The following is a 111176-nucleotide window of genomic DNA, read 5'->3' on the forward strand; positions in this document are numbered from 1 at the left end:
GCGGAGGCCTATACGGTGTCGGCCGGCGGCGAGCTCACGCGCTTCTGGCAGTCGCCGACCTCGCAGCAGTGGTTCGATGAACATGTCACGCTCTTTCGCGGCGACAACGAGATGGTGCCGGTGGAGACCCACGCGCTGGAACTCGTCGTGCTCGACAATGAGGGCATGCCGATGCCCTTCGCCAAGGTGTCGATCCAGGCGAGTTTCCTGGTGACGCTCTTCGTCGACGGGCGCTCCTACCGGTGCAGCCAGCTCAACAGGGTGGGGGTCGAGACAGGCCCGAACGGCAAGGTGGTGATCTATCAACGCGCCAATGCGCTCGCCGCAGCCACCCTCTACATCGAAACGCCGTCAACGCTTGCCGGGTCGCCGCTTGCGGTCGAGCCGAACCTGCAATTGCAGGAGAAGCTGGAAACGCTGTCGGTCGACGACATCAAGAACGCCAAGGACGCCTCGGGCGCCTATCTGCTGCCGGCCAAGTACCGCAGCAGCGACGAATATGCCCAAAGCCTGCAACAGATCACCCAGTCCTCGATGCAGATCGCCGGGCAGCAGGAGGTCAAGGCGAAGAAGGTCGCCTATCACGCGGTCCGGCGCGGGCGCACGGCGCGCACCTTCAGTCCGAAGCTCGACCTTGCCGCGATGAACGGCACCACCTGGGCGATCGATTTCTCCTCCGGTTTTCCGCAGTATCAGGCGATGACGCTCGATGAGGTCGCCGACTGGAAGGTGTCGAAGCTTGAGACCATGCGCGCCGCCAGCGCCGACGGCGCGGAGGTCGCCGGCTTTCTCGGCATCGACTGGGGCGACGTTTGGAATGGCATCAAGAATGCGGCCAAATCCGTCGTCGACGGCCTGGTCAAGATCGTGGTGGAGATCGTCGACGGCATTGGGCGGGTGCTGTTCGAGATCGCCGGCAAGGTGTTCGAGGCGATCATAGAGTTCGCGCAGCAGGCCTTCGATTTCGTGCAAGGCGTGTGGAACTGGCTGAAGGTGAAGCTGAAGCAGCTGTTCGAATGGCTGGCGTTCCTGTTCAACATCGGCGATTTCGTGCGCACGGCGGAGGCGGTCGAGCACAACACCCGCGTGATGCTCGACTTTACCGTCGAGGGCGTCGAGCACGTCAAGCAGATGATCCTCGGCGGCATCGACACGATGAAGGACAGCCTCAAGGCAACGGTCGACAGTTTCGTCCAGGAACTCAACAAGGCGGACAACCCGACCTACGACCAGTTCTCCAAGCAGGAGGAGATGACCGACGACCAGGCCTATCAGCTTGAGCACAACCTGTTTTCCAACGCCTATGAGGAAAATGGCGGCAACGCGAGCGAGAAGGGGGAAACCTCCGTCTCGCTGATGACCCAGACCGCGCTCTCCAGCCCGCTGGAGGGCCTGGTGACGATGCTGGAGGATCTGGCCGACAACTTCCAGTTCGGCGACGGCAAGGAGGCCTTCAACGAGGCGATCGAATATTTCACCGCCATCGGCGACAATCCGAACGAAGTGCTCAACCTCTTGATGAGCGGCATCGTCAAGGTGATGGAGAGTGTCGCGCTCTTCGCGCTTGATGCGGCGAAGGGCGTCATCGCGGTGCTGATGGACCTGATCAAAGACGTGGTGGAGGCGTTCCGCGACGTGCTGTTCGCGGAGTGGGAGATCCCGATCGTCTCCCAGCTCTACAAGTTCTTCACCGGCAAGACGCTGTCCATCCGCGTCAGCCAGATCGCCTCCTATCTGATCGCCATTCCCACGACGCTGATCTACAAGCTGGCGACCAACAAGGCGCCCTTTCCCGATCAGGCAGCACTTGACGCCTACAAGAACTACATCACCGTCGACTGGCTGAAATCGAAGTTCGGCATCCAGACGCAGAAAGCGGTTGCCTTCGATGCCAGTCAGGAAAAGGTCGTCGCCCAGATCGCGCTCGGCGTCTATGCCGGTGCCATGGGCGTGCGGATCTTCACCGACAATCTGACGGGATTCTTGAGTGCCACAGCCGCCGTGAGCGGCGACAAACCCTCCAAACTGCCGACGAACATCAAGGATTACGTCGGAACCTGGAAGCCGAAGGGCAAGTCGCTCGCCGGCCTTGCCGCCGTGCTGCTGCGCTACACCACCACTTTCGCCACCATGCCCTGGCTGATCCGGCCCGGATCGCCCGGACCGAGCTGTCCGGCGGGAGATCCCGGCTTCGGCGGCACCATCTGGATCACCCAGCTCATCTGCGGTCCGACGCGCGGGCTGTTCGTGCTGGCGCTCGTTCCGGGCGGTCGACCGCGCGTCTATACGGGCGAGATCACCATCTGTCTGTGGGGCGTCGCCAACATGATCATGGTGGCGTGGAACTACAACGACACGAAGAACAAGGACACGCTCGCCAAGCTCGGCCTGTCCCGGGCCCTGACCAACATCATTCCCGGCCAGATCGGGCGGATCCTGTTCATCCCGGACGTGCAGGACAAGACCTATTTCATTCCCGCGCTCATTGGCGGGGTGCTGCAGGTCGTCGGCTATCTGGGATCGGCCGGGGTGGCCATCGCCGAACTGGTCGAGGTCGGCCAGATGGACGAAAGCCAATTCGTCGAATGCTGATGGACAGCGCGGCCGGACGGATGTCGCCCGGCCGCCTGCTTCCGGTCAGCCGAGGTGTTCCTTGAAGAAGGCGATGGTGCGCTCTTCGGCAAGCTTGGCCGCTTCCGCGTCGTAGCGCGGCGTCGTGTCGTTGTGGAAGCCGTGGTTCACATCCGGATAGATGTGGGCCGTGTAGGTCTTGCCGGCGGCTTTCAGCGCGGCCTCATAGTCGGGCCATCCCGCGTTGATGCGCTCGTCGAGCCCGGCGTAATGCAGCAAGAGCGGCGTCTCGATGGCGGCCACATCTTCTGAGGCCGGCTGGCGGCCGTAGAAAGGCGCGCCGGCGGCCAGTTCCGGATAGGCGACCGCGATCGCATTGACCACGCCGCCGCCATAGCAGAAGCCGACGGCGCCGACCTTGCCGGTGCCGTCCTCGCGCGCCAGCAGATATTCAAAGCCCGCGAAGAAGTCGTTCATCAGCTTGGTGCCGTCGACGGTGCGCTGGAGTTCGCGGCCCTTGTCGTCGGAGCCGGGATAGCCGCCGACCGAGGTCAGTCCGTCGGGGGCCAGCGCCATGAAGCCGGCCTTGGCCATGCGCCGCGCGACGTCTTCGATATAGGGGTTGAGGCCGCGGTTTTCGTGGATCACGAGCACCGCCGGCAGCTTGTCCGTCACGCCGGCGGGGCGCACCAGATAGCCGTTCACCTCGCCATGGCCGTTCGGCGAGGGATAGGTGATGCGGCTCGCCTCGATGGAGCTGTCGTCGGGCGCGACCTGCTGGGCCAGCGCGTAGTTCGGCGACAACTGGCTGAGCAGCGCCGTCGCGGTCAGGCCGCCGACCGCGAATTTCGCGACGCGGTCGAGAAACGTGCGCCGGTCGATAATGCCATGGGCATAGAAGTCGTAGAGTTCGAGCAACTCCTGGGGAAAGTCCCGGGCGGTCTTGCGCTGTTGCGTGCCGCCGGAAAGCGTGCCGAGATCGTCCATTGTGTTCCTGCCTTCGTTGAAAGGTCCCTGTCAGGTGGCCGGGTTCTGCGCCCGGCCGACCTGTCAGAAGGAACATGGGATGGCGGATCGAATAGGCCAGATCTCTTGCGGTTTTGCACAGGCTGTTGCGTCGCGCGATCCGGTGTCCGTCTTGTAGGACCCGCGTTACGAAGTGCGGCTTGCCTTTTTCGTCCTGCTGGCCCCGGTGTTTCGCTTGCCCCCGGAGAGCGGCGCATCGGCGGGGATGGACAGGATCTCGTGCATGCGCGCAACCAGCTGGCGCGTGCGCGGCTCCATCTCCTCCGGCGCGCCGACGATATATTCCACCGTTTCCAGCGCCCTTGCGCGCTCCTGCGGCGTCTTCAGCAGGTCGGGCAGGGCGAGCAAGCCGCGCTCCGGTTCGAAGTGGGCGATCAGCGTCTGTTCGTGGATCAGCCGGGCGCGTGCGGTCGGGTCGATGGCCTCGAAGGGCGCGTGTGTCGACAGCACCTCGGTGGAGCGCTGCAGGCGGTCGTTGCGCACGGTGCCGCGGCTGTCGGCCATCAGCACCAGCATGCGCACCACCGCCTCGGCGTAGCCGCCGGTCTCCGTGTGGTCGAGTGCCGCCAGCACCTCGCGCAGGTTGCGCAGTTCCGTTTGCGGCTTGTGCGCGCGCTTCCTGGCGTGGTCGGCGCCGAACCAGGCCGCGATCGGGCTGGCATAAAGCGACAGGAAGGTCATTTCGGTCGCCATCGCGCGCAAGTCGCGCACCAGGTTCCAGCCTTCTTCCACCGTGTCCGCCCAAAGCCGCTCCAGCGTCAGGAAGGGATTGTGCGGATCGGCGGGACGGCGGCTGGCGCGTGTCTGGTCGGCCATGGAACGCGATCCCGCCATCAGCGGATTGGCGGAGGCGAGCAGGCGTCGCTGCAGGCGCAAGGGGTGCAGGGCGCGCGTGACCTCGGCCGATTGCGCGCTCACGCCTGCCTGGACGAGCGGCCGCAGCGTCGTGTCATACGCTTCGGCGATATTCTCCGACAGCCGCGCCACGGCGGCGAAGGCAAACTCCTCGTCGCGGTCGTCGTTGCCGACCGCCTCGATGTCGGAAAACCGGCGCTTGTGGAAGGAGACGGTGAAGCGCTTCTCATGCCCCTTGCCGACGATATCCTCGATGGTCATTTCGTAGAGACCGGGAGGAAGCGCCTCGATGGTCTTCAGCGTCGAGGCCATCTGCGTGTGTTCGCGCCGGGCGACCGAGGAGGACACGAAGATGCCCAGATGCCCGACCTGCTCGTGCACCATGTAGACGATGCGCTGGCCGCAGATCTCGATCTCGCGCTCGTCGGAATAGGTGTCGACGATCCAGTTCAGCGCCTGTTGCGGCGGCGTGATGTTGTCGCCGTGGGAGGCGAAGACGATGACCGGCGCGCGGATCGCCTTGGGGTCGATCGGACGTCCGGTTTCCAGCCGTGCCTCGTTGCGCGACAACTTATTGCCGACGAAGAGGTTTTCCACGATCCAGCGGATTTCGGCTTCGTTCATCAGGTAGAAACCGCCCCACCACTTCTCGAACTCCAGGAAGCGGGTGTCGCCGTCGTCGATGGTGGCGAAGAGGTCGTAATACTTGCGGAACCAGGTGCGCCCGGGATTGAGCGTCTCGAAGTTCATCACCAGATCCGCGCCGTCGAAGACGCCGTTGCCGAGATCGGAGGAGACGAGCGCGGGCAGGACGCCGCCCAGAATGCCGCCGCTGTAGCGCATCGGGTCCTGGCCGAGCCGGCCCGACCAATAGGCCATCGGGGCGCCGTTCAGCACGATCGGGCCGGTCAGATCCGGGTTGGTGGCGGCGAGAATGGCGGTGGCCCAGCCGCCCTGGCAGTTGCCGACGACGACCGGACGGGGCGCCTCGGCATGGCGGCGATGCACCTCGCGCAGGAACTCCGCTTCCGCGTCGGTGACATCGGCGAGCGTTTGCCCGGGTTCGGGCATCGGACGGAAGGCGACGAAATAGACCGGGTGACCGTCCTTGAGCGCGACGCCCACCTGGCTGTCCGGCTTGAAGCCGCCGATCCCCGGTCCGTGGCCGGCGCGCGGGTCGATGATCACATAGGGGCGCTTCCAGTCGAACACCTCGACGCCGGCCGGAGGCGTGATCTGCAAGAGCATGTAGTTGCAGGGGCGGGGAAGGTCGGCCCCGTCGACAACCGTCTCATAGTCATAAATGAGAACCGGCGGCGCGCCGGCGGCCTCATGGGAGATGAAGATGTCGCCCCGCTTGCGCAAGGTGTCGAGGGTGAGGAGCGCCCGTTGGCCGGCGTCTGTCGCATAATCCGCGCCCGCCTGCAGCAGGGCGTCGGGCGTTGCGAGCTGCGCCAGGCTGGCAAAGAGACCCTTCCAGGCGGCCTCGGCCGCCGCGCCGCTTTGCTCGGAGGTCTGCTGCAGGCGGCGCGCATGGCGCTTGAAGGCGGTCTGGCACAGCCGGTGCTGGCGCGCGGCCGCCTCGTTCCACTGCTCGGCATCCTGCAGGCGTTGCTCGAAAAGGCGGTCTTGCATGTCGAAACCTCGATGCGTCAGCCGACGATGTGATAACCGCCGTCGATGGGGTGGATGCCGCCGGTGACATTGGTCGCCTCGTTGGAGGCGAGGAACGCGGCATAGGCGCCGATGTCCTCGATGCTGGCCAGATGCCGGCTCGGGGTGCGGGCCGCATTGGCCGCCATCAGCGCGTCGAAATGATCGATCCCGCTGGCTGCGCGGGTGGCGAGCGGTCCGGGCGACAGCGCGTGAACGGAGATGCGCTTGGGACCGAGTTCGGCGGCGGCGTAGCGGGTCACCGATTCCAGCGCCGCCTTGACCGGGCCCATTATGTTGTAATGGTCGACGACCTTTTCAGACCCGTAGAAGGACACCGTCATGCAGGTCCCGCCATGCGGCATCAGCGGCTCGGCCCGGCGGATCATGCGCAGATACGAATGCACCGAGATGTCCATCGCCGTGGCGAAGCCGTCGCGCGAACAGTCGATCACCCGGCCGTGCAGGTCGTCCTTCGGGCAATAGGCGATGGAGTGAAGCAGGATGTCGAGCTTGCCCCAGCGGGTCTCGATGGCCTCGAACACCGCATCCATCTCGTTGTCTTCGGTGACGTCGAGCGGGGCGACGATCTCCGCGCCGAGCTTTTCGGCCAGCGGCCGCACATGCGGCTCCGCCTTGGCATTCAGATAGGTGACGGCCAGATCGGCGCCCTGGCGGCGAAACGCCTGCGCGCAGCCCCAGGCGATGGACTGGTCGTTGGCGATGCCGACCACAAGCGCGCGCTTGCCTTTGAGGGAGAACATGGAGTGGCCCAGGGTTTGTTTTCGGTCGTGGTGCAGCGCAGCATGACCGAAAAACATGTCGCAATCGTGAAGAGAACCGCTCGTGTTCCCGAAGGGAACGCGTGAAGGCGTGTCTGTTGTCCGCCATGGCGTGACAACGGCGGATCGCAGGGTCGGACAGCCTGGATCCCGACTGTTTACGAACACTTCAAGTTATATGCCGATATTGGAGGAAGTGACCGCAACCCGCCGTTGATTTCCGGGGGGCGACAATCGAGCGGTTTTGTCAGCGGGTGAAGATTTGAGCGAACGTGAGAGCCAATATGCGCTCCTTCTTGGCAACTATCGCCCGACGATGGTGATTGCCCGCGAACTCAGGGCGCGCGGTTACCGCGTGGCAACGGGGCTCGACGGCTTCGAACGCGGGGCGGCGCTGTCGCGTCATGTGGATCGCCTCTGGACCCATCCGAAGCTCGAAGAGGATGAGGCCGCCTTCGCTCACGCGCTGTCAAAGGTGCTGGCGCGGCGCGACGACATTCGCCTGGTGGTGCCGGTCTCGGAGCCCTATGTGCGCTTCTTCGCCCGCGGGGAGGTCGTCCTGCCGAGCGGGGTCACGGCGATGATGGTGGCGCCGCAACTGGTAGAGGCCTGCCTCGACAAACGGCGGATGATGGCCATCGCCGAGGCCACCGGCGTGCCGGTCGCACCTTTCGCGGAAGTCTGCGACTATGCGGAGCTGATCGGCGAAACGGAACGCATTGGGTTTCCGGTCGTCATTCGCTCGCTCTCCTCGTCTCACCGCCTGCTCGGCGAGAAGGCGGTGACGGTGGAGGACCGCGCCGCGCTGGAGCTGCTCTTGCCGGACTGGCCGGAGGGGCACCCTGCGCTGCTGGTGCAACGCCGGGCCTCGGGGCCGCGACAGAACCTTTATTTCTCGGCACGCGACGGACGGATCGACAGCCTGTTGCATGTGGAAATCAGCCGCACCGACCGGCTCGACGGAGCCGGGCTGGCGGTCGAAGGGGTGGCCGGGGCGACCGACCCGGACCTTGGCAGATACACCGCGGCGATGATCGAGGCGCTTGACTATTCCGGGATCGGCTGCGCGCAATTCTTGGTGGATCCGGAAACGGGTGCGACCTGTTTTCTGGAGATCAATCCCCGCTTTGCGGGCAATCACGCGATCCCCGCGGCCTGCGGACTGGAGCTGACCGACCGGCTGCTGGATGTGTGTCTTTCGCTCGATCGGCGACACGAGCCGGCGCCGCGGCCGCCACGCACGCCGCTCCGCTATTGCTGGCTCGCGGGCGACCTGCTTGGCGCCAAGGTCGCCTGGCGGCAAGGTCAGGTTTCGAACGGGGAAGCCTGCCGCTGGCTCGGGCGGGCCATTCGCGCCCGTTGGCGGGCGCAACTCGATGTCGGTTTCGACTGGCGCGATCCGCTGCCCGGTCTTCTTGCGATCCTCGATGTTCTTCCCGGCATCGGCAAACTCGTCCGGATGTGGAAAATACACCCGGGCCGTTTTGCCAAAGACAGTCTCTAGCGAGGTTTGACATGCATCGAGCGACAGACCGGTCGTTGGCGACGGCGAAACAGGTCATGTTCCATCGCGATTTGGCGTCGGAGGCGGAAAGCCCTGTGCCCTCGATGGCAGACGGTGGCGTGTCCGCCGCAAGGGGAGCCGATGTGCGGGTGGAAGACGTTGCCGCCGAGGACTGGGACCGCCTGGTGCTCGGGTTCGACGACGCGGTTCAGGAGCAGCTCCAGAGCTTCAACGAAGTGCGCCGGGCGCCGGAGCAATTGCGCCGGCTTGCCGTCTACGCAAACGGCGAACTGACCGGCGGCGTGCTGCTGCGTCTGGTGAAGGTGCCGGTGTTTGGCTTGACGATCAACTCCGCGCGCTGGGGCCCCGTATGGCGGCGAGGCGGCAAAGCCGTGACCCCGGAAACGCTCGAGCTGGTCTTGCGAGCGGTGACAGACGAGGTGTGCCGGCGCAAAAAGGGGTATTTGATGATCATGCCCCGGCCCGAGCCGGATCTTCAGGACGCGCCGGTCGCGGCCCTGGAGCGGATCGGCTTTCAGAGCATGGCCCCGTTCGCCAATCCCCTGCGATATTTCGCAAGGGTTGATCTGGATCCGGACGCGATGCGGGCGAATTTTTCCCAGAAATGGCGATACAACCTCAAAAAGGCGGAAGCGGCCGGGTTGCAAACCGAACTGGTAGAGGGCGAGGCGGGACTGAACGAGGTTCTCAGCCTCTATCGCGAGATGCTGGCACGCAAGAAGTTCGTCGATTATTCGCCGATCGACACCCTGGCGCACAGACTGGCCAATCCGCTGACGCGCTTGCGCCCGCGCATGTTCGTCACCCGCAAGGACGGCGTTCCCCTTGCCATGGCGGTGGTCGACTGTTGCGGCGACACGGCGGCATTCCTCTACGGCGCGACGGCGGACGACGCATTGCCGACGCGGGCAGGGTATGCGCTGCAATGGGCGGTGCTTTGCCATCTGTCTCGCGACCCGGCGATGCGCTGGTATGCGCTTGGCGGTGCCGGTTCGGCGACCTGTCCCCTGCATCAGTTCAAGCGCGGGCTGGTCGGAAAGGCCGGGGTGATCCTCCACGAACGCCCCGCGCATGTCATCGCCAGCGGCAAATACGAGGCGGTGATCGGGCGACTGGCTATGGCGGTTCGGGATGCGCGTGATCGGCTGCGCGAGCCGCTTGCCCAACTGCTTCCCGTTCGACTTGGCCGCTAGGGTGCGGTCCCGCCGAATGAGGTTGCCGGGGAAGAGGGCTCTCCCGTGACAGCGGGCGTGCAAAGCCGGCCGGGTGCCCGGCCGGGCGCGTCGTGCGCGCAAGGGGGCGTCATGTCTTTTGCATCCGGCCGGACCTTTCGCATCTTGCCGTGCGGCATTGGGGCCGAACATTGGGAGCGTTTGGCGTCATGCTGGCGATCCTGACAAGGCTTTCGGTGCTGACGCTCGCCCGGCTCTTCGGCGCGGGCGCCGTGTTGCTGGCGACGCTGGTGATCGCGCGCGCCTTTGGCGCCGACGCAACGGCGGCCTATGCGCTGGCGGTGTCCGCCTCCGGGGTGCTCGCGGTCCTGATGCTCGTCGGCTTTCAGGCCTTCGCCCAGATCCTCACGGCGGAATACGCCGCGCGGGGTCAGGACGACCGCCTGCACGGACTGGTGCGGGCGGGCCTGCGCAACGTGCTGGTCGCCTGCGTCCCCGTCGCGGGGGTCGCCTTGCTGGTGCTGCTCGCGCCGGGCGCGGGGCCGGGTCTCGCCGAGGGGGGCTTGCGGTCGCAGGTGATCGTTGCCGTGTGCCTGACCGCGCCCGGCGTGGCGCTCACCCTGTTCAACGGCGCGGTCCTGACCGGCCTGCAGCGGCCCGGCGAAGCGCAGATCGCCGACAGTCTCGGCCGGCCCGTGCTGATCCTCGTGTTCGTTTCAGGCCTTGCCTTCATCATGCCGGGCGTGTCCGCCGGCTGGATCCTCGCGGGTCTGACGATCGCCGTCTGGAGTGCGGCAGCGGTGCAGGGCTGCTTCCTGTATCGCGCGCTGCGCAAGCGGCCGGCGCCGGTTGCACGCGAAACCCGGCGCTGGTGGTCGATGGCCCCGCCCTGGCTGACCATATCCCTGATCTGGGAATATGTGATCGAACTGCATTTGCTGCTGGCATCCCTGGTGGCTGCCCCGGTCGAGATCGCCCTTTTGCATGTCTGCTTCCGCTTTCGCGTGCTGGCCGGGTTCGGGGTTCGCTCGATCTATTCGGTGTTTCAGCCGAAGATCCTTGCCGCGCAGGCCCTGGACGACCGGGCGGCGGCGAGCCGGCTGATCGCGCTCACCAACGGATTGTCGGTCGGCTATGCGCTCGCCGCCTTTGCCGGCCTGTGGCTGGTCGGCCCGTTCTTCCTGTCGTTGTTCGGGCCGGAGTTCGCCGACGGCCTTCCGTTGCTGTTGGTATTGTGCGGGACTTTCGTCCTTCGGGCCGTGTTCGGGCCGGCCCTTTCGGTTCTGAGCGGGGCAGGGCGGCAGCGTGAGATCGTCGCAATCCTGATCCTGTCGCTGCCGCTGTCCGCCGGTTTGATGTTCGCGCTCTATCCGTTGCTCGGCATTGTCGCCGCCGGCATCGCCTACACTGCGTCGACGGGCTTCGCCGCCGGCGCGATGTGGTGGATGGCGCGCCGGCGTCTTGGTATCGACTGCGCCGTGTGGGGTGGCCGGGCGGGCTGACCGTGCGGCGGCAAGGGCGAGCCTGCGGCGTACCGCCCGGGCGCGCCGGTCGGAAAGGGCGCGCGCAACGCTCCTCCGGTTCTCACGCCTTGAAGGCGTCGGCCCATTGCCGGGGGCTGCAAGCTCTGGTCTGATGCAATCCTTGGTAAAATCTTGTTTGGATTGCGCATTGATGTCCGAAAACACGCCGCCGCGCGAGCGCCTCTCTTCCTGTCCGCCTGAAACCTCCGGCTTCAGGACGCCGGAGGCGCTGGTCTGGGGCGTGTTCCTGGGGGCGGCCGGTGTCGCGCTCGCAGCCCTTGTGCTTTCCGGCGCGGAGATCTGGACGCTGGACTATTGGGGAAGCGAGGACCGCTCCGCTGTCCTGCGCAATTTGGGGCTTTTGGTGATTGCCGCTCCGGCGCTCTATTTGGCCTGGAAACGCACCACCACGGCCTCCCGGCAGGCCGATATCGCCAACGAGAACAAGGAAATCTCCAACAGGCAACAGCGTGTCGCGGAACGCGGCCTCAACATCGACCGCTACCAGAAGGGCGCGCAAATGCTTGAGAGCCAGGAACTGTCAGTGCGCATCGCCGGCATTTATGGCTTGCGCGAACTGGCAATGAGCGATCCGGAGGAGAGCTATATTCTGGTGCAGTCGCTGCTGTTTGCCTTCATCCGGGAGAAATCGAAGGAGCGGAAACTGGTTTCGCCCGAGGCTGACGCGAACAAGAAGGATACCAAGAGCCTGACTTATGAGGACCTCGGTCCGGATATCTGTGAAGCATTGACCGCTACGATTGAGTTGCGTTTTTCCATCTCGACCGCAACGGACTTGGAAGAGGCAGCGGCTTGGTGCCCTAATCTTGCGGACGCCAATCTGTCAGGCGCAAATATCTTATGCGCGAATCTGTTCGGCGCGGGCCTTGTTGGCGCTAACCTATCTGGCGCGGAGCTATGGCATGCCAATCTGTCCGACGCGTGTCTTGATCACGCCGACCTGACCGGTACGGAGTTGGTATTCGCGAACCTGCGTGGCGCGAACCTAAGAGAGGCCAAACTGTCCGATACGATTCTTACGCATGCTAATCTTGCTGATACGATCATTGATGACGCTGATCTGTCCGGCGCGCGCTTCTTGGGCTCCAAGTTAGCCGATGCGGATCTTTCAGGGTGTGATCTTTCTGGCGCGATTCTTTGGAGTGCCAATCTGTCAAATGCGGACCTTGCGGATATCGCGCTCGATGAAGATACCGACCTCACCGGTATCTGGGCCTGGGCTGATCGCCCGCCCCAAAACATGCCGCCTGAGATCGAGGCCGCCATCGAGCTGCGCGATCCGGCCGGGTGCGAAGAAGGCGACTGATCCACTTCCGTGAGCCCAACCCTCCGCCGTCACCCAGGCTCCCGAGCCGGGGTCCAATCCACGTTTCCGTGCGCTCCGAGGTATCGGGAGGCGGGGCGCTGCGAACCGCGTTGCGACCCACACCTGCCGAGGGCGCCAATGGACCCCGGATCTCCGCTTGCGCGGCGTCCGGGGTGACGGGCGGTGATGGGAGCGAGGTGCCGCGACCCGTCAGGAAAATGCCAGGTCCAACGGGACACCGGGACGAGCGATCCTCTGCAAATGGATCGTGCAGATGCGCCGTCGAGGATCGCCGACCGATGCTCACGCCTTGAAGGCGTCGGCCCATTCGGGGTGCTTGCGGCGCTGGGCGTTGACGAAGGGGCAGAGCGGCAGGATCAGAAATCCGCCGGCGCGGGCGTCCTCGACCAGCCGCGCCACCAGCGCATGGCCGACGCCGGTGCCGCGTAGGCTGTCGGGCACGCCGGTGTGATCGGCGATCACCAGCGTGTCGCTGGCGACCGAAAAGGTCAATTCCGCCGGCTCCTTGTGGTTCGCCACCGTGGCGAGATAGCGTCCCTTGGCGCCGCTGCTCTCCAGTTCGATGGTGATGGCTGTGTCCGTCATGTCCGCATGTCCCTCTCAAGATGCGGCGCGTGGCGCGCGCCCTTTTTCACAAGCGAAGCCGGACCGGAGCCTGCAGGCAAGCCCCGATCCGCAAGCCGTGTCACTGCGCGGCGAGGTCGAAGAGCAGGAGTTCCGCGTCTTCCTGCGCGGTGATGCTCAGCGCGCCGGGCGTGTCGAGGCCCAGTCCGTCACCGGCCTTGAGCGTCCGACCGTTGACGGAAACCGTCCCGCGCACGAGCTGGATCCAGGCCTTGCGGCCCTCGGCGAGAGCGTGGGAGACGCCCGCCTGCGGTTTCAGCAGCGTGCCATAGAGCGCCACATCCTGATGGATGGTGACGGAGCCGTCGCGGCCATCGCGGGATCCGAGCAGCACGAGCCGTCCGTTGCGGTCTTCGGGCGGGAACGTCTTTTGCTCGTATCCCGGCTCCAGTCCGCCACGCTCCGGCAGGATCCAGATCTGCAGGAAGTGGACGGGCGCATCCTTTGAGTGATTGTATTCGCTGTGCCGGATGCCGGTGCCGGCGCTCATGCGCTGGAGATCGCCGGGCCGGATCACGGAGCCGGTGCCGATGGAATCCTTGTGCTCCAGCGCGCCCTCCACGACATAGGACAGGATTTCCATGTCCCTGTGCGGATGGGTGCCGAAGCCGGCGCCGGGCGCCACGCGGTCCTCGTTGATCACGCGCAGCGCACCGAAGCCCATGTGGTCTTCATCGTAATACTGGCCGAAGGAGAAGCTGTGGCGGCTGTCCAGCCAGCCGAAATCGGCCCGGCCCCGCGCATCGGATGGGCGATGGATCTGCATCCCGTTGGTCCTTTTCGTCAGGGCGCCCGGCCGTGTGCCGGTCCGCCGGTTTCAACGATCTGATCCCAAGGTGGGTCTTGCGGGGCGTCCCGGCAATCGGCGCAATGGTGGGCGCACTGTTCACGTTTTGCGAACAAGGCGATGTCTCGGCGGGCGATTGGCCGCACCGTCTATGTCGCCTGTCCCGTCTGCGCCGCGCACAGGTCGGCGGCCGTGGCGAGATCGGCATCCCGGCGGGTCGCGAGCGTTGTTGCAAAGGCGTCGGCCAGCGGCGCCTTGCCGGTCTGGGCCGGCCGCACCAGCGTGGTGATGAAGGGCAGCGTGTGCGTCAGGCGGCGCAGCACCAGGCCCGCCGGGACGAAATCGAGCGCCGTCAGCGGGTTGATCACGGCGATGCCGACGCCTTCCGCGGCGAGCGCGCAGGCGGCGGCGCTGGTCTCGACCTCGATCACGGGGCCGTCGAGGGCCTGCGTTTGCCCGGCACATCCGGACAGCAGCGTGTCGAGCCGCGTGCGATAGGGATCGCCGCCCGCGAGACGCACGATCCTTTGCGTCGCGAGATCGTTTGGGGTCAGGTCCTGCCGTTCCGCCAGGGGGTGCGCCTGCGGCAGGACGGCGACCTCCGCGCATTCGGTGAAGCGGGTGCTGCGGACGCCGGGAGCCTCGACCTCATAGGCCGCGATGCCGATGTCGATCAGCCCCTTGGACACGGCGTTGCGGATGTCGGTGGAGGCAAGCGGGCGGATGAAGACGCTGACATGCGGATGCCCGGGGAGGAAGTCGGTGAGCGCGCGGGCGATGAACCCTTGCGCGAACGCCGGCAGGCAGGCGATGCGCAGGTGGCCGATCCGGCGTCGGCGAATGCCCTTCGCGGCTTCCTGGATCCGCAGCATCCCCTGATGGTTGTCCGCCACCACCCGCGCCAGATCGCGCGCGTCGGCGGTCGGCACGAGCCGCCCCTTGGTGCGGTTGAACAGCACCAGCCCGGTCGCGTCCTCCAGCTGTTTGATCGCGCGGGTGATCGACGGCTGGGAGGTGTTGAGCACGCTCGCGGCCGCCGTCGCCGTCCCGAGGTCGAGCACGGCGGAAAAGGCGTCGAGCTGTGCGGTCGTGATTTTCATACACCTATATCCAACATGTATCGATGGCTGGTCAAACTCTATTGGATTTGCATGATCTGTTGAGGGATATTCGGAGATAGTCACGCCAACGAAGGAAGAAAATGCAAACCGCAATCGAATATTGCATTCGCGTTTCAACCCTATCTCGGGAAGGCGTGTTCAAGTTCGTTCTTGGGCCAGGATGCAACTGGCCGGACCTCATTGGAGCGTGATTGATCGTCCGGAGGAACGGCTATGACGCTTGCGGTGGAAGCCGCCGGATACGATCAGCTAGCGGCATTGCGCGATCTGTTCGCTCGACACCGCGGAGCGGAAATCGTTTGGACTGCGATGGTTCTGCGTCAGTGGGTGCACAACTCATTACTGATCCGCAACTACGATCCGCAAAACGGCGCTGATTGGCTGTTTGTGCGACTACAAGAAAATGCCGAAAGGCACAAATAAATTTGAAAGATATATTTTTGAAAACGTAGTTCCTGCCAAGGGAGACAGAAATGTCGATTGAGAATCGCCAATTCATCAAATTCGCGACCGACGTCAATCGTCGTATCTTTGAAAGAAATATGAATGGTGCTTTGCGATTGATTGGCGAGTACATGCGCAAGAATGACCTCAAGGCAACACTAGAGACGATGTCCGCTATCCCTGTGAATGACCCAGAACTCTCCCGCGACAGCACTGTAAAGTGAGCTCTCCCGCTGGATATTCCGCAAGAATGCAGGAAGCGATTTCTATTGTGATGAAATTTTTTTCGATAGCTGGATCTGGCACGGCACCGGACATTGCTGCGGTCATTTTGGTGAGTTGATGCAGGGAACAATCACCGAGGCCGATGGGTCCCACGTGCGGGGGCTTGTTACGCTTCCGTGCCGCAGCATCGGATCCGTCGCCCATGCCAGGGTCAGTCCCGGGACCGGAGACATCCGGATGCCTCCCGGCAAGAGCAAGGTTCGCAAGGCGGTCGAGGCCTACCGGGCGTATCATCAGGTCGAGCCGCAGCTCGACGTCGATATCGCCATCGACACCACCATTCCCATGGGAGTCGGCATGGGGTCTTCGACCGCTGACATCACGGCGACCCTTCGCTCTCTCGATCAGGCTTTCGGCAATGCGCCCGAGAGTCAAACGCACGCGCATCTGTCCCTGAAGGCGGAGGCCGCATCCGACAGCACGATGTTTTCAAACACCGTCAAGTTGTTCGCGCAACGCGTCGGCAGGGTAATCGAGGACTACGCTCTCACCTACATGCCGCTCGCCATCGTCGGCTTCAACGTCGTACCGGGGACGTGTTTCAACACGGACGAGACACCTGCCGCGAAATACGACACGGACGAGGTGCGCGAATTCGACGCGCTGCGCGCAACGCTGCGCAATGCGCTCGATTGGGGCAACTCCCGTTGCCTTGGAGAGATTGCTACCCGCAGCGCTCTGATAAACCAGAGAAAGTTCCCGAAGCCCGGTTTCGAAAACCTGTTGCGGATGAAGCGGGATTCCGGCGCTGCCGGTATATGCGTCTCCCATTCCGGCACCGTTGCGGGATTGCTCTTCGGCGCGAGGTCCGCACCGACAGCGGGTCAGCTCTCCCGATTGCTTTCGGACGGTGCCGACAGCGGTTTCGAACCGCTCGGCCTGTTCCGTATCCGATGAAAGGTCCGATGCCATGACAGTTCGCCTGCAAAGCGCCGATGCCAGCGTGATCGCGCCCTACGCCGTGCCCGCCTTTCTCCGTCTGGAGCGGAACCTGACGGCTGCAAAATTCGAACTGATGAAGTTCACGCCGGCCAAACGCATTCTCGACGATGCCCTGGCAAGCGGACGCTTGCCGCCGGGAGGACAGGTGATCGAAAGCAGTTCGGGAACCTTTGCCCTGGCCTTGTCGATCCTTTGTTCCCTCTATGGGCTCAAGTTGACGCTGGTTACCGGACCCGTTTCGGAGATCGTGCGGTGGCGACTGGAAAACCTCGGCGCAACGCTGCATATCGTCGAAGCCAGCCGGAATTGCGAAGGCGGCATCCAGCAGGCGCGGCTGGAGGTGCTGCATCGGTTGCTTGCAGACAATCCGACGGCTTTCTGGCCGCAGCAATACACGAACCCGCTCAACGCCGCGTCCTACCGCGAAATCGCTCAAGACTATCTCGACCGCGGACGGCGGGTGGATACGATCGTCGGAACGGTGGGCAGCGGGGGCTCGCTGTTCGGCTTTGCGAGGCTCCTGCGTCTGGCAAATCCGAACCTCAAGGTTGTCGCGGTCGATCACAATCGCAGCGTTGTGTTTGGAGCGGAGGCGCGAAGGATCACGCGCATGTGTCGCGAGACCTTCGAGCAGATTCTCGCCATGGGGGCGGGAATTCCGATGGGAAATGTCGAACACGGCGCCTGCGACGAGGTTCACTGGGTGCCCGTGCCCAGGATGGTGCAAAAGGTTCATTCGTTTCACAGGAAAACCGGATTGCTTGTGGGGCCGTCCAGCGGTGCCGCCTTGACCGTCGCCGAATGGTACGCACGAAACGAGCCCGATCGCGAAGTCCTGACGATCCTGCCCGATCACGGCGTGCGATACGTCGAAACCATGTTCGATCCCCATTGGCTCGACACATGGGCGCAGGACATCCGAGAGGCGGCCACTGCGCCGATCGAGATCGAAAGGCTTGGCGACGTCGCGCCGCAGTGGTGCCGTCTCAAGTGGTGTCGCCGCTCGTTCGAGGAAATGGCAGGCCGTCCCCAAGCGCCACGGCCTGCGGGCTATCAACCATGAAGGCGGCCCCCAAATGGTTGGCATGACCCGGCTGGAACCCGATGTGCACTGGCCTACCGTCGACCCCGCGCCCGCCGTGAGCCGGTTTTTGGCCGCCGCCGGTTCGGCGGTCGCGGCGCAGGGATACCGCCCGCTGTGGGCGGGTATCGATACGCAGGCACTTCGTTGCAACGCCGGCTTGATCAGACGCCATCTCGCGCCCGACGGCTTTTGCGCCGTTTTGAAGGGGGATGCCTATGGGCACGGCGCCGACCTGGTCGCGCAGGCGATTGTCGCGGATTGCAGTCATATCGCGATTTGCGACAATCGGGAGGCGGTGGCGGTCCGCAAGGCAAGCGCCGAGATCCCGGTGCTGCGTCTCAGGATCGGCGCCCCGGGGGAAATCGCGGCCGCGATGGCCGACGGTCTCGGCTTGCGCGAGACCGTCGGATCGCTCGAGGCGGCCCGCATCGTCAGCGACCTCGCCGCCGGCCATCGGCGGGTTCAGCCGGTCCATCTCAATCTCGATGTCGCGGGCTCGGGCCGGACCGGGCTCAATATCGCGCCGATGAGGGATTGCCTGGCGCAGATCTCGAGCATTATTGCCCTGCCGTGGCTCAGGATCGCGAGCCTCGGGTGTCACCTGCCGGACGCTGCAAGCGCCAATGCGTCGGATCTGGATGACCCGTCGAGGCGGGGCATCGCCCGTTTCCAGGAGATCGTGGCAAACGCGCTGCCGCTGTTTCGGGAGGCGGGCGAGGGCGACCCGGAAATCAGTCTGTTCTCGTCCGCGGCCTCGGCCGTCTTCGGAGGGGTCGACGATCTCGACGGGCTGGGGCTGCAAAGGTTCGACCGGATCGGAAACGCCCTTTACGGCACTGCCAACGGAATGCGCGGGCCTTTCGCAGGAACGCGACAAGTCATGCATGTGGCGACAAGCGTTTGCGACTGCATGCACCGTCCGCAAGGCGCGACGATCGGCTACGAACATGCCTATCGGATTGGCGAGCGGTCCGGGCAATGGATTGCCTTGCTCGGGTTTGGCTGGCTCAGCGCGGGCCGAACCTACCAGGGCATCGGCAAGACCGAGACGCCGGCCTGCGTCCTCAATGCACATGGTGGCGCACACCGTCTCGTCGGCCGTCAATCCATGAACATGAGCACGGTGGAGGCCGAAGACCCGACAGGGCACCGCCTGTCTTGCGGCGACCATGTGTTCGTCACCACCGACTGGTGGAGGGCGCGCGCGCGGGCCGACATTTCTTCCCTCGCGGCCTGGATGGGCGATGTGCAGCCGGAGTTTGTGACATCGGTTCTCGGCTGCAGCCCGTCGACGCTGCGATTTTCATTCTGACGCCGCATCCGGTGCGGGCGCGACGGCGCGACCGCCCTTTCCTTCGCCAGGGCCGGCCCGCGGACCGGGAGCATCCATTGGAGAAAAAACCATGGCCGCCAGGGACCTGACATCGACCGCCGGTGCGTTCGACAATGCCAAGGGCGTTGCCTGGGCGGCCGTTGCCGTTGCGCTGTTTGCCCTGATCTTCGTCTCGGGGAAGTGGAGCGGCGGTGTCGCATCCGCCGCGCAAATCATCTGGCTGCGCTATGTCGGCGGGTTCCTGTGCGTGGTCGCCTGGGCGCTTCTCAGCCGGGAGCGGGTTCGCGGGCTGGCCACGCCGCAGCTTCCCGTCCATGCGGTGCGCGCGGCCGCCGGCGGTGGCGGCGGCATGGCCGCGATCTATGCGGCGACCAACATGCCCGTCGCCGATGCAACGGCCATCGGCCTGCTGGACGGGTTCTTTACCGTGCTCCTCGGCGTTTTCGTGCTGAAGGAAGCCTTCACGCCCCGGCAGTGGGGCGCGGCGCTGGTGTGTCTTGCCGGTGCGATGATCGTCGTTGCCGGCGATGGCGCCGGTCTGCACCTGCAAGCCGACACGCTGCTTGCCGGTCTCGTCGCCCTTGCCGGCGCGGTGCTCATCGCCGTGGAGAGCATCCTCATCAAGACGCTGGCGCGCTCGGAACGTGCAATTATCGTGCTGTTCTATGTGAACCTGTTTGGCATGCTGCTGTTCGCCGCCCCCGCCCTGTGGCAATGGCAACCGGTTCCGGCCGCGCTGACCGGTGCCTTCGTCCTGCTGGGACCGATCGCGATCCTCGCGCAGGTCTGCAACATCCAGGCGTTCCGCCTGTCAGACGCCGCCCTGATCGGGCCGGTCCGCTACACATGGATCGTGTTCGGCGCCCTGTTCGGATGGGTCTTGTTCGGAGAAACCCCGACGACCGCCACCTATGCGGGCGGCGCCTTGATCCTCATCGGCGGGGCCGGACTTGCGGCATCGCGGTCCCGCCGCATTCTCCCGACAGCGGTTCCGGGGGCTCCGGGCCCGCCGCGTTGACGGTCAGGCGGACCCCGGCGCCGGCCGGCGTCGCCCGCGCCTTCAGTTGTCGGCGCGCTTGAACACCATCATGGTGAAGAGCCCGAAGGGCGCGATGCGCTCCTCGTGCACCAGCGTCATGCCGGTGTTGTCGAGCACAGTCTCGCGCTCGAACAGCGGATCCCAGCCGAGCTTGCCGGCGAAGCGCGCCAGTCCGCGCTCGATCCAGGCAAAGAGCCCTGAGCGCGACGCGAAGTGGTTGACGACGATGACCGTACCGCCAGGTCGCACGACGCGTTCGAGCTCGGCCAGCACCGTTTCGGGGTCGGGAACGACGGTCATGACATACATCACCGTGGCGACATCGAAGCGGGCTTCGGGAAAGTCAAGGTCGGCGGCGTCCATCGCGCGCAGCTCGGCGACATTGCCCAGATGCTTGCGCGCCACCCGTTCGCGGGCGCGCTCCAGCATCGGTTCCGACAGGTCGATGCCGGTGACGGTCAGGTTGCGGCTGTAGAGCGGCAGCGACAACCCGGTGCCGACGCCCACCTCCAGCAGGTCGCCGGACAGACGGTTGGCGGCGCGGGCGGCGGCGCGCTGGCCGAACACCAGCGGCGCGGTGAACACCCAGTCGTAGACCGGCGCCCAGCGGGCATAGGCACTTTCGACATCGCTTCGCGTGCCGGTGCCGCGCGTCGCGGAGGAAAACACCCGGTCGAGCCAGCGCCCGAACCGCGAAGCGCGGAGAAAATCTTCGACCATTATGCCGTTGCCGTTGCTTGTGTTGTCTTTTCCGGGTTGCCGATCGCATGGCCGGGAACCGTTCGTTCGATCCACCCGCCGCCGAGAACGCGCGCGCCGTCGCCGTCGTCGTCGAAGAAGACGCAGGCCTGCCCTGGTGCGACGCCGGTTTCCCCGTCGAGCAGCTCGACGACGGCTTCGCCGTCGCGCAGCCTGAGGATCGCGGGCCTCGGAGGACGGGTGGAGCGCACCTTGGCGTGCAGCTCGAGCCCGTCGGCGGGGATGTTTTCCAGCAGGCCGGGGCCGATCCAGTTGACGTCGCGCAGCACGATCTCGCGCGTGCCGAGCGCCTCGCGCGGGCCGACGATCACCCGCCGGTTGGCGGCGTCGAGACGCACGACATAGAGCGGCTCGCCGGTGGCGACGCCGATGCCGCGCCGCTGCCCGATGGTGAAATGGATGATGCCCTGATGGCGCCCGAGCACGCGTCCGTCGAGGTGGACGATGTCGCCGGGTTCGGCGGCGTCGGGCTTCAGCCGCTCGATCACGTCGGCGTATTTGCCCTGGGGCACGAAGCAGATGTCCTGGCTGTCCTGCTTCTCGGCGACGGACAGGCCGAACTCGCGGGCGAGCTCGCGGGTTTCCGCCTTGGTCATGCCGCCGAGCGGAAAGCGCAGGAAGTCGAGCTGGTCCTGGGTGGTGGCGAAGAGGAAATAGCTCTGGTCGCGGTCGAGATCGACCGGGCGGTGTAACGCACGATGGTTGCCAACCATGCCGGTGCGCACATAGTGGCCGGTCGCCAGCACGTCGGCGCCGAGCGTCTTCGCCGTCTCCAGCAGGTCGGAGAACTTGACGGTCTGGTTGCAGGCGACGCAGGGGATCGGGGTTTCGCCGGCGATGTAGCTTTCGGCAAACCGTTCGATCACCGCCTCGCGGAAGCGGTCTTCATAGTCGAGCACGTAATGGGGAATGCCGAGGCTCTCGGCGACCCGGCGCGCGTCCTGGATGTCCTGGCCCGCGCAACAAGCGCCCGCCCGGTGCACCGCCTCGCCGTGGTCATAGAGCTGAAGCGTCACGCCGACGACGTCATAGCCCTCGCGCTTCATCAGTCCGGCGACGACGGAGGAATCGACGCCGCCCGACATGGCGACGACGACCCGTGTGTCCTGCGGTCTCTTCGGCAGATCGAGACTGTTGAGCATTGTTCTCACCTTGCGGTCTGAGCCGGCCTGCCCGGCGATCCCGCCCGGCCCGTGCCGCCCGATCAAATCTGGTTGCCCGGCCGGTCGACGCCATGGCGGCCGTGTCCGGGTCTCTGGCTGGGCGCCGGCCATGCGCCGCGCCTTGCGTTGGCGCGACTATAACGGAAGCGACCGGCCGAGGCCAAGCGCCCCGGCTGGCTGGCCGTTGATGCGCCGCGCACCCGGCAATCCTTTCCCCGTGCGGCAAAGCTTTCCGGGTATGTGAGGCCATTGTGTGGTTCAGGCAAGGAGGAAATCCTCCCGTTTCGGCCGGAAACGACGATTTTGCGGAGTTGGCCCGGCATTTGCTGACAGGTTTGGCAGATGATTGCGCGCGGTTGCCGCTACGGTGGACGGCGCGGTTCCCAGTGGAGAGATGCGTGACGCTCGCCAGTTCCATTTCCGCACCTGCGATCGCCGCCAGCGCGGCCGTGTCGGGGCAGGGTGCCAAGGCACCGGCTGCAGGCGCCGCGACCGGTGTGCCGTCGATGTTCGCGCAACACCTCGGCTCCCTGGGCGGCGATGTCTCCGCCCGCGCGCTGTCCGCAGTCCAGGGCGCGGCGACCGGCGTGCCGGTTGGCGCCCCGGTTGCCGGTGGCGCAATGGCGTCGGCGACTGTGACGGGACCTCTCTCCGGATTTGGGCCGGGATCTGTGACTGCAACGGGTCCCCTGCCTGCCGGGGCGCCCGCCGCTCAAACGACGGACACGCCCTCCGTGATCCCCGCAGTCGGACTTGGCATGTTCGGAACAGCCGGACCGGGCGGTGTATCCGTGCTGCCGGCGACCCCGGCCGTGTCCGATGGCACTGCATCGGTTGCTCCGGTCGCAGCAGCGACGGGCGCTGCGGCCTTGGCAGGCGATACCGCCACCGAAACGGAAGCGGCGACACCACCCGGCGCGGGTGCTCCTCTCACTCTGGAGAGCATGGCACCGGCGTCGATGTCCGCGCCTTTCGCTCCGGTTCCGTCGCTTGTGGCGGGCGCAGCTCCGGGTGTCGTTTCCCCCGAAAGCATTCTGACGACGGCGCAGGCTGTCTCCGAGACTGGTCTGGCGGCACGTGCCGCCGCCGCGGGCGGCAAAGCGACCGATGTGACGGGCAAGGCGCCGGGCGCTGCGGCCGCCGGAACTGATGACGGCACGGCCGCATCGGGTATGGCCGCGCAGGGCAAGGCCGGATCGCCTCCCGGTCTCGCCGCCGGGACCACGGCGGCACTTTCCGGCGGGGGCCCGGCACAAGTCGGAGCACCGGCGGTCGGCGCCGCCCTTGCCGCAAACAACCCTGTCAGTGCCATGCGCTCGGCAACGGTAGCGAATGCTGCCACCGCGTCCGGGTCCGAGCAGACCGGCGGCGCGCCGCTTCCGGCTGGTCTTGCCGGCGCTCAGACGTCGGCCGGCTCCGTCGCCGGGACACCGTCGGGGGCGTCCGCCACCGCGACGCAGACCGTCGGCGCGGCGGGCACCGCGCCGCAGACAGCCGGCGTGGCGGGCACTGCGGGCGCTGCCGCGTCAGCGCCGCAGGCCGGGTCGGTCGCCGACACACCGGGGCAGGTCGCGTCTGTCGCCGCACCGGTTTCGGTCGATGCTGAGGCTGGCGTCGGGTCTCCGTCCGGGTCTGCAACGGCTTCGCAGTCTGTTTCCGCAGACGCCGGGGATGAAGGCTCCCGGCCCGTGGCAGGCACCGCGCCTCCGCGACCGGCCATGACGCCAGCCGCTGCTGCGACCGTCGACGTCTCGGTCGCGCAAGAGACGCCGGCGGCCTCCGCGGGCGCGAGCGACGCGCCGCAGGCGGATGCGGCCAAGACAGGTGCTACAGGGACAGGTGCCACAGGGATGGGCGTCACAGGGACAGGCGCCACAGGGAAAGACGGCACGCAGAGCGCACCGCAGATGACGGCCGCCGGGTCGCCCGCGACCGGGTCGACCCCGCGTACCGCCGCCCCGGTGATTGATGCGCCGGCACAGTCAGATGCGGCGGCACAACCCGACGCGACGGTCGGCGCGGGCGACGGCGAGGCTGCCGCGCGGGCGGATCAGGTGCCGCGCAACGGACACGATCCGGCGGCGCTTCGCGCAACGACGCAAATGGCGATGAACGCACCGGCCCGCGATCTTGGCCAACCGGTCGCCAGCGGCAATGCCGATGCCGTCGATGGAGAACCCACATCCACGCTCGCGAAAGCCATGGCAGGCGATGGAGCAACGGGCGAAGACACGGCCTCCGAGACCAAGCCGCCGGCCGTAACGCCGGCCGCCACGCAAGTGGCCCAGCCGCAGCCGGTGCGCGCCGGCGTTAGCGCCGCGGCGCTCGCCTTCGCCGCCGCCCTGTCGGACGGGCAGGCAAGTGCCGGCGACGGCGGGTTCGACATTGACGGCTTCGGCGACTTCGGCCAGCGCGGCGATGCGGCCCAGCAGGCGGCGGCCTCTGTCGCCCGCACCGCCGCGACGGCGTCGCTTCCGCAACAGGCGGCTGCCGCGACCGCTCATCTTGCGGCCGAGATCGCCCGCTTCGCGTCCAAGGGATCGACCCGCTTCCAGATCCGCATGGATCCGCCGGAAATGGGCCGGATCGACGTGGACCTCAAGGTCGGCAAGGACGGCACCGTGCGGGCGCATCTTGCGGTGGAACGCAGCGAGACGCTGGACATGTTCCTGCGCGACCAGCGCAGCCTGGAGCGCGCCCTCGATGCGGCCGGCCTGAAACTGGAAAACGGATCCGTGCAGCTCAGTCTGAAGGATCAGGGCGGCTTTGCCGGGTTCCAGCGCCAGGATGGCCAGGATGACGCCCCGGGCGCAGGCCGGGGCGGCGACGGTCCGGCTGCCGAGGGCGAGGTCGAGGACCTGGTGAGCGTCTCGCGCGTTCAGGTGCGCGGCGCCAGCGGCGCGCTCGACATACAGATTTGACCGCTGACGCGGTGGCCGGGAACGGCATGAGGGATCAGGAGAGAAACGGATGACCGGAATCACCGGAATTAGCGAACAGAGCAGTGCCGCTGCAGCGGCGGCGAAGTCGACCTCCTCGGCGAAGTCCGCGCTCGACAGCAACTACGAGCTGTTCCTGTCGATGCTGACGACGCAGATCCAGAACCAGGACCCGCTCGACCCGACGGATTCGTCGAAATACACCGAGCAACTCGTCCAGTATTCCTCGGTGGAACAGCAGATCAAGACCAACGACCAGTTGGGCAATCTGCTGCAGGTGATGGCCTCCTCCACCGCCTCGAGCTACGTCAGCTATCTCGGCACCAACGTCGTGGCATCCGGCAGCACCACCGAGCTGAAGAGCGGCGAGGCGGCCTGGACCTATGATGCGGGCGAGGGCGGCAAGGCGCGCGTCGAGGTGCGCAACAGCCTCGGGGCGGTGGTCTATTCCGGCGACACGACCCTGTCGCAGGGACGCGACACCTTCGAATGGGACGGGCGCACGTCCGCCGGGTCGCAGGCTCCGGATGGCGACTATTCGATCACGATCGGGCGCTACGACGCCAATGGCGCGCCGAGCATCCGGGTCCCGACGGAAGTGTCCGGCACGGTCGAGGGGATCGAGTTCACCGAGGGCGGCGCGGTACTGACCGTCGGCGGCGCGCGCATCCCCGCCAATGCGGTGATTTCCGTCAACCGGAGCTGACCCTGCGCCATTAAACCGTCGAGCCGCATCTTTGCAGGCGCCGGCTGCGCCTTGCCGCCTCTCGCCTCCACGTCCGCAAGATCCGTCTTGCGGACGTTTTCGTTTGGCCGTGCCGCGCCAGGCCAGCTCGCCTCAAGGCCTTGTTGCCGGCCTGCCTGCCTGGCGAGGGGCCGGTGACGGCGGAAATACCGGGCCGTCCGGCAAACTTCTTTCGGCTTTTTTTGCGCGGCCGTTTTCGCCTCCCATTTTGCGAGAGGTCCGAAACGGTGTTTTCCTGAAGGTTTGCCTTGTATCGCGGCTCCAAAGGACGCGCCTGAGTCGTTTCAATTCTTACCGAATTGTTGCTTCAGCCTTAGGCAAATTTTAAAGCCGGATAGCTACTGTCATAGTCAACGTGGTCATGTTGAGTGTGAGAGTACAATGACCGACCGAGCAAGTGTACGAGTCAAATATGTTATTGGCCCAGACGGGTCGCCGCTTACGATCGCCGACCTTCCGCCGGTGACAACGCGTCGATGGGTCATTCGCCGCAAGGCGGAGGTCGTCGCCGCCGTTCGCGGTGGATTGTTGTCGCTGGACGAAGCATGCAAGCGCTATACGCTGACGGTTGAGGAGTTCCTCTCCTGGCAGAGTTCCATTGATCGGCACGGACTTGCCGGCCTCAGGGCGACCCGCGTGCAACAATACCGGAATTGAGACGATCGGGCGACACCGCCCCTTCGCAAGGATCGTGACAAACGGGCTGGCAATTTGCCGGCCCTTTTGTTTTTGCGGGGTCTGCGGCCGTCGGGCCGTCCCGGGCCCCGGCAGGCTCGGCGCGCGTCACGCCCTGGCCAACCTTCCGCTGCGTCTTGCGGTTCCCCCCCGAACCTCCGGCGGGGCGGTGACTCGTTTTGCTTTTTCAAATTCGTTAATCCGACCGGCGGATATTGCCGGGTGGTTTTCGCATTTCGCCAAGCACGAAGCCCGGATTTCCGCCGTCTTCACCAAATCCTAACGTTCGTTAACACCTTGTTTACCATCTGGCGGGCAAATTTTGCCTACCGGCCATCCGGGGGCGCTTTTTCACCATCCCCTCATCCCCAGGCGCCTCTGGATGGCCCGGTCTCCTGAAGGCTCTACCAAGCGTATCGGATGGGTGGCACGTGAACGGACTTGCGGAACTCGTAAAAACACTCGGCCCGACCCGCATTGCGGCCATGGGTGCGGTCGCCGCCATTCTTGTCGGCGTGTTCGCCTTCATCATGCTGCGCATCTCGACGCCGACGATGACGCCGCTCTACACGGACCTGACCTTCGAGGATTCCTCCGCGATCGTGTCGCAGCTGGAAAGCCTCGCGGTGCCGCATGAGCTGCTCAACGACGGGTCGACCATCCTGGTGCCGCAGGACGACGTTTTCCGCACGCGGATGCGGCTTGCCGAACAGGGGCTGCCGCTTGGCGGCTCCGTCGGCTACGAGATCTTCGACAAGGCCGACACGCTGGGCTCCACCAGTTTCGTGCAGAACATCAACCGGACGCGGGCGCTGGAAGGCGAGCTTACCCGCACGATCCGCTCCATCGGCCGCATCAAGTCGGCCCGCGTGCATCTGGTGATCCCGGAGCGCAAGCTGTTCCAGCGCGACCACCAGCCGCCGACGGCATCGATCGCGCTCAGCGTGCGCGGTTCGCTCGATCCGGGCCAGATCCGCGCGATCCAGCATCTCGTCGCCACGGCGGTCGAGGGGCTGCAGCCCAACTATGTGTCGATCGTCGACGAGACCGGCCGCCTGCTGGCAAGCGGTGCCGGCGAGGAGGGCGAGGGCTTCATCGCCTCGTCGCTGCAGGAGCGCCGCCAGTCGATGGAAGCGCGGGCCCGCACGCAGATCGAGGAAATCGTCAACTCCGTGGTCGGCGTCGGCCGGTCGCGGGTGCGCGTTGCCATGGAGCTCGATCACAACCGCATCACCGAGACCCAGGAGACTTACGATCCGGACGGTCAGGTGGTGCGTTCCACCCAGACGCGGGAAGAGAATTCCTCGACAATCGGACGCCGCGGCGCGGTGACCGCCGCCAACCAGTTGCCCGAGGCCGACCAGCAGGACGGCGACAGCGCCGACCGCGACATCGCCAACCAGGCCGAGGAAATCGTCAACTTCGAGATTTCCAAGTCCGTGAAGACCGAGGTCGTCGAAGCCGGGGGCGTGCGCCGCCTGTCGGTCGCCGTGCTGGTTGACGGTGTCTATACCCCGGATGAAAACGGCGACCTGGTCTACGCGCCGCGCTCTGCCGACGAACTGGAGCGCATCGCTCTGCTGGTTCGCTCCGCCGTCGGCTACGACGAGACCCGCGGCGACACGGTCGAGGTCGTCAACCTGCGCTTCGCCCAGGCGCCGAACAGCGTCCTTGCCGAGGACGAGGCCGGCCTGTTCGAATTCACCCGCGCCGACATCATGCGCTTCATCGAACTCGGCGTGCTGTTCCTGATCGCCCTGCTTCTCACCCTCTTCGCGGTGCGTCCGCTGATCAAGCGGATCCTGAGCGTGGAGGAGAAGGAGCAGCCGGCACTCCTCACCGCCGACGGCCAGCCGATCGAGAGCGCCATGATCGCCGCCCAGTCGGCGGAGGCCGGCGGCGAGGTCGACGAGGACGGCGAGCCGCGCATCGAATGGCTCGAGGAAGCCCAGGCGCAGGGCGCCGTGCAGGTCGCAACCATCGCCAAGGTCGGCGGACTGATCGAGGAATACCCCAACGAAGCAGTCGGGATCATCCGCAGCTGGATGAATGAAGCAGCATGAGCATCGCAAACAGCATTCAGACGACCGGCAACTCCCAGCTGACCGTCAGCGAATCTGGCAAGGAGCGCGAGCTCAAGGGGCCGGAGCGGGTGGCTGTCCTGTTGCTCGCGCTCGGCGAGAAGCACGGTCGCAAGATCTGGGAGAAGCTCGACGAGATGGAGGTCCGCGAGATCTCCGCCGCCATGTCGCGGCTCGGCCCGGTCACCCCGAAGATGCTTGAGGAGCTTTTCGTCGACTTCGTCAAGAAGATCTCGTCGAATGGCGCGCTCAACGGCAACGTCGACGTCACGGAGCGGCTGCTGTCCAGCTTCCTGCCGGGTGACCGCGTCAATGTGATCATGGAGGAAATCCGCGGACCGGCCGGCCGCAACATGTGGGAGAAGCTTTCCAACGTGCAGGAGAACGTTCTCGCCAACTACTTGAAGAACGAATACCCGCAGACGGTTGCCGTCGTGCTGTCGAAGATCGATCCCGACCATGCCGCCAAGGTCCTGGGCATCCTGCCGGAGGAGCTGGCGCTGGAGGTGATCTCGCGCATGCTGAAGATGGAAGCGATCCAGAAGGAGGTTCTGGAAAAGGTCGAACAGACGCTTCGCGTCGAGTTCATGTCCAATCTGACCAACACCTCGCGCCGCGACAGCCACGAGATGATGGCCGACATCTTCAACAATTTCGACCGGCAGACCGAGGCGCGCTTCCTGGCCGCGCTGGAAGAGGAAAACCGCGAATCCGCCGAGCGGATCAAGACGCTGATGTTCACCTTCGACGACCTGATGAAGCTCGATGCCGGCAGCTGTCAGACCCTGCTGCGCAGCGTCGAGAAGGACCGGCTGGCGATTGCGCTGAAGGGCGCGTCGGAAACCGTTCGCGACTTCTTCTTCGGCAACATGTCGTCGCGCGCGGCAAAGATGATGCAGGACGACATGGAGGCGCTCGGCCCGATCCGGCTGCGCGATGTCGACGAAGCGCAGTCCGGAATGGTCGCAACCGCCAAGGATCTCGCCGCCAAGGGCGAGCTCATGCTCTCCAAGAGCAAGGGCGACGACGAAATCATCTACTGAGTGGCCTGAAACCCGATGATGACACGATTTGCGAGCACAGAAATGAAGGCCAACCGGTTCCTTTTCGACCGCAACTTCGCGGCGATCGACGTGACGCCCGAACGCGAGGCCGTCGAGGAGCCGGCTGTGCCGGAGGTTCCGATGATGTCCGTGGCGGACCACGAGGCGTTGCTTGCGGCCGCCGAGCAGGCGGCCTACGAGCGCGGCCGTGCGTCGCTGGCGCTGGAGCAGCAGCAGACCGACGAAGGTCGCCTCGCCGAGGAGACGCGGCGGCTGTCGGACGACATCTGCGCACTGATCGGCCAGTTGGACACCGATCAGGCGCGGCAGGAAAAGGACGCCGTCGCGCTGTCGTTTCTCGTCGCGCGCCGGATCTGCGCGCATCTGATCGCCCGCGAGCCGCTGGGCGAGATCATCGCGCTGATCTCGGAGTGCCTGGGGCCGCTGCGCCGGGCGCCGCATCTGGTGATCCGGGTCCGCGAGGGCGATCTGGAAGCGCTGAAGGCGAAGGTCGATCCGCTCGTGTCCGAAAAGGGCTTTGAGGGACGGGTCGTGTTTCTCGGCGAGCCGGACCTCGGCGCCGGCGACTGCCGCATCGAATGGGCCGACGGCGGCATCGTGCGCGACCGCCGCGCCATCGAGAAGCAGGTCGACCAGGCGGCGCGCCGCTATTTCGAGGGCCGGCGCTCGCCCGCCAGGCCCGGCAGTTCCGAAACCCAAGAAACCGCCGGGGAGCGGAGTGACCAATGAGTGATACGGACGAAAACGTGCAGGAAAACGGATTGCCGCTCGCGGAGATGGGAAGCAAGGCCGGCGGGCGCGAGGAAGAGCGGGACTTCAGCCAAGCGCGCGGCGCGGCCGATCTGGAGGCCGTGTTCGACGTTCCGGTGCAGATTTCCGCAGTGCTCGGCCACTCCCGGATGCATGTGTCGGAGCTCTTGAAGCTTGCGCCCGGCACCTTGCTCAAGCTCGACCGCAAGGTCGGCGAAGCCATCGATATCTACGTCAACGACCGGCTGGTGGCCCGCGGCGAGGTTGTCCTCGTGGAGGACAAGCTCGGCGTCACCATGACGGAAATCATCAAGTCCGATCGCTGATCGGAACAGGAGAAGACCCATGCGACTGTTGATCGTCGGCACCCTTGAAGGCCAGTTGATCACCGCCTCGAAGATCGCGATGGATGGCGGTGCGGCGGTGACCCACGCCGGCACCGTCGAGGACATGCTGAAGGTGCTGCGTTCGGGGCGCGGCGCCGATCTGGTGATGGCGGATGTCGGCCTCGACATCGCCGGGCTGATCGCGCATCTGGAGCGCGAGCGGTTCCACCTGCCCGTCGTTGCCTGCGGCGTGAAGACCGACGCGAGTGCGGCCGTCGCCGCCATCCGCGCCGGCGCCAAGGAATACATCCCGCTGCCGCCGGATCCGGAAATGATCGCCGCGGTGCTTGCCGCCGTCGCGCGCGACCAGTCCAACGTGATCTACCGCGACGATGCCATGGCGTCCGTGGTGAAGCTGGCGGAGCAGATCGCCGCCTCCGACGCCTCCATCCTGGTGACGGGCGAATCCGGATCGGGCAAGGAGGTGATCTCCCGCCATGTGCATGCCCGCTCCAACCGGGCCGACAAGCCGTTCATCTCGATCAATTGCGCGGCGATCCCCGAGCATCTGCTGGAATCGGAGCTGTTCGGCCACGAGAAGGGCGCCTTCACCGGCGCCGTTGCGCGCCGCGTCGGCAAGTTCGAGGAGGCCAGCGGCGGCACGCTGCTGCTCGACGAGATCTCGGAAATGGACGTGCGGCTGCAGGCCAAGCTGCTGCGCGCCATCCAGGAGCGGGTGATCGACCGGGTCGGCGGAGCAAAGCCCGTGCCCGTCGACATCCGCATCATCGCCACCTCAAACCGCGACCTGGCCGAGGCGGTGCGCGCGGGCACGTTCCGCGAGGATCTGCTCTACCGGCTCAATGTGGTCAATCTCAAGCTGCCGCCGCTCAGGGCGCGTCCGGGCGACATCCTTGAGCTGGCGCAGCATTTCGTGGAGCGTTATTCGCGCGAGAACGGCATTGCCAAGCGGCCGATCTCGGAGGAAGCGCGGCGCATGCTGATCGCCAATCCGTGGCCGGGCAACGTGCGCGAGCTGGAAAACACCATGCATCGCGCGGTGCTGCTTGCGAGCGGCGACGAAATCGACCCCGATGCGATCCGCATGCCGGACGGCAGCCCGATCGCCGCCGGCCAGGGCGCGGATGCGCGTCTCGCCGCCACTGCCGCCGCAACGGCGGAGGCCGTCAACCGCGGCTATGTCGGGCGCACGGTCGCGGATGTCGAACGCGACCTGATCCTCGACACGCTCGACCACTGCCTGGGCAACCGCACCCATGCCGCCAAGATCCTGGGGATTTCGATCCGCACCTTGCGCAACAAGCTGAATCAGTATGCGGATGAGGGCATGAGTGTGCCCGGTCCTGGCGAAGCCCGCGTCGCCGTGGCGTGAGGCGGCGCGGCGGACGGACAGGAAACAGCGGTGTGAGTGAGGGCGGTCGATGAGCGATGTGACGGCACGCGAGGGCGGTGATGCGGGTGTGCCCGCGCAGGTGCCCGGCGCCGCGCCCGCGCCTGGCCGTGCCAGCGCGGGTTTTGCCGCCTTCGGGCTGAACGTCTCTTCCATCTGGGATGCCATCCGCCGCGGCGAGATCGCGCTGGCGCTTGGCGTCATGGTCATTCTGGTCGTGCTGATCCTGCCGATGCCGGCGTTCATGCTCGACCTGTTCCTCGCCATCTCGATCATCTTTTCCGTGCTGATCCTGATGACCGGCCTGTTCATTCAAAAGCCGCTGGAATTTTCCTCCTTCCCGACGGTGCTGCTGATCGCCACCATGTTGCGGCTGGCGCTGAACCTGGCGTCCACGCGGCTGATCCTTGCCAACGGGCACGAGGGCACCGACGCCGCCGGCCAGGTCATCCAGGCCTTCGGCCATTTCGTGATGGGCGGCAATTTCATCATCGGCATCATCGTGTTCTCGATCCTGGTGATCGTGAACTTCGTGGTGATCACCAAGGGTTCGGGGCGTATCGCGGAAGTCGCGGCACGCTTCACCCTCGATGCCATGCCCGGCAAGCAGATGGCGATCGACGCGGACCTGAGCGCGGGCCTCATCGACGAGACGACGGCGCGCACCCGCCGCCGCGAGCTGGAGGACGAAAGCACCTTCTTCGGCGCCATGGACGGCGCCTCGAAGTTCGTGCGTGGCGACGCCATCGCCGGCCTGCTGATCACCTTCATCAACATCGTCGGCGGCATCATCATCGGCGTCGCGCAGATGGACCTCTCCTTCGGCGACGCGGCGACGACCTACACGCTGCTGACCATCGGCGACGGTCTGGTGTCGCAGATCCCGGCGCTGATCGTCTCCACGGCGGCCGGCCTTCTGGTGTCCAAGGCGGGCGTCTCCGGGTCCGCCGACAAGGCGCTCGCCAGGCAGCTCTCCGGCTACCCCAAGGCGCTTGGCATGTCGTCCTTCGTCATGGTGACGCTCGCCATGCTGCCGGGCATTCCGATGCTGCCGTTCCTGAGCCTTGCCGGACTGTCGGGCTATCTGGCCTTCCGGGCCGGAAAATCGCACAAGGAGGTGGCCGACCAGGCCCAGGCGGCAGAGGTGGCGGCCGCCGCGCCGCCGCCGCCGGCGGAAGCGCCGATCACGGATTCGCTGAAGATGGACGAGCTGCGCATCGAGCTCGGCTATGCGCTGTTGTCGCTGATCAACGGGACGGGCGCGGAAAGCGACCAGCTGACCGAGCAGATCAAGGCGCTGCGCCGCCAGCTTGCCGCCGATCTCGGCATTCTCATGCCGCCGGTGCGCATCCTCGACAACATCCAGCTCGGCGCCAACGACTACGTCATCAAGGTCAAGGAAGTGGCCGCCGGCGAGGGTCAGCTCTATCCCGGCCATTTCATGGTCATGGATCCGCATGGCGGGCAGGTCAAGCTGCCCGGACAGCACACGACCGAGCCGACCTTCGGCCTGCCGGCGACCTGGGTGGAGGCGCAATATCGCGAGGACGCGGCGCTGCGCGGCTATACGGTCGTCGATCCCGCGACCGTGCTTGCCACCCATCTCACCGAGACGATCCGTGGCAATGTCGCCGAACTGCTCACCTATGCCGACGTGCAGAAGCTGCTCAAGGAGATCACCGGCGAACAGGCGAAGCTGGTGGAGGATATCGTTCCGGGCCAGATCACAGTGTCCGGCATCCAGCGCGTGCTGCAGACGCTTCTGTCCGAGCGCATCTCGGTGCGCGACTTGGGCACGATCCTGGAAGGCATCGCCGAGGCGACCGGCTTCACCCGCAATCCGGCGACGATCGCGGAACATGTGCGCACCCGGCTGGCGCGGCAGATTTCCGCCGCCAACCAGGCGCCAGGCGGCTATCTGCCGCTGATCGCCATGTCGCCGCAGTGGGAGCAGGCCTTCATCGAGGCCATCGTCGGCGAGGGCGACGAGCGCTCGCTCGCCATGGCGCCGTCCAAGCTGCAGGAGTTCGTGCGGCTGGTGCGCGATGCGTTCGAGCAGGCGGCGCAGGCGGGCGAGGTTCCCGTCCTCCTGACCTCGCCGCAGACGCGGCCCTTCGTGCGCTCCATCGTCGAGCGCTTCCGCGCCCACACCACGGTGATGAGCCAGAACGAGGTGCATTCGCGCACCAGGCTGAAGACGGTCGGAACGGTTTAGGGAGCGGTCGTCCTAGCCTCAGGGCCTTGCGCTGCGGCTTGCGGATGACCGGTGAGCCGATCCCGTCGCTCGCGGCGGGTTCGACAGGGCCGACACCGGCAATCTGGCGGAGGAATGCGTTGATCGTCGCGGCTTTTGGAGTTTGCGAGGATTGCCGCGAGATCGAGGCTTTCGCATGATCTCGCGGCCCACCGTTGGCCCGCCGATGGACGTGGCCCACTCCGCGCAGTCAGGTCGCGGTCACTGCCGTCAGGCAGCTTTTACGCCTGCCAGGAACCGGTCGACGATTTCGGACAGTCTTTCGGCTTCTGTCGCCACATCCTTCGAGTATCCCATGACGCTTTGCGATGTTTCCAGGGTCGACCTGACATCGTCGGACACCTGACCCGCCGCTTCGGATACTTCCTGTGTTTTTCCGGAGACACTGGTGACATTGCGATTTATTTCTTGTGTCGACGCGCTTTGTTCTTCGATCGAAGCGACGATCCCGACCGTAAATTCATTGACCTTCGCGATTGTCCCGGAAATCACCTTGATCGCTGAAACGGCGTCGGATGTCTGCGTTTGAATCCCTTCGACCTGGCTTCTGATTTCATCGGTTGCCTTTGCCGTCTGCTCTGCCAGTTCCTTGACTTCCGCAGCGACGACGGCAAATCCGCGACCGGCTTCGCCAGCCCGGGCAGCTTCGATCGTTGCATTCAGCGCAAGGAGGTTGGTTTGTTCGGCAATCGCCTGGATCAGGCTGACCACGTCGCCGATCTTGCCGGCAGCTTCGGACAGACCGGAAATCTTCTGATCCGTTTCCCGTGTTTCCGAATCGGCGTTTTGAACCAGGTCTTTGACATTGGATATCTGCTGTTCGATTTCGGCGATGGAGGCGGACATTTGTTCGCTGGCAGCAGCCAGCGCTTCGACGTTGTCTGCCGCGGAGGAGGACCTCTCGGCCGCCAGAATCGTGCGTTCGGCTGTCTTGCCAGACACATCGCACATGGTCGTCGCGGCAGACTGCAGTTGTCCGGAGTTCGTGCTGAAGACATCGAGACACTGACCCGAAACAACCCGGAATTCTTCGATCAGGTCTTCAACCCGCTTCTGCCGTTCCGCCTCGCTGACACGCGCGGTTTCGCGTTCGGACGACAAGCGGTTGCGCTCGATCAGGTTGTCCTTGAACACGATCAGAGCGTTCAGCAAATCGCCGACTTCATCCTTGCGGCCGTCGTTGGAGAGGTCCACCGAAGTATTTCCCTTGGCAAGACTGGCGGTGGATCTGGCCAGCAGTTTGATCGGCCTTGCCACAAGCGCGAAGTTGATCCATCCGAAAATGGCAGCGAACGTCAGAAACACGGCGCCGCCAAAAACGGCGACGTTTTTCATCAAGGCAAGTTTTTCGGCTTGTTCGCTCGCCAGTGTCTTGAGCTCTTCGGCCAGCAGTCCGCGAACACGCGCATGCGTATCGTAGACGACTTGCAGAGACCGGTCGCCCTCGCCGGTGGCCTCAATCGCCTTGGCCAGTTCGACTGTGCGGGAGTTGCGCATGTAGTCGATCTGCTGAAGGGCATACTCCCTGTACCAAGCATCCCACTCCCCTCGCAGCTGTGACAGGGATGCTGTCTGGCTCGCCCCTCCGGCCTGCAGTTGTTGGTTCAACGTTTCAAAGGTCGCGTTGATCACGTCCGCAGCCTTGTCGACCTCGCCAACCCATTTCCGGTCGCCCGACAACATGAAGTTCTTCAAGGATGTTGCCTGATATGAGATCTCCGCCTTGAGAACCTGGTTGGCAACGACCGAGGCGTTTACCTTTTCGTAGCGTTTGACCGAGTCGTTCGCTCCATCTGCGGAAAGGAACATGAACAAGCAGACGACAACGCCGGTCGCTGCCATGAGACTGTAGGACAAGAGTCCCTTAGACGAGATCGACAAGTTCTTCATGTGTCTGGCCCTGAACGTTATTGCGCGAACTGCTGACGCCGGGTCAGCTCGGTCAAATTCACTTCGATGGTCGCAGCTCCGATCGGCTGCCCCGTCTCAGGATGGCTTAGGGTGAAGTTGAGCTGGGTGTGCCAGATGCCGTATTCGCTGTTCCACTCAGCCTCATCGACAAAGACTGCATCCGTTCCGACAAGAAACGTCTTTTGGAATTTTGCCTCGTCGCCTTGCCAGTAATCACTGGTGATCTGCGACTGGCCGACGTTCAGGCCGTATCTGTCCATGACGATTATCTCGAGGATCGCGCCGCGCGATTCAGCCTGTATCCTCGTGAGATACGCCGACAACGGATTGGACAGTGTCGCCGCGACAAGCGGCTGATCTGTCCTTGCCCGTTCCTGGACCCATTGCTCGTCAAGGAGTTTGATTTCATCCTCCTGAAGGCTCTCGTACTTTCGATTCTGGTTTGAAACCATGAGTTGCACGACATCGTGACCAACCAGGTCGATCATCTTCCCCATTGTGATTGGGTCGAGCAAACCGGAGGCATCAGGTGCCGTGCCAGCGCCGAGGGCATCGGCTTCGCCTGAAAAAACGAGACAAAACAACAATCCGAATGAAGCGCTCCTCATGAGCATGCACCTCTTGAAACTACCCTCATAAATTGCATTTTGAATAAAAAAGTCCTAACTGTTTCTTAATGTGGAGTCTTAATTCAATATAGTTTTATATATTATTACAAATGACAATATTGTATTTGAGTGTTATTATTTTGAGTATGTAAAATTCACGATAACCTTACGGCATGATTCGGCTGTGGCAGCTTTGTGGATTGTTCGCCCGGGCAAGGTCGGGAGGTCGGGGTTGCAATACGCCGTCTTTCCGCCCGCAGCGCCGGGGACAGACATTCACAAGCCTGCGCGCGTTGCGCCGTCGGCTCGAGCGGTGAGGATTGGAAGAATTGAAGAGGACGACTGGTCGGTCCGCCGGGCAGCGACATCGTCCGGAGTGTCTCGACGCACGACCGATCGCAGGTACGCCCACGACCCCCGGGGGCGGGCAAGGCGGGGCTGTCGGACCGATCCTCGCGACCCTATTCCTGTTCGCAGGGCATGCAGACCCTTGCGGTTGAGTGCATCGAATGCCTGCGCCATCACCCGGTCCGACGCTTGCGTGAATGGCCGGACACAATGGCCGGACACAATGGCCGCAGGGCGCCAAGCTACCCGGCTTCAACAGCTAGGACGAAGACCATCCCCGAATACATGCGTTGCGGCCGGCAAGGTTCCGGTGCTCTTGACCTCGCCGCAGACCCGGCCCTTCATGCGCTCCATCGTCGAGCGCTTCCGCGCCCATACCACGGTGATGAGCCGGAACGAGGTGCATGCCCGCACCAGGCTGAAGACGGCCGGAACGGCTAGGCCAGTTGCTGCCGCGTCATCGACGGTCTTCCGCGGGAGGCCGCAATGATCATATCTGCGCCGGCGCGTTGACCGCGACCTCGCCGACCGGACGCCAGATGTGGCGTTTCTTCAGGTATTTTTCCTTTGCATCCGACAGCGCCATGAACAGCTCCAGCTCGCGGCCGCGCAGGCCCGGCAGGGATTTGGGGTCCAGGCCGGTCCAGGGGAGAAACGGGTTGCGGCGCATGTGCCAGTGCAATTCGCAGCGCAGGGTCGGCCGGTCGGAGGGCGCGCGTCCGTGAAAGGCGAAAGTGTCGGCGACGATCAGCGTATTGGCCGGCACCGTCATGCGGACCGGCGCGGGCAGACCCAGGGCCGACAGATCCTCCGGGCGCACCCGGAACGAGCCGCTCGCATGGTGGCTGTCGCGATCCGCGGCCGCCGACAGGGAACACGCATGCTGCCAGTCGAGCCGCTCCGGCGTCAGCCGATGCGACCCCGGCACGAAGCAGAACGGCCCGTCATCCTCGCCGACGTCCTGGAGAAAAAGCCAGGCTTTCGAGGTGGCGTGAAACGTGTCGGAATGGACATTCGTCTGCGGGTCCACGGCCTTTGAGGGAGCGGCGATGACCGTCTGGAAAAAGCCCAGCGGCTCCCCGCCCTGCGAGGCGGCGTAGCGGATCTGGGCAAGGGCACGCGGGTCGCGCAGCGTGCGTGCGATCGCGGGATGACGCGCCAGCACGGCGGGCGGCAAGGGCACCATGCGGGTGACCGTGGGCCCCTGACGCATTTCGCGCGCCTCGAACCGCCTTTCGAAGGCGGCCTTGCGCAAGGCTTCGAAATCGTCCCTTGGCAGAAAATCCTTTGTGAGGAAGTAGCCGTTGTCGTCGAACGCGCGGCGGTCTGCGTCCGACAGGCCGGCGGCGAGGCGCGCGCGCCGGGCCGCCGCCATTCTCGCCGCCAGTTTCACGCGGGCGCGGTGGAGGCCCAGCCGGTTGAGATACGGGCTGCCAAGAACCGGGTTCTTGCGCAGCGACTTCTGCGTGCCGGCGATGCCGAAAAGCCAGAACGGCAGTTTCAGATACTCTTGAGGTTTCATCCGCCGGTGGTCCTCACCTGGTGCCCCTTGCTGGCATGGCTGCCGGTCCGCGCGGCATTATTGGCGCGCGCGCATCGCCCGGTCCAGCCGGAAGTGCGGAAAGCGCGCCCCCAGCAATCGGCGTTGCGCTTCCCCGACAGCCGGATTGCTGTCGCCGGAAAGGTTCGAAAGGCCTGAGCGGGATGGACTAGATGGTGACGTCGAGGCTTTCGATGGCGGAATCGATGGCGTCGTTCTGCTCGCCGATCTTCGACTGCGCTTCGTTTTGCACCCGCTGCACCACCTTCTGGAACAGGAGCTCGGTGGCCGCCTGGGTCGCGCCGACATTGACGCCGAAGACGTTGGAGGCGACCGCCTGCTGGTTCAGGAACTTTTCGTTGTGGTCCCGCTGCTTGGCACGCCACGCCTTGTTCCGTTCGTAGAACGAAAACTTCTGCGCCTTGCCAAAAGAAGAACCGATGCCGGCCATGGGGGTTGATGCATTCCTGTTGTTCGGTCGCAATCCTCGCCCGCTTATGGTTAACGCCGGTTTAACGTTTTGCGCGTTTTGCAAGCGCGCCGCGCGTCAGGCGGGTGCCGGGGTGGCCGGCACCTGCTGGGTGATGCAGTGGATGTTGCCGCCGCCGAGCAGGATCTCGCGGCCCGGAACGCCGATGATCTCCCGCGTCGGGAAGAGGTCTTGCAGGATATGCCGCGCCGCGCCGTCGGTCGCTGGATCGAGCAGGGGAAACACCACGCGGCCGGTGCCGATGTAGAAATTGGCATAGCTCGCCGCCAGCCGCTGGCCGCCGCCACGTGCCATGCCGGTCGTCGCCGCAGCGATTCCGGCCGCCTCGCTCGCGCTCATGTAGAGCGGCCCCGGTGCCGGCAGCTTCACGATCTCGAGCCTGCGCCCCCTTGCATCGCGCACTGTCTCCAGCAATGCGAGCGCCTCGGCCGAGCGCTCGGCTTGCGGATCGTCGCGGTCCTCGGTCCAAGTCAGCGCCACGAGGCCGGGCGCACAGACATGCAGCAGATTGTCGACGTGACCGGTGGTCTCGTCCTCATGCACGCCGCGCGGGATCCAGATCACCGTCTCGACGCCGAGGTAGTCCTTCAAAAGGTCCTCGATCTCTGCTTTCGAAAGTCCGGGATTGCGGCCGGGGCTGAGCAGGCATTCCTCGGTGGTGAAGGCGGTTCCCTCGCCGTCGACATGGATCGCGCCGCCTTCCAGCACGAAGGGCGCGCGGTAGTGCTCGACGCCCTCAAGCTCGGCGACGCGCGCCGCCACGGCGTCATCCCGGTCCCAGGGCGTGTAGAGGCCGTTGAAATCGCCGCCCCAGGCGTTGAAGCGCCAGTCGACGGCCCGGCGGCGCCCCTTGGCGTCGATGACGAAGGTCGGGCCGATGTCGCGCATCCAGGCATCGTCGCTCGCGATCTCGACAACGCGAATGCCGGGCGACAGTCGCGCGCGGGCGTTGGAAAACTGTGCGCGCGAGACCGCCATCGTTACCGGATCGGAGGGGTGGATCGCCTCGGCGACGGCCGCGAAGGCCTCTTGCGCCGGTCCTGCATCCAGCCGCCAGTTGTCGGGCCGCTCCGGCCACATCATCCAGCAGCCCGAATGCGGCTCGAACTCGCCGGGCATGCGGAAGCCGTCGGCGTGCGGGGTGGAGGAGAGCGGGTGCGTCATCGTGGGTGTCATGTCCGGCGCGTGGTCCCGTCGAGGGTCGTCAGGGGGGTGTAGAGCTCCGGCCGGCGGTCACGGAAGACGCCCCATGCGGCGCGAAGGGCAGCGACCTCGTCGAGGTCGAAACGGGCGGTGAGCACCGTCTCGCTCGTGCGGTCGGCCTCCGCCAGTTTGGCACCGGTGGCATCGGTGATGAAGGACGAGCCGTAGAAGGTCAGTTCCGTGCCGGCCCGGCCCGGCTCGGTGCCGATGCGGTTGGCGGCGACCAGCGGCATCAGGTTGGCACCGGCGTGACCCTGCATCACGCGCTGCCAGTGCGCGGCGGAATCCCAGTCGGGGTCGAGCAGTTCCGAGCCGATGGCGGTCGGGAAGAACAGCATTTCCGCGCCCATCAGCGCCATGGCGCGCGCGGTTTCGGGAAACCACTGGTCCCAGCAGATCCCGACGCCGATGCGGCCGAAGCGGGTGTCGAAGGCGCGAAAGCCGGTGTCGCCGGGCGAGAAATAGTATTTCTCCTGGTAGCCCGAGCCTTGCGGGATGTGGCTCTTGCGGTAGATCCCGAGATTGCGCCCGTCGGCGTCGATGATCGCGATGGAGTTGAACCGCGCCTGGCCCGCGCGCTCGTAGAAGCTGACGGGGATGACCACGCCGAGCTCTTTCGCCAGCGCCTGCATCCGGGCGATCGCGACATGTCCCTCTGCGGGCTGGGCGCGCAGCAGAAGGTCCGGCGCCTCGTCCTGGCAGAAGTAGGGATATTCGAACAGCTCCTGCGGCAGGATGATGTTCGCGCCCTTTCGCGCAGCCTCGCGGATCAGCCGTTCGGCGCGGTCGAGATTGGCGTCGCGGTCTGGCGAACACGCCATCTGCAGGGCGGCGAGGACGACGGGGCGCATGAAAACTCCGCGAGAAGTTGCGTTGCCGGTAGGCGGGACGGGCCGGTTAACCGCAAAGACTATCGGATGTGGACGCTTGCGCCAATTGCCCGGATTGCCGGTGCGGCCGCTTGATCCGCGCAAGCCGCAGGGCTAGGTGAGGGGACCCTAGATACCTCTTTTCGTGTGAGATCTATGCCCAGCCTGTCCGTCGACCTCTCCGGCTACACCGATCTGCCCGCCGGCAAGATCGCCAACATCGTCACCTTTCTGGAGATGCGCGCGCGTCCTGAAACTCGCGAGGTGGCGCGGCCCGACCTGCGGCTGGAGCGGATCGAGACGCCCGATCCGGCGGACTACCGCCGGCTGTTTCGCCGCATCGGCGACCCGTGGCTGTGGTTCGGCCGGCTCGGTCTCGACGATGCGGCCCTCGTCAAGACCCTGACCTCACCCGGCCACGAGGTCTACTATTGCCGAACGGAAGACGGCGATGCGGCCGGTCTTCTGGAGCTTGATTTTTCCCACCCCGCCGATGTCGAGCTGGCCTATTTCGGGCTGGTTCCGGAGGCGATTGGCGGCGGCGCCGGGCGCTGGCTGATGAACCAGGCCATCGACAAGGCCTGGGCGCGGGCCGGCACCACGCGCTTCTGGGTGCACACCTGCACGGCCGACAGCCCGCAGGCGCTCGGCTTCTACATGTCGAGCGGCTTCATGCCCTACAAGCGGGCGATCGAGATCGAGGACGATCCGCGCCTGACCGGCGTCTTGCCCCGGGACGTCGCGCCGCGCATCCCGCTGATCGCCGACTGAGGCCCGCCGCGCGGCTCAGGCCGTCATCTTCAGCCAGATACCGCCGGTGGCTGCGCGCAGGTCTTCGACGGTGGTGCGGAAGACGCTGTTCGGCGCGCCGCCCGCCGCCCAGACGGTGGTGAATTGCGCCAGATCCTCGTCGATGAAGACGCGCAGTTCGCCGATATGGCCGAGCGGCGCGACGCCGCCGATGGCAAACCCGGTGCGCTCGCGCACGGTGCGGCCGTTGGGGCGGGTGAGCGCTTCGCCGAGATGGCGGCCGACGGCGGCCTCATCCACCCGGTTCACGCCGCTGACGAGCAGCAGCACGACCGTGTCGCTTTCGGCGCCGAGATAGACGAGGGACTTGACGATTTCCGCAATCGAACAGCCGCAGGCGGCGGCCGCTTCCTCTGCGGTGCGCGTGGAAGCGGGCATCTCGACGATCTCGATGTCGAGGCCGGCACCGCGCGCGGCGTCCAGAACGCGGTCGGTGCTTGATTGTTTTGCCATGAATCAGTCCTAATGTTCGTTAACCATAAAAACGACTTTGATCGTGGATGAATCTTTCACGGGGAGTCGGGCTGCTGCGATTGCAGAATGGGTGTGGTAAGCATTTTCGTTAAGAGTTCGTTTACCGGGTGAGCGCGGGAAAGACCCGTCGTCCGTGGTTGAAAACAGGGTGCCGCATGAGCAGATCGCGCGACAATGTCGTTCCGCACGCCAAGGTGCGCAGTCTTCGCGACGCAATTCGCAAGGTCAAACTTGCAGAGGTCGAGCGTACCGATGTCGTTGTGGATTTGAAGGAATCCGAGCGGGCCCGTCTGGAACTCTTGGCGGAAGAGCTTCAGGACGTCTTCAAGGAGGTTCCGGAAGACGACGACCAGTTCTCCTTCCAGATCGTCGCCGGCAACCTGCCGCGGCTGTGGATCGACATCACCAGCCATGTCGCCATGGGGCGCGACAAGCGCGTGTATCGCTTCATTAAGGACACGCGAATCGGCCGCACGGTGATTCTCGAGACGCCCGAGCTTGAGGACATGGCCGACTGCATCACCGAATATATCGCCGAGCGGGTGCTGGAGCGCGAGCGCGCGGTGGAGGGCGACTGGCTGACCAAGCGGCTGAAGGAAGCCCCGCGGGCGGAAGATCCCCCGGCCGGTGCGCCGGTCGAAGCGCCGGTGCCGAGTGTGCGCGGCCTGTGGGCGCCCTTTGCCGCCTTTGCCATCGGCCTGCTGGTCGGGGCTGCCGGTCTTGTCGGCTATGCCTGGTTCGCCAATCCGCTGAACTGATCGCGGCAAGGCGGTCCGGTGCGCGGACAGACCTTTCATCGACGGTCCTAGCCCGGAATGACCAGGTGCCGGCTGGCGAGATGTTCGACCGTCGCCTTGTCGCCCGATGCACTTGCCCGATAGCCGCGTTCTTCCATCTCGCAGTTCCAGTTTCCGGGCGATCCCGAAATCGAGAACAGGTTGTAGCGTGCGGCCGGGCGCTTGTGGCCGGGCGCATTCGAGGCCGACGGCACGCCGATCACCGGAACCGGTCCCCTGGGACCGTCGATCTCCACACGGGTCGCCAGATGGGTGTGGCCGTGCAGCACCAGTTCGCAGCCGGAGCGCTTGATCGCGGCGCGCACGCGCGAGGCATCCGTCAGCCGCTTGTGCCAGCCGGTGGCGCCGCGTTGCGGCGGATGGTGGATCATGACGACACGGAACGCGCCCTCGTCGCCGAGCTTTACAAGCGTTTCGCGAAACGCCCTGGCCTGCCGGCTGCCGACCCGGCCCGTCGCGAACCAGGGGCCGCTGGCGCGGGCGCTGGAAACGCCGACGATGGCGACCGGTCCGCGCCGCCGCACGAAGGGAAAGGCGGGCTCATGGCAGTCGTCGCCGGTCATATAGGGCGACCAGGCATGCAGCGCGCGGCGCAAGGCGCCCGGCACATAGGCATCGTGGTTGCCCGGAACGAGCGAGGCGAGATCCGGCGGGGCGAGGGCGTCGAGCCAGTGGCGGGCGGCCGAGATTTCCAGGTCGAGCGCGATGTTGACCAGATCCCCGGTGACGGCGATGTGATCGGGCGCGCTTTCGTGAATATCCTCCACGATGCCGTCGAGCCAGGTCGCGGTCATCGAGCGGGCGCGGCTCCTGTGCCAGTTGACGTAGCCGATCACGCGCTTCGACAGAAGCTCGCGGATGCGGGTGTCGGGCAGCGGGCCAAGGTGGGGATCCGACAGATGGGCGAGACGAAACATGGTGCCACAACAAGGGGAAGTGTGGCGCCGGTCAAGCAAAAAGCGCCGCGGACGGATCCGGGCGCTTTGCGCGTGATTGGTGCGGATCTCGGTCCGCGCGTGCGGAGCCGGGGTCTGCGCTGGCTCAGTTGCCGCTGAAGGTCGTCAACACCGCGGCGATGCGCGGGTTGGTCAGGTCGACAGCCGGACGCCATGCATAACGACGGTTTGCGCGCCGCTGGAAGAACGCCGAGAACATGTCTCTCTCCTTGAGAATGCAGATTGGGGAAAACCATCTCTCCGGTCATCCGGGGGCACCCCTTCGCCTGCAGCGCGAATGTCGTTGAAACCGCCGTTTGCCACAAGCGCCAGTTTTGCAGTGCACCCATGCAGGGCACGCATGGTGAGTTAAGAATGTCTGTATATTTGCAACCCATGGAGCGCTCCGCCGCGCCGGCCATCCACGGAGGAAGAAACGTGCCGCCACCGACGTCCCTGCCGATGCGCGTGATGCGCCGCATCACCCTCGCCGCCAACCGCCTGCGCCGGACGATGACCCTCGGGGTGCGCATCGCCGTTCGCAGCGACGACGGCGGTATCCTGCTGGTGCGTCACAGCTACATGCCCGGCTGGTATCTGCCGGGCGGGGCGGTCGATCCGGGCGAGACGCTGGCAGAGGCCGCCGAACGCGAGCTTCTAGAGGAGACGGGCGCGCGGGCGCTGGCGCCGCCCCGGCTGTTTTCCATGTATCTCAACGCGCGTCAGTCGCCGCGCGATCACGTCGCGCTATTTTGCCTGGAGGAGGTGCAACTCGGTGACGGGCCGCCGGCTGGGCTGGAGATCAGCGAGACCGGGGTGTTTTCGCTGGACGCGCTTCCGCAGGACACGACGCCCGCGACCCGGCGCCGGATCGCGGAAATCAGCGGCGCCGCGCCCGTCGACGCCAGGTGGTAGCTTTCGGGTCTCAGGCGGCGGCCTGCAGCCGGCCACGATCATGCGGGGCGGTCAGGTCCAGCGCCGGGCCGACGGGAATGATACCGGTCGGATTGATGGTGTCATGCGACCCGTAGTAATGCGCCTTGATCGTCTCGAAGTCGCAGGTCTCGGCTATGCCGGGATGCTGATACAGCTCCTTCAGATAGTTGAAGAGGTTCGGATAGTCGGCGATGCGGCGGATGTTGCACTTGAAATGGCCGACATAGACCGGATCGAAGCGCAGCAGCGTGGTGAACAGCCGCCAGTCGGCCTCGGTGATCGCGTCGCCGATCAGGTAGCGTTGCCGGTCCAGCTTCTCCTCGAGCCATTCGAGCGTCTCGAACAGCTTCGTCACCGCCTCCTCATAGGCGTCCTGGGCGGTGGCGAAACCGGCCTTGTAGACGCCGTTGTTGACCGTGTCGTACACGCGGGCATTGACCGCGTCGATCTCGGCGAGCTGGGTCGACGGCGTGACGTCGAGGGCCGCGTTCACCCCCTCCAGACCGTTGAAGGCGGAGTTGAACATCCGCAGGATCTCGGCGGATTCGTTGGAGACGATCGTTTTGGTCTTCGTGTCCCAGAGAATCGGGACCGTCGCCCGGCCGGTGTAGACCGGATCCGCCTTCACATAGACCTGCCAGGCCGTCTCGGCGCCGGTCACCGGATCCGGTTCGGCGAAGGTCCAGCCGTTCTCCAGCATCAGCGGCTCGACCGCATTGAGCGAGATCTTGTCCTCAAGCCCCTTGAGCTTGCGCAGGATCATCGTGCGATGCGCCCAGGGGCAGGCATAGGAGACGATCAGGTGGTAGCGGCCGGCTTCCGCCTTGAAGCCGCCTTCGCCGCTGGGGCCGGGGCTGCCGTCGGGCGTGACCCAGTTGCGGAAGGCGGCGCTGTTGCGCACGAACCGTCCGCCCGTCGACTTGGTGTCGTACCAATCGGTGTTCCAAACGCCCTCTACCAGGAGGCCCATGACACATATCCTTCTCGTTTCGGGGTTTCAGTACTCACAATTGGGGAAAACGCTCCCATCTTCAATGGCCTGAATGGTGCGTTCGCCGAGAGTGAACGGTTACGGAGCACCAAGCTTTGGCTTTACGCGGGCGGGCGCGCGTGCTACCCACCCGCCTCGAAAGACGCGCTTTTGGCGCGCGAGCACATGATTGCGGCAACGGGCAATGATCAGGATCGAACGGCAGCGACGAAGAGACGAGCGACGAGGCACCCCCTCGCGCGTTGTCCTGCGTCCGCGCTGACGATCCCCGTGCTGCCCTTTTTCTGACCGCAGCTTTCGGATCCGCAGGCCACGCAGTTTCCAAGTCTTTCCTGCGTTTACGGATCCATACCCATGCTTGCATCGTCCTGGCTCATTCGGGCAGAAACCCCCGCCGACCTTCCTGAAATCGAAGCCCTTCAGGCGGAAGCCTTCGGCCCCGGCCGTTTCGCGCGCACCGCGTTCCGGCTGCGCGAGGGCGTTGCGCATGATCCCAGGCTGAGCTTCGTCGGCATGAGCGGCGATGCCCTGGCAGGCTCCGTCTGGCTCACGCCGATCACCATCGGCACCGCGCCGTCGCTCCTGCTCGGGCCGCTGACCGTCGCGCCCGCCTTCAAGAACCGGGGGCTGGGGCGTCTGCTCGTTGCGCATGTCATCAAGACGGCGCAGGCGCTGGGCGAGCGTTCGGTGCTTCTGGTCGGCGATGCGCCCTATTACGGGCCGCTCGGCTTCGCGCCGGTTCCGCCGGGAAGCATCGCGCTGCCCGGTCCCGCCGATCCGGCGCGGGTGCTTCTCGCCAATCTCAGGCCAGACGATCCGTTCCCGACCGGCGCGGTGCGCGGCGGACGCGCGCGGCTCGCCTGAGCGGCGCGGGGCGTCAGCGGCCCTCGCGGTACCACAACAGCGAGACCGCGCCGAGCAGCAGGGCAAGGCCAAGCAGCCCCTGGAACAGCGGGTAGCGGTCGACACCCTTCAGGACACTGGCATTCGTCGATTGCAGGCCGATCCATCCGTCGCCGGCAAAGGCGGTGGCGCGGCGCAGCGGCACCACCCGCGGCATCAGCAATTCCCCGCCGGCATCGGCGATCCGGCGGGTGGCGCCGCCGGTTTCCGCGCTGAGCGAGGCGAGCGTCGCGGTGGTGGACAGCACGTCGGTGAACTCGCGCGGGTTCGGCGGACCGACATGGACCAGCGCCTTTCGGGTGCCGTCATCCACCGTATAGAGGCCGAGATCGGGGGCGGGCGTGTTCGCGCGCCACAGTCCCGGCGCCACTTCCGTGGGTGTCAGCGTGCGGGTTTCGCCGCCGGGCAGGGTAAGAACGAGATCGCCGACGCTTTCGCCGATGGTCTGGCGCTCGGCGACGACCTCGGCCCCGCGCGAGCTCAGCCGCAGCGCCTCTTCCTCCAGGTCCGGTTCCTTCATCAGCCAGTGCGCCAGACGGCGAAGCAGCGCGACATGCGGACCGCCGCCCTCATAGCCGCGCGCCCACAGCCAGACGTGGTCCGACAGGAGCACCGCGACGCGGCCCTCGCCCTCGCGGCCGAGCACCAGCAGCGGCTTGTCGTTGGCCCCGTTCATCAGCGTTTCGGCATTGGCGACATTGGCCTCGACGAGACGGAACCAGCGGCTCCAGTCCGGTGGGGTCGCGTTGCCGCCCGGCAGGTCGCGGGTGACCGGATGACGGGTTCCCGTCTCCGAGATCTCGGCGCGGAACGGCTCTTCATAGACGACGCCGGTCGGCTCGGCCGGCAGGACGGGCGAGAGCGGCGTGCGGTAGATGCTGCCGCCGTCGGCATAGTCCGGGCCGCTTGCGACCAGCACCGCGCCGCCGTCGCGCACATAGCGGGCGATGTTGTCGAAATAGAGCAGCGGCAGCACGCCGCGCCGCACGTAGCGGTCGAAGATGATCAGGTCGAACTCGTCGATCTTGACCGAGAACAGCTCGCGGGTGGGAAAGGCGATCAGCGACAGCTCGTTGATCGGCGTGCCGTCCTGCTTGTTCGGCGGGCGCAGGATGGTGAAATGCACCAGATCGACGGAGGCATCGGATTTTAGCAGATTGCGCCAAGTGCGCTCGCCCGCGTGCGGACTGCCGGAGACCAGCAGCACCCGAAGGTTCTCGCGAATGCCCTCGACGGTGACCACGACCCGGTTGTTGAGCTCGGTCAGCTCGCCGGCGAGCGGATCTGCGGTGAACTCGAAGATGTTGTCGCCGCCATGGGCGATCTCGATCGGAATGTCGACGGTGGAGCCGGGCAGGGCGCGCTGTTCGGAGACGATCTCGCCGTCGCGGCGCACGACGATGCGCACGCGGGTCTGGGCCTCCGCCGGCCCGCGATCCTGCAATTGCAGGGTGACGACCTGTTCGGAGCCGACAAGCGCGAATTTCGGCGCGCGGGCAATCGCCAGCCGGCGGTCGACCTCGTCCTCGCGGCCCGTGATAAGCGCGTGAAGCGGGGCCTGGAAGCCGAGATCGGCCGCCGCCTCCGGGATGTCATGCACCTGCCCGTCGGTGATCATCACCGCGCCGCCGATGCGTTCGGGCGGAACGTCGGACAGACTGTCGGCAAGCGCGGAGAAAAGCGCGGTTCCGTCCGCGGCCGCCCCTTCGCCGCGCCCGGCGCGGGTCACCCGGATCTCATAGCCTGGCAGCGCGGAGATGCGGTCCTCCAGGGCCTCAAGGGCTGCCGCCGTCGTCGCGTCGCGCCCGTCGAGGCGCTGGCTCTGGCTTTCGTCGACGACGATGGACACCACGCTGGTCAGCGGTTCGCGATCCTCGCGCTCGATCGCCGGGCCGGCCAGGGCGATGACGACGAGCGCCATGGCGAGCCCGCGCAGCGGCCAGGCGGGCAGGCGCATCAGCATGGCGGCGGCGGCCAGAACGGCGGCGACGGCGCCGGCAAGCGCGAGCGCCCATATCGGCACCAGGGGATCGAAGGACAGGGACCAGATCAAAAGCGGTGCTCCTATTGTCCGAGACGTTCAAGCAGGGCGGGGATATGGACCTGATCGGCCTTGTAGTTGCCGGTCAGCGCATACATCACGATGTTCACGCCTGCGCGAAACGCGAAGTCGCGCTGCGTCTGGTTGGGCGGGACCGTCGGATAGAGGTAGGTTCCCGCCTCGTCGATCGCCCAGGCCGCGGCGAAGTCGTTGCCGGTGATCAGCACGGGCGACACGCCGTCGCCGGCCCTCACCGGCCGGCCCGACAGGCCGCCGGCGTCGCGTTCGCTCGCCTCGACCCAGAGCGGACTTCCGGCATAGCGGCCGGGAAAGCTGTCGAGCAGATAAAACGCCTTGGTCAGCACGTGATCGGCGGGGACGGGCTCGAGCGGGGGAATGTCGAGCCCGTCGAGCACGGCGCGCAGCCGGAGAACGGCCGGCGAGGCGCCGAGCCCGGAAATGCCCGACGACACCTGGTCGGCGGTGTCGAACAGGATGGTCCCGCCGTTGCGCATATAGGTGTCGATGCGCGCCAGCGCCTCGGGGGAGGGGCGGGCGCTGTCTTCCGAGATCGGCCAGTACAGCAGGGGAAAGAAGGCCAGTTCGTCGCGCGCGATGTCGACCCCCATCGGCGCTTCCGGCTCGAGCGCGGTGCGGCGGGCGAGAAAGCGCGTCAGCCCGTAGAGCCCCTGCCGGCTCGCCTCGTCGCGCGCGGCATTCCCCGTCACCACATAGGCAAGCCGCGTGTCGAGCGAGGCGTCCAGCGCCATCAGGTCGGCGGAGGTATCCTGTGCGAGCGCGGGCCTGCCGGGCAGGGCGGTGACAGCGAGCACCAGCAGCGCCGCACCGGCCGAGGTGGCGAAGCGGCCGCGCAACGGACGGCGGTCGCCGCGCAGCCAGATCATCGCCAGCGCGTCGGCGAAGAGAAGCAGCAGGGCGAGGACGAAGAACACGGGCCTGAGATCGCTGGCCGTCTGGGTCGGATAGGCGGCAATCTCGGCCGCGCCGCGCAAGGGTTCGAGGTCGAGCGGCATGACGTCCTCCGGCGCGCTGAAGAGGTTTATCGCGCGCAGGGCGTCGTCGCGTCCGTAGAAGCCCGGCGGATGGCGACGGCTTGCGGCGATCTCGCCGGCCGGGTCCACCGGCACGGCGGAGGCCGGCGGCGGCCCGAGGCGGCCGTAGCCGTCGAGAAGGCGCACCGGCGGCAGAACCGACGCCGGGTCGCCGGATGCGCGCCCCGTCTGCGTCGCCTCGCCGTCCGTGTCGGAGGCGGGCGCGGCGGCTCCCGAGAGCGCCACGATCCGCCGCAGCATTTCCACGAAGGTGCCGGATATCGGCAGGTTGGACCAGGCGGTGTCGGCGGAGACATGGAACAGGATGATGCGTCCGCGCCCCTGCTGCGATGCCGTGACCAGCGGTGTGCCGTCGGCAAGCAGTGCCCAGCTGCGCTCCGACAGGTCCGGCCCCGGTTCGGCAAGCACCTGCCGGTTGACGGTGACATCGCCGGGCACGTCGAGACCGTCGAAGGGCGAGGCGTCGGAGAAGCCCGACAGCGGCTGCGGATCGTCCCAGGACAGGCTGCCGCCAAGCGTGCGGTCGCCGGCGCGCAAGGGTGTGGGGATGAGGTCGTCGCTGCCGCCGGCAAGCCGCGGTCCGGCAAAGCGGACCAGAACGCCGCCCTGGTCGACCCAGCGCGCCACCTCGTCGCGCACGGAATCGCGCAGGCGGCCGACGTCGGCCATGATCAGGACGGAGACGCCCTCGTCGATCAGGGCCGGCACCGCCTCGTCGAGATTGTCGACGCGCGGACGGCGCAATTCGGTGAAGGGCGAGAGCGCCCGGTCGAGATAATAGAGCGGCGACAGCAGCGGCTGCGCCTGATCGACCGAGGCGCCGGAGACGAGCCCGACGGTGCGGCGCTGCGACCGGTCGTCCAGCAGCTGGACGCCGGCTGCACTCGCCTCGCCGGCGATCTCGAGGCGGGCGATGTCGTTACGTAGCTCGACCGGCAGGTCGAAGCGCACGGTCCCGGTCGTGCCGTCCTCGCCGAAGTCGGCGGGCACTTCGCCGATCACCAGGCCCTTGCGGTCGAGCGCGCGCACGCTGACCGGCGCGGTTGTCCCGGCCGGGCGCACAAGGATCGCGGTCAGGGCGTCGACGTCGTTTCGCGCCGCCGCAAGCACGGTCGGCTTCTGCAATTGGGTGTAGACGGTAAGCGCTGCCTCGCCGGCGATGGCGCGCAGGTCTTCCACGAAGCGCGGGTCGGTGCCGCCGGCGCTGTCGGTCGACAGCCAGATCACGGCGCCCGGCGCCTGTGCCGTGGCCGCCTTGCGCAGGCCGAGGGTGAGTTCGCCGCGCGCCGTCGGCCAGGGCCGCGGATCGAGCGCGCGCAGCCGGTCCAGTGCGATCCGCGCCGATTGCGGGACAAGCGGCTGGTCCGCTCCCTCGGCCGTGGCGGCGAGGAGCACGGGGCGGGCCTGGTCCGCCGCCGTTTCCAGAAGGCGCTCCGCCGTTCCGCGCTGGGTTTCCCAGTCGCCGGCCGAGGCCCAGCCGTTGTCGACGACAAGCCACAAGGGGCCGTCGCCGGCGGGCGCATCGGCGCTCGGGCGCCAGACCGGGCCGGCGAGCGCGATGATCAGCGCCGCCGCCAGCGCGAGGCGCAGCAGCGTCAGCCAGAGCGGGCTCTTGTCAGGCGTCTCCTCGCGCTTGTCGATGTCGGCGAGAAGCCGCGCGGGCGGAAAGGCGACCTGGCGCGGGCGCGGCGGGATGAGGCGCAACAGCCACCAGATCGCCGGCAGCAGAAGAAGCGCGGCAAGCGCCAGAGGCGTTGTAAAGCCGAGCGGCAGGAAGGACATCATGCGCCGTCTCCCTTGCCGTCCTGCATCAGGTGACCGCTCAAGCGGCTGTGCAGCACCAGCATCGGTTCCGCCGCCGGGCGGTCGGTATGGTGCACCAGGAAGGTCCATCCGGCCTTGCGCGCGACATCGCGCAGGGTCTCGCGGTGGGCGTTGAGGCGGGCGGTATAGGCGGCGCGCCAGTCCTCGGCCTTGCCGCTGGTCAGCCGGAAGCCGCTCTCGGGGTCATGAAACTCGGTGCGCCCGGTGAAGGGAAAGGTCTCCTCGATCGGGTCGAGCAGCATCACGACATGGGCGCGCGCGCCGGTCGCCGCGACCGTTTGCATCCAGACCAGCGTCTCCTCCAGCGGATCGAGCAGGTCGCCGATCAGAACGACATCGGAAAACCGCCGGATTTCATGGGCGTCGGGCAGGCTGACCGGATCCCTGACGTGGGCAAGCGCCGAGGCGATGCGCTCGGCCGCGTGCCGGTCGGAGACCGGACGGCGCAGGCCGGGCAGGCCGACGCGCTCGCCGGTTTCGGCCAGAAGGTCGGCCAGCGCCAGCAACAGCACCAGCGCGCGGTCGCGCTTGGTGGTCTGCGAAAGATGCGAGCGGAACGCCATGGAGGAGGAAAGATCCGCCCACAGCCACACCGTATGGGCGGCCTCCCATTCGCGCTCGCGCACGTAAAGATGATCGTCGCGCGCGGAGCGGCGCCAGTCGATGCGCTTGACCGGCTCGCCGGCGACGAAGGGGCGGAACTGCCAGAAGTTCTCGCCAGCGCCCGCGCGCCGGCGTCCGTGCCAGCCGGCATTGACCGTCATGGCCACTTGTCGCGCCTCGACCAGAAGGTCTGGCAGGGCGTCGGCGAGCGCGCGGGCGCGCCCGACCACCTGCGGCCAGGCCTCTCCCTCGGCTTGCTCCGGGGCGGCGCGGGGCGATGCGAAGCGCGAAAGGCCCTCCATCGGCGGTTACCCGATCCGGCTTTTGACGCGCCCGATCAGGCTGCGGATGGTGTGGCCGTCGGCGCGGGCGGCAAAGGTCAGCGCCATGCGGTGCTGCAGCACCGGTTCGGCGAGCGCGAGCACATCGTCGACGGAAGGGGCGAGGCGGCCGTCGACCAGCGCGCGGGCGCGCACGGTAAGCATCAGCGCCTGGCTGGCGCGCGGTCCCGGACCCCAGGCGATCAGGCCGTCGAGCTCGTCGTCGGTCTCGCCCGGACGGGCCGAGCGCACCAGCTCCAGGATTGCCTCGACAACGCTCTCGCCGACCGGCATGCGGCGCACCAGCTGCTGGCAGGCGATCAGGTCCTCGCCGTTCAGCACGGCCTCGGCATCGGCGTCATGAGCGCCGGTGGTTTCCATCAGGATGCGGCGTTCCGCGTCGCGGTCGGGATAATGCACGTCGATCTGCATCAGGAAACGGTCGAGCTGGGCCTCGGGCAGCGGATAGGTGCCTTCCTGCTCCAGCGGGTTCTGGGTGGCGAGCACATGGAAGGGGCGCGGCAGGTCGTAGCGCTGGCCGGCGACCGTGACGTGATACTCCTGCATCGCCTGCAGCAGCGCCGACTGGGTGCGCGGGCTGGCGCGGTTGATCTCGTCGGCCATCAAGAGCTGGGAGAACACCGGCCCCTTGATGAAGCGGAACTGCCGGCTGCCGTCGGGGGCCTGGTCCATCACCTCGGCGCCGAGGATGTCTGAGGGCATCAGGTCGGGGGTGAACTGGATGCGCCGCGCGTCGAGGCCGAGCACCGTGCCGAGCGTTTCGACAAGCTTGGTCTTGGCAAGGCCTGGAACGCCGACGAGCAGCCCGTGACCGCCCGACAGCAGCGTCACCAGCGCCCGCTCAACCACGCTTTCCTGACCGAAGATGATGCGCGCGATCTCGCGCCGGGCGGCCGAGATCTTTTCCATGGCCGCCTCGGTGTCGCGGGCGATTTCTTCCGGGTCGATGTCGGGTTGCGTGATGGCACTCATGTCCGCTGCGTCCTTCCTGATTCTGCGCCTAGTTTTTTGTCGCCAGACTTCTGTCGCAAGTCTTCCGTTGCCAGTATGGGCCGTCCCGCGTCTCCTGTCGCACCCGGAATGCGCCGCCGGCGAGGTCGTTCGCTCGCCTGGCCTCCGACCGGCCGGTTTGACAGCCTCGCGCCCGCGCCGTAAGCCGATGGGAGGGCATCGCGACGCACCCTCTTGCGCCGGATCGCCACCGCCCCACCTTTCAGTGGGATTGGCCGGCTCGAGTCATCCATGTCAAAACAGGGTATGGGCCAAATCATGGCGGGGACAACTCGATTGACGCAAAAAGCGAAGGACGACATTCGCCGCGACGGGCCGGAGACACTTCCCGCGGGCCTTGCGGATCTCGTTGCACGCGCCGGCAGCGGCCGCACAACCCCGCCGGTGGAGCGCTGGAACCCGCCGTTTTGCGGCGACATCGACATGCGGATCTCCGCCGACGGGCGCTGGCACTATCTCGGCTCGCCGATCGGGCGGGAGCGTCTCGTGCGCCTGTTCGCCTCCGTCCTGCGCCGCGACGAGGACGGCCGTCACTATCTCGTGACCCCGGTCGAGCGCATCGGAATCACCGTCGACGACGCGCCGTTCCTTGCGGTCGAACTCTTTGCCGAGGGCGGGGGGAGCGACCGGGTGATGACGCTGCGCACCAATGTCGGCGATGTGGTGCGGGTCGATGCCGATCATCCGTTGCGCTTTGCCGCCGAGCCCGAGACCGGCGGGCTGAAGCCCTATGTCACCGTGCGCGGCCGCCTGGAGGCGCTGTTCTCGCGCCCGCTGTTGCATCAGCTTGCGGACATGCTGGAAGAGGATCCCGAAACGCCCGGACGCCTCGGCGTGTGGAGCGGCGGCGTGTTCTTCCCCGTCCCCGCCGAGGTCGCCGCGCCCGACGGGGAGGAGGCGACGTGAGCCTCGCCGCCGACGCCGGCGACCGGGGCTTTTTGGCCTCCGCCGAAGCCTTCACGCATCATGCCAGCACCCGCATCGAGCGCGTCGCGCGCGGCGAGGTCGGCGATCATATCCTCAATCCGGACCTTGGACCCTTTGCCTTCGCCAAGCGTCCGCCCCGCGATGCGGCGGTGCTGATCGCCGTCGTCGAACGGGCCGAGGGCGCGAGCGTCATCCTGACCCAGCGCACGGATCACCTGCCGTCCCACGCCGGGCAGATTTCGCTTCCGGGAGGCAAGATCGAACCGCATGACGACGGTCCGCTCGGCGCGGCCCTGCGCGAGGCGGACGAGGAAATCGGCCTGTCGCCCGGTCTCGTGCGGCCCGCCGGCATTCTTCCCACCTATCTGACCGGTTCCGGGTATAGGGTGGCCCCGGTGGTGGCGCTGGTTGATCCGGCGGCCCGTCTGACGCCCGATCCCGGCGAGGTGGCCGAGGTCTTCGAGGTTCCGCTCAGCTTCCTGATGGACGAGGCCAATCACCTGCGGCAAAGCCGGATGCTCGCCGGCAAGCCGCGCTATTTCTACGCCATGCCCTACAGGGAGCGCTACATCTGGGGCGTGACTGCCGGGATCCTGAGGCTCTTGTACGAAACGGTTTGCCGCTGATGCTGCGTATTGTTCTTACCCAACTGTTCCTGTTCGCGCTGCCCTTCATCGGGTATGCGGTCTGGCTCTTCGTCAACAAGAAGGCGCAAACCTCCGAAAACTGGCGCAAGGGACCGATTATCTGGATGGTCATCGGCGGCTGCGCTCTGGCGATTGCCGGCATGGTGTGGCTCGCCACCTTCGAGGGGCTGCCGGAAGGAAAGGTCTACAAGCCGGCGGAACTGCGTGACGGGGTGTTCATTCCCGGCCGCTACGAATAGGGCGTGGTGCTATCTATGACCGCGCGGATCACCGCGGACTGGCTGCATGAGCCGGCGCTTCAGGCCGTCTTCGACGCGCTCGAGACCGATGGCGACACCGCGCGCGTGGTCGGCGGCGCCGTGCGCAACACGCTGCTTGGCCTGCCCGCCACCGATATCGACATCTCGACCACGGCGGAACCGTCCGCGGTGATGGAAAAGGCGGCTGCCCACGGGCTCAAGGCCGTTCCGACCGGCTTCGACCACGGTACCGTCACGCTGGTTACGCGGGGCACCCCCTATGAGGTGACCTCCCTGCGCGAGGACGTGAAGACCCACGGCCGGTCCGCAACCGTGCGCTTCGGCCGCAGCTGGCAGCATGATGCCGAGCGGCGCGACTTCACCATGAACGCGCTCTACTGCGACCGTCACGGCACCGTCTACGATCCGGTCGGCGGGCTGCCCGACCTTCGGGCCCGGCATGTGCGCTTCATCGGCGATCCGCGTCTCAGGATCGCGGAGGACTATCTGCGCATCCTGCGGTTCTTCCGCTTTCACGCCCAATATGGCGCCGGCGATCTGGATGCAGCCGGTATCGCGGCGGTCACAGAGCTTCGCGACGGGCTTGCCGGGCTGTCGGCGGAGCGCATCGGCATGGAAATGCGCAAGCTCGTCTCGGCGCCGCGAGCCGCCGAGACGATACAGGCGATGCGCGATGCCGGCATCGTGTCGCGGGTGCTGGCGACCCATGGCGGGCTGCGGCCGTTCCAGGATCTGCGCGCGCTCGATCCGCTGGCGCCGGAGGCGTGCTCGCCGGCGCTGGCGCTTGCCGTCCTCAGCGACGGCGGCGAGGCGGATCTTGACGACATGGCCGACCACTTGCGGCTGTCCAATGCGGAGCGCAAGCGCATGAAGGCCGCGCGCAGCGCCTCCGACATTCCGCGCGGCTGGGGCGAGGCGCGGCCCGCCCCCGTGAGCGACACGGAGATCCGGCGCCTGTTGTTTCTCGCCGGCCGCGAGGCCGCCATCGACGGCCTGCTGCATGCCTGGGCAAATGCCGGCACGGGGCCTGAGGATCCGGTGTTCCTGCCGGCGCTTGAGCGCCTGCGCGAGGCCGAGATCCCGGTGTTTCCGCTGACCGGCAAGGATCTTCTCGCCGCAGGAGTACCGGCAGGCCCCCATGTCGGAGAGGCGCTGGCACGGGCGCAGGCCGCCTGGATCGACAGCGATTTCTCGCTCGATCGCGACGCTCTGCTGGCCGTCGCGACGGGGGCTTGAGTTTTCGCTCCAACAGCAAGATTTCGCTATCTCGCCGTGTTTTCCCCGGCGCCGCACCCGGTGCGCCGACCGTTGGCTTGACCGAGGTCAACGTAGCGGAAGCCGTTTTGGGGTTTGCTGAAGGCCGATGGTCGCCGCCGGGGCGCAGAGACGGACCGGCCGGCCGCGTTCGCACCGCAGGCGAAACCCAAAAAATGTGGAGGGAACCGAGATGACCGAACATGTTCTCGTGGCAACCGACGGGTCCGACATGTCGCGCAAGGCCGTGGAGATGGCGGCGCGGATCGCCGCCGCCTTCGGCGCGCGCATGACGGTGCTGCACGTCCTGTTGCACGGAGATCGCGCGGAGGAGGCGAGCCGCCTTGCCGAGGTGGAGCACCTCGTGCGCGATGTCTCGAAACGTGTGATGCCCGATTTCGGCAATATGCCGGCGACGATGCAGGACCTGCTCGGGCAGGCGCACAGCAGCGAGGAAACCGCGCGAATGGTCTCCGCGCTTGGCGATGCCATCGCAGAGCAGGCCGCCAGCCGGGCGCGCGAGCTCGGCGCACCCGACGTGACGATCCGGGTGATGCCGGGCGACTATGCGAAGAGCATTCTCGAAACCGCCGAGGAGGTCGGCGCGGACCTGATCGTGATGGGCAGCCGGGGCCTCGGCGGTCTCAAGGGACTGCTTCTCGGCAGCGTGTCCAACAAGGTCGTCCAGCATGCCTCCTGCAGTGTGATCGCCGTCAGGTAGCGCGGTAGCGCCGCCGGAGGCGGCTCAGTCCTGCGCGAAGACACCGGTCGCGGTCAGACCCTCGATCCGGGTTTCGCCGTCTTCCTTCAGGATCCGGCGCGGCACCGCGCCGGCCTCGCGGGCGAGCGCATCCGCAAAGGCTTGCGAATGGGTGACGATCCAAAGCTGTGTCCGCTCGCAGGCCCGCGCAACGACGCGGGCCAGAGGGGCAAGCAGGTCGGGGTGGAGGCTTGCCTCCGGTTCGTTGAGGGCGACGAAGGCCGGCAGGCGGTAGGAGAGAAGCGCGCCCATCAGCGCCAGATAGTTGAGCGTGCCGTCGGACAGTTCATGGGCTGAAAAGGCGCGCGGCAGGTCGGGAAAGCGCATCGCGAAACGGGCCGTCGCACCGTCGACGCCGATTTCGAGCCGCGCGCCGGGAAAGGCGTCGGCAACCGCCTCGTCGAGCGCATGGGTGTCGACGCGCACCTCGCTCAGCGTGGCGAAGACGGCGGCGAGGTCGGACCCGTCGGGCGCGAGCGTCGGGGTGGTGAGCGCCAGCGCGGGCTTGCGCAGCGCCGCGTCCCGGTCGGTGCGAAACCCGTGGTGAAAGCGCCAGTCGGCGAACGCGCGTCTCACGATGTCGAGTTCGGGAAATCGTGCCCCGTCGCGAAAGGCGAAGAGGGCGGTCTCGGAGCCGAGAAGCTCGTTGGCGAAGGTCGCCCGCGTGCCGTCCGCCGCGCGCATGGTCGCGGTCGGTCCGGCGCGCTCCATCAGCACGATCGAACGGCGGCCGGCGGCGAGCGTCAGCTTTTCCGACTTCACCAGCGGTTCCAGCGGAAGGGCCGCGTCGGAACCGAGCTTGGGCAGGCCGATGGCGATGGAATAGGCCATGTCTCCCAGCCACGCGCAAAGCTCCAGGCGCACCGGCTGGCCCTTGCGCCGCGTGCCCGCCCACAGCACGCTTTCCACGCCGCCCTCTTCCGCAATCGCCCGGGTGATCCGCCCGAAGGCGGCTTCGCGAAGCAGCGAGAGCGCGCGGTAGAGGTTGGTCTTGCCGGTGCCGTTGCGCCCGACGAAGACGTTGAGCGCGCCGACCGGCAGATGCATCCGGCGGATCGAGCGGTAGTTCTCGATCCCCGCGGCGGTCAGCGGCGGCAGGCTCACGCGGACCGGCTCACGGCCATTTCACCACCGGAGGCATGGAGGAGAGGATCGAGGCGACATTGCCGCCGGTCTTGAGACCGAAGATCGTGCCGCGGTCGTAGAGCAGGTTGTACTCCACGTAGCGGCCGCGGCGCACGAGCTGTTCCTCGCGCTCCGCCTCGCTCCAGGGCTTGTGGTAGTTGGCGCGCACCAGCTTCGGGTAGACGTCGAGAAAGGCGAGACCGACGTCCTTGGTGAAGGCGAGGTCCGCATCCCAGTCACCGGAGTGCAGGTAGTCGTAGAAGATGCCGCCGATGCCGCGCGCCTCGTTGCGGTGCTTGAGGAAGAAATACTCGTCGCACCACGCCTTGTAGCGATCGTAGTCGGCGACCTCATGGGCGTTGCAGGCGGCCTCCATCGCGGCGTGGAAGGCGACCGTGTCGGGGTCGTCCTGGGTGCGGCGTGCATCGAGCACGGGGGTCAGGTCGGCGCCGCCGCCGAACCACTGGCGGGTGGTGACCACCATGCGGGTGTTCATGTGCACGGCCGGCACATGCGGATTGTGCAGATGCGCGATCAGCGAGATGCCCGACGCCCAGAAGCGCGGGTCCTCGGCGGCACCGGGGATCTGGCCGCGAAACTCCGGCGAGAACTCGCCGTGCACGGTGGAGATATGGACGCCGACCTTTTCGAACACCCGGCCCTTCATGATCGACATCACGCCGCCGCCGCCCTTGGCGCCGGAGGAATCGGTACGCTCCCAGGGCGAGCGTTCGAAGCGCCCCGGGTCGGTATCGGCAAGCGCGCCGGGCAGGGCCGCATGTTCGCCGGCGTCGTCCTCGATCGCCTCGAAGGCGGCGCAGATGCGGTCGCGCAGGCTGCGGAACCAGATCGCCGCCTCTTCCTTCTTGGCTTCGATGTCCGACGGAACCGGTCCGCCCTTCACGTCCTGTGTCGCTGCTTGTGCGCCGCTCATGGTGCCGTGTGTCCTCGCTGTCGTTCTTGGGTCCGTCCGGCGCGATCAGCGCCGGTAGATCAGGGGGTATTGCTCCGGTTCCACCGCATTGCCGTCGCAGTCCGGTTTCGCGCGATATTCGATCATCTCGAAGGCCGCGTCGACGACCCGGTGCCGCTCGAAGGTTCCGCAATCGCCAAGCCCGCGGTCGACGGTGAAGCTGGAGACCGTGCGGGTCGCGAGGTCCCAGACCGGATTGAACAGGACGTTGGCCGACATGCGCGGGTGCCCCTTCACGTTTTGGAAGGTCAGAAAGCCGAAGTCGCCCGGTGCGTAGATATTGACATGGGCATAGACATAGGCGGCATTGTGCATGCCGGCACTGCAGCCCAGTTCCCAGATCGCGCCTTCCTCGCTCGTCTGATAGCCGGTCACGCCGATGCGCTCCAGCGAGGCGCGCCAGTCGCACTCGTATGTGCTGTTCAGCGCCGAGATCAACGTGTCGGGCACATCGGCGATCCGCACGTCGTATTTCTCGAAGAGATTGCTGAAGTCGGTCCCGCCGTCGTTGCCGCCGTCGGTGGCGGAGGCGTTTGCCGGCGACGTCATGCAGCCCGCGCCGCCCTTCACGCTCATGCGGAAGGGAACATATCCCTGCCGGATCACCGTCAGCTTGCCCGCTTCCACCTCGATGGCCTCGCCTTCCTCGGGCGCGAAGGTCAGGTCGAGAATGACGCGGGTATCGCCGTCGTCGCTCCTGTAGAGCTGGACGGGGTAGAGATCGTAGCCGGTCGGCTCGCCGCCAACCGCGATGCGCCGCAGCCGGGGCACCTCCTCGCCGATGCGGATGCGAGCGGTGGAACGGGCGAAATCGAAGCCGAAATCCTCCAGGAAGACATGGGCGAAACGGTCCTCGTACGGATCGCGATTGGCCTGCCACAGCCGCAGCGAACAGGCGCTTGGCGGGGCGATGTCGGAGGTCTGGAACAGGCGCACGTCGAGGTCGGGTCCGTCTTCGGCGGCGACGGCGGGCGGGACGGGCGCGACCAGCGCGGATGCGACCAGCGCCGATGCCAGCCATCGTGCGGCCGGGGCAGTTCGCCTGCCACGGGTGTCCCTTGCCGATGTCATATGCCCCTCCGTTCGAACCCAGATCCTTGCCGCAACACTAGCTTGCACAAGGCGTTGCGCAAGCCCGCCGGCGATCATTCGACCTGGCCTGCGGGAAAGCCGCGCGTCTGGCGCAGGCCTTCGCCCAGCACCATGGCGGCCGAAACGGCGACATTGAGCGAACGCAGGCCCGGCGCCATGGGAATGATCAGGCGCGCGTCGGCACGCTCATGCACCGCCTGCGGCACGCCGGCGCTCTCGCGTCCGAGCATCAGCACGTCCGTTTCGGCAAAGTCGAAGTCGCAATAGGCTATCGCCGCCGCCGTGCTCATCAGCACCAGCCGCCGCGCGTTTTCCGCCCGCCATGTCTCGAAAGCGTCGAAGGACAGGTGGCGAACCAGCGGTGCGCGCTCCAGATAATCCATACCGGCCCGTCTGAGCGCGTGGTCGGACAAGGGAAAGCCCGCCGGCTCGATCAGGTGGACCTTGACGTCCATGCAGGCCGCCAGTCGCAGGATCGTGCCGGTGTTCTGCGGAATGTCGGGCTGGTAGAGCGCAAGGTCTGGCATGGCGGGACACATGGTTTGCGGTGCGGCCGGTCGGAGCGCGGGGGGCACCGCAGCCGGCGGGCGCCGCAATCGGCGCCTGCCGGGGTGATAGACTGGCGGGCCCGCACTGTCATTCCGATTCGTGCCGCGAAACGACCGGCGTGGCGGATCGGTCCCTGAAACCCGAAGCCCGGGGTGGTGAGCGCCTTGCTGTTTGAACGCATCTTCTCCTGGTTCGAGAGGCGGATCGACCCGCTGGTGCCGCTGCCGGAGCGTCCGGTGCCGCGCGGGGCGCTTGCCTATCTCTGGTTCTTCGTCTCCCAGGCGCGCTGGGCGTTTGCGGCGATGCTGGTGCTGGGCGGCGTCACCGCCGTTATCGAGGCCTCCCTTTATGTCTTCGTTGGCGATCTGGTCGATCGGATGCAGGCGGGCGGGCGCGACAGTTTTATGCGAGACAACGGCCTGGCCCTTGCCCTGATGGCGCTGACAATTCTGATCCTGCGTCCGCTTGCCGCCTCGCTCACCGCGTTGGTGGAAGAACAGATCGTCGTCCCCGGGTTCTTCAATCTGGTGCGGTTTCAGGGGCATTCTCAGGTGACGGCCAAGTCGCTCGCCTTTTTTCAGGACGAGTTCGCCGGCCGGATCTCGCAGAAGGTCTGGCAGTCGGGACAATCCGCTGGCGACTTTATGGTCAGTCTGCTGGAGATCATCTGGTTCATTGTCGTTTTCGCGCTGTTCACCCTGTCACTGGCCACCAGTCTCGATGGTGCCGTTGGCGTTGCGGTGTTGGTCTGGCTGGTCCTCTTTGCCGCAGCGGCGCGGGTGTTCGTGCCGCGTATTCGGAAAGGCGCCAAGGCGAGCGCCCACGCCGCCTCCGGCGTGACCGGCCGGCTGGTCGACAGCTATGGCAACATCCAGACGCTGAAGCTGTTTTCCGACGCGGCGCAAGAGGACGCGGGCACCCGCGCGGCCTATCGCGATTTTCTCGCCTCGGTCCGCCGGTTCACCCGCACGCTCACGGGTATGCGGATCGCGGTCAATCTGCTCTCCGGGGTGATGCTGACGGTGATCGCCACGCTCATTGTCTCCGCCTGGCAGGCGGGCACGGTGACGACCGGGGGTGTTGCGCTTGTGCTGGCGCTGGTGTTGCGGCTTCAGGTGCTGCTTGGCCGGCTGATGGGGCAGCTCAACGGGCTGTTTCGCGCGCTCGGCTCCTTGCATGACAGCGCAGAGACCATCACCCGGCCGGTGACGGTGACCGACCGTCCGGGCGCGCCGGCGCTCGCCGTCGACCGGGCCGGGATCGATTTCCAGAACATCCGCTTTCACTACGGCAAGGACGGCGGGGTGATCGAGGATCTGTCCTTGAAGATCGCGCCGGGCGAGAAGGTCGGCCTGGTCGGCCGCTCGGGCGCCGGCAAGTCGACGATGATCAACCTGCTGCTGCGTTTCTACGATCTGGAAGGCGGGCGCATCCTGATCGACGGGCAGGATATTTCCGCCGTCACGCAGGCGTCGCTTAGGGAGCGGGTCGGCGTGGTCACCCAGGACACCGCGCTGCTGCACCGCTCGATCCGGGAAAACATCGCGCTCGGCCGGGCCGGCGCGCGCGAGGACGAGATACGCGAGGCGGCGCGCCGCGCCCATGCGGAGACCTTCATCGCGGAGCTTTCCGACAACCGCGGACGCAGCGGTTTCGACGCCCATGTCGGCGAACGCGGCGTGAAGCTCTCCGGCGGCCAGCGCCAGCGCATCGCCATTGCCCGGGTGCTCCTGAAGAACGCGCCGATCCTTGTCCTCGACGAAGCCACCTCGGCGCTCGATTCCGAGATCGAGGCGGCGATCCAGGAGAGCCTCTCCGAGCTGATGCGCGACAAGACGGTGATCGCCATCGCCCACCGCCTGTCGACCATCGCGGCGATGGACCGGCTGATCGTGATGGACCGGGGCAGGATCGTGGAGGATGGACCGCATGAGGCGCTTCTGGAGCGCGGCGGCCTCTATGCCGACCTGTGGAACCGCCAATCGGGCGGGTTTCTCGCGCCGGAACGGGTTGCCTGACGACTGCCTGAATGTTGCGTTCGCGCAACAGGGTGATGCCTATATGCATCGTTGTGTCTGAGCCCGCTTTGCAATCGCCCGCGATCGTGTAAGGTTCGGATCGTGATCCCTGCGGTTTTTGCAGCGATCCGCCGCCGAGCCAATCGTCCACCAGCCCCAGACGCAGTAGAGGAGGGGTCGCATGATCGAAGTCGATATGCCCGATACCCGCATCGCCGCTGCCGGGGGTCTCATGTCGCCCTGTCGACAGGACACCGCCTCCGCTTCGTGACGGTCTGAGGCCCGGCGCCCGTCGCCGCGTTTTCTCGCCCGCGTTTTCCCATGATCTGCCGGATCCCGTCCGGCCCTCTTCTTCCTCGTCGCCGCACGCAATTCGCCTCCATTCGGCGAATGCGCGGATGTTTTTGGTCCGTGTCGGCCGTGCGGCGTAGTCCCTTTGACGTTCCGGGAGCTTTCCCATGTCTGGTTCTATCCCTCGGGATGCCGGCGCCGACCGCCTGTCGGTCGATGCCGCCGTCCCTTACCCGCAACGGATGCGGGCGCGCGATGTCTTGCGCGGCGCGCTCATTGCGGTGCCCGCGATTGTGCTGATTGCCGTCTTGCTGTTCCTGCCGGTCGCGGCAGGCGAGATCGCGCGTCTCGACGCCGTGGTCCTGCGCGGCGTTTCGCAACCCGCCGCAGCCCTGCTTGACCGGTTGACCACATTGTTTCTCGGCTTGCTTGTTGTCTCGGGCGCGCTGGTCGCCTTCGCGGCGGCGGTCCTGATGACGCCGCCGGCCCCCGGTCCGGTGTTTCCCGCCTCCCGGCGCTGGCGGCGCCGGGCGGAGCGCAACGTGCAACAGCCCGACCCGATGCTGTCCGGAGGTCAGAATGTTCGCCTGGTTTGAAAAACTGATCGACCCGTTCCGGTCGGGGCCGATCGAGGCCCCGCCCGCGACGCTTTTCAGGTTCTGCTGGCATTACACCCGGCCGGTCTGGCCGATCCTCGCCATCGTATCCGGGCTCGGCGCGGTGCTTGCGATGTTCGAGGTGATGATCTTTTCCTTTCTTGGAGATCTGGTGAACTGGCTGGAAAGCGCGGATCGGGAGACCTTCTTTTCCGAGAACGCGTCCCAGTTGATCTGGATGAGCGCGGTCTTGCTCATCGTTCTTCCGATACTGGCGCTCTTGTGGGAGCTATTCTTCCATCAGGCGCTGATCGGGAATTATCCCATGGTCATCCGCTGGCAGGTGCATCGCTATCTGCTGCGCCAGAGCGTCGGGTTCTATCAGGACGATTTCGCCGGGCGTATCGCCACCAAGGTGATGCAGACCTCGCTTGCGGTTCGCGAGGTGGTGACCCGTATTCTCGATGTGCTGGTCTATGTCGTGGTCTATTTCATCTCCGCCGTGGTTTTGACCGGCCTGTCGGACTGGCGGCTGGCGCTGCCGCTCGTTGTCTGGCTCGGGGCTTATCTGGCGGTGCTGTTCTATTTCGTGCCGCGTCTCAAGACGGTCTCCAAGGAGCAGGCGGACGCCCGCTCGTTGATGACGGGGCGCGTCGTCGACGCCTATACGAATATCGCCACGGTGAAGCTCTTCTCCCACACCAATCGCGAGGAAGCCTACGCCAGGACGTCCATGTGGGATTTCCTGAAGACCGTCTACCGGCAGATGCGTCTCGTGACGCTTTTGAACATCTCGCTGCACTCGATCAATCTCCTGCTGATCTTCGCAAGCGGGCTTGCTTCGATCCTGCTGTGGCAGGCGGAAGCGGTCTCGACCGGGGATATCGCGGTGGCGATCAGCCTGGTGCTGCGGCTGCAAGGCATGTCGCAGTGGATCCTGTGGGAGGTGTCTGGGCTGTTCGAGAACATCGGCACGGTGCAGGACGGCATCACCACCATCTCGCAGGAGCGGGACGTGCGCGACCGTCCGGATGCGCGGCCGCTTGAGGTGCGCGAGGGCGCGATCCGCTTCGAGGACGTGCGCTTCCACTACGGCAAGAAGGCCGGGGTCATCGACCGCATGTCGCTCGACATCAAGCCGGGCGAGAAGGTCGGGCTCGTCGGGCGGTCGGGTGCCGGCAAGTCGACGCTCGTCAACCTGCTGCTGCGCTTCTACGACCTGGAGGGCGGGCGCATCCTGATCGACGGGCAGGACATCGCCGGCGTCACCCAGGCGAGCCTGCGCGCCAACATCGGCATGGTCACGCAGGACACCTCGCTGCTGCATCGCTCGGTCTATGACAATATCGTCTACGGCCGCCCGGATGCGGGGCCGGAGGATGCAATGCAGGCGGCGGCGCGCGCCCATGCGGACGGGTTCATTCCGGATCTGGAGGACAAGGCCGGCCGGCGCGGGCTCGACGCCCATGTCGGCGAGCGCGGGGTGAAGCTCTCCGGCGGACAGCGCCAGCGCATCGCGGTTGCCCGCGTGCTTTTGAAGAACGCGCCGATCCTCGTGCTCGACGAGGCGACGTCTGCGCTCGATTCGGAGGTCGAGGCCGCGATCCAGGAAAGCCTCGAAGACCTGATGCAGGGCAAGACGGTGATCGCGATCGCGCACCGGCTGTCGACCATCGCGGCGATGGACCGGCTGATCGTCATGGATCAGGGCCGGATCGTGGAGGACGGTACCCATGACGCGCTGCTGGCGCGGGGCGGGATCTATGCCGATCTCTGGCGGCGGCAGTCGGGCGGATTTATCGACAGCGCGGCAACCGCGTCGTGACGCCGCCAATCATCGGGCGCGCATTTTTTCCCTATGGGATCAAGTGCCCGCCCTGTGAAGGCCCGAATGCGAAAAAAACCGCGACAAACCGTCATCGCCGGCACGGGAGATCTGGACAAGCGCTGGCAACGGTGCCAATAACGCCCGTGCTTGGAAAGGTGCGACAGCCGCACCTGCCGCCCTGACAGCACGTCCCGCCGACCTCCGGGGTTCTTACCCGCAGGGGTTTGGCTGTCGAACGTCGTTGTCGCCGGGCCCGAAGATCAAAGAGGACGCGACCTTGGCACAGCAGGATACGGTCGAACCCACCCGCCGCGATTTCCTCTATATCGCGACCGGCGCGATGGGTGCGGTCGGCGCGGGCGCGCTGGCTTGGCCTTTCATTCACCAGATGAACCCGGATGCGTCGGCGCTCGCGCTGGCCTCCATCGAGGTCGATGTGTCGGCCGTCGAGGAAGGGCAGTCCATCAGCGTGATGTGGCGCGGCAAGCCCGTGTTCATCCGCAACCGCACCGAAAAGGAAGTGGTTGAAGCGAACGCGGTGCCGGTCGACGACCTTCCCGACCCGATGGCACGCAACGCGAACCTCGGCGCCGACGCCGTCGCGACCGACGAGAACCGCGGCGTTGAAGGCAATGAGGCGCTGATCGTCATGGTTGGCGTCTGCACCCACCTCGGCTGCATTCCGCTCGGCCAGGCAGGTGAGTTCGGCGGGTGGTTCTGCCCCTGCCACGGCTCGCACTACGACACGGCCGGGCGTATTCGCCGGGGTCCCGCGCCTGAAAATCTCCTGATCCCGCCGTTCGAGTTCATCTCGGACGATGTGATCCGGATCGGTTGATTAGCGGCAGTTTCGAGGAGGCAGCCATGGCTGGACATTCCAACTACGTGCCGCAGAGCGCGGCGGCTAAGTGGCTTGAGAGCCGCTTGCCGGTTATTTCGCTCGTTCGCGGCTCTTTCGTCGACTTTCCGACCCCGAAGAACCTGAACTACTGGTGGACCTTCGGCGGCATCCTGTTCTTCGTGCTGATTGCGCAGATCCTCACCGGCATCGTGCTGGTGATGCACTACACCGCCAGCACCGACGCGGCCTTCGCCTCCGTCGAGCACATCATGCGCGATGTGAACTTCGGCTGGCTGCTGCGCTACCTGCACGCCAACGGCGCGTCGATGTTCTTCATCGCCGTCTTCATCCACATGTTCCGCGGCATGTACTACGGCTCCTACAAGGCGCCGCGCGAGATTTCGTGGATCCTCGGGGTCATCATCTTCCTGATCATGATGGCCACCGCCTTCATGGGCTACGTGCTTCCCTGGGGCCAGATGTCCTTCTGGGGCGCCACCGTGATCACCAACCTGTTCTCGGCGCTGCCGCTGGTCGGCGAGCCGATCGTGCAGTGGCTGTGGGGTGGCTTCGCCGTCGACAATCCGACGCTGAACCGCTTCTTCTCGCTGCACTACCTGCTGCCGTTCATGATCTTCGGCGTGGTTCTGCTGCACGTGTGGGCGTTCCACACCACGGGCAACAACAACCCGACGGGCATTCAGCCGAAGACGAAGCAGGACACGCTGCCGTTCCACCCGTATTACACGATGAAGGATGCGTTCGCGATTGTCGTGTTCATGATCTTCTTCGCCTATTTCGTGTTCTACATCCCGAACTACCTTGGGCACGCCGACAACTACATCGAGGCCGACCCGCTGGTCACGCCGGCGCATATCGTTCCGGAATGGTACTTCCTGCCGTTCTACGCGATCCTGCGCGCCGTTCCGGACAAGCTTGGCGGCGTCATCCTGATGTTCGGCTCGATCGCGGTGCTGTTCGTGCTGCCGTGGCTCGACACCTCCAAGGTGCGCTCCGGGGCCTACCGCCCGCTGTTCAAGCAGTTCTTCTGGATCTTCGCCGCTGTCTGCGTCGGTCTGGGATATCTGGGCGCCATGCCGGCCGAGGGCATCTACGTTGTCCTGGCCCGTATCCTGACGGCCTATTATTTCGCCCACTTCCTGATCATTCTGCCGCTGCTCGGGTTCCTCGAGAAGCCGAATGCGACGCCGAATTCGATTTCGGAATCGGTGCTGGGCGGATCTGGAAGCGGTCAGCCAGCCGGTGCGGTCGCCGCTCCGGAAACGAAGTGAACCACGGACGAGATTGGGAGTTCTCCTGAATGAACACGATGATCAAATCCGTGCGCGGCGCCATGCTGGCCCTGGCGGCGATCGCCGTCGCCGCGCCGGCCATGGCCGCCGGCGAAGGCCCGCATATCGAACGCCAGCAATGGTCGTTCTCCGGACCCTTCGGCACCTACGACCGGGCGCAGCTTCAGCGCGGCTTCAAGGTGTACAAGGAAGTTTGCGCCTCCTGTCATGGGGCAAAGTTCCTTTCCTTCCGCAACCTCGCGCAGCCGGGCGGTCCCGGCTTCACCGAGGATCAGGCGAAGGTGATCGCGGCCGAGTACATTGTGCCTAAGGGCGTGGACGAATATGGCGATCCGGTCGAAGGGCCGGCCGTGCTGTCCGATCGCTGGCCGTCGCCGTTTCCGAACGAGACGGCCGCGCGCGCGGCCAATGGTGGCGCCTACCCGCCGGACTTCTCGACGCTCGCCAAGGCGCGCGCCGTGGCCAGCGGGTTCCCCGGCTTTGTCTTCGATATCTTCACGCAATATCAGGAGCAGGGACCGGACTACATCTACAACCTGCTGACAGGCTACGAGGAGCCGCCAGAGGATGTCGAGCTGCTCGCGGGCACCTACTACAATCCGAAGTATATTGCCGGCAATGCGCTTGCGATGGCGCCGCCGCTTTATGCCGACAGCGTCGAATATACCGACGGCACGCCGACCACGGTCGAGCAATATGCCAAGGACGTGTCCGCCTTCATGATGTGGGTGGCGGAACCGAAGCTCGAGGAGCGCAAGAACCTCGGCTTCCGGGTGATGATCTTCCTGATCGTCTTTGCCTCGCTGTTGTATTTCACCAAGAATGCGATCTGGCGCAACGTCGATCATTGATCGGACCGTCTGCATCTCGCAGGATCAGGGCCGCCGGATCATCCGGCGGCCTTTTTCATGTTCGCAACCGCGGCGAAACTCGCTTAGGTTGCGTATTGTGATTTTGCAATCTAATTGGAGTCGAGTGAATGAGCGAAGCCGTTCTGGGTGTGATTGGCGGGTCCGGCCTCTATGATCTGCCGGAGCTGACCGATGCGGAATGGGTCACGGTGGACAGCCCCTGGGGCGCGCCCTCCGACGCGCTTCGGATCGGCCGCGTCGACGGCCTCAAGGTGGTGTTCCTGCCTCGCCACGGGCGCGGTCACCGCTACGCCCCGTCCGATATCAATTACCGGGCGAACATCGACGCGATGAAGCGCTGCGGCGTGACCTCGCTGGTCTCGGTGTCTGCCTGCGGATCGCTGAACGAGGCGATGGCGCCGGGAACCTTCGTGCTGGTCGACCAGTTCATCGACCGGACGTTTGCGCGCGAGAAGAGCTTCTTCGGCAAGGGCTGCGTCGCCCATGTCTCCATGGCCGAGCCGGTCGCACCCCTGCTCGTCGGCCATATTGCTGCGGCGGCGGCCGCGGAAGGGCTGACCTATCACAAGGGCGGTACCTATCTGGCAATGGAGGGGCCGCAGTTCTCCTCGCTTGCGGAAAGCGAGCTCTACCGGTCTTGGAAGTGCGATGTGATCGGCATGACCAACATGCCCGAGGCCAAGCTCGCGCGCGAGGCGGAGATCTGCTACGCGACGGTCGCCATGGTCACCGACTATGACAGCTGGCATCCCGACCACGGCTCCGTCGACATTCAGGCGATCATCCGCGTGCTGCATGAGAACGCGGACAATGCCCGTCGGCTGATTGCGCGGCTGGCGCGCGACCTGCCGCGCACCCATGAAGCCTGCCCGGTCGGCTCCGACACCGCGCTGGAATACGCGATGATGACGGCGCCGGAGGTGCGCGACCCCGATCTTGTCGCGAAGCTCGACGCCGTCGCCGGGCGGATGTTGCAGTCGGCAGGCTGAGTTAAAGCGCGCGGCCGCCGTGCATCCATGGTCCCATCATGCCGAGGCCCCCGAAGACCCCGGCAAAGAGGGTCATGATCAGGCCGAGCACGAGGGACACCGCGATCGCCGCGGGAATTGCGGCCAGGGAAACCTTGATGATGATCATCATCAGACGGACAAACGGGATGTCGATATCGGTGATTGTCACGGATTGTTTTTCGCTCATGGTAGGGCTCCCGATCTTTCTTGAAATTGCAGGTCAATCAACGCCGCCGATGATGCGCCGATGGCGCGCGGCAGACAACAGCGAGGCTGGGTGATGGCAGACAGCACTGTATCGGACGAACTTCTGGCGGCGATCCGCACGATTCCCGACTATCCGAAGGAAGGGATCATTTTCCGCGACATCACGACGCTCCTGGGCAATGCGCGCGCCTTCCGCCGGGCGGTGGATGCGCTGGTGCAGCCCTGGGCCGGGTCCAAGGTCGACAAGGTCGCCGGCATCGAGGCGCGCGGCTTCATCCTCGGCGGCGCGGTGGCGCATCAGCTTTCCGCCGGCTTCGTGCCGATCCGCAAGAAGGGCAAGCTGCCCTATGACACCGTGCGGATTGCCTATTCGCTGGAATACGGTCTGGACGAGATGGAGATGCACAAGGACGCCATCGAACCGGGCGAGAAGGTCATTCTCGTTGACGACCTGATTGCCACCGGCGGGACGGCGGAAGCCGCCACGCGGCTCCTGCAGCAGATCGGCGCGGAGGTCATCGCCGCCTGTTTCATCGTCGACCTGCCCGATCTCGGCGGACGGCAGAAGATCGAGGCGCTCGGTGTGCCGGTGCGCACGCTGGTGGCGTTTCCCGGGCATTGACAGAGGGATCGCATCCCGTCCCGCCCGCACAAGGCTCTGGCGGGGTCTTCGACGCGGCCTTCGCGGCGCGCTTCGAGGAGTTGCTCGCGTGGCGGCGGGACGTGCGGCGGTTTCGCACCGATCCGCTTCCCGACGGGCTGCTCGAGCGGCTCCTGCAGGCCGCGCATCTGGCGCCATCGGTCGGCAACAGCCAGCCGTGGCGTTTCGTGACGGTGGAGGATGCCGCGCGCCGGGAAGCCGTGCGGGTAAGTTTTCGCCGGGCGAATCAGGAGGCGCTTGCCTCCTATTCGGGTGAATCGGCGCGGCTTTATGCGACACTCAAGCTGGAAGGCCTGACGGACGCGCCGGTCCAGCTGGCCGTTTTCTGCGACGAGGAGACCGGGCAGGGGGCCGGCCTTGGCCGGCGCAGCATGCCGGAAATGCTGGCCTATTCCTGCGTTTGCGCGGTCAACACGCTCTGGCTTGCCGCGCGGGCGCAGGGCGTGGGGCTTGGCTGGGTCTCGATCCTGGAGCCGGAGCGGGTCACATCCGCACTGGACGTGCCGGCTTCATGGCGCTTGATTGCCTATCTGTGCCTGGGCTATCCGGCGGAGGAGCATCTCGATCCGGAGTTGGAGCGGGCAGGCTGGCAGCGCGGATCCGGCCTCGACGTGCGATGGTTGCACCGATGACGATTGCTGCACAGATGAATGTGCGTTTGCCGTCCGCACGGACGGCGGATTGCCGAAACCGACAGGGGAAGTGAAATGGCGGTGAGCATCCGAGCCACCACGGACGACGATCGCGCGGCGGTCGTCGACCTGCTGACGCGTCGCTGGACCAGCCCTGAAATCCTGATCGAGGGCGAGATGATCGACGCCTCGGGCCTTCCGGGCTTTCTGGCCGAGGACGACGGGGAGATCGCCGGTCTGGTCACGCTGATCAAGCGCGACGCGGAGTGGGAAATCCTCACGCTGGATTCGCTGAGCCGCTGGAGCGGCGTCGGCACGCTGCTGCTCAATGCGGTCGTCGGCTCGGCCGTGGAGAGCGGTATACGGCGGCTCTTGGTGCGCACCTCCAACGACAATCTGGACGCTTTCCGCTTCTACCAGCGTCGCGGCTTCCGGCTGGAAAAACTGGTGCCCGGCGCCATCGACGAGGAGCGCAAGCTCAAGCCGGAAATCCCGATGACCGGCGAATACGGCATCCCGATCCACGACGAGGTCGTCTTCGCCCGCAAGATCTGAGGCAGCAGGTGCCTCAGCCTTCGGCCTCGGGGCGGCGGGCGACGAGCACCTTGCCGGTGAAGGAAAACACCGTCACGCCGTCCTGGTTGATGCCCTCGTTCTCGTGAACGGCGAGCCCCCAGGTCGGGCGGGTCTTCAGCGGTGTCCTGTCGACCAGCCGCGACGTGTAGCGAATGGTGTCGCCGGCAAAGACCGGCCGGATCCACTTCAGGTCGGAAAAACCCGGCGAGGGGCCGAAGCGCGGCGGCTCTCCGGTGCGCTCCGCCTCGGCCTTGACGCTTGCCACCAGCAGCTTCATCCACACGGCGGCTGTATGCCAGCCGGAGGCGCAGAGCGCGCCGAAATGGGTCTCGCGCGCCGCCGCGTCGGACAGGTGAAACGGCTGCGGGTCAAAGCTCCTGGCGAAGCGCGTGATGTTTTCTTCCGTAAAGGTGTAGGTGCCCAGATCGCGGGTCTCGCCGATCTTCAGGTCCTCGAACCAGCTCATTGGCCAGCCTCCCGCCGTTCGAACAGGATCGCGCTCTTCTCGCTCATCACCGGGATGTTGTCCTGGTTGGTCAGCGTGAAGACGAACTGCACGATGCCGAGGTCGGGGCGCGACGTCAGGGCGCGCGCCGACACCACGTCCGCGCTTGCCGTCAGCCGGTCGCCCGGATGGACGGGCCGCATCCAGCGCAGGTCCTCAACGCCGGGCGAGCCCTTGCAGGAGGAGGCAAGCAGGAGGTTGTCGCACAGCAGGCGCATCAGCATCGATGCGGTGTGCCAGCCGGAGGCGGCCAGGCCGTCGAGCAGGGACGCCGCGCCCGCCTCCTCGTCGAGATGGAAGGGCTGCGGATCGAACTCGGCGGCGAAGGCGACGATCTCGTCGCGGCTGACGGTCTTCGATCCGAGCGACAGCGTCTCGCCCGGATGGAAGTCCTCGAAATAGCGGAACTCACTCATGACGTTGGACTATACGCAGCCCCGGCATGGTGTCGAGTGGATCCGGCCTCGTCAGTCGAAATAGATTTCGTTGTCGTCGAGATAGATGTTGCTCGCCGCGCAAATGTCGATCGAGATCGGCTCGTCGAGTACCTCGGAGCCGTCCTCGCCGAGCCAGCCGACCCGAAGCGTCTGGTCGCAATTGCCGGTGTCCGCGGTAAACTCGGCGCGGGCGCTGCCTTCCGGCTCGATGATGTCGCCGAGCCAGTTCTGGCTCCAGCCCGACCCGTCGTTGGTGTAGAAACCGACGACCGTGTTGATCTCGGTGTTGTTGTGGATCTCGAAATACCCTTCGGATCCCGTACCCTGAGCCAGGGCGGAACCAACGAGAAGCGGAGCGGCGACGGCCGCGACAAGAGCCAGATGATGCAGACGCATGTGCAAGGTCCCCCGGGGGCGAAACGCCGACCGAAATGGCACGGCGCGTCAGTCTAGCGGGGGCTGCGCCAATCCAGAAGCAAACATTTTGTGCGGCCTCATTGCCGGATTGAAAAGAGCGGGGGAAATCCTCCCCCGCCCGTCCCGGTTCTTGCTCCCGCCGCATGTTCGGGAGACAGGGGGTCCGCTTAGTTTTGACCTTCGGCCGACATGAACGCGAAGGGCGTCGCCGCCTCGAAGTGTTCGGCCGCATTGCCGGAATAATAGTGACCACCGGCGATGGGCAGCTTCTTCGGCTCTGCGCCTTCCGAGAAGTCCAGTTCGGCGAAGTCGACCCAAAATGTGTTCGGCGTCGTGGCGCTGTCGAAGAAGTAGACCAGATTGGTCTGGTCGGCAGCGGTGCGCCACAGGGTCGAGGCGATGTTCGGCTCGCCGGGCGTCGAGATGCCAAGCGGCACGCTCACGCCGCGCATGATGGAAATCGACTGGGCGACGGCCTGGTTGGCAAAGGTCTTGCCCGGCACTGCGTCGATGAAGCTCTCGTCGGTCTTCTTGTTGGCCGCATCCAGCAGGAAGGAGGCGCGCACGAACCGGTCGGCCGCGCTGACGGTTCCGGGCAGGAAGGCGTTGCCGCCGATCTTGTTCCAATAGGAGGTGAGCGCCAGCTGCTGTTCGTACACCGGCGAATTGGTCATCACCTTGTAGTCCTTGCTGTGATGGATGACGAGTTCACCCTTCACATACTCGAAGATCGCGCTGTCGCCGCTTGGGTCGGAAATCGACAGATGCAGGGTTGCGGCCGAGCCGTTGGGAAGCTTCGGCGCGACGATCCGGAAATTGGCCGCCTTCAGGCCTTCGACCGTTTCGGCGACCGTGGCGAAATTGTCGAGCACATATTGCGCCCAGAGACCGATCACCAGCGGCGTGCGGCTGGTATCGTTGCCATAGTCGGATTCCGCCAGATAGAGCAGATTGGCGACAAGGCCCTTCTCGTTCATGCCGTCTGCGCTCGCCGTGTTGTAGCCCGACGCGATCACGCTGCCGTATTTGGCGGTCCATTCCGGCGAGCCGGGGCCGGCGTTGCCGGACCGCGTCATGCCGCGCGGGAACACCCACAGGTCGGTCTGCATGTCCTCCATCCAGTCCATGTTGCGACCGGTGATCACCGTGTTGTCGTCGCCGACATAGACGGTGCGGGTGCAGGCGAGGGCGGTCTGCGGCAGGACGCTGACCCCGAACATCAGGGCGGCGGCGAGAGCGGGCAGGATCTTGGACTTGGACATGCGAGCGGTTCCTGTCGTGCGTCATTGATTGAAAAACGATGTGACCCGCTTTAGCGCCCAGCCTTTAACAGCCGGAAAACAAGCAATGAAAATAAAAGCTTAATCGAAAACTGACGTTGCGGTTTCTGCTGTTTGTCGCGCGAATTCCTGCCGGTGAAAACGCATCCGGCCGGCGTGGATACCGCCGGCCGGGTCGTGAAACCATGCAATGAAAGCGGAAGACGCCGCCTTCAGGTGTTGAATTTGAAGAGCAGGACGTCGCCGTCCTTCACCACATATTCCTTGCCCTCGTCGCGGGCCTTGCCCGCTTCCTTGGCGCCGCTTTCGCCGCCGAGCGCGACATAGTCGTCGAAGGCGATGGTCTGCGCGCGGATGAAGCCGCGTTCGAAGTCGGTGTGGATCACGCCGGCGGCCTGGGGCGCCTTGGTGCCCTTGCGGATCGTCCAGGCGCGGGTTTCCTTGGGGCCGGCGGTGAAATAGGTGATCAGCTCCAGCAGGTCGTAGCCGGCGCGGATCAGCCGGTCGAGGCCGGGCTCGGTCAGGCCCATGGTCTCTAGGTAGTCGGCCTGTTCGCTCTCGTCGAGCTGGGCGATCTCCGCCTCGATCGCGGCCGAGATCACCACGCAAGCAGCGCCTTCCGCGTCCGCCATCGCCTTGACGCGCTCCGACTGGGAATTGCCGGTGCCCGCTGAGCCTTCCTCGACGTTGCAGACGTAGAGGATCGGCTTGGTCGTCAGGAGGTTCAGCCCGTCGAGGATCTTCTTCTCCTCCGGGGTGGAGACGTCGAGAAGCCGGGCCGGCTTGCCCTCCTGCAGCAGAGCCAGCGCGCCTTCCATGATCGGAATGACCGCCTTGGCCTCCTTGTCGCCGCCGGTCGCCTTCTTCTTCAGCGGCGCGAGACGGCGTTCCAGGCTTTCCAGGTCGGAGACCATCAGCTCGGTCTCGACGGTCTGGGCGTCGGCGATCGGATCGATGCGGCCGTCGACATGGGTGATGTCGTCGTCCTCGAAGCAGCGCAGCACATGCGCGATGGCGTCGACCTCGCGGATGTTGGCGAGGAACTGGTTGCCGAGGCCCTCGCCCTTGGAGGCGCCGCGCACCAGCCCGGCGATGTCGACGAAGGTCAGCCGGGTCGGGACGATGTTGGCCGACTTGGCGATCCGCGCGATGTCATTGAGGCGCGGGTCCGGCACCGCGACCTCGCCGGTGTTGGGTTCGATCGTGCAAAACGGATAATTCGCCGCCTGCGCCGCCGCCGTCTTGGTCAAGGCGTTGAACAGCGTGGACTTGCCCACGTTCGGGAGGCCGACGATGCCGCACTGAAAACCCATTTCGATCTAGTCCTTCTTGCCGAACATCCGGGCGAGCCCTTCGGCGAGCGCGCTGCGTGGCTGCGTGTCCTTGCGGGCCGGAGGGGGCGTCCAGCGCGCTTGCGCATCGGGGCGCGTGGCGGCCGGCGCTTGCGGGCCGGATGGTTCGGTCGGTTTGTTTTTCGGAGCAGGAAGCGCCCGGTGAATGCGATTGCAGAATTCCGACGTGCGCTCGCCGAGAAGGAGGGCAGCCTCGCGGCCGGTCTCCTCCAGCAGCGGCGCCAGCCAGTCCTGCTCGGCCTTGGAGAAATCGCCGAGCACATGCGCCGTCACCCGGTCCTTGTGACCGGGATGGCCGATGCCCATGCGCACCCGGACATAATCCTTGCCGAGATGGGCGTCGATCGACTTGATGCCGTTGTGGCCGCCGCTGCCGCCGCCGGTCTTCACCCGCACCTTGCCGGGGGCGAGGTCGAGCTCGTCATAGAGGACGACGACATCTGCAGGAGACAGCTTGAAGAAGCGCGCGGCTTCGCCGACGGCACGGCCGGATTCATTCATGAAGGTCTGCGGCTTCATCAGGAGAACCTTCTCCCCGTCCAGCGTGCCTTCTGCTACCTCGGCCTTGAAGCGGGAGCGCCAGGGGGCGAAGGTGGACTGGCGCTCGTGGATCGCGTCCACGGCCATGAAGCCGATGTTGTGCCGGTTGCGGGCGTATTTGGCCCCGGGGTTGCCGAGCCCGACGATGAGCCGCATGGGTTCTCTCCGTCATCCGCCGCCGCGTGACGGTCCGGCCCCTTGCAAGGCCGGACCGTCGGGTCGGTATCAGTCTTTCGAAGCTTCGTCTTTTGCTTCGTCTTCGGTCTCGTCTTCCGCCTCTTCCTCTTCATCGGAAGATGCGCCGCCACCCGGTGCGGCGATCGTGGCGATCGTGAAGTCGCGATCGGTGATCGTCGGGGTGCAGCCGGCCGGAACGTCGACCGCCGAAATGTGGATCGAGTCGCCGACATTGGCCTTGGCCAGGTCGATGATCAGCGCTTCCGGGATGCTTTCCGCCGGAACCGTCATTTCGACGGTGTGGCGCACCACGTTGAGCATGCCGCCGGCCTTGATGCCCGGGCACTTCTCTTCGTTGATGAAATGCACCGGAATGTCGACCGTCAGCTCCGATCCCTTCGCAACGCGCAGGAAGTCGACGTGAATGAGGTCGTCGCGCACCGGATCGAGCTGGTAGTCCTTGGCGATGACGCGATGCGTCTTGCCGTCGACCTCGATGGTGCCGAGATTGGTCATGAACCCGCCGCGGTGGAGCGCGATGGTCGATTCCTTCATCGGGATTGCGATGGGAAGCGCGGGTTTCTTGTCGCCGTAGATCACGGCGGGGACGAGGCCCTGACGACGGAGTGCGCGAGCGGCCCCCTTGCCGACCCGATCCCTCGCCGAAGCCTTCAGCACATAGCCTTCAGCCATGGCAGTTCTCCTTGAGTTGTGTTGAAAAACGGGCTGTCGACCGCCTGCCGGTGTCGAAAGGGACGTGCGACGGTCGGTTTTGGCCCGAATGCGCCGCCTCCAGGGGTGCAGGTGCGCGCCGGTGCTATAGCCGAAGTCCTGCAAAAGGGCAAGCTGCGCGCGCCCTTCGCCCGCCGTCCGCCCGAGGGGCGGCAGCGCGCGCCGGCACGGGACGCCGTGTCGGGGCGGCGAGTGCAATCAAGGGTAGCTTGTTTTGAGTCGCATATACCAAAGATATTGCAATTATTGCGGATATTTATTCTAAATTTGCAACCTGTAACATAGGAAAAATGCGGCTCTAAATCCTAACATTGATATTAATACTACTATATCCACTTCCCGTTAACCGGGGTTGGGCATTGTCTCTACGTAAGTTTGGGTGGGGAAACAATGTCTCGGAAGGGGATCTATATGAAAAAATATGTACTTGCATCCGCAATCGGGTTTCTGGCCATGACCGGTGTTGCCAGCGCCAACCAGTTCGAAGCCGAACTCAGCACGCTTGCGAAGGGGAAGATCGCGGAAATCGCATCTGCTCCCGAGGTCATCAGCGCGGTGAAGGCCCAGAACGAAACCACCGCCGCCTACGACCAGGCCAAGATCGACGAACTCGACACGGCATGGCGCGCGCAGGCGGATGCGGCCGAGCAGCCGATGATCGATGCCGCGCTCGACAGCGAGGTGTCCGGCTACCTGATGGATGTGCAGGATGGCAGCGACGGCCTGTTCACCGAGATCTTCGTGATGGATGCCAAGGGTCTGAACGTCGGCCAGAGCGATGTGACCTCCGACTATTGGCAGGGCGACGAGGACAAGTGGCAGCAGACCTATTCCGTCGGTCCGGACGCCGTCCACATCAGCGAGCTGGAAGAAGACGAGTCGACCCAGACGGTGCAGAGCCAGGTCAGCGTGTCGGTTGTCGATCCCGACAGCGGCGCGGTGATCGGCGCGGTCACCTTCGGTGTGAACGTCGACAAGCTCTGACAACCCTTGGCGGGCGGGGCGGTGCGCCGCCTCGCCGCTGGCCCTGTTCCGTCGGGAGATCGTGTCTTGAAAATTTCCGTGAAGCTGCCGGCCATCATCGTCGGTCTTTCGCTGATGTGTTCCGCGGTGGTCGGGATCGCCAGCTATGCGACAGGCGCCTCCACCGTCCAGTCGCTTTCGGAGGAACGCCTTACGGCGCTTGCCGAAAACCGCAAGAGCGCGCTTGAGGACTATCTGGCCGGGCTTCAGTCGGGACTTGTGTCCTTTGCGGACAGCAAGACCGTGCTCGGCGCGCTGGCAGGGCTTTCGGGCGGCTGGAGCAAGGCGGGCGACCAGCCCGCGCAGGCGCTGATCCAGGCCTATGTCACCGAGAATCCGAATGAACCCGACAAGCGCGACGAGCTGGACCGGGCCGGGCGCAAGCCCTACGACCGCGAGCACCGCAAGATCCATCCGATCATGCGCCGCCATGTCGCCGACACCGGTCTCGGCGACCTGATGCTCGTCGACCCGGACGGCAACGTGATTTATTCGGTCAAGAAGCGTGACGATTTCGCCGCAAACCTGCGCGACCCGGCCTGGCGCGACACCACGCTGGCCAAGGTGTTCGAGGCGGCCGCGGCGAGCGAGGGCGGCACCGCGCATCTGGAAGACCTGGGCGCCTATGCGCCGAAGGGCGGGCTGCCTGCCGGGCATATCGCATCGCCGATCACGCTCGGGAGCAAGACGCTCGGCGTCATCGTCTATGAAGTGCCGACCGCCGGCATCGGCGCGGTCTTGGCGAATTACGCGGGTCTGGGCGAGACCGGCGATATCAATCTGGTGAATGAGGCCGGCCTGCTGCAAAACGACAGCCTGCGCACGTCCGAGGTCAACGAGCTTCTGTCCGCCGATCTTGACCGCCCCGAGGTGCGCGCGGCGATCGGGTCCGGACCCCGTTATGTCACGATGGCGGACTTCAAGGGCACGGACGTGGAGGCTGCGATCGCCCCGCTCAGCTTCCTGGGCAAGTCCTATGCGCTGGTGGTGAGCCAGACGACCGACGAGCTCTTCGCGCCGCTGGCGTCGCTGCGCAACTGGATCCTGATCATCACGCTGGCGGCGGTCGGCGTCGCGCTTGCGGTCGGGATCCACTTCTCGCGGGCCCTGACGGTGCGGATCAGCCGGCTTTCGGGCGCGATGGAAGGGCTTGCCGGCGGCAACACCGAGGTCGATCTTCCCGAGGACAAGCAGGCCGACGAGATCGACGCCATGACCCGCTCCGTGGTCGTCTTCCGCGACAATGCCATCGAGCGCCAGGCGCTGGCGGAGGAGCAGAACGCCGGCCGGCGCGAGACGGAAGAGCGCGCGCGGCGGGTGTCGCAACTGATCGAGCGCTTCCGCGGCGAGGTCGGCGAGATGCTCGATGCCGTGACCGCCAACGCCGGGCAGATGCAGGGCACCGCCCGGGCGCTCACTGCAGTGGCCGAACAGGCCTCCGGCGGCGCCAATACGGCTGCGGCCGCGGCCGAACAGACCTCCGGCAATGTGCAGACCGTCGCCTCGGCGGCGGAGGAACTGGCCGCGTCGATCCAGGAGATCGGCCGTCAGGTGTCCAATGCGACCGAGATCGTCGGCGGCGCGGTCACCAGTGCGGAAAGCACCAACGCCAAGATCGGCGGCCTGGCCGAGGCGGCACAGCGCATCGGCGACGTGGTGAAACTCATTACCGACATCGCCGAACAGACCAATCTCCTGGCGCTGAACGCGACCATCGAGGCGGCGCGCGCCGGCGATGCCGGCAAGGGCTTTGCGGTCGTCGCCGCGGAGGTGAAGGAGCTCGCCACCCAGACCTCCAAGGCGACGGAGGAGATCAGCGCCCAGATTTCGGCAATCCAGGGCGCCACCCAGGAAGCCGTCGGTGCGATCGGCGAGATCAGCTCCACGATGGGCAGCGTCAGCGAATACACCAATTCGATTGCGGCTGCCGTCGAGCAGCAGGGCGCGGCCACCGGCGAGATCTCCGGCAGCGTGCAGGAAGCCGCGCGCGGCACCCGCGAGGTCACCGAGGCGATGACCAACATCACCCAGCAGGTGCAGGAGACGAGCCAGTCCGCAACCGAGGTGCTGACCGCCTCCGGCGACGTCAGCGAACGGGCGGGGGCGCTGCGTCAGACCGTCGACCGTTTCTTGAGCGAGGTGTCGGCAGCCTGATCGATCGTGCCCGTCACCGTGACGCACAAGGCCGGCCCTGCGCCGGCCTTGTCTTTTTCGGGCGTGCGGGGATCTGTGGGCAGAGGGGCTTGCGGATTGACATTCCCGGTCCGCTGGGATCACCTTCCCGTCCGCCGAAAACGCCATTTCTCGGCCAATCTCGAATAACCTGCGGATGCGGTGGTCACTGGCCCCTGCTTGAACCGTGCTCCGGGAGGACACCATGACGAAGCTCTCCAAACGTTCCATGCTGAAGACCCTGGCCGCGACCGCGCTTGCCACGGCCTGTGCGCTGGCGCCCGTCGCGCCCGCTGCCGCCGCCGACAAGGTGACTGTCGGCGCGCTGCGTTTCACCTCGCATGCGGCAAGCTTCGTCGCCTTCGAGCGCGGTTATTTCGCGGACGAAGGGCTCGACGTGGAGTTCACCTTCTTCCAGGCGGCCCAGCCGATGGCCGTGGCAATTGCCTCCGGCGACGTTGATTTCGGCGTCACCGCGATTTCCGGCGGGCTGATCAACCTGGCGGAGAAGGGCGCGATCAAGGTGGTCGGCGGGGCGTTGCAGGAAGAGCCCGGCATCGACGGCCAGATGATCCTGGCGTCCAAGGCCGCTTATGACGCCGGGCTGACCAGCCCGGCCGCGCTTGCCGGCAAGAGCTTCGGCATCACCCAGACCGGGTCGTCCTTCCACTACATGGTGCACAAGATCGCCGACAAGGAAGGCATTCCCCGTTCCGAGATCACCCTGCGTCCGCTGCAGAAAGTCGGCGCGGTGATCGGCGCGCTGAAGACCGGCCAGATCGACGCCTGGACCATCGTTCCCCATATCGCCAAGGCCATCGCCGCCGGACCGGAAATCGAGCCGATCGGCATGATCGCCGATTACATCCCGGACTATCAGGTCACCACAGTCTTCACCTCGACCGCGAACACCACCGACAAGCCGGATCTGGTCAAGCGCTTCCTCGCAGCCTTTGCCAAGGGTGCTGCCGACTTCAACGCGGCGCTGGTCGACAAGACGGCGAGCGAGCAGGAAGCCGAGGACATGGTTCGCCTGATCCACAAGTATGTCTATGCCGACCGTCCGTTCGACAAGGCCGCCCCCTCCATCCGCAACGGCGCGATGCGCATCAACGAAGGGGCGCGGCTGAACCTTGCCTCCGTTTCCGACCAGCTGGAGTGGTTCAAGTCGGAAAACCTGGTGCCGTCCTCGGTGACGCTCGAGATGCTGGTCGACAGCAGCTTCGTCGAGACGGACTGACGACACGCCGACAAAGGTCTGGACCGTTTCATGGATTTGCTGCTGCGCGGGGTGTCGCACATGTATGGCGACACCCAGGTTCTCCGCGACATCGATCTCGCCGTCGGCGAGGGCGAGATCGTGTGCATCATCGGGCCATCGGGCTGCGGCAAGTCGACCCTGCTGCGCTTCATCGGCGGGCTGGAACGTCCCGACGCCGGAGAGGTGCTGCTCGCCGGCGCGCCGCCGGCCGGATCGCTCAATCCGCTGACCTATGTCTTCCAGGATTTCGCGCTGCTGCCCTGGCGCACGGTCGAGGGCAACGTCTCGCTGGTGCTGGAGGACCACGGGCTGTCGGCGGCCGAGCGGCGCGGGATCATCGACGACGTGCTGGCGCGCACGAGCCTGAGCGATTTCAAGACCGCGCTGCCGCGCCAGCTTTCCGGCGGCATGAAGCAGCGCGTGGCGATTGCCCGCGCGCTCAGCGTGCGCCCGGCGGTGATGCTGATGGACGAGCCGCTGTCGGCGCTCGACAGCCAGACGCGCGAACTCCTGATGGACGATCTCGTGGGCCTGTGGCAGCGCGAACGCTTCACCGCCTGCTATGTCACCCACAATCTGGCCGAGGCCGTGCGGCTCGGCCACAAGATCGTGGTGCTGTCGCGCCGACCCGGGCGGATCCGCGAGATCGTCGAGATCGACCGCGATCTCGCCGACCGCCAGCAGGCGGATGCGAAGCTCGACGCGATCCAGCGCGATCTGTGGCAGCTGCTGCGCGACGAGGCGCGGGCCGCCGACCGGGAGCTTGCCGATGACACTGTCTGACACATCCGCCAAGGCGTCGGCGCACGGCGAACCCGCAGGCGGAGAAGCGTCGCCGGGGGCGGCAGACACCCGGCTGCAGCCCGTGCCCTTTCGCGGCGGCGGGTTCCGTCCGGTGCGGGTGCGCTTCGTCGGGCTGCTGGTGTTCGCGGTGATCCTTGTGCTGTGGGAGGCCGGGTCGCAAAGCGGCGTGATCTCCAACCTCGTGCTGCCGGCGCCGAGCGAGGCTTTCGAGGCCTTCCGCCAACTGGTCGAGACGGGCCAGCTCTGGCGCCACCTCGGCGCGTCGCTGCAGCGCCTGATTGTCGGCTGGACCCTCGGCATGTCGCTGGGCGTTGCGGTCGGGCTGATGATCGGCCTGTTCTCGCTCGCCCGCGCCGGCCTGATGCCGCTGGTCTCGGCGTTGTTTCCGATCCCGAAGATCGCGCTGTTGCCGCTTTTCGTCATCTGGTTCGGGATCGGCGAGGGATCGAAGGTCGCGACGATCCTGTTCGGCTCGTTCTTTCCAACGGTGATCGCCACCTCCGGCGGCGTCGACAATGTCGACCGCTCGCTGGTGCGCATGGGACAATCCTTCGGGCTGTCCTGGTGGTCGATCGTGCGCAAGATCATCCTTCCCGGCGCCATGCCGGCGATCCTGTCGGGCGCGCGCATTTCCGCCTCGATCGCGATCATCCTGCTGGTCGCGGCGGAGATGATCGGCGCGGAATACGGCGTCGGCGCCTTCATCCTGATGGCGGGAAGCCTGTTCGCCACCGATCAGCTTCTGGCCGGCGTCGCGATCCTTTCCGCGATGGGGCTGATCGTGGGGTGGCTGATCGGGCGCGCCGAACGGTGGCTTCTGCGCTGGCGCAGCTGATTTCCTTCCTTGCGGGGACGACCCGCCGTCGAGCGGACCGGAGCGGCACCAACGGCCGACGCGGACCGGCTCGCATCTTCAGTTTTGGAGCAAGGCTGCAATGCCACAGCTTAACGAGAGCCGGAAACGCATCCTTGTCACCGGGGGTGCCGGTTTCATCGGCTCGCATCTGAGCGACCGTTTGCTTGCCGAGGGCCACGAGGTGATCTGCGTGGACAACCTTGTGACCGGGTGTCGGCGCAACATCGCGCATCTCAACGACAATCCCCGGTTCTCGTTCCGTCTGCACGATGTCACAGCGCCGCTCGATGTCGCGGTCGACGAGATCTACAATCTGGCCTGTCCGGCCTCGCCGCTGCACTATCAGCGCGATCCGGTGCAGACCGCGAAAACCGCCGTCCTTGGCGCTGTTCATATGCTCGACCTGGCGAGGCGCCTCGGCGTGCCGATCCTCCAGGCCTCGACCAGCGAGGTCTATGGCGATCCTCTGGTGCATCCGCAGCCGGAAGGTTACTGGGGCAATGTCAATCCGATCGGACCGCGCGCCTGCTACGACGAGGGCAAGCGCTGCGCCGAAACCCTGTTCTTCGACTACCATCGCCAGTATGGGGTAGACATCCGGATCGCGCGGATCTTCAACACCTACGGCCCGCGGCTTCGGCGCGCCGACGGTCGCGTCGTTTCCAATTTTATCGTCCAGGCGTTGCAGGGCGAACCGGTGACGATCCATGGCGACGGCAGTCAGACGCGGTCCTTCTGCTTCGTGTCCGACATGGTGGAGGGGCTGGTCGGTCTGATGTCAGCGGGCAGTGGCGCCACCGGGCCGGTCAATCTCGGCAACCCGCGGGAGTGCACCATGCGCGAGCTGGCGCAGGCCGTGCTTGCGGAAACGGCCTCGCACTCGCCCATCCGCTATCTGCCGCGCCCCGAGGACGACCCGAGCCGACGCAAGCCCGACATCGGCCGCGCGCGCGAGCTGCTCGGCTGGGAGCCTGTCGTCGCGCTCGACGCGGGAATCCGGGAAACGGTCGGCCATTTCCGTCGCCTTGCGCACCTTGACAGCCACTGAACAGGGCCTGCAAGAACAGGCGGCAGCAGACAAAGGCGGCTCGCAGACGTGCTGGTTTCATCAATCGACCTGTTCGACCGCGCCCTGTCGCTCGACGCGCGGCGCCGTCCCGGGTTCTCCCCGGCGCCGACCCGGCTCCAGGGCTGTATGCCGATGCCGGAGATGCGGGAGGAGGCGCGGCTCGGCGTGCCGCCGCTCGTCTGGCGCCGCGAGGCCATGTCAGGGGCGAGCCTTGCGCCGGCCGGGGTCCTTGTCGAACCGGGCCTGCGCGTTGCCTGCCTGCCGTATGCGAGCGCGAACGGCGACCATCACGCCCGGACGCGCCGGCTTTCCAGCGCGGGTCTGCGAAGCCTGCGCGAAACCCATCCGGACCCGGCCCTGCGGGCCGCTCTTCGCCGGCGTCTCGACCCCCGCATGCGGATCGTCCGGCTCGACGGCGACACCGTGCTGCTGGGCGCTCACTTCACCGACTGCGAGAACTATTTCCACTTCTGGGTCGACGCCATGTGCGACCTCTGGTTCCTGAAGCAATGCGGTCTCGACTGGTCGGCGGTCCGGCATGTGCTGATGCCCTGGAGCGGCACCGGCTGGCAAAGGGAAATCGCGGCGCTCTGCGGCATTTCGCCGGAGCGGGTCGTTCCGCTGTCGTCGGCCGACGGGTTCGTGCTGGAAAGGGGCCATGTCCCGTTGCGCATCAAGGGCGGCACCCGCAATCACGACTGGATCGTCCGTGCGATGCGCGAGATCAGCGGCTGGCGCGCGCCGGAGGCAGCTCAACCGGGACGCAGGATCTACGTGACGCGCGCCGCGGCCGTGCGTCGCCCCTTGCGCAACGAGGCGGCGGTGCGCGACGTCCTGGCGCCCTTCGGCTTTGAGATCGTCGATTGCGCCGGCCTGTCGGTGGCAGAGCAGCGCGCAGTGTTCGCAAGCGCGCAGATTGTCGTCGCACCGCATGGCGCAGGCCTGACCAATGTCGTTTGGGCGCGGCCGGGAACGGGGCTGATCGAGTTCATGCCGCGGGCCCACGCCAACCCCTGCTTTGTGGACATGGCAGCGCAGGCAGGGCTCGCCTATGGCGTGGTGCCCTCCATCGTCGAGGATGACGGTGTGGATCCGATCTTCGCCGGCTATGCGGTCGATCCCGGGCATGTTGCCGCCCAGGTACGGGCAATGCTCGACGGCTGAGGCCGTCCGCCGCGCTGTCGCCTGGCGGACGGCCCGCGCGTCAGCGCACGCCGGCCTGATGGAACACGGAGCCGGTGCCGTCGCGGGCAACGGCGAGCACGTCGTAGCGCGCGTTCGGATCGTCGCCCATGCCCATGGAACCGGCCGGCATGCCCGGTACGGCGATGCCGGCGATGTCGGGACGCTCGCTCATCAGCTTGGCGACGGCCTCTACGGGCACGTGCCCTTCCACGAAATAGCCGTCGATCACGGCGGTGTGGCAGGCTTCCATCGCCGCAGGCACACCGACCTGCTTCTTCACCGGAGACATGTCCTCACGGTTCTCGACGGTCAGGCGATAGCCGGCCGTGCGCATACCGTTTGCCCAGGCGTCGCAGCATCCGCACCAGGGAGATTTCCACATGGTCATTTCCTCGGCCGCGATGGCCATGCCTGGCGTGGAAAGCAGGCCGACGGCGACAAGGGTTGCGAAAATGCGTCGTGTCATGCGGGAGCGTCCTTCTTGGAGAAATCACGATTGCAACGCTAGATGCTCCAGCAACTGGAAGGTCAAGCGGGTGTGCGTGCCCTTGTCTCCCGACCCGGCCCGCATATCTGACTTGAGGTACCCGCGACACGCGGGGATATGAGGAACGGGAGGGTTTCATGCAAATCTCGACAAGGATTGTCTTCGCTTCGGCGTTGCTGCTGGCACCGCTTGCGGCCCAGGCCGACGATCACCGCACGGCTGCGCCGGAGGGCGCCGCCGTCTATTTCATCACGCCGGTCGATGGGGCAAGCGTGACAAGTCCTGTGGTCGTGCGCTTCGGCTTAAGCGGAATGGGCGTGGCGCCGGCTGGAACGGAAAAGGAGAAGACCGGGCATCATCATCTGCTGATCGACCAGGCGCTGGAGAATGCCGACGATCCGATTCCCGCAGACGACACGCACCGCCATTTCGGCGGCGGGCAGACGGAAACGAGCGTGGAACTGGCACCTGGAGAACACACATTGCAACTGGTGCTCGGCGACCACAATCACATCCCGCACCTGCCGCCGGTGATGTCCGAGGTGATCACGATCACCGTGGAATAGCGGCCGAACAATCGAAAACGGCGGGCCGAGGCCCGCCGTCGGGAGGATGCCTGAGGGCACGGGTCATAACTGACAAGGCGCAAGCCAGGTTCCGGCAGCTCGGAGGTACAGCGAGGCCGCACCCGTCTCCGCCGTCGCCCCGGCCCCGAGCCGGGGGCCAATCCACGCAGCCGCGCGGGTTGACCTGAGACGGGCAGACGGCGGTCCCGACCGCTCTTGCCCCAACCTTGGCTGAGGGTGCCAATAGACCCCGGGTCGCGCTGGCGCTTGCCCGGGGTGACGCCGGGAGCACTCGCCGCCCCGCCTCGGACAGACGCCGCGCGTCCGGTATCCCCAGACGCATGCAAACGAAAACGGCGGGCCGAGGCACCCCGCGAGAGTGATGACAAACCCTGAAGAATCGTCATCCCGGCCGAATGCAATGAGAGCCGGGATCGGGAAGGCACTGCCTGTCGGCTTCTTTTGGCTTGAAATTATAGGCCTTTAGCTCTCCGATACCGGGTCGCGCTGACGCTTGCCCGGTATGACGCCTGGAGCAACTCCACCTTTGTCAGCAGCCTGAACGGCGGGCCGAGGCCCGCCGTTGCGTCTGTCTGCGTCCTGCGCCGGTCGGCCTCAGTTGAAGAGGCTGGAGACCGACTGTTCCAGCGCGGTGCGCGAGATCGCCTCGCCGATCAGCGGTGCGATTGAGATCGTGCGGATGTTCGGCGCGGCCAGAACGGCCGCGGTCGGCTCGATGGAATTGGTGATCACCAGTTCCTTGAGCTTGGAGGAGGTGACGCGGGCCACCGCGCCGCCGGACAGAACGCCGTGGGTGATATAGGCGGTGACCGACTTGGCGCCCTTGTCGAGCAGGGCCTCGGCGGCGTTGCACAACGTGCCGCCGGAATCGACGATGTCGTCGACCAGGATGCAGTCGCGTCCCGTCGGCTCGCCGATGATGTTCATCACTTCCGATTCGCCGGGCTTGTCGCGGCGCTTGTCGACGATGGCGAGCGGTGCATCGATGCGCTTGGCGAGCGCGCGGGCGCGCACGACGCCGCCGACGTCCGGCGAGACGACCATGACGTTGTCGCTGGGGTAGCGCTCCTTGATGTCACGGGTCATCACCGGTGCGGCGAAGAGGTTGTCGGTCGGGATGTCGAAGAAGCCCTGGATCTGTCCGGCGTGAAGATCGAGGGTGAGAACGCGGTGGGCGCCGGCGTGGGTCACGAGATTGGCGACAAGCTTGGCGGAGATCGGCGTGCGCCCCGAGGCGCGGCGGTCCTGACGGGCGTAGCCGAAGTAGGGCATCACCGCCGTGATCCGCTTGGCGGAGGAGCGGCGCAGGGCGTCGATGATGATCAGCAGTTCCATCAGGTGATCGTTGGCGGGAAAGCTGGTCGACTGCAGGATGAAGACATCCTCGCCGCGCACGTTTTCCTGGAGTTCAACGAAGATTTCCTGATCGGCGAAGCGGCGGACCTGGCATTTCGCCAAGGGTGCGCCAAGATAATTGGAGACTTCCTCGGCAAGCGCGCGATTTGAGTTGCCCGCGACGATCTTCATGGCCCGCAAGTCCTTGTTGTTGGCTCCGGTGCCGCCTCGGCGCAGCATCGGCACGACAGGGTCACACGTGGTGTGTCTGACTTTGTTGTTGGCCATTGGCGGCTGGCCGGCGGTGCCCATGCCTGGGGGCAAGGCCGGAGATCCTCCAACAGGCGGCGGCGTTGTAGCAATCGCTCCGGCGTTTAACAACCGGCTTGGGGTCCTTGGTCAAGGTTTTTTGAAAGTGGCGGGTGCACGGCCGCGCGATCAGCGCCGCAGCCAGGCCGCGAGTTCGGCAACCGCCCGGCGCGCGGCGCGGTCGAGCGCGTCGGCGTCGACCCCGGCCCAGGGGTCGCCCGCAGCACCTCCGGCCGATTCCTGACCGACGATGCGATGGACCCGTGCGCCATTGGAATCGACCACGTCGAAGACATAGAACAGCGTCGTCGACGACTGGTCGCCCGAGGCTGACAGATAGCCGTTGACGCGGTAGGTCGCAGGCGCGCCGACCCGGCGCACAAGATTGAGGTCCTGCTCGACCGCCGCGTTACCGATGCGCCTGGACAAGGCATCGGAAATATTGCCTGGCGCGCCGGTGAAGGGTTCGAAGGCGATGGTGACCTGTTGCGGATCGAGCGGCGGTGCGGCCCGCGCGGCAGGTGCTGCGTTTTCCGACACGAGGCCGGGAGGAACCGGATCTCCGGCACAGGCGGTCAGGGCGAGGGCCGCGGCGAAGACGGCGGCACGCGATACGGTCGCACGGTTTTGTCTGATCACGCTCATGGGGCTTGCCGGTCTGCCTTGCTTGTCGTCGCTTGCGAAAATTCGGTTTAGGACAGTTCGCGCAGCGGAACGGCCCTGCGCTCCCTTCGTTTAGCCCGCCTTGACCGGCAGGTCGAGAGGCAGCTTCGAAAGGCATTCCGGCGCGCCGTCGCGGGTCAGATAGGTCTGGCCGAGGCTCATCGCCGTTCCCGTGTCGGAATCCATCAGGATCATGTGCATGAAGATCACCATGTCGGGCACGATTTCCGCCGGGTTGTCGCGATAGGCCATCGGCCAGTCCATCCAGCTCGGCGAGAAGCGCGTGCCCAGCGAATAGCCGCAGGCGTTGAGCCGGTGCGCGCCCTCGCCGCGCGCGTCCACGGCTTGCGCATGGGCGGCGAAGAGATCGCCGAAGGTGCGGCCGGGCCGCATCGTGCCCTCCACCGCCGCAAGGGCGGCGCGGGCCGTCTCGTGCAGCTCCCGATGCCGCCGCGTCGGTTCGCCGATCACCGCCGTTCGCATCGCCGCGACGTGATAGCGGCGGTAGGCGCCGGCCCATTCCAGGGTGAGCTGGTCCTGCGCATCGAGCGTGCGCCGGCCGCTCTGGTAGCGGCACAGCAGCGCCTCGCGGCCCGAGCCGATGACGAATTCGTTGCCGGGATAATCGCCGTCGCCGGCAAAGACGGCGCCTTGCATCGCGGCCAGGATCTCGCCCTCGCGCGCGCCGGGGCCGATCAGCGGCCAGCCGGCCTCCCAGGCGGCATCGGTGAGGTCGGCGGCCTTGCGCACCATCTCGATCTCGGCCGGGCTCTTGACCGCCCGCAGCACCGGGATCAGCCGCGAGGCATCGGCGAGCAGCGCGAAGTCGGTGAGATGCGCCGCAATCTCCATGGCAATGCGTCCGGTCATGCCGTGGGTGTCGTATTCCACGCCGAGCCGGCAGCCGTCGAGATCGAGGTCGAACAAGAGGTCGCGCAACTGCAGCACCGGCGAGGCGCCGTCGCGGTCCTCCCAGATGCGGATGTCGGCGACGGTGGAGGTGATCTCGGCCTGGCGCTTGTCGGCGGAGCGGGTCAGCAGCACCACCCGGCCGTCGCGGGTCACCACCATCGACTGGAAATGGCAATAGCCGAAGGTGTCGTAGCCGGTGAGCCAGAACATGCTTTCCTGCGCGAACAGCAAAAGCGCGTCGTGTCCGGCGTCGGCCATGCGGGCGCGCACGGCGTCAAGCCGCGCGAGATACTCGGCGCGCGAAAAGGCAAGCGACATGGTTCAGGCTCCGGTAAGCGCAATGGCGGTCATCAGCCGCCCGTAATCGTCTTCGCCGCGATGGGTGGCGCGGCGATAGGAGAAGAAGGTGTTCTCCTCGGCATAGGTGCAGCGCGCCAGGTCGGCGATGGCGCCGACGCCGGCGGCCTTAAGCCGCGCGACGATATAGGCGGGAAGGTCGAAGCGGGCGTGTCCCGCCCGTTCGGCGGCGACGAAGAACCGGGCGTTGGCGCTGTCTGCGGCGGTGAAGCGGTCGACGAATTCCTGTCCGACCTCGTAATTGGCCCGGGAGATCGTCGGGCCGAGCACCGCGGTGATGTCGGCGCGGTTGGCGCCGAGCGTTTCCATCTGGACGAGCGTCGCGTCGAGAACGCCGGTCAGCGCGCCGCGCCAGCCCGCATGGGCGGCGCCGATGACGCGGGCCCTTGCGTCGGCGAAGAGCACCGGTCCGCAGTCGGCGGTGGAAATGGCGAGCGCGATGCCCGCGCGATTGGTCACCAGCGCGTCGCCGCGCGGCTGGTCGGCGATGTCCCAGGGCGTCTCGACGGGGATAGCATCGGCGGAATGATGCTGGTGCGGCGAGACCAGCGCGCCCGGCGCGACCTTGAGGAGGGCCGCGACCCTTGCCCGGTTTTCCAGCACCGCGCTGCGATCGTCCTTCGATCCGAGGCCGACGTTCAGCGACGCGTAGATGCCGCGCGAGACGCCGCCCGTTCGGGTGAAGAAGCCGTGGACGATGCCGTCCAGGCGGCCGAGTTCGGGAGAGGTCAGCATGGAGCGCGATTTGCCTTGAATGTCCGGCCCTTGGAAGTTTCGCGATGGTGGTCGCTGCCGGATGGCATGTCAATCGCACCGGGCAAGATCACGCCGCGTCGAAGGCCGCCAGCCGGACGTCCTGCGGCGCGACCGCCATCACCTTGAACAGCTCGCCCATCTGGTCGGGCGCGGCGAGACGTTCCACGTCGTCGCGGATGCCGTCCTGCTCGGCCAAAGACCGGCCGGCGCCAAGCTGGCCGGCGCGTTCCAGCAGGCCGAGCCTGAGCAGGAAGTCGCCTTGCGTCATCAGCGGACGGGCGGCGACCGGGGGAGCCTTCGCCGCACGGGCCAGCGCCTCGAAATTCACATGCGCGGTGAGGTCGGCCTTGCCCGGCGTCTCCAGCACCGGAACCGGCTTGTGGTTTCGAACCGCCTGCAGGGTCTCGCCGACGGCGGTTTTTCCATAGCCGTAGTCGACGACGAGGGCAGCCCCGCCCTGTCCGGCAAGCCGCCCGGCGAGATCCTGCATGATCGCATTCGCCACTGGCTGGGTTTCCAGAACCGCGCCCTCGGGGGCGGTCTTCAGCTGCGGCGGCAGATCGGCCTCGTCGAGGCTCGCAAGCCCGGCCTGAAACCGCAGGCCGCCCGCCTCGTCCAGGCCGATGCAGCGCTCGCGCCAGCCGGCGCCGCCCTGCACGAACTGGCGAATTGGCAGCGCGTCGAAAAACTCGTTGGCGACGATCAGCAGCGGCCTGTCGTCGGGCAGGGTGGCGGTGCTGTCGTGCCAGCGGATGGTGACGCCAGTGTCTTCCAGCGTCTTTTTCTGGGCGGTGCGCAGGCGCGGGCTGGTTTCCACCAGATGGAGCGTCAGCGCCTTCAAGAACGCCGGGCGGAGCCGGGCGACGCGCAGCATGTCCGCGCTCAGCGTTCCCCGCCCGGGACCGAATTCGACCAGCGCGACAGGATCGGGCGCGCCGATCGCTTCCCAGGCATGAACGATCCAGGCGCCGAGGATCTCGCCGAAGAGCTGGCTGACCTCCGGCGCGGTGATGAAGTCGCCCGACCGGCCGAAGGGTTCGGCCTGCATGTAGTAGCCATGGCCCGGGTCGCCGAGACAGCGGGCCATGTAGTCGCTGACCGGCATCGGACCTTGCGTTTCGATCAGCCGCACGATCCGGTCGAGAAGCGGGGAGGCGGGCATGTCAGGCATCGGTCTTTTGTTGCGGATCGCGCGGCGCGCCTTCGGGAACGGCCGACTTGCGCAGGGCGTAGGCAATGGCCAGTCCGCCGGCGATCGCCATCGGCAGCGACAGCAGGATGCCCATGGTCAGGCCCGGGCCGAGATAGCCGATATGGGCGTCGGGCACGCGGAAGAACTCCACGAAGATGCGCGACAGGCCATAGCCGAGCGCGAAGAGGCCGGCGACCAGGCCGGGCCGGCGCAAGCCGCCGCGCGCGACCGCGATGCGCACGATGACGAGAAGCAGGAGACCTTCGAGTGCTGCCTCGTAGAGCTGGCTCGGATGGCGCGGCTCGGGGCCGGCGCCGGGAAAGACGAAGGCCCAGGGCACATCCGTCGTCCGGCCCCAGAGTTCGGCATTGATGAAATTGGCGATGCGGCCGAAGAACAGCCCGATGGGCGCGACCGCGCCGGCGAGATCGAACAGCGTCCACAGAGGGATGCCGCGCCGCCAGGCGAAGAGCGCCATCGCCGCGACCACGCCGAGAAACCCGCCGTGGAAGGACATGCCGCCGGACCAGACCGCGAGCGCCTCCAGCGGATTTTGCAGGTAATAGGCGGGCGCGTAGAACAGCACATAGCCGAGCCGTCCGCCCAGGATCGTGCCGAGCGTCGCATAGACCACGAAATCGTCCACATCCACCAGCGAGGGGCGGATCTGCGCGCCCCACAGCTTGTCCGAGGTGACCAGCGCGCGCATCGACCACCAGCCGATGAGCAGGCCGGCGATATAGGCGAGCGCGTACCAGCGAATCGCGAAGGGACCGAATTCGATCAGCACCGGATCGATGGTGGGAAAGGGCAGGACGAGCGTCGGCATGGGATCTCCGGTTGAATGGCCGGCGGCCGGGACGGGTGCGGCGCGACGGTGCAGCCGAATGGAGGCTACCGTCAAGCGCATGCGAATGCGGTATAATCGGGGCACGCGACGATTTGCCGGTGCTTGGGTGTTTCGCGCGCGGGCAAAGCGCATTACCTAAGTGACAGGATCAGGGCGGCCGGGGCGGTCGCCCGTGCAAGAAGGATATTTCGCGATGACACAGGGACCAAACCGCGTTCTCGACGATCTCGCCAAGCTGATGACCGATGCCGCCGGTGTGGCACAGGGCGCGCGCCGCGAGGTCGAAACGGCGTTTCGCGCCCAGGCGGAGCGGTTCCTGGCGGACATGGATCTGGTCAAGCGCGAGGAGCATGACGTTGTGCGCGACATGGCGGCCAAGGCGCTCGACATGGTCGAGGCGCTGGAGGCGCGGGTCGCCGAGCTCGAGGCCGCAAGCGGGAAGCCCGCGGATCGCACGCCGCCCGCCAACGACGACTGACCCCAGGGTCGCGCCATCGTTCTTCCGTCCGACGCCTTTCCCGCTCCGGCCCCGGCCGGGGCGGTTCGATGCGCCGTTTTGCCGGTCGCGCGGGCCCGGCACCGCGTCCGGTGTCGTCCACAGGCGCAACAGGGTAAATGAAAGGTGAACATATCTTCGCGTCACTTTCTGCCTATATACTGGGAGTGCGCAAAGATTCGCGGTTGATTGCCGCAGGCAGCGTCCGGGGTTTTCCATCGACGGTGCCGGGCCACGCACAGGCCAGGATCCTGCGGACCGACACGGGCGGACACGCTTCCCGTTTGAGGGGCGGTGCTCCGCAAGCCGAGAGGAACGATGATGAGCCTCATCGACATCGAGTTCGAACGGCCCGCCAATCCCGTCGATACGATTGAGCATATCGCCGCCATCAACGACTGGTCCTTCGAGCGCTCCTGCGAGGAAGAGATCACGATTTCGGTCGCTGGCGGCTGGTGCGACTATCATGTCTCGTTTTCCTGGATGGAAGACCTGGAGGCGCTGCATCTGGCCTGCGCCTTCGATCTCAAGGTGCCGGATCCGCGGCGCACCGAGGTCGTGCGGCTTCTGGCGCTCGTCAACGAGCAGCTGTGGATGGGCCATTTCGACCTGTGGAACCGTGAAGGCGTGGTGATCTTTCGCCAGTCGCTGCTGCTTGCCGGCGGCGCGGAGGCAACCTCCAAGCAGATCGAGGGGCTGCTGACGACGGCGCTGGAGGCTTGCGAGCGCTACTATCAGGCGTTCCAGTTCGTGGTCTGGGCCGGAAAGACCGCCTCGGAGGCGATCGACACCGCCTTGTTCGAGACTGCGGGGGAAGCATGAGTTTTTCGAAGACGCGGCCGCTCGTTCTGGTGGGCGCGGGGAAGATGGGCGGCGCCATGCTCGCCGGGTGGATCGCGTCGGGAACCGATCCGAACTCCATTCTCGTGATCGATCCGGCCCCCTCCGACGAGCTGCTTGCGATGGCGTCGGACAAGGGGTTTCGCCAGGAGACGAAAGTCCCCGAGGGCGTAACCGCCGGCGTGCTCTTGCTGGCGCTGAAGCCGCAGATGATGGCCTCCGCGCTGGGCGCGCTCAAACCCGCGGCCGATGCGGACACGCTGGTGATCTCGGTCGCCGCCGGCACGCCGGCCTCGGTGTTCGAGGAGGCTTTCGGCGATGCGGCCGTGGTGCGGGTCATGCCGAACACGCCCGCCCAGGTCGGGCGCGGCATGAGCGTCGCCTTCGCCAATGCGCGCACCAGCACGGCGCAGCGCGAGACGGTGGACCAGTTGCTGGCCGCCATCGGCGCCTCGGCCTGGATCGAGAGCGAGGACCAGATGGATGCGGTCACCGCCGTCAGCGGATCGGGCCCGGCCTATGTGTTCTATCTCACCGAGGCGCTTGCCGCCGCCGGCGTCAAGGCCGGCCTGCCGGAAGAGCTGGCGATGACGCTGGCGCGCCAGACCGTCTGCGGCGCGGGAGAGCTCATGTACCGGGTGGAAACGCCGGCTGCGGAATTGCGCCGCAACGTGACCTCGCCCAATGGCACCACGGCGGCGGCGCTCGGCGTCCTCATGGCCGAGGACGGGTTGCAGCCGATCATGGATGCAGCGGTCGCGGCGGCACGCAAGCGCTCGCAGGAACTGGCCGGCTGAACGAACCTGATGATCGGGGCGGAAATCTGCGCTCCTGGATGACGCTTTGCGTCGCACCCACTGGCGCTCGCGCCGGTTTGCCCCAATGTAACAGGCAGGTCCGCAGTCCCGCGCATTCAGGAGGTTCCCGCATGGCAACCCAGAAGACCAAGCAGAAGATCGTCGCCGCCTTCCTTTCGCTCCTGGCGGAAAAGGGCTGGTCCGGCTTCGACATGAGCGATGTCGCCGAGGCGGCCGGCGTCAAGCTCTCGGTCCTGAGAGGCGCATTCGCCTCCAAGACCGCCTGTTTCAGGGCGTTTCTCGCCGACATCGACCAGAAAGTGCTCGACAGCGTCGATCCCGACATGACCGACGAGCCGGCGCGCGACCGCCTGTTCGACGTGCTGATGAGCCGGCTCGATGCCCTGCAGCCGCATCGCGAGGCGGTGCGCGCGCTGATGGCAGCGGCCCGCAAGGATCCGCAACTGGCGTTGACGCTCAATGGAGAGGCGCGGATGTCGCAGCGCTGGATGCTGACGGCGGCGGGCCTGCCGTCGTCGGGCTTTCGCGCGCAGATGATCGCGCAGGGGCTGGTGGTCGCCTTTTCCCGGGTGGTCGAGGTATGGCTCGACGACGAGGATCCGGGCCTTGCGCGCACCATGTCCGCCCTCGACAAGCAACTGGACGACGGCGAGGTCTGGCTGTCGCGCCTCGACCGGGCGGCGGGCTTCCTCAAGCCGCTTGTGCACCGCGCCCGCACATCCCCGCGCAAAGAGCGGCCCTCGGGCGACCCGGAAACGCCGGCTTCCCCCTCGGCTGCCTGAGCGATAAGGTGGCGCGGTTCGGGCAATGTCGTCCCGGACCGCGTGTTTCACCAGACAGTTAGACCAAGCCATGAGTTCATCAGACACCGGCGGCGGGCCCGTCTCGCCCCCGCTTGATTTCGACACCTTCCTGAAAGTGGACATTCGCGTCGGCCGGATCGTCGAGGCGGAGCCGTTTCCCGAGGCGCGCAAGCCCGCGATCAAGCTCAGGATCGACTTCGGCGACGAGCTTGGCATCAAGAAGTCGTCCGCCCAGATCACGAAGCATTATGCGCCGGAGGACCTCGTCGGGCGACAGGTGCTCGCGGTCGTCAATTTCCCGCCGCGCCAGATTGGGCCGATGATGTCGGAGGTGCTGACCCTCGGCGTGCCGGATGCGGACGGCGAGGTGGTATTGCTGCGCCCCGACCTGGACGTGCCGCTCGGCGGGCGGCTCTACTGATTTTCGTCGGGACGTCGGGCGTTCGGCCTGATCGCCCGCCTTACAGCGGAATGCGCACGCGCGCGCTCAGCCCGCCCAGCTTCTCGCTCTGTCCCAGCATGATGTCGCCGCCGTGGCCGCGCACGATGTCGCGGGCGATGGCGAGCCCCAGCCCGCTGCCGCTTGCATCCTGATTGCGCGCCTGGTCGAGCCGGTAGAACGGGCGGAACACGCTTTCGCGTTCGTCCTCCGGGATGCCGGGGCCGTCGTCCTCGACGATGACCGTCAGCCAGCCATCGGCGTGGCGCACGTCGATGTTCAGCCGGTCGCCGTAGCGGGCCGCGTTGGTGACCAGATTCGCAAGCGCACGCTTGAAGGCGATCGGCTTCACCGTGACGAAGGGGTCGCCGACGAAGGTCGACGTGACGGTGGCGTCGAGGATCTCGGCTTCCGTTTCCAGTTCGTCCACGACCAGCGACAGGTCGGTCGGCTGGGCCTGTTCGTCGCCGTCGCCGCGGGTGAAGGCCAGATAGTCCTCCAGCATGGTCTTCATCTCGTCGACGTCATGCTGGAGCGCGCGCACCTCCTCGCTGTCCTTGAACAGGGCGAGCTGCAGGCGGAACCGCGTCAGGATGGTGCGCAGGTCATGGCTGACGCCGGCGAGCATGGTGGTGCGCTGTTCGATCTGGCGCTCGATCCTGCGGCGCATCTCGATGAAGGCCTGGGAGGCCCGGCGCACCTCCAGCGCGCCGCTTGGGCGGAAATCGTCGATCGGCCGGCCCTTGCCGAATTCCTCCGCCGCCGTCGCGAGCCGCTCCACGGGCTTTGTCTGGTTGCGCAGGAACAAAAGCGCGATCACCACCAGCACCAGCGATGTGGATACCATCCAGACGATGAAGATATGCGAGTTGGAGGCATAGGTCTGGCTGCGTCTGGCAATCACGCGCAGCACGTTCTTTTCCAGCTTGATGCGGATCTCGACGAAGCTGGATCGCCCGACCGTGTCGATCCAGAACGGCCGGCCGACCACCAGGCTGATCTGTTCCGACAGATAGAGATCGACGATGTCGAAGAAGGGTTTCGGGCGTGGCGGTGGCAGGGGTTCCGGCGGCAGCACCGTGACCGAAAGCGCCAGGTCCTGGCGCGCCATCTCGGTGATGCGCTCGAAGCCCTCGTCCTGCGGGTAGGCTTCCATCACGCTGATCAGCAGCGCGATCTCGCGCGCCACCGCCTGCGATAGACGCTGGGTAACGAGGTCGTAGTGCCGCTCCATGAAGACGAAGGCGAGCACCGCCTGCATGATCACGATCGGCACGACGATGATCAGCAGCGTGCGCGAGAACAGCCCCTTGGGCATGCGCCTGTAGAGCGCTTTCGACAGCGCGCGATAGGGCGTTGCCAGAAGATCGAGGGCGCGCCGGACCGGCCCGGGCAGGCGGGGACGCATTCGTTTCACCCTGTCGGAAACCGTCGCGATCGCGGCCGCGATCCGCGCGCCTAGTCGCATACGAGCCGGTATCCGATCCCGCGCACCGTCTGCAGATAGATCGGATTGCCGGGATCGGTCTCGATCTTGCGGCGCAGGCGGTTGATCTGCACGTCGACAGTGCGCTCGCCGAGGCCGCTGTCGTCGCCGACGATCTCGTTGCGCGGCACGGTGTCATTGGGCTTTTCGGCGAAGAGCGATAGGATCTCCTTCTCCCGGTCGGTGAGACGGACGATTTCCTCGCCACGCTTCAGTTCGCGCCGCGCCGTGTCGAACACGAAGGGTCCGAAGCGCACGTCCGCCGGCAGTTCGGCCGCCGGCGTGGCGCGCCGGCGCAGGATCGCGCGCAGGCGCAGCAGCAGTTCGCGCGGTTCGAACGGCTTGACCAGATAGTCGTCGGCGCCTGCCTCCAGCCCGGCGATCCTGTCGGTCGCGTCGGAGCGCGCGGTCAGCATCAGGATGGGCACGTCGCTGCTGTCGCGCAGATGGGCGGCGAGCTCCAGCCCGCTTTCTCCCGGCATCATCACATCGATGATCAGCAGGTCGAACTCCAGGCCGGCAAGGCTGCGGCGCGCGTCCGCGGCGCTTGGGGCTGCGGTGATGCGAAAGCCGTTTTCCGTCAGGAAGCGGCGCAGCAGCGTGCGGATCCGGCTGTCGTCGTCGACGAGCAGCAGATGCGGGGCGTCGTCGTCGGGCGGGCTTGCGGCGGTCCTTTCGGCGAGATCGGCGGTCACGGCGCTTGATCCTTGTTGTGTCCGATGAGCTGCGCCACATCCGCGCGCTGATCGGGATCGATCATGTTATAGAGGAAGCTTCGCGCGGCTTCCCGGCCTTCCTGTGGCAGATCGGCGAGTGCTGAGCGGATGCGCTCGGCCTGCAGCCGCATCAGCCTGAGCGCCAGCGCATGGCCGCGCTCGGTTGCAAACAGCAGGCGTTCGCGCCGATCGACCGGGCCGGGCTCCTGCAGGATGTAGTCCTCCTCCACCAGTTGTTTCAGCACGCGCGCCAGGCTTTGCTTGGTGATGCTCAGGATCGCGAGCAGATCCGTCACCCGCAGGCCCGGGTTCCGGCTGACGAAATGCAGCACCCGGTGATGGGCGCGGCCGAATCCGAATTCGGCAAGAGCGGCGTCCGGATCGGAGGTGAAGTCGCGGTAGGCGAAGAACAGCAGTTCGATCATGTCGATCGGCACGTCGGCCGGCGCCGGCCGCGCCGGTGACGGCCGGTCAACGGAAAGCGAGAAATTTACGTCAGTCATATTGACTTATTTCCGACCGATTGTTACACATTGCCTGCCTTTCGCGAAATGATCGTACACAGTCACTCCGAATGTGTTCTTCTTGTTGTTCGCGGAGCGAAACGGCGCGGCTTTTCTGGCCGGCAGGGCGGGATTTCGACGACTTCCAGCCCGGCCGACAGGACCCGGCGTCAGCATACAAACACTTGACGCACCGCGCAAAGTCGTGAATTCGGCTGGTCGGAACGACGTCACGGGACGGCGACGCCCTGCGTCGCGCAAACACAGACAGGCGGGACAAGCCCGCTGATATTGCGGGAGAATTCGACATGGCACATTTGCCGTTTGATCAACTCGAAGGCGAAATCTGGTACGACGGCGCGTTCGTTCCCTGGGCCGATGCCAAGCTGCACGTGCTGAGCCACGGCCTGCATTACGCCAGCAGCGTTTTCGAGGGCGAGCGCGCCTATGGCGGCGAGGTGTTCAAGCTCGACGAACACACGCAGCGCCTGCATGATTCCGCATCGATCCTGGGCTTCGAGATCCCCTATGACGCGGAGACCATCAACGCCGCCACCCGCGAGCTTCTGACCCGCATGAAGCTGGTCGATGCCTATGTGCGGCCCGTCGCCTGGCGCGGCAGCGAGATGATGGGCGTGTCGGCGCAGCACAACACCATCCACCTGGCGATCGCCGCCTGGGAGTGGCCGAGCTACTTCAAGCCGGAAGAGCGGCTGAAGGGCATCCGCCTCGACATGGCGAAATACCGCCGCCCCGACCCCGCGACGGCGCCGTGCCGCTCCAAGGCCGCCGGCCTCTACATGATCTGCACGCTGTCCAAGCACGAGGCGGAGCGCAAGGGCTATGCCGACGCGCTGATGCTCGACTGGCGCGGCCAGGTGGCGGAAGCGACCGGCGCCAATGTGTTCTTCATCAAGGACGGCAAGATCCACACGCCGACGCCGGACTGTTTCCTCGACGGCATCACCCGCCGCACGGTCATCGACCTCGCCAAGCGGCGCGGCTTCGAGGTGATCGAGCGGGCGATCCAGCCGGACGAGATGGCGGAGTTCGAGGCCTGCTTCCTGACCGGAACGGCGGCGGAAGTGACGCCGGTCTCCGAGATCGGTCCCTACAGCTTCCAGGTCGACGCGATCTCGCGCACGCTGATGGAAGACTATCACGCCGAGGTCCAGCCTCAGGCGGCGGCGAAGGTGGCGGCTGCGGGATAATCTCCGCCGTCAATCGTCCGTTGAGACACGCGCCCCGTCAGACCCCGGTCTGGCGGGGCGTTTTCGCTTCAGCCGGGGGAAGCGCGGCCGCCGGCGCGGGCTGGGTGGTCTGGAACAGCCGGCCCTTTTCGGTGATGAAGACGATCACCAGCGCGCTGGCGCCGAAGGTGGCGAAACCGAGCGCGAGCGGCACCACCGTGCCGTCGTAGTTCTGGCCGACGAAGAAGCCGCAGATTGCGCCCGCCAGGGTCGTCACGAAGCCGAGCACCGACGAGCCGGTTCCGGCGATGTCGCCAAGCGGCTCCATGGCGATGGCATTGAAGCTCGGGCCGATGAAGCCGAAGATGAACAGGGTGATCGCCAGCATCGCGGTGAAGGCATAAAGGTTCTCGGCGATCCAGATGGCGGTGACCGCCTGGACGAGGCTGATCGCGACAAAGGCCACCAGCGCCCAATGCGACAGCGGACGCAGTCCGATGCGCTCGACAAGCGAGGCATTGACGAAGGAGGCCGCGGACATGGCGAGGCCGATCACCGCGAAGACCGCCGGAAAGGCCGCGCCGACGCCAAAGGTTTCCACGAAGATCTGCTGGGCGGAGGCGATGAAGCCGAACAGGGCGCCGAAGATCAGGCCGGTGGCGCACATATAGCCGAGAGTGATGCGCGTGGTGACGGTCTTCAGGTAGGCGGCGAGGACCGAGCGGGCGGTGACCGGTTGCCGGCGCGCGGCCGGCAGGGTTTCCGGCAGGCGCGCGCCGCACCAGATCAGCATCAGGATGCCGCCGAGCGTGAGCAGCAGGAAGATCGCGCGCCAGGGTGCCACCAACAGGATGATCTGGCCGATCGACGGGGCGAAGATCGGCACCACCATGAACACCATCATCACCAGCGACATGACCCGGCCCATCTGCCGCCCGGAATAGCTGTCGCGGACGATCGAAACCGCGACGACCCGGGGGGCGGCGCAGCCGATTCCCTGCACCAGCCGCGCGGCCAGGAGATGGTTCATGTCATTGGCGAAAATGGAGAAAACGCCGGCGACCGCATAAAGCGCAAGTCCGCCGAGCAGCACCGGCCGGCGGCCGTAGCGGTCCGATATCGGACCGTAGAAGAGCTGTGCCGCGCCGAAGCCGACGAGATAGGCGACAAGCACCTTCTGGCTGTCGTTCTCGTTGAGCACGGCCATGGCCGCGCCGATGTCCGGAAGGGCCGGCAGCATGATGTCGATGGCCAGCGAATTGAGCGCCATCAGCGAGGCGATCAGGGCGACGAACTCGCGAAAGGAAATGCCGGGGTGAGGCTCCGCGGCTGCGGGGCTTGGCGCAATCGGAGAATGCATGGGTGGTCCTGGCTGGGCAAAAGGCCGCCAAACGGGGATGGCAACAAACGGAAACTGTTCGAATTCGATATAGAATTCGCCGAAACGCCTGTCCGGTCAAGCCATGCGGCCGGCAAACCCCGGACCGGCGCCGGGATCTCCTGCAAGCCGTTGTCGGCGCGACGTCAGCGCGACCAGCGGTCCGCGGCCTTCTTGTCGGCCTCGCGGGCGTCGACCCAGCCGCCGGTGCCGCCGTCGCGCAGGTGCTCTTTCTTCCAGAACGGGGCGCGGGTCTTGAGATAGTCCATCAGGAAATCGGCGGCCTGGAAGGCGGCGGCCCGGTGGCGCGAGGCCGCGACGACCAGAACGATGTTCTCCCCCGGCGCGATCTTGCCGTGCCGATGGATCGCCGTCAGTCCGGTGACCGGCCAGCGCGCGGCCGCGTCGCGCGCGATCCGTTCGATCTCGGCTTCCGCCATGCCCGGATAATGTTCCAGTTCCAGCGCCGACAGCCGGCCGCCTTCGTCCCGGCACAGGCCGGTGAAGCTCACCACGGCACCGACATTGGAATCGGCCGCCGAAAGCCGTTCGATCTCGCGCGCGGTGTCGAAATCCTCACGCTGGATGCGCACCGTGATCGCGGCCGACGGCCGGTCGTCCTGCGGGGCGTTGCTGTCGGCGGGGTGGGCGTGTGTCGTCATCTGTCGTCGTCCGGCCGCATGCGGCTCATCCGCCGGTCATCGGCGGAAAGAAAGCCGCCTCGCGGGCGCCATTCAGCGGTGCGTCATGGTCGACATGTTCCTGGTCGAGCGCGACCTTGATCGCGTCGCGTTCGGCAAACGCCCCGGCATAGGCCTCGTCGCGGGCCGAGAGCCAGTCGATCAGCGCGCCGACGGTCGCCACATCGGCAGGGACCTCGATGGTCTCCGCGTCGCGTCCGATGCGTTCGCGCACCCAGGCGAAATAGCGCAACTGCATGTCGTGCCCCGTGAGTTAATCGGTCATCAGGTGGCCGATGCCGGCCCGGAAATAGTCGTAGCCGGTATATAGGGTCAAAATGGCGGCGATCCAAAGGGCGGAAAGCCCGAGAAGCTGCGTGCCGGGCAGGACCGCCTCGCCGGCGGGACCCGCCAGGAGCAGGGCGATGGCGACCAGCTGCACCGTGGTCTTCCATTTCGCCAGCCGCGTCACCGGCACGCTGACGCGCAGCACGGCGAGGAACTCGCGCAGGCCGGACACGAGGATCTCGCGGCACAGGATGATGGCGGCGGCAATCATCGACCAGCCGCCGATGTCGCCCTTGCCGGCGAGCAGCAGCAGGCAGACCGCGACCAGCAGCTTGTCGGCGATCGGGTCGAGCATCTGTCCGAGCCGGGACTGTTGTTGCCAGGCACGCGCAAGATAGCCGTCGAAGAAGTCGGTAATGGCGGCGACAATGAAGATCCCGAGCGCGATCCAGCGGGCCGTATACCCCGGAAAATACAGGCAGATCATCACCGCCGGCACGGCAAGGATGCGCCCGTAGGTCAGGATGTTCGGCAGGTTCCAGACATGGGATCGCGACATTGCTTGGACACTATGCCTTGTATGGGGGAGACGTCGGGTCTGATCCTTCAAGCATGTTGACCGGGAAACGTCAATTGCGCATCCGGGCAGCCGAAATTCCGGCGAAGGCCCGGGCTGGATCGGTGAAAATTCGCAAAGCGGCCCTTTGTCGGGACCGGTTGTCTGCCCGATAGTGCGCCTTGTCAGGATTTGAGCCACGGGGTCTTCATGAGCGTTTCGACCAATCATCTCGGCCAGCCGATCGGGTTCCCGCTTCCCGACTGGAGCCCGCGTCCGCATCCGCCCCGAACGGCGATGGAGGGCCGGGTCTGCCGGGTCGAGCCGTTCGACCTGGCGCGTCACGCAGGCGATCTCCACGCGGCCTATTCGCAAGATCGCGAGGGCCGGATCTGGACATATATGGGCTATGGCCCGTTTGCCGACGAAGCCGCTTATCGCCGTTTTGCCGAGGCGACCTGCTGCGGTGGCGATCCGCTGTTTCACGCCGTCGTCGACAGCGTCTCGGGCCGGGCGCTGGGCGTGGCGAGTTTCCTGCGCATCGATCCGGCGAATGGTGTCCTCGAGGTCGGCCACATCAATTTCGCACCCGCCCTGCAAAAGAGCGCGCTGGCCAGCGAGGCGATGTATCTGATGATGCGCCGGGTGTTCGACGAGCTCGGCTACCGGCGTTACGAATGGAAATGCGACGCCCTCAACGCCGGCTCCATGCGCGCCGCGCGGCGGCTCGGCTTCACCTATGAGGGCACCTTCCGCCAGGCGATGATCTACAAGGGGCGCAACCGCGACACGGCATGGTTCTCGGTGACCGACGCGGAGTGGCCGACGCTCAAACGCGCCTTTGAGGCGTGGCTTGCACCGGCGAATTTCGATGCCGACGGGCGCCAGCGCCGCAGCCTGGAAGAGCTGCGCGCCGGCTGACGGGCCGGCCCGGCGTCAGGCGAAGATGCGCTCGCCCTGCTCGTCGATGATCTGTTTGGCCTTGCGCAGGCTGAACTCCGCCGCCTCGTCGCGGCCAGGCACCTGGTCGGCGCGGATGAAACTGTGTTCGCGGCGTTCGCCGTCGGCGCCCTCGCGAAAGATCCGGCCGGCGACCTGCCATTGTCCGTTGCGCTGGGTCGGGGCGGGCACGATGGTGAAGCCCTTGTAGTCGACGGGCGGGAATTCCACGCTGGATGCGCGCTTCTCGCCGCCGCCGCCGAACAGTCCGCCGAAGATCTTGCCGAATACCATAAGTGCTCCTTCGACAGGCCGTCTTTTCGGCCCGTCCTCCTCGTCTCAATGCGGGGGATCGCCCGCGTCCGCCAGTTGCCGGCGCGACCAGTGTCGGCGGCACAGGGAAACATAGCGATCCTCGCCGCCGATCACCACCTGTTCCCCGTCCTCGAGGATTTCGCCCGACGGGCCGAGCCGGGCGACCATCGTCGCCTTGCGCCCGCACCAGCAGATCGTCTTGACCTCGCGCAGCGTGTCGGCAATCGCCAGAAGCGCCGCGCTTCCGGGAAAGAGCTTGCCCTGGAAATCGGTGCGCAGCCCGTAGCACATCACCGGAATGCCCAGGTCGTCGGCGACGCCGGCGAGCTGCCAGACCTGCGCCTCGCTCAGGAACTGCGCCTCGTCGACGAAGACGCAGTCGATGCGCGTCTCGTCGCGCCGTCCGGATATATGGGCACGCAGGTCGGTATCGGTCTCGAACAGGTCTGCGTCGCAGGCCAGACCGATGCGCGAGGCGATGCGCCCGCGCCCCGACCGGTCGTCGAGCGCCGCGGTCATCAGCAGCGTGTGCATGCCGCGTTCGCGGTAGTTGTAGGCCGCCTGCAGCAGGATCGTGGACTTGCCGGCGTTCATCGAGGAATAGCTGAAATAGAGTTTGGCCATGGTTCCGGTCCGGATGTTTCCAGCCATCTTGCCCGGATTCGGCGCGGTCTCCCGCGCCGCCAGCCGGATTTTGCACAGCAAATCCCGCCGGCGGCACGCGCCCTATTCGTGGAAGTGGTCGTAGATCGTGCGGGCGACGGATTCCGACACGCCCTCGACCGCCATCAGGTCTTCCATGCCGGCGCGCGACACCGCCTTGGCGGTGCCGAAATGGCGCAGCAGCGCGCGCTTGCGGCTCGGGCCGATGCCGGCGATGTCGTCGAGCGGGCTCTTGGAGATGTCCTTCTTGCGCCGCGCGCGATGCGAGCCGATGGCGAAGCGGTGCGCCTCGTCGCGCAGCCGCTGGATGAAATAGAGCACCGGATCGCGCTCCGGCAGCATGAAGGACGGCTTGCCGGGGATGAAGAATTTCTCGCGCCCCGCGTCGCGGTCCGGCCCCTTGGCGATGCCGATCAGCGGCACGTCGTCCAGCCCGAGTTCGGCAAGCGTCTCGCGCGCGGCATTCAGCTGGCCGATGCCGCCGTCGACGAACACCACGTCCGGCCAGGCCGGGATGGCGGTGGGATCGGCCGCCGGATCGACGGCCTGCGCGGCCTCTTCGGCCTCGGTCTCCGGCATGGCGGCGTCCGCGGTCGAGGCGGCGGCGACGGGCCGTTCGTCGCCATGTTCCCGCACGAGCCGCGAGAAGCGCCGCTTCAGCACCTCGCGCATCATGCCGTAGTCGTCGCCGGGGACGAGGTCCTCCGACTTGATGTTGAACTTGCGGTAATGCGCCTTGGCGAAGCCTTCCGGCCCGGCGACGATCATGCCGCCGACGGCGTTGGTGCCGGAGATATGCGAGTTGTCGTAGACCTCGATCCGGCGCGGCGTCTCGCTGAGGCCGAAGACCTCGCCCAGCCCCTTGAGCAGGCGCGCCTGGCTGCTCGTTTCCGCAAGCCTTCGGCCGAGCGCCTCGCGGGCGTTCTTCATCGCGTGTTCGACCAGTTCGCGCTTCTCGCCGCGCTGGGGAACGGCGACCTCGACCTTGTGGCCCATGCGTTCGCCGAGCGCTGCCGCCAGCAGCGGGCGTTCGGCAATGTCATGCGACAAGAGCAGCAGGCGCGGGGCGGGCTTGTCGTCGTAGAACTGCGCGAGAAAACTCTCCAGCACCTCCGCCTCGCCGAGCGACTTGTCGGCGCGGGGAAACTGCGCGTAGTTGCCCCAGTTCTGGCCGGTGCGGAAGAAGAACACCTGGATGCAGGTCTGTCCGCCTTCCTGATGGATGGCGAAGACGTCGGCCTCTTCAACTGTGCGCGGGTTGATGCCCTGGTGCGACTGGACATGCGACAGCGCGGCCAGCCGGTCTCGGTAGATCGCGGCGCTCTCGTAGTCGAGCGCTTCCGCCGCCTGTTCCATCTGGACGGCGAGTTCCTTCTTCACGATCTGACTGCGCCCGGAGAGAAACGCCTTCGCCTCGGCGACGAGACCGGCGTAATCCTCCGGCGAGATCTCGCCGGTGCAGGGGGCGGCGCAGCGCTTGATCTGGTGCAACAGGCAGGGGCGGGAGCGGTTGGCGTAATAGCTGTCGGTGCAATTGCGCACCAGGAACGCCTTTTGCAGCGCGTTGATCGTGCGGTTGACCGCGCCGGCGGAGGCGAAGGGGCCGAAGTAGTCGCCCTTGCGCCGGCGCGCGCCGCGGTGCTTCACCAGCGCCGGCGCCTCGTGATCGCCCGTGACCAGAATGTAGGGAAACGACTTGTCGTCGCGCAACAGCACGTTGAAGCGCGGGCGCAGGCGCTTGATCAGGTTGGCTTCCAGAAGCAGCGCTTCCGTCTCGGTGCCCGTCGTGACGAACTCCATCGAGGCGGTCGCCATGATCATGCGCAGGATGCGGTTCGGCTGGCCCTGCAGGCGGGTGTAGCTCGTCACCCGCTTCTTCAGCGACTTGGCCTTGCCGACGTAGAGCACGTCGCCATTCTCGTCGAGCATCCGGTAGACGCCGGGCGAGAGCGGCAGCCGCTTGACGAAATGGGCGATGACATCCGCCCCGCGCGCATCGGGTCCGAGCGGCGTCGCCGCGCGCTCGAACGCCGGTTCCGGCGGAAGCTCGGAGCCGGCATGCGGGGTCGTGTCGTCCGGGTCGTCCTGTTCGCTCATTCCGAGATGCCTACGACGTCCGGCGTCTCCCACGCAAGATGCTGTCCGCCGTCGAGCGCGATCATCTGCCCCGTCACCGAGGGCGTGTCCCACAGATAGCGGATGGTGCGGGCGAATTCCCACAGTTCCGGGCCGTTGCCGAGCAGCGTGGAGGAGGTCTGCTTGAGGAAGTCGCTCGGGTCCTGGCGGGTGTTCGACAGCGTCGGCCCCGGGCCGATGCCGTTGACGCGGATGCGCGGCGCCAGTCCCTGCGCCAGCGTCTGCGTTGCCGTCCAAAGGGCGGCCTTCGACAGCGTGTAGGAGAGGAACTGCGGCGTCAGCTTCCACACCCGCTGGTCGATGATGTTGACGATCAGGCCCTTTTGCTCCGCCGGCAGGCGCATGGCCATGGCATTGGCGAGAAAGATCGGCGCGCGCGTGTGGATCGCGAAATGGCGTTCGTAGCGCTCCAGGTCGAGGTCGCCGATGCCGTCGTTTTCGAAGATCGAGGCGCTGTTGACGAGAAGCGACACCGGGCCGAGCGCATTGCAGGCGGCCGCCATCAGGGCGTCCGGCGCGGCCGGGTCCGTCAGGTCGGCCTGAAAGGCTTGCGCCTTGCCGCCGCGCGCCCGGATGGCCGCGCACACAGCTTCGGCCTCGTCGAGCGCCTGGTTGACGTGGATGGCGACGGCAAAGCCGTCGTCCGCCAGGTCGCTTGCGATGGCGCCGCCGATGCGGCGCGCGCCGCCGGTGACCAGCGCGACCGGTCGTGCGTCAGAGGGTGCGGCCGGGGTGTCCGCCGGCGAAGCGGCGGCGGAAGGGCGTGTGGACATGGGCGCTCACGGATATCGGTGGAACGGGGAAGGGTACCGGAAAATACGCAGGTTTGCCCGTGTCCGATCAGCCGATTTTTCCGAACTGGAAGGCGGAGAAGATATAGAGGCCGTAAAGCGCGCAGAGAATTACGCCCGACGGCTTGCGGATGGTGACGTGGAAGACGGAAAAGGCGAGCACGAGCAGGGCGCTGGCAAGCATCACCCACAGGTCGAGCTTGAGCACCTCGGCGGGAACCGAAAGCGGCACGAAGGCTGCGGTAATGCCCATGATGGCCAGCAGGTTGAAGATGTTGGAGCCGATGACATTGCCGAGCGCCACGGCGGTGTGCCCGCGCACCGCGGCCACCAGCGAGGTCACCAGTTCGGGCAGCGAGGTGCCGAGCGCCACCACCGTCAGCCCGATCACCGCATCGGACACGCCCCAGGAACTGGCGAGCGCGCTGGCGCCTTCGACGGTGAAATGCGCGCCGAGCGGCAGTCCGATCAGGCCGAGCGCGATGAACATGATCGCCAGCGCTGGGTTTTCCGGGACGCCGTCGACCTCGTCGAACGGCAGGTCGACCTCCGCGTCGTCGTCGTTATCCCCGCCGTCGCCGTTGTTCGCCGTGGCGGCAGCGCTGCCGTGGCCGTTCGCGGCGCGGTGGTTGCGTGTGGCGCGCACCGATTCCCAGAAGAAGACGCCGAGCAGCATCAGCAGGATCGCGCCGTCGAGACGGCCGATCGGGCTGTGGAAGCACATGCCGATGAAAACGAGGCTGATCACCACCATGAAGATCGAATTGCGGGTCGCCCCCTTCTCGCGACAGGAGGTGCTGGCAATCAGCGCCGGCATGCCGAGGACCAGAAGCACATTGGCGACATTGGAGCCGACCACATTGCCGATGGCGATGCCCGGCAGGCCGTCGATCGCCGCGCCCAGCGAGATGAACAGCTCCGGGGCGCTGGTGCCGAAGGCGACGATGGTCAGGCCGATCACCAGGGCCGGGATGCCGAGACGCTCCGCGATGCTGACGGCGCCGCGCACCAGAACGTCCCCGGCGACGATCAGGACAACAAGCCCTCCGATCAGGCTGACATAGTCGATGAGCATGAAGCGTTCTGGTCCGGGTGTGCGTTGACGGCCTGGGCTTCGATAACCTGGGCTTTGGTGATGTGTGGAGCGTGCGGCGCACGCCCGGGATCGGGAGGTGATGCCGGTCGCATGTGTTGCCAGCGCCGGGAGACACCGCTCGTATATATGCATCCTTGGGGAGATGAAAAGCCCAATGCTTGGTTCCGGATAGGTGCCGGGGCGTTAAGCCTTCGCTTACCCTGTCATCAAAAAATCACGGCCTGCCCGTGAAACGCCGCAATTCGTGACAGCCGTTGCCACATTCGATCCCCATATCAAGGGAAGTTGGGGGGCAGGGCGGTTTAGACCGCTCGCACAGTCCACGTTGTAATTCGGAGTATTCATATGAAGCGTCTAGCTGCTGCCGGCCTGAGCGCTGCCGTCGCCTTCGCCGCGACCGCATCGGTCCATGCGGCCGACCTTCCGCAACCCGCAGAGCCCTACACCTACCAGGAGCCGGTTCCGGCGGAGCGGTTCGACTGGTCGGGGTTCTATTTCGGTGGGCATCTCGGCTGGAACTGGTCCGACTTCGGCACCAGCAACGGTGTCACGGGCAGTTTCACAACGCGTGACAATGGCGTCACCGGCGGTGTCCATGCCGGCTACAACTACATGGTGACGCCGGAGTTCCTGCTCGGTGCGGAAGCCGACTTCAGCCTGGCCGACATCGACAAGACCCGCACGGTCGCCGGCGTCTCCTACAAGACGTCCAGCGACTGGAACGGCACCGTGCGCGCCCGTGCCGGCTGGGCCTTCGACCGCTTCCTGGTGTTCGGCACCGGCGGTCTGGCGATTGCCGACATGGATGTCGCCGCGAATGGCGTCAAGGACAGCAAGACCCGCATCGGCTGGACGGCCGGCGCCGGTGTGGAAGGCGCGGTCACGCAGAACGTGACGGCGCGTCTGGAATACCAGTACCAGGACTACGGCAGCGAGACCTTCTCGCTGGGCGGCCAGTCCTACAAGACCGATCTGGACAACAACCAGGTCCGCTTCGGTCTCAGCTACAAGTTCTGATCCCTCGCGCAAGCGATGGAGCAAGATGCAACGGGAGCCGGCCCGCCGGCTCCCGTTCTTCGTTTGCGCAAGGGCCCGTCCTGCGCCGTTGCCGTTCCGATCTCAGGTTGCAAGATGGCGGGGCGGCTCCTGCCTCAAGGGCCGGCGACGTAGCGGAAATTCGGGCTTTGAAAGTACAGTTCCGACACGCTACAATTGCAGATCGTTGCGGGGGAAACGGGTCGATGCACGCAGGGCACGCAACCGACTACCTTCACATTCTCGTCGTGAAAGTCGTGCGGGCATGCAATCTTCGCTGCAAATACTGCTATTACATCAATGACGACACCCGCGATTACGGATCGTCG

General features: G+C 66.1%; 108 protein-coding genes (2 of these 108 running past the window's edge). 56 read left to right on the forward strand and 52 right to left on the reverse strand.

What is annotated here, in order from left to right; genetic code table 11:
* On the forward strand, nucleotides 1-2592 hold the 3' portion of the coding sequence (locus LC092_RS07420; protein ID WP_224805816.1) for a hypothetical protein. Its footprint begins 1104 nt before the window's first position; the window shows 2592 of its 3696 coding nt (coding positions 1105-3696); the start codon falls outside the window, past its left edge; the stop codon is at nucleotides 2590-2592.
* 45 nt (nucleotides 2593-2637) lie between these two features.
* Here LC092_RS07420 and yghX read toward each other — a convergent pair whose 3' ends face one another.
* The 3 genes from yghX to fabI form a co-directional block, all read right to left on the reverse strand.
* Complete coding sequence (yghX, locus tag LC092_RS07425; protein WP_224805817.1) at nucleotides 2638-3558, reverse strand: YghX family hydrolase; 921 nt, start codon at nucleotides 3556-3558, stop codon at nucleotides 2638-2640.
* A gap of 165 nt (nucleotides 3559-3723) precedes the next feature.
* The gene (locus LC092_RS07430; RefSeq protein WP_224805818.1) at nucleotides 3724-6087 is read right to left on the reverse strand and encodes a DUF3141 domain-containing protein; all 2364 of its coding nucleotides are present in this window, start codon (nucleotides 6085-6087) and stop codon (nucleotides 3724-3726) included.
* Between the two features lie 17 nt (nucleotides 6088-6104).
* Complete coding sequence (fabI, locus tag LC092_RS07435) at nucleotides 6105-6869, reverse strand: enoyl-ACP reductase FabI (RefSeq protein ID WP_224805819.1); 765 nt, start codon at nucleotides 6867-6869, stop codon at nucleotides 6105-6107.
* Between the two features lie 280 nt (nucleotides 6870-7149).
* On the opposite strand from fabI, the gene LC092_RS07440 reads away from it, so the two are divergent.
* The 4 genes from LC092_RS07440 to LC092_RS07455 all read left to right on the forward strand — a co-directional run bounded on the left by LC092_RS07440 (nucleotide 7150) and on the right by LC092_RS07455 (nucleotide 12434).
* Nucleotides 7150-8391, forward strand: coding sequence for a hypothetical protein (locus LC092_RS07440; protein WP_224805820.1), 1242 nt, complete (start codon nucleotides 7150-7152; stop codon nucleotides 8389-8391).
* Between the two features lie 56 nt (nucleotides 8392-8447).
* Nucleotides 8448-9605, forward strand: a complete 1158-nt coding sequence (locus LC092_RS07445) for a lipid II:glycine glycyltransferase FemX (protein WP_224805821.1) — start codon at nucleotides 8448-8450, stop codon at nucleotides 9603-9605.
* Between the two features lie 188 nt (nucleotides 9606-9793).
* The gene (locus tag LC092_RS07450) at nucleotides 9794-11086 is read left to right on the forward strand and encodes a lipopolysaccharide biosynthesis protein (protein ID WP_224805822.1); all 1293 of its coding nucleotides are present in this window, start codon (nucleotides 9794-9796) and stop codon (nucleotides 11084-11086) included.
* 172 nt (nucleotides 11087-11258) lie between these two features.
* Nucleotides 11259-12434, forward strand: a complete 1176-nt coding sequence (locus LC092_RS07455) for a pentapeptide repeat-containing protein (protein WP_224805823.1) — start codon at nucleotides 11259-11261, stop codon at nucleotides 12432-12434.
* A 303-nt stretch (nucleotides 12435-12737) separates the two neighbouring features.
* Here the strand turns inward: LC092_RS07455 and LC092_RS07460 are convergent, their stop codons facing one another.
* From LC092_RS07460 to LC092_RS07470, 3 genes are all read right to left on the reverse strand, one after another.
* Nucleotides 12738-13040 carry a GNAT family N-acetyltransferase gene (locus LC092_RS07460; protein WP_224805824.1) on the reverse strand — a complete coding sequence of 101 codons (303 nt, stop codon included), beginning with the start codon at nucleotides 13038-13040 and terminating at the stop codon, nucleotides 12738-12740.
* Between the two features lie 100 nt (nucleotides 13041-13140).
* Entirely contained in the window at nucleotides 13141-13845 is a 705-nt protein-coding gene (locus tag LC092_RS07465; protein WP_224805825.1) for a pirin family protein, read from the reverse strand.
* 170 nt (nucleotides 13846-14015) lie between these two features.
* Complete coding sequence (locus LC092_RS07470) at nucleotides 14016-14966, reverse strand: LysR substrate-binding domain-containing protein (protein WP_224805826.1); 951 nt, start codon at nucleotides 14964-14966, stop codon at nucleotides 14016-14018.
* 234 nt (nucleotides 14967-15200) lie between these two features.
* Here LC092_RS07470 and LC092_RS07475 point away from each other — a divergent pair, with 234 nt between their 5' ends.
* From LC092_RS07475 to LC092_RS07500, 6 genes are all read left to right on the forward strand, one after another.
* Nucleotides 15201-15410, forward strand: coding sequence for a hypothetical protein (locus LC092_RS07475; protein WP_224805827.1), 210 nt, complete (start codon nucleotides 15201-15203; stop codon nucleotides 15408-15410).
* Nucleotides 15411-15460: 50 nt separating this feature from the next.
* Nucleotides 15461-15655, forward strand: a complete 195-nt coding sequence (locus LC092_RS07480; protein WP_224805828.1) for a hypothetical protein — start codon at nucleotides 15461-15463, stop codon at nucleotides 15653-15655.
* Nucleotides 15656-15893: 238 nt separating this feature from the next.
* The gene (locus tag LC092_RS07485) at nucleotides 15894-16613 is read left to right on the forward strand and encodes a hypothetical protein (RefSeq protein ID WP_224805829.1); all 720 of its coding nucleotides are present in this window, start codon (nucleotides 15894-15896) and stop codon (nucleotides 16611-16613) included.
* Between the two features lie 13 nt (nucleotides 16614-16626).
* A complete protein-coding gene (locus LC092_RS07490; RefSeq protein ID WP_224805830.1) occupies nucleotides 16627-17721 on the forward strand; it encodes a pyridoxal-phosphate dependent enzyme in 1095 nt (364 codons plus the stop codon).
* 22 nt (nucleotides 17722-17743) lie between these two features.
* Nucleotides 17744-19054, forward strand: a complete 1311-nt coding sequence (locus LC092_RS07495; protein ID WP_224805932.1) for an alanine racemase — start codon at nucleotides 17744-17746, stop codon at nucleotides 19052-19054.
* Nucleotides 19055-19145: 91 nt separating this feature from the next.
* A complete protein-coding gene (locus tag LC092_RS07500; RefSeq protein WP_224805831.1) occupies nucleotides 19146-20093 on the forward strand; it encodes a DMT family transporter in 948 nt (315 codons plus the stop codon).
* A 42-nt stretch (nucleotides 20094-20135) separates the two neighbouring features.
* Here LC092_RS07500 and LC092_RS07505 read toward each other — a convergent pair whose 3' ends face one another.
* Entirely contained in the window at nucleotides 20136-20834 is a 699-nt protein-coding gene (locus tag LC092_RS07505; RefSeq protein ID WP_224805832.1) for a class I SAM-dependent methyltransferase, read from the reverse strand.
* A complete protein-coding gene (gene mnmA / locus LC092_RS07510) occupies nucleotides 20834-22015 on the reverse strand; it encodes a tRNA 2-thiouridine(34) synthase MnmA (protein WP_224805833.1) in 1182 nt (393 codons plus the stop codon). The genes LC092_RS07505 and mnmA overlap by 1 nt, the downstream gene beginning before the upstream one ends.
* A 1739-nt stretch (nucleotides 22016-23754) precedes the next feature.
* Here mnmA and LC092_RS07515 point away from each other — a divergent pair.
* The 9 genes from LC092_RS07515 (at nucleotide 23755) to flhA (ending at nucleotide 34242) form a co-directional block, all read left to right on the forward strand.
* Nucleotides 23755-24957: a flagellar hook-length control protein FliK gene (locus LC092_RS07515; RefSeq protein WP_224805834.1), complete on the forward strand. Its 1203-nt coding sequence runs from the start codon at nucleotides 23755-23757 to the stop codon at nucleotides 24955-24957.
* Between the two features lie 49 nt (nucleotides 24958-25006).
* Nucleotides 25007-25681, forward strand: a complete 675-nt coding sequence (locus LC092_RS07520; protein WP_224805835.1) for a flagellar hook assembly protein FlgD — start codon at nucleotides 25007-25009, stop codon at nucleotides 25679-25681.
* Nucleotides 25682-26101: 420 nt separating this feature from the next.
* Nucleotides 26102-26377, forward strand: coding sequence for a DUF1153 domain-containing protein (locus LC092_RS07525; RefSeq protein ID WP_084650161.1), 276 nt, complete (start codon nucleotides 26102-26104; stop codon nucleotides 26375-26377).
* 449 nt (nucleotides 26378-26826) lie between these two features.
* Complete coding sequence (gene fliF, locus LC092_RS07530) at nucleotides 26827-28458, forward strand: flagellar basal-body MS-ring/collar protein FliF (RefSeq protein ID WP_412103536.1); 1632 nt, start codon at nucleotides 26827-26829, stop codon at nucleotides 28456-28458.
* Nucleotides 28455-29519 carry a flagellar motor switch protein FliG gene (fliG, locus tag LC092_RS07535; protein WP_224805836.1) on the forward strand — a complete coding sequence of 355 codons (1065 nt, stop codon included), beginning with the start codon at nucleotides 28455-28457 and terminating at the stop codon, nucleotides 29517-29519. Before fliF ends, fliG begins: the two co-directional genes overlap by 4 nt.
* Nucleotides 29520-29561: 42 nt before the next feature.
* Nucleotides 29562-30269 carry a FliH/SctL family protein gene (locus LC092_RS07540; RefSeq protein WP_224805837.1) on the forward strand — a complete coding sequence of 236 codons (708 nt, stop codon included), beginning with the start codon at nucleotides 29562-29564 and terminating at the stop codon, nucleotides 30267-30269.
* On the forward strand, nucleotides 30266-30616 hold the full coding sequence (gene fliN / locus LC092_RS07545; RefSeq protein ID WP_224805838.1) for a flagellar motor switch protein FliN: 351 nt from the start codon (nucleotides 30266-30268) through the stop codon (nucleotides 30614-30616). Before LC092_RS07540 ends, fliN begins: the two co-directional genes overlap by 4 nt.
* A 19-nt stretch (nucleotides 30617-30635) precedes the next feature.
* On the forward strand, nucleotides 30636-32009 hold the full coding sequence (locus LC092_RS07550) for a sigma-54 interaction domain-containing protein (protein ID WP_224805839.1): 1374 nt from the start codon (nucleotides 30636-30638) through the stop codon (nucleotides 32007-32009).
* 49 nt (nucleotides 32010-32058) lie between these two features.
* Complete coding sequence (gene flhA, locus LC092_RS07555; RefSeq protein WP_224805840.1) at nucleotides 32059-34242, forward strand: flagellar biosynthesis protein FlhA; 2184 nt, start codon at nucleotides 32059-32061, stop codon at nucleotides 34240-34242.
* Nucleotides 34243-34491: 249 nt separating this feature from the next.
* Here the strand turns inward: flhA and LC092_RS07560 are convergent, their stop codons facing one another.
* The 6 genes from LC092_RS07560 to aguB all read right to left on the reverse strand — a co-directional run bounded on the left by LC092_RS07560 (nucleotide 34492) and on the right by aguB (nucleotide 41232).
* On the reverse strand, nucleotides 34492-36171 hold the full coding sequence (locus tag LC092_RS07560) for a methyl-accepting chemotaxis protein (RefSeq protein ID WP_224805841.1): 1680 nt from the start codon (nucleotides 36169-36171) through the stop codon (nucleotides 34492-34494).
* Between the two features lie 17 nt (nucleotides 36172-36188).
* Nucleotides 36189-36800, reverse strand: coding sequence for a hypothetical protein (locus tag LC092_RS07565; RefSeq protein ID WP_224805842.1), 612 nt, complete (start codon nucleotides 36798-36800; stop codon nucleotides 36189-36191).
* Between the two features lie 838 nt (nucleotides 36801-37638).
* Nucleotides 37639-38670, reverse strand: coding sequence for a phytanoyl-CoA dioxygenase family protein (locus tag LC092_RS07570; RefSeq protein WP_224805843.1), 1032 nt, complete (start codon nucleotides 38668-38670; stop codon nucleotides 37639-37641).
* Nucleotides 38671-38857: 187 nt separating this feature from the next.
* Nucleotides 38858-39139 carry a hypothetical protein gene (locus tag LC092_RS07575; RefSeq protein ID WP_224805844.1) on the reverse strand — a complete coding sequence of 94 codons (282 nt, stop codon included), beginning with the start codon at nucleotides 39137-39139 and terminating at the stop codon, nucleotides 38858-38860.
* 96 nt (nucleotides 39140-39235) lie between these two features.
* Nucleotides 39236-40354: an agmatine deiminase gene (gene aguA, locus LC092_RS07580; RefSeq protein WP_263627042.1), complete on the reverse strand. Its 1119-nt coding sequence runs from the start codon at nucleotides 40352-40354 to the stop codon at nucleotides 39236-39238.
* A complete protein-coding gene (aguB, locus tag LC092_RS07585) occupies nucleotides 40351-41232 on the reverse strand; it encodes an N-carbamoylputrescine amidase (protein WP_224805845.1) in 882 nt (293 codons plus the stop codon). Before aguB ends, aguA begins: the two co-directional genes overlap by 4 nt.
* A gap of 174 nt (nucleotides 41233-41406) precedes the next feature.
* Here aguB and LC092_RS07590 point away from each other — a divergent pair, with 174 nt between their 5' ends.
* A complete protein-coding gene (locus LC092_RS07590; protein ID WP_224805846.1) occupies nucleotides 41407-42021 on the forward strand; it encodes a GNAT family N-acetyltransferase in 615 nt (204 codons plus the stop codon).
* A 15-nt stretch (nucleotides 42022-42036) separates the two neighbouring features.
* Here the strand turns inward: LC092_RS07590 and LC092_RS07595 are convergent, their stop codons facing one another.
* Nucleotides 42037-42513 (reverse strand): YbaK/EbsC family protein, encoded by a 477-nt coding sequence (locus tag LC092_RS07595; protein ID WP_224805847.1) that lies wholly within the window; start codon nucleotides 42511-42513, stop codon nucleotides 42037-42039.
* A 176-nt stretch (nucleotides 42514-42689) separates the two neighbouring features.
* Between LC092_RS07595 and LC092_RS07600 the strand changes: the two genes are divergently transcribed.
* Nucleotides 42690-43292: a hypothetical protein gene (locus LC092_RS07600; RefSeq protein ID WP_224805848.1), complete on the forward strand. Its 603-nt coding sequence runs from the start codon at nucleotides 42690-42692 to the stop codon at nucleotides 43290-43292.
* Nucleotides 43293-43339: 47 nt separating this feature from the next.
* On the opposite strand, the gene LC092_RS07605 is transcribed toward LC092_RS07600, so the two are convergent.
* Nucleotides 43340-44248: a metallophosphoesterase family protein gene (locus LC092_RS07605; RefSeq protein ID WP_224805849.1), complete on the reverse strand. Its 909-nt coding sequence runs from the start codon at nucleotides 44246-44248 to the stop codon at nucleotides 43340-43342.
* Between the two features lie 456 nt (nucleotides 44249-44704).
* Here LC092_RS07605 and LC092_RS07610 point away from each other — a divergent pair, with 456 nt between their 5' ends.
* The gene (locus tag LC092_RS07610) at nucleotides 44705-45181 is read left to right on the forward strand and encodes an NUDIX domain-containing protein (protein ID WP_224805850.1); all 477 of its coding nucleotides are present in this window, start codon (nucleotides 44705-44707) and stop codon (nucleotides 45179-45181) included.
* 10 nt (nucleotides 45182-45191) lie between these two features.
* Here LC092_RS07610 and LC092_RS07615 read toward each other — a convergent pair whose 3' ends face one another.
* On the reverse strand, nucleotides 45192-46172 hold the full coding sequence (locus LC092_RS07615; RefSeq protein WP_224805851.1) for a glutathione S-transferase family protein: 981 nt from the start codon (nucleotides 46170-46172) through the stop codon (nucleotides 45192-45194).
* Nucleotides 46173-46547: 375 nt separating this feature from the next.
* Here LC092_RS07615 and LC092_RS07620 point away from each other — a divergent pair, with 375 nt between their 5' ends.
* Nucleotides 46548-47057, forward strand: coding sequence for a GNAT family N-acetyltransferase (locus LC092_RS07620; protein WP_224805852.1), 510 nt, complete (start codon nucleotides 46548-46550; stop codon nucleotides 47055-47057).
* Between the two features lie 13 nt (nucleotides 47058-47070).
* Here LC092_RS07620 and LC092_RS07625 read toward each other — a convergent pair whose 3' ends face one another.
* Genes LC092_RS07625 through LC092_RS07640 form a run of 4 tightly spaced genes read right to left on the reverse strand, consistent with a single transcriptional unit; the run spans nucleotide 47071 to nucleotide 53950 of the window.
* On the reverse strand, nucleotides 47071-49149 hold the full coding sequence (locus LC092_RS07625) for a hypothetical protein (RefSeq protein WP_224805853.1): 2079 nt from the start codon (nucleotides 49147-49149) through the stop codon (nucleotides 47071-47073).
* Nucleotides 49150-49160: 11 nt separating this feature from the next.
* Nucleotides 49161-51995, reverse strand: coding sequence for a DUF4159 domain-containing protein (locus tag LC092_RS07630; RefSeq protein ID WP_224805854.1), 2835 nt, complete (start codon nucleotides 51993-51995; stop codon nucleotides 49161-49163).
* Complete coding sequence (locus LC092_RS07635) at nucleotides 51992-52939, reverse strand: DUF58 domain-containing protein (protein WP_224805855.1); 948 nt, start codon at nucleotides 52937-52939, stop codon at nucleotides 51992-51994. The genes LC092_RS07630 and LC092_RS07635 overlap by 4 nt, the downstream gene beginning before the upstream one ends.
* Nucleotides 52940-52945: 6 nt before the next feature.
* Nucleotides 52946-53950 (reverse strand): AAA family ATPase, encoded by a 1005-nt coding sequence (locus LC092_RS07640; protein WP_224805856.1) that lies wholly within the window; start codon nucleotides 53948-53950, stop codon nucleotides 52946-52948.
* A gap of 315 nt (nucleotides 53951-54265) precedes the next feature.
* Between LC092_RS07640 and LC092_RS07645 the strand changes: the two genes are divergently transcribed.
* From LC092_RS07645 to LC092_RS07665, 5 genes are all read left to right on the forward strand, one after another.
* Nucleotides 54266-54895 carry a DUF1285 domain-containing protein gene (locus tag LC092_RS07645; protein ID WP_224805857.1) on the forward strand — a complete coding sequence of 210 codons (630 nt, stop codon included), beginning with the start codon at nucleotides 54266-54268 and terminating at the stop codon, nucleotides 54893-54895.
* Nucleotides 54892-55542: an NUDIX hydrolase gene (locus tag LC092_RS07650; RefSeq protein ID WP_412103537.1), complete on the forward strand. Its 651-nt coding sequence runs from the start codon at nucleotides 54892-54894 to the stop codon at nucleotides 55540-55542. The genes LC092_RS07645 and LC092_RS07650 overlap by 4 nt, the downstream gene beginning before the upstream one ends.
* Nucleotides 55542-55802 carry a DUF6111 family protein gene (locus LC092_RS07655; RefSeq protein WP_224805858.1) on the forward strand — a complete coding sequence of 87 codons (261 nt, stop codon included), beginning with the start codon at nucleotides 55542-55544 and terminating at the stop codon, nucleotides 55800-55802. The genes LC092_RS07650 and LC092_RS07655 overlap by 1 nt, the downstream gene beginning before the upstream one ends.
* Nucleotides 55803-55817: 15 nt before the next feature.
* Nucleotides 55818-57059 carry a CCA tRNA nucleotidyltransferase gene (locus LC092_RS07660; RefSeq protein WP_224805859.1) on the forward strand — a complete coding sequence of 414 codons (1242 nt, stop codon included), beginning with the start codon at nucleotides 55818-55820 and terminating at the stop codon, nucleotides 57057-57059.
* Between the two features lie 211 nt (nucleotides 57060-57270).
* On the forward strand, nucleotides 57271-57798 hold the full coding sequence (locus LC092_RS07665) for a universal stress protein (RefSeq protein WP_224805860.1): 528 nt from the start codon (nucleotides 57271-57273) through the stop codon (nucleotides 57796-57798).
* Between the two features lie 24 nt (nucleotides 57799-57822).
* On the opposite strand, the gene LC092_RS07670 is transcribed toward LC092_RS07665, so the two are convergent.
* The 4 genes from LC092_RS07670 to LC092_RS07685 all read right to left on the reverse strand — a co-directional run bounded on the left by LC092_RS07670 (nucleotide 57823) and on the right by LC092_RS07685 (nucleotide 61554).
* Nucleotides 57823-58884 (reverse strand): AAA family ATPase, encoded by a 1062-nt coding sequence (locus LC092_RS07670; protein WP_263627055.1) that lies wholly within the window; start codon nucleotides 58882-58884, stop codon nucleotides 57823-57825.
* A gap of 67 nt (nucleotides 58885-58951) precedes the next feature.
* Nucleotides 58952-59896, reverse strand: a complete 945-nt coding sequence (gene hemF, locus LC092_RS07675; protein WP_224805862.1) for an oxygen-dependent coproporphyrinogen oxidase — start codon at nucleotides 59894-59896, stop codon at nucleotides 58952-58954.
* A 45-nt stretch (nucleotides 59897-59941) separates the two neighbouring features.
* Nucleotides 59942-61006: a DUF1176 domain-containing protein gene (locus LC092_RS07680; RefSeq protein ID WP_224805863.1), complete on the reverse strand. Its 1065-nt coding sequence runs from the start codon at nucleotides 61004-61006 to the stop codon at nucleotides 59942-59944.
* Nucleotides 61007-61080: 74 nt separating this feature from the next.
* Nucleotides 61081-61554: a tRNA (cytidine(34)-2'-O)-methyltransferase gene (locus tag LC092_RS07685; RefSeq protein WP_224805864.1), complete on the reverse strand. Its 474-nt coding sequence runs from the start codon at nucleotides 61552-61554 to the stop codon at nucleotides 61081-61083.
* 189 nt (nucleotides 61555-61743) lie between these two features.
* Here LC092_RS07685 and LC092_RS07690 point away from each other — a divergent pair, with 189 nt between their 5' ends.
* From LC092_RS07690 to LC092_RS07720, 7 genes are all read left to right on the forward strand, one after another.
* Entirely contained in the window at nucleotides 61744-63594 is a 1851-nt protein-coding gene (locus tag LC092_RS07690) for an ABC transporter ATP-binding protein (protein WP_412103540.1), read from the forward strand.
* 458 nt (nucleotides 63595-64052) lie between these two features.
* Nucleotides 64053-64481 carry a hypothetical protein gene (locus tag LC092_RS07695; RefSeq protein ID WP_224805866.1) on the forward strand — a complete coding sequence of 143 codons (429 nt, stop codon included), beginning with the start codon at nucleotides 64053-64055 and terminating at the stop codon, nucleotides 64479-64481.
* Nucleotides 64465-66306, forward strand: a complete 1842-nt coding sequence (locus tag LC092_RS07700; protein WP_224805867.1) for an ABC transporter ATP-binding protein — start codon at nucleotides 64465-64467, stop codon at nucleotides 66304-66306. Before LC092_RS07695 ends, LC092_RS07700 begins: the two co-directional genes overlap by 17 nt.
* Before the next feature lie 280 nt (nucleotides 66307-66586).
* A complete protein-coding gene (gene petA / locus LC092_RS07705; RefSeq protein WP_224805936.1) occupies nucleotides 66587-67147 on the forward strand; it encodes a ubiquinol-cytochrome c reductase iron-sulfur subunit in 561 nt (186 codons plus the stop codon).
* A 26-nt stretch (nucleotides 67148-67173) separates the two neighbouring features.
* Nucleotides 67174-68442 (forward strand): cytochrome b, encoded by a 1269-nt coding sequence (locus LC092_RS07710; protein ID WP_224805868.1) that lies wholly within the window; start codon nucleotides 67174-67176, stop codon nucleotides 68440-68442.
* Between the two features lie 29 nt (nucleotides 68443-68471).
* Nucleotides 68472-69314 (forward strand): cytochrome c1, encoded by an 843-nt coding sequence (locus tag LC092_RS07715; protein ID WP_224805869.1) that lies wholly within the window; start codon nucleotides 68472-68474, stop codon nucleotides 69312-69314.
* A gap of 128 nt (nucleotides 69315-69442) precedes the next feature.
* Nucleotides 69443-70324, forward strand: a complete 882-nt coding sequence (locus tag LC092_RS07720) for an S-methyl-5'-thioadenosine phosphorylase (protein WP_224805870.1) — start codon at nucleotides 69443-69445, stop codon at nucleotides 70322-70324.
* Between the two features lies 1 nt (nucleotide 70325).
* Here the strand turns inward: LC092_RS07720 and LC092_RS07725 are convergent, their stop codons facing one another.
* Complete coding sequence (locus LC092_RS07725; protein WP_224805871.1) at nucleotides 70326-70532, reverse strand: hypothetical protein; 207 nt, start codon at nucleotides 70530-70532, stop codon at nucleotides 70326-70328.
* Nucleotides 70533-70625: 93 nt separating this feature from the next.
* Here LC092_RS07725 and LC092_RS07730 point away from each other — a divergent pair, with 93 nt between their 5' ends.
* The 3 genes from LC092_RS07730 (at nucleotide 70626) to LC092_RS07740 (ending at nucleotide 72400) form a co-directional block, all read left to right on the forward strand.
* A complete protein-coding gene (locus tag LC092_RS07730; RefSeq protein WP_224805872.1) occupies nucleotides 70626-71174 on the forward strand; it encodes an adenine phosphoribosyltransferase in 549 nt (182 codons plus the stop codon).
* On the forward strand, nucleotides 71171-71845 hold the full coding sequence (bluB, locus tag LC092_RS07735) for a 5,6-dimethylbenzimidazole synthase (protein WP_224805873.1): 675 nt from the start codon (nucleotides 71171-71173) through the stop codon (nucleotides 71843-71845). Before LC092_RS07730 ends, bluB begins: the two co-directional genes overlap by 4 nt.
* 75 nt (nucleotides 71846-71920) lie before the next feature.
* Nucleotides 71921-72400 carry a GNAT family N-acetyltransferase gene (locus tag LC092_RS07740; RefSeq protein ID WP_224805874.1) on the forward strand — a complete coding sequence of 160 codons (480 nt, stop codon included), beginning with the start codon at nucleotides 71921-71923 and terminating at the stop codon, nucleotides 72398-72400.
* A gap of 13 nt (nucleotides 72401-72413) precedes the next feature.
* Here LC092_RS07740 and LC092_RS07745 read toward each other — a convergent pair whose 3' ends face one another.
* From LC092_RS07745 to LC092_RS07775, 7 genes are all read right to left on the reverse strand, one after another.
* Entirely contained in the window at nucleotides 72414-72887 is a 474-nt protein-coding gene (locus tag LC092_RS07745) for a MaoC family dehydratase (protein WP_224805875.1), read from the reverse strand.
* Nucleotides 72884-73342 carry a MaoC family dehydratase gene (locus tag LC092_RS07750; protein WP_224805876.1) on the reverse strand — a complete coding sequence of 153 codons (459 nt, stop codon included), beginning with the start codon at nucleotides 73340-73342 and terminating at the stop codon, nucleotides 72884-72886. Before LC092_RS07750 ends, LC092_RS07745 begins: the two co-directional genes overlap by 4 nt.
* Nucleotides 73343-73393: 51 nt before the next feature.
* Entirely contained in the window at nucleotides 73394-73759 is a 366-nt protein-coding gene (locus LC092_RS07755; protein ID WP_224805877.1) for a hypothetical protein, read from the reverse strand.
* Between the two features lie 188 nt (nucleotides 73760-73947).
* Entirely contained in the window at nucleotides 73948-75042 is a 1095-nt protein-coding gene (locus LC092_RS07760; protein WP_224805878.1) for a linear amide C-N hydrolase, read from the reverse strand.
* A gap of 230 nt (nucleotides 75043-75272) precedes the next feature.
* Nucleotides 75273-76373 (reverse strand): redox-regulated ATPase YchF, encoded by a 1101-nt coding sequence (gene ychF / locus LC092_RS07765; RefSeq protein WP_224805879.1) that lies wholly within the window; start codon nucleotides 76371-76373, stop codon nucleotides 75273-75275.
* A gap of 6 nt (nucleotides 76374-76379) precedes the next feature.
* Entirely contained in the window at nucleotides 76380-77108 is a 729-nt protein-coding gene (gene pth, locus LC092_RS07770; RefSeq protein WP_224805880.1) for an aminoacyl-tRNA hydrolase, read from the reverse strand.
* A gap of 69 nt (nucleotides 77109-77177) precedes the next feature.
* Nucleotides 77178-77822 (reverse strand): 50S ribosomal protein L25/general stress protein Ctc, encoded by a 645-nt coding sequence (locus tag LC092_RS07775; RefSeq protein WP_224805881.1) that lies wholly within the window; start codon nucleotides 77820-77822, stop codon nucleotides 77178-77180.
* Between the two features lie 450 nt (nucleotides 77823-78272).
* On the opposite strand from LC092_RS07775, the gene LC092_RS07780 reads away from it, so the two are divergent.
* The 7 genes from LC092_RS07780 to LC092_RS07810 all read left to right on the forward strand — a co-directional run bounded on the left by LC092_RS07780 (nucleotide 78273) and on the right by LC092_RS07810 (nucleotide 86210).
* A complete protein-coding gene (locus LC092_RS07780; RefSeq protein WP_224805882.1) occupies nucleotides 78273-78845 on the forward strand; it encodes a hypothetical protein in 573 nt (190 codons plus the stop codon).
* A 66-nt stretch (nucleotides 78846-78911) separates the two neighbouring features.
* Complete coding sequence (locus tag LC092_RS07785; RefSeq protein WP_224805883.1) at nucleotides 78912-81038, forward strand: methyl-accepting chemotaxis protein; 2127 nt, start codon at nucleotides 78912-78914, stop codon at nucleotides 81036-81038.
* A gap of 223 nt (nucleotides 81039-81261) precedes the next feature.
* Nucleotides 81262-82296 (forward strand): ABC transporter substrate-binding protein, encoded by a 1035-nt coding sequence (locus LC092_RS07790; RefSeq protein WP_224805884.1) that lies wholly within the window; start codon nucleotides 81262-81264, stop codon nucleotides 82294-82296.
* A gap of 30 nt (nucleotides 82297-82326) precedes the next feature.
* Nucleotides 82327-83100: an ABC transporter ATP-binding protein gene (locus LC092_RS07795; RefSeq protein WP_224805885.1), complete on the forward strand. Its 774-nt coding sequence runs from the start codon at nucleotides 82327-82329 to the stop codon at nucleotides 83098-83100.
* The gene (locus tag LC092_RS07800; protein ID WP_224805886.1) at nucleotides 83087-83956 is read left to right on the forward strand and encodes an ABC transporter permease; all 870 of its coding nucleotides are present in this window, start codon (nucleotides 83087-83089) and stop codon (nucleotides 83954-83956) included. The genes LC092_RS07795 and LC092_RS07800 overlap by 14 nt, the downstream gene beginning before the upstream one ends.
* A gap of 100 nt (nucleotides 83957-84056) precedes the next feature.
* Nucleotides 84057-85025: a UDP-glucuronic acid decarboxylase family protein gene (locus tag LC092_RS07805; RefSeq protein ID WP_224805887.1), complete on the forward strand. Its 969-nt coding sequence runs from the start codon at nucleotides 84057-84059 to the stop codon at nucleotides 85023-85025.
* 48 nt (nucleotides 85026-85073) lie between these two features.
* On the forward strand, nucleotides 85074-86210 hold the full coding sequence (locus LC092_RS07810; RefSeq protein WP_224805888.1) for a glycosyltransferase family 61 protein: 1137 nt from the start codon (nucleotides 85074-85076) through the stop codon (nucleotides 86208-86210).
* Between the two features lie 40 nt (nucleotides 86211-86250).
* On the opposite strand, the gene LC092_RS07815 is transcribed toward LC092_RS07810, so the two are convergent.
* Complete coding sequence (locus LC092_RS07815; RefSeq protein WP_224805889.1) at nucleotides 86251-86697, reverse strand: DUF411 domain-containing protein; 447 nt, start codon at nucleotides 86695-86697, stop codon at nucleotides 86251-86253.
* 158 nt (nucleotides 86698-86855) lie between these two features.
* Here LC092_RS07815 and LC092_RS07820 point away from each other — a divergent pair, with 158 nt between their 5' ends.
* Nucleotides 86856-87284, forward strand: coding sequence for a DUF4399 domain-containing protein (locus LC092_RS07820; protein WP_224805890.1), 429 nt, complete (start codon nucleotides 86856-86858; stop codon nucleotides 87282-87284).
* A gap of 615 nt (nucleotides 87285-87899) precedes the next feature.
* On the opposite strand, the gene LC092_RS07825 is transcribed toward LC092_RS07820, so the two are convergent.
* From LC092_RS07825 to lgt, 6 genes are all read right to left on the reverse strand, one after another.
* Complete coding sequence (locus LC092_RS07825; RefSeq protein WP_224805891.1) at nucleotides 87900-88832, reverse strand: ribose-phosphate pyrophosphokinase; 933 nt, start codon at nucleotides 88830-88832, stop codon at nucleotides 87900-87902.
* A 246-nt stretch (nucleotides 88833-89078) separates the two neighbouring features.
* Nucleotides 89079-89594 (reverse strand): hypothetical protein, encoded by a 516-nt coding sequence (locus LC092_RS07830; protein ID WP_224805892.1) that lies wholly within the window; start codon nucleotides 89592-89594, stop codon nucleotides 89079-89081.
* A gap of 90 nt (nucleotides 89595-89684) precedes the next feature.
* Nucleotides 89685-90842 carry a M24 family metallopeptidase gene (locus LC092_RS07835; protein WP_224805893.1) on the reverse strand — a complete coding sequence of 386 codons (1158 nt, stop codon included), beginning with the start codon at nucleotides 90840-90842 and terminating at the stop codon, nucleotides 89685-89687.
* 3 nt (nucleotides 90843-90845) lie between these two features.
* Nucleotides 90846-91616 carry a peptidoglycan editing factor PgeF gene (gene pgeF, locus LC092_RS07840; RefSeq protein ID WP_224805894.1) on the reverse strand — a complete coding sequence of 257 codons (771 nt, stop codon included), beginning with the start codon at nucleotides 91614-91616 and terminating at the stop codon, nucleotides 90846-90848.
* A gap of 88 nt (nucleotides 91617-91704) precedes the next feature.
* Entirely contained in the window at nucleotides 91705-92808 is a 1104-nt protein-coding gene (locus LC092_RS07845) for a class I SAM-dependent methyltransferase (protein ID WP_224805895.1), read from the reverse strand.
* The gene (gene lgt / locus LC092_RS07850; protein ID WP_224805896.1) at nucleotides 92801-93658 is read right to left on the reverse strand and encodes a prolipoprotein diacylglyceryl transferase; all 858 of its coding nucleotides are present in this window, start codon (nucleotides 93656-93658) and stop codon (nucleotides 92801-92803) included. Before lgt ends, LC092_RS07845 begins: the two co-directional genes overlap by 8 nt.
* 214 nt (nucleotides 93659-93872) lie before the next feature.
* Here lgt and LC092_RS07855 point away from each other — a divergent pair, with 214 nt between their 5' ends.
* From LC092_RS07855 to LC092_RS07875, 5 genes are all read left to right on the forward strand, one after another.
* Entirely contained in the window at nucleotides 93873-94157 is a 285-nt protein-coding gene (locus tag LC092_RS07855; RefSeq protein WP_224805897.1) for an accessory factor UbiK family protein, read from the forward strand.
* Nucleotides 94158-94496: 339 nt separating this feature from the next.
* Entirely contained in the window at nucleotides 94497-94997 is a 501-nt protein-coding gene (locus LC092_RS07860) for a YbjN domain-containing protein (protein ID WP_224805898.1), read from the forward strand.
* Entirely contained in the window at nucleotides 94994-95812 is an 819-nt protein-coding gene (gene proC / locus LC092_RS07865) for a pyrroline-5-carboxylate reductase (protein WP_224805899.1), read from the forward strand. Before LC092_RS07860 ends, proC begins: the two co-directional genes overlap by 4 nt.
* Before the next feature lie 131 nt (nucleotides 95813-95943).
* Nucleotides 95944-96615 (forward strand): TetR/AcrR family transcriptional regulator, encoded by a 672-nt coding sequence (locus LC092_RS07870; RefSeq protein ID WP_224805900.1) that lies wholly within the window; start codon nucleotides 95944-95946, stop codon nucleotides 96613-96615.
* Between the two features lie 70 nt (nucleotides 96616-96685).
* Complete coding sequence (locus LC092_RS07875) at nucleotides 96686-97057, forward strand: tRNA-binding protein (protein WP_224805901.1); 372 nt, start codon at nucleotides 96686-96688, stop codon at nucleotides 97055-97057.
* A 40-nt stretch (nucleotides 97058-97097) separates the two neighbouring features.
* On the opposite strand, the gene LC092_RS07880 is transcribed toward LC092_RS07875, so the two are convergent.
* The 3 genes from LC092_RS07880 to LC092_RS07890 form a co-directional block, all read right to left on the reverse strand.
* Nucleotides 97098-98438, reverse strand: a complete 1341-nt coding sequence (locus LC092_RS07880) for an ATP-binding protein (RefSeq protein ID WP_224805937.1) — start codon at nucleotides 98436-98438, stop codon at nucleotides 97098-97100.
* Nucleotides 98439-98533: 95 nt separating this feature from the next.
* Nucleotides 98534-99256, reverse strand: a complete 723-nt coding sequence (locus tag LC092_RS07885) for a response regulator (protein WP_224805902.1) — start codon at nucleotides 99254-99256, stop codon at nucleotides 98534-98536.
* Nucleotides 99253-99780 carry a MarR family winged helix-turn-helix transcriptional regulator gene (locus tag LC092_RS07890; RefSeq protein ID WP_224805903.1) on the reverse strand — a complete coding sequence of 176 codons (528 nt, stop codon included), beginning with the start codon at nucleotides 99778-99780 and terminating at the stop codon, nucleotides 99253-99255. The genes LC092_RS07885 and LC092_RS07890 overlap by 4 nt, the downstream gene beginning before the upstream one ends.
* Before the next feature lie 308 nt (nucleotides 99781-100088).
* On the opposite strand from LC092_RS07890, the gene LC092_RS07895 reads away from it, so the two are divergent.
* On the forward strand, nucleotides 100089-100991 hold the full coding sequence (locus tag LC092_RS07895; RefSeq protein WP_224805904.1) for a branched-chain amino acid aminotransferase: 903 nt from the start codon (nucleotides 100089-100091) through the stop codon (nucleotides 100989-100991).
* Between the two features lie 37 nt (nucleotides 100992-101028).
* On the opposite strand, the gene LC092_RS07900 is transcribed toward LC092_RS07895, so the two are convergent.
* The 4 genes from LC092_RS07900 to pgsA all read right to left on the reverse strand — a co-directional run bounded on the left by LC092_RS07900 (nucleotide 101029) and on the right by pgsA (nucleotide 103875).
* Complete coding sequence (locus LC092_RS07900) at nucleotides 101029-102330, reverse strand: multidrug effflux MFS transporter (RefSeq protein WP_224805905.1); 1302 nt, start codon at nucleotides 102328-102330, stop codon at nucleotides 101029-101031.
* Between the two features lie 164 nt (nucleotides 102331-102494).
* The gene (locus LC092_RS07905; RefSeq protein WP_224805906.1) at nucleotides 102495-103010 is read right to left on the reverse strand and encodes a molybdenum cofactor biosynthesis protein MoaE; all 516 of its coding nucleotides are present in this window, start codon (nucleotides 103008-103010) and stop codon (nucleotides 102495-102497) included.
* A 25-nt stretch (nucleotides 103011-103035) separates the two neighbouring features.
* A complete protein-coding gene (gene moaD / locus LC092_RS07910; protein ID WP_224805907.1) occupies nucleotides 103036-103287 on the reverse strand; it encodes a molybdopterin converting factor subunit 1 in 252 nt (83 codons plus the stop codon).
* A gap of 15 nt (nucleotides 103288-103302) precedes the next feature.
* Nucleotides 103303-103875 (reverse strand): CDP-diacylglycerol--glycerol-3-phosphate 3-phosphatidyltransferase, encoded by a 573-nt coding sequence (gene pgsA, locus LC092_RS07915; RefSeq protein ID WP_224805908.1) that lies wholly within the window; start codon nucleotides 103873-103875, stop codon nucleotides 103303-103305.
* 207 nt (nucleotides 103876-104082) lie between these two features.
* On the opposite strand from pgsA, the gene LC092_RS07920 reads away from it, so the two are divergent.
* Nucleotides 104083-104793, forward strand: a complete 711-nt coding sequence (locus LC092_RS07920) for a GNAT family N-acetyltransferase (RefSeq protein ID WP_224805909.1) — start codon at nucleotides 104083-104085, stop codon at nucleotides 104791-104793.
* Nucleotides 104794-104808: 15 nt separating this feature from the next.
* On the opposite strand, the gene LC092_RS07925 is transcribed toward LC092_RS07920, so the two are convergent.
* The 5 genes from LC092_RS07925 to LC092_RS07945 all read right to left on the reverse strand — a co-directional run bounded on the left by LC092_RS07925 (nucleotide 104809) and on the right by LC092_RS07945 (nucleotide 109791).
* Nucleotides 104809-105105 (reverse strand): HlyU family transcriptional regulator, encoded by a 297-nt coding sequence (locus tag LC092_RS07925; RefSeq protein ID WP_224805910.1) that lies wholly within the window; start codon nucleotides 105103-105105, stop codon nucleotides 104809-104811.
* 45 nt (nucleotides 105106-105150) lie between these two features.
* Complete coding sequence (locus LC092_RS07930) at nucleotides 105151-105750, reverse strand: thymidine kinase (RefSeq protein ID WP_224805911.1); 600 nt, start codon at nucleotides 105748-105750, stop codon at nucleotides 105151-105153.
* A 102-nt stretch (nucleotides 105751-105852) separates the two neighbouring features.
* Nucleotides 105853-107886 carry an excinuclease ABC subunit UvrC gene (uvrC, locus tag LC092_RS07935; protein WP_224805912.1) on the reverse strand — a complete coding sequence of 678 codons (2034 nt, stop codon included), beginning with the start codon at nucleotides 107884-107886 and terminating at the stop codon, nucleotides 105853-105855.
* Nucleotides 107883-108698 (reverse strand): SDR family oxidoreductase, encoded by an 816-nt coding sequence (locus LC092_RS07940; protein ID WP_224805913.1) that lies wholly within the window; start codon nucleotides 108696-108698, stop codon nucleotides 107883-107885. The genes uvrC and LC092_RS07940 overlap by 4 nt, the downstream gene beginning before the upstream one ends.
* 67 nt (nucleotides 108699-108765) lie before the next feature.
* Complete coding sequence (locus tag LC092_RS07945) at nucleotides 108766-109791, reverse strand: calcium/sodium antiporter (RefSeq protein WP_224805914.1); 1026 nt, start codon at nucleotides 109789-109791, stop codon at nucleotides 108766-108768.
* Between the two features lie 366 nt (nucleotides 109792-110157).
* Here LC092_RS07945 and LC092_RS07950 point away from each other — a divergent pair, with 366 nt between their 5' ends.
* Nucleotides 110158-110829: an outer membrane protein gene (locus LC092_RS07950; RefSeq protein ID WP_224805915.1), complete on the forward strand. Its 672-nt coding sequence runs from the start codon at nucleotides 110158-110160 to the stop codon at nucleotides 110827-110829.
* Between the two features lie 224 nt (nucleotides 110830-111053).
* Nucleotides 111054-111176, forward strand: the 5' end (the start) of a protein-coding gene (locus LC092_RS07955; protein ID WP_224805916.1) for a radical SAM protein. 1023 nt of this gene lie beyond the right edge of the window; only the first 123 of its 1146 coding nucleotides appear in the window; it begins with the start codon at nucleotides 111054-111056; its stop codon lies beyond the right edge, outside the window.

It is taken from the genome of Stappia stellulata (genome assembly GCF_020176715.1).
Taxonomy (GTDB): Bacteria; Pseudomonadota; Alphaproteobacteria; order Rhizobiales; family Stappiaceae; genus Stappia.

What these genes read in the sequence shown, in the direction of transcription:
- yghX (WP_224805817.1), bottom strand. Translation starts at nt 3,558, where the DNA reads ATGGACGATCTCGGCACGCTTTCCGGCGGCACGCAACAGCGCAAGACC.
- LC092_RS07945 (WP_224805914.1), bottom strand. Translation starts at nt 109,791, where the DNA reads ATGCTCATCGACTATGTCAGCCTGATCGGAGGGCTTGTTGTCCTGATC.
- LC092_RS07750 (WP_224805876.1), bottom strand. Translation starts at nt 73,342, where the DNA reads ATGAGTGAGTTCCGCTATTTCGAGGACTTCCATCCGGGCGAGACGCTG.
- LC092_RS07875 (WP_224805901.1), top strand. Translation starts at nt 96,686, where the DNA reads ATGAGTTCATCAGACACCGGCGGCGGGCCCGTCTCGCCCCCGCTTGAT.
- LC092_RS07520 (WP_224805835.1), top strand. Translation starts at nt 25,007, where the DNA reads ATGACCGGAATCACCGGAATTAGCGAACAGAGCAGTGCCGCTGCAGCG.
- LC092_RS07655 (WP_224805858.1), top strand. Translation starts at nt 55,542, where the DNA reads ATGCTGCGTATTGTTCTTACCCAACTGTTCCTGTTCGCGCTGCCCTTC.
- LC092_RS07905 (WP_224805906.1), bottom strand. Translation starts at nt 103,010, where the DNA reads ATGACGACACACGCCCACCCCGCCGACAGCAACGCCCCGCAGGACGAC.
- LC092_RS07665 (WP_224805860.1), top strand. Translation starts at nt 57,271, where the DNA reads ATGACCGAACATGTTCTCGTGGCAACCGACGGGTCCGACATGTCGCGC.
- LC092_RS07725 (WP_224805871.1), bottom strand. Translation starts at nt 70,532, where the DNA reads ATGAGCGAAAAACAATCCGTGACAATCACCGATATCGACATCCCGTTT.
- LC092_RS07660 (WP_224805859.1), top strand. Translation starts at nt 55,818, where the DNA reads ATGACCGCGCGGATCACCGCGGACTGGCTGCATGAGCCGGCGCTTCAG.
- LC092_RS07525 (WP_084650161.1), top strand. Translation starts at nt 26,102, where the DNA reads ATGACCGACCGAGCAAGTGTACGAGTCAAATATGTTATTGGCCCAGAC.
- LC092_RS07465 (WP_224805825.1), bottom strand. Translation starts at nt 13,845, where the DNA reads ATGCAGATCCATCGCCCATCCGATGCGCGGGGCCGGGCCGATTTCGGC.
- LC092_RS07900 (WP_224805905.1), bottom strand. Translation starts at nt 102,330, where the DNA reads ATGCATTCTCCGATTGCGCCAAGCCCCGCAGCCGCGGAGCCTCACCCC.
- LC092_RS07700 (WP_224805867.1), top strand. Translation starts at nt 64,465, where the DNA reads ATGTTCGCCTGGTTTGAAAAACTGATCGACCCGTTCCGGTCGGGGCCG.
- lgt (WP_224805896.1), bottom strand. Translation starts at nt 93,658, where the DNA reads ATGCCGACGCTCGTCCTGCCCTTTCCCACCATCGATCCGGTGCTGATC.
- pth (WP_224805880.1), bottom strand. Translation starts at nt 77,108, where the DNA reads ATGCGGCTCATCGTCGGGCTCGGCAACCCCGGGGCCAAATACGCCCGC.
- LC092_RS07485 (WP_224805829.1), top strand. Translation starts at nt 15,894, where the DNA reads ATGCCTCCCGGCAAGAGCAAGGTTCGCAAGGCGGTCGAGGCCTACCGG.
- LC092_RS07830 (WP_224805892.1), bottom strand. Translation starts at nt 89,594, where the DNA reads ATGAGCGTGATCAGACAAAACCGTGCGACCGTATCGCGTGCCGCCGTC.
- LC092_RS07740 (WP_224805874.1), top strand. Translation starts at nt 71,921, where the DNA reads ATGGCGGTGAGCATCCGAGCCACCACGGACGACGATCGCGCGGCGGTC.
- LC092_RS07720 (WP_224805870.1), top strand. Translation starts at nt 69,443, where the DNA reads ATGAGCGAAGCCGTTCTGGGTGTGATTGGCGGGTCCGGCCTCTATGAT.
- LC092_RS07565 (WP_224805842.1), bottom strand. Translation starts at nt 36,800, where the DNA reads ATGAGGAGCGCTTCATTCGGATTGTTGTTTTGTCTCGTTTTTTCAGGC.
- LC092_RS07805 (WP_224805887.1), top strand. Translation starts at nt 84,057, where the DNA reads ATGCCACAGCTTAACGAGAGCCGGAAACGCATCCTTGTCACCGGGGGT.
- LC092_RS07835 (WP_224805893.1), bottom strand. Translation starts at nt 90,842, where the DNA reads ATGTCGCTTGCCTTTTCGCGCGCCGAGTATCTCGCGCGGCTTGACGCC.
- LC092_RS07450 (WP_224805822.1), top strand. Translation starts at nt 9,794, where the DNA reads ATGCTGGCGATCCTGACAAGGCTTTCGGTGCTGACGCTCGCCCGGCTC.
- LC092_RS07540 (WP_224805837.1), top strand. Translation starts at nt 29,562, where the DNA reads ATGAAGGCCAACCGGTTCCTTTTCGACCGCAACTTCGCGGCGATCGAC.
- LC092_RS07745 (WP_224805875.1), bottom strand. Translation starts at nt 72,887, where the DNA reads ATGAGCTGGTTCGAGGACCTGAAGATCGGCGAGACCCGCGATCTGGGC.
- LC092_RS07570 (WP_224805843.1), bottom strand. Translation starts at nt 38,670, where the DNA reads ATGAAACCTCAAGAGTATCTGAAACTGCCGTTCTGGCTTTTCGGCATC.
- fliN (WP_224805838.1), top strand. Translation starts at nt 30,266, where the DNA reads ATGAGTGATACGGACGAAAACGTGCAGGAAAACGGATTGCCGCTCGCG.
- LC092_RS07460 (WP_224805824.1), bottom strand. Translation starts at nt 13,040, where the DNA reads ATGACGGACACAGCCATCACCATCGAACTGGAGAGCAGCGGCGCCAAG.
- LC092_RS07775 (WP_224805881.1), bottom strand. Translation starts at nt 77,822, where the DNA reads ATGGCTGAAGGCTATGTGCTGAAGGCTTCGGCGAGGGATCGGGTCGGC.
- LC092_RS07730 (WP_224805872.1), top strand. Translation starts at nt 70,626, where the DNA reads ATGGCAGACAGCACTGTATCGGACGAACTTCTGGCGGCGATCCGCACG.
- LC092_RS07680 (WP_224805863.1), bottom strand. Translation starts at nt 61,006, where the DNA reads ATGACATCGGCAAGGGACACCCGTGGCAGGCGAACTGCCCCGGCCGCA.
- LC092_RS07620 (WP_224805852.1), top strand. Translation starts at nt 46,548, where the DNA reads ATGCTTGCATCGTCCTGGCTCATTCGGGCAGAAACCCCCGCCGACCTT.
- LC092_RS07920 (WP_224805909.1), top strand. Translation starts at nt 104,083, where the DNA reads ATGAGCGTTTCGACCAATCATCTCGGCCAGCCGATCGGGTTCCCGCTT.
- LC092_RS07890 (WP_224805903.1), bottom strand. Translation starts at nt 99,780, where the DNA reads ATGACTGACGTAAATTTCTCGCTTTCCGTTGACCGGCCGTCACCGGCG.
- LC092_RS07615 (WP_224805851.1), bottom strand. Translation starts at nt 46,172, where the DNA reads ATGGGCCTCCTGGTAGAGGGCGTTTGGAACACCGATTGGTACGACACC.
- pgsA (WP_224805908.1), bottom strand. Translation starts at nt 103,875, where the DNA reads ATGTCGCGATCCCATGTCTGGAACCTGCCGAACATCCTGACCTACGGG.
- LC092_RS07790 (WP_224805884.1), top strand. Translation starts at nt 81,262, where the DNA reads ATGACGAAGCTCTCCAAACGTTCCATGCTGAAGACCCTGGCCGCGACC.
- LC092_RS07670 (WP_263627055.1), bottom strand. Translation starts at nt 58,884, where the DNA reads ATGCATCTGCCGGTCGGCGCGCTCAACGTCTTCGTCGGGCGCAACGGC.
- LC092_RS07760 (WP_224805878.1), bottom strand. Translation starts at nt 75,042, where the DNA reads ATGTCCAAGTCCAAGATCCTGCCCGCTCTCGCCGCCGCCCTGATGTTC.
- LC092_RS07925 (WP_224805910.1), bottom strand. Translation starts at nt 105,105, where the DNA reads ATGGTATTCGGCAAGATCTTCGGCGGACTGTTCGGCGGCGGCGGCGAG.
- LC092_RS07715 (WP_224805869.1), top strand. Translation starts at nt 68,472, where the DNA reads ATGAACACGATGATCAAATCCGTGCGCGGCGCCATGCTGGCCCTGGCG.
- fabI (WP_224805819.1), bottom strand. Translation starts at nt 6,869, where the DNA reads ATGTTCTCCCTCAAAGGCAAGCGCGCGCTTGTGGTCGGCATCGCCAAC.
- LC092_RS07870 (WP_224805900.1), top strand. Translation starts at nt 95,944, where the DNA reads ATGGCAACCCAGAAGACCAAGCAGAAGATCGTCGCCGCCTTCCTTTCG.
- ychF (WP_224805879.1), bottom strand. Translation starts at nt 76,373, where the DNA reads ATGGGTTTTCAGTGCGGCATCGTCGGCCTCCCGAACGTGGGCAAGTCC.
- uvrC (WP_224805912.1), bottom strand. Translation starts at nt 107,886, where the DNA reads ATGAGCGAACAGGACGACCCGGACGACACGACCCCGCATGCCGGCTCC.
- LC092_RS07950 (WP_224805915.1), top strand. Translation starts at nt 110,158, where the DNA reads ATGAAGCGTCTAGCTGCTGCCGGCCTGAGCGCTGCCGTCGCCTTCGCC.
- LC092_RS07795 (WP_224805885.1), top strand. Translation starts at nt 82,327, where the DNA reads ATGGATTTGCTGCTGCGCGGGGTGTCGCACATGTATGGCGACACCCAG.
- LC092_RS07515 (WP_224805834.1), top strand. Translation starts at nt 23,755, where the DNA reads ATGACGCCAGCCGCTGCTGCGACCGTCGACGTCTCGGTCGCGCAAGAG.
- LC092_RS07605 (WP_224805849.1), bottom strand. Translation starts at nt 44,248, where the DNA reads ATGTTTCGTCTCGCCCATCTGTCGGATCCCCACCTTGGCCCGCTGCCC.
- moaD (WP_224805907.1), bottom strand. Translation starts at nt 103,287, where the DNA reads ATGCAGTTGCGCTATTTCGCCTGGGTGCGCGAACGCATCGGACGCGAC.
- LC092_RS07505 (WP_224805832.1), bottom strand. Translation starts at nt 20,834, where the DNA reads ATGGTCGAAGATTTTCTCCGCGCTTCGCGGTTCGGGCGCTGGCTCGAC.
- LC092_RS07475 (WP_224805827.1), top strand. Translation starts at nt 15,201, where the DNA reads ATGACGCTTGCGGTGGAAGCCGCCGGATACGATCAGCTAGCGGCATTG.
- proC (WP_224805899.1), top strand. Translation starts at nt 94,994, where the DNA reads ATGAGTTTTTCGAAGACGCGGCCGCTCGTTCTGGTGGGCGCGGGGAAG.
- LC092_RS07825 (WP_224805891.1), bottom strand. Translation starts at nt 88,832, where the DNA reads ATGAAGATCGTCGCGGGCAACTCAAATCGCGCGCTTGCCGAGGAAGTC.
- flhA (WP_224805840.1), top strand. Translation starts at nt 32,059, where the DNA reads ATGAGCGATGTGACGGCACGCGAGGGCGGTGATGCGGGTGTGCCCGCG.
- LC092_RS07575 (WP_224805844.1), bottom strand. Translation starts at nt 39,139, where the DNA reads ATGGCCGGCATCGGTTCTTCTTTTGGCAAGGCGCAGAAGTTTTCGTTC.
- LC092_RS07860 (WP_224805898.1), top strand. Translation starts at nt 94,497, where the DNA reads ATGAGCCTCATCGACATCGAGTTCGAACGGCCCGCCAATCCCGTCGAT.
- LC092_RS07595 (WP_224805847.1), bottom strand. Translation starts at nt 42,513, where the DNA reads ATGGCAAAACAATCAAGCACCGACCGCGTTCTGGACGCCGCGCGCGGT.
- LC092_RS07430 (WP_224805818.1), bottom strand. Translation starts at nt 6,087, where the DNA reads ATGCAAGACCGCCTTTTCGAGCAACGCCTGCAGGATGCCGAGCAGTGG.
- mnmA (WP_224805833.1), bottom strand. Translation starts at nt 22,015, where the DNA reads ATGCTCAACAGTCTCGATCTGCCGAAGAGACCGCAGGACACACGGGTC.
- LC092_RS07470 (WP_224805826.1), bottom strand. Translation starts at nt 14,966, where the DNA reads ATGAAAATCACGACCGCACAGCTCGACGCCTTTTCCGCCGTGCTCGAC.
- LC092_RS07930 (WP_224805911.1), bottom strand. Translation starts at nt 105,750, where the DNA reads ATGGCCAAACTCTATTTCAGCTATTCCTCGATGAACGCCGGCAAGTCC.
- LC092_RS07455 (WP_224805823.1), top strand. Translation starts at nt 11,259, where the DNA reads ATGTCCGAAAACACGCCGCCGCGCGAGCGCCTCTCTTCCTGTCCGCCT.
- LC092_RS07940 (WP_224805913.1), bottom strand. Translation starts at nt 108,698, where the DNA reads ATGTCCACACGCCCTTCCGCCGCCGCTTCGCCGGCGGACACCCCGGCC.
- fliG (WP_224805836.1), top strand. Translation starts at nt 28,455, where the DNA reads ATGAGCATCGCAAACAGCATTCAGACGACCGGCAACTCCCAGCTGACC.
- LC092_RS07815 (WP_224805889.1), bottom strand. Translation starts at nt 86,697, where the DNA reads ATGACACGACGCATTTTCGCAACCCTTGTCGCCGTCGGCCTGCTTTCC.
- LC092_RS07560 (WP_224805841.1), bottom strand. Translation starts at nt 36,171, where the DNA reads ATGAAGAACTTGTCGATCTCGTCTAAGGGACTCTTGTCCTACAGTCTC.
- LC092_RS07800 (WP_224805886.1), top strand. Translation starts at nt 83,087, where the DNA reads ATGACACTGTCTGACACATCCGCCAAGGCGTCGGCGCACGGCGAACCC.
- LC092_RS07820 (WP_224805890.1), top strand. Translation starts at nt 86,856, where the DNA reads ATGCAAATCTCGACAAGGATTGTCTTCGCTTCGGCGTTGCTGCTGGCA.
- aguB (WP_224805845.1), bottom strand. Translation starts at nt 41,232, where the DNA reads ATGCGCCCCGTCGTCCTCGCCGCCCTGCAGATGGCGTGTTCGCCAGAC.
- LC092_RS07590 (WP_224805846.1), top strand. Translation starts at nt 41,407, where the DNA reads ATGCCCAGCCTGTCCGTCGACCTCTCCGGCTACACCGATCTGCCCGCC.
- pgeF (WP_224805894.1), bottom strand. Translation starts at nt 91,616, where the DNA reads ATGCTGACCTCTCCCGAACTCGGCCGCCTGGACGGCATCGTCCACGGC.
- LC092_RS07495 (WP_224805932.1), top strand. Translation starts at nt 17,744, where the DNA reads ATGACCCGGCTGGAACCCGATGTGCACTGGCCTACCGTCGACCCCGCG.
- LC092_RS07480 (WP_224805828.1), top strand. Translation starts at nt 15,461, where the DNA reads ATGTCGATTGAGAATCGCCAATTCATCAAATTCGCGACCGACGTCAAT.
- aguA (WP_263627042.1), bottom strand. Translation starts at nt 40,354, where the DNA reads ATGACACCCACGATGACGCACCCGCTCTCCTCCACCCCGCACGCCGAC.
- LC092_RS07780 (WP_224805882.1), top strand. Translation starts at nt 78,273, where the DNA reads ATGAAAAAATATGTACTTGCATCCGCAATCGGGTTTCTGGCCATGACC.
- LC092_RS07500 (WP_224805831.1), top strand. Translation starts at nt 19,146, where the DNA reads ATGGCCGCCAGGGACCTGACATCGACCGCCGGTGCGTTCGACAATGCC.
- LC092_RS07855 (WP_224805897.1), top strand. Translation starts at nt 93,873, where the DNA reads ATGACACAGGGACCAAACCGCGTTCTCGACGATCTCGCCAAGCTGATG.
- LC092_RS07640 (WP_224805856.1), bottom strand. Translation starts at nt 53,950, where the DNA reads ATGAGTGCCATCACGCAACCCGACATCGACCCGGAAGAAATCGCCCGC.
- hemF (WP_224805862.1), bottom strand. Translation starts at nt 59,896, where the DNA reads ATGAGCGGCGCACAAGCAGCGACACAGGACGTGAAGGGCGGACCGGTT.
- LC092_RS07550 (WP_224805839.1), top strand. Translation starts at nt 30,636, where the DNA reads ATGCGACTGTTGATCGTCGGCACCCTTGAAGGCCAGTTGATCACCGCC.
- LC092_RS07445 (WP_224805821.1), top strand. Translation starts at nt 8,448, where the DNA reads ATGTTCCATCGCGATTTGGCGTCGGAGGCGGAAAGCCCTGTGCCCTCG.
- LC092_RS07630 (WP_224805854.1), bottom strand. Translation starts at nt 51,995, where the DNA reads ATGATGTCCTTCCTGCCGCTCGGCTTTACAACGCCTCTGGCGCTTGCC.
- LC092_RS07490 (WP_224805830.1), top strand. Translation starts at nt 16,627, where the DNA reads ATGACAGTTCGCCTGCAAAGCGCCGATGCCAGCGTGATCGCGCCCTAC.
- LC092_RS07845 (WP_224805895.1), bottom strand. Translation starts at nt 92,808, where the DNA reads ATGCCTGACATGCCCGCCTCCCCGCTTCTCGACCGGATCGTGCGGCTG.
- LC092_RS07710 (WP_224805868.1), top strand. Translation starts at nt 67,174, where the DNA reads ATGGCTGGACATTCCAACTACGTGCCGCAGAGCGCGGCGGCTAAGTGG.
- LC092_RS07635 (WP_224805855.1), bottom strand. Translation starts at nt 52,939, where the DNA reads ATGGAGGGCCTTTCGCGCTTCGCATCGCCCCGCGCCGCCCCGGAGCAA.
- LC092_RS07755 (WP_224805877.1), bottom strand. Translation starts at nt 73,759, where the DNA reads ATGCGTCTGCATCATCTGGCTCTTGTCGCGGCCGTCGCCGCTCCGCTT.
- LC092_RS07695 (WP_224805866.1), top strand. Translation starts at nt 64,053, where the DNA reads ATGTCTGGTTCTATCCCTCGGGATGCCGGCGCCGACCGCCTGTCGGTC.
- LC092_RS07685 (WP_224805864.1), bottom strand. Translation starts at nt 61,554, where the DNA reads ATGCCAGACCTTGCGCTCTACCAGCCCGACATTCCGCAGAACACCGGC.
- LC092_RS07895 (WP_224805904.1), top strand. Translation starts at nt 100,089, where the DNA reads ATGGCACATTTGCCGTTTGATCAACTCGAAGGCGAAATCTGGTACGAC.
- LC092_RS07600 (WP_224805848.1), top strand. Translation starts at nt 42,690, where the DNA reads ATGAGCAGATCGCGCGACAATGTCGTTCCGCACGCCAAGGTGCGCAGT.